At 50.9% G+C, this 115343-nt stretch carries 108 protein-coding genes, 1 tRNA gene, 1 pseudogene and 2 riboswitches (1 of these 112 only partly in view); of the genes and pseudogenes, 61 read left to right on the top strand and 49 right to left on the bottom strand.

From position 1 onward, the window contains the following. The 10 genes from AK95_RS22975 to AK95_RS22935 all read left to right on the top strand — a co-directional run. Window positions 1–36: the end of a glycoside hydrolase family 5 protein gene (locus AK95_RS22975; RefSeq protein ID WP_071222233.1), read on the top strand. 1605 nt of this gene lie to the left of the window's left edge; the window shows 36 of its 1641 coding nt (coding positions 1606–1641); its start codon lies off the left edge, out of view; the stop codon is at window positions 34–36. Between the two features lie 28 nt (window positions 37–64). Beyond that, a complete protein-coding gene (locus tag AK95_RS22970) occupies window positions 65–529 on the top strand; it encodes a hypothetical protein (RefSeq protein WP_071222232.1) in 465 nt (154 codons plus the stop codon). Window positions 530–832: 303 nt separating this feature from the next. Further along, window positions 833–1033, top strand: coding sequence for a cold-shock protein CspD (cspD, locus tag AK95_RS22965; protein ID WP_006207896.1), 201 nt, complete (start codon window positions 833–835; stop codon window positions 1031–1033). A gap of 96 nt (window positions 1034–1129) precedes the next feature. After that, a complete protein-coding gene (locus AK95_RS22960) occupies window positions 1130–1366 on the top strand; it encodes a cold-shock protein (RefSeq protein WP_071222231.1) in 237 nt (78 codons plus the stop codon). A gap of 187 nt (window positions 1367–1553) precedes the next feature. Continuing rightward, the gene (locus tag AK95_RS34580) at window positions 1554–1727 is read left to right on the top strand and encodes a hypothetical protein (protein ID WP_181469830.1); all 174 of its coding nucleotides are present in this window, start codon (window positions 1554–1556) and stop codon (window positions 1725–1727) included. Window positions 1728–2064: 337 nt separating this feature from the next. Then, entirely contained in the window at window positions 2065–3054 is a 990-nt protein-coding gene (locus AK95_RS22955) for an ABC transporter permease (protein ID WP_071222230.1), read from the top strand. Between the two features lie 31 nt (window positions 3055–3085). Then, complete coding sequence (locus AK95_RS22950) at window positions 3086–3967, top strand: carbohydrate ABC transporter permease (RefSeq protein ID WP_071222229.1); 882 nt, start codon at window positions 3086–3088, stop codon at window positions 3965–3967. A gap of 139 nt (window positions 3968–4106) precedes the next feature. After that, on the top strand, window positions 4107–5771 hold the full coding sequence (locus tag AK95_RS22945) for an extracellular solute-binding protein (RefSeq protein ID WP_201259423.1): 1665 nt from the start codon (window positions 4107–4109) through the stop codon (window positions 5769–5771). Between the two features lie 182 nt (window positions 5772–5953). Further along, window positions 5954–7879: a cache domain-containing sensor histidine kinase gene (locus AK95_RS22940; RefSeq protein WP_162487630.1), complete on the top strand. Its 1926-nt coding sequence runs from the start codon at window positions 5954–5956 to the stop codon at window positions 7877–7879. After that, window positions 7854–9431: a response regulator gene (locus tag AK95_RS22935; protein WP_071222227.1), complete on the top strand. Its 1578-nt coding sequence runs from the start codon at window positions 7854–7856 to the stop codon at window positions 9429–9431. Before AK95_RS22940 ends, AK95_RS22935 begins: the two co-directional genes overlap by 26 nt. Before the next feature lie 143 nt (window positions 9432–9574). On the opposite strand, the gene AK95_RS22930 is transcribed toward AK95_RS22935, so the two are convergent. From AK95_RS22930 to AK95_RS22925, 3 genes are all read right to left on the bottom strand, one after another. Next, complete coding sequence (locus AK95_RS22930; RefSeq protein ID WP_071222226.1) at window positions 9575–10342, bottom strand: ArsR/SmtB family transcription factor; 768 nt, start codon at window positions 10340–10342, stop codon at window positions 9575–9577. A 374-nt stretch (window positions 10343–10716) separates the two neighbouring features. Next, entirely contained in the window at window positions 10717–10869 is a 153-nt protein-coding gene (locus AK95_RS34575; protein WP_009591875.1) for a hypothetical protein, read from the bottom strand. Between the two features lie 187 nt (window positions 10870–11056). Continuing rightward, a complete protein-coding gene (locus tag AK95_RS22925) occupies window positions 11057–11926 on the bottom strand; it encodes an AraC family transcriptional regulator (RefSeq protein WP_071222225.1) in 870 nt (289 codons plus the stop codon). A 156-nt stretch (window positions 11927–12082) separates the two neighbouring features. Here AK95_RS22925 and AK95_RS22920 point away from each other — a divergent pair, with 156 nt between their 5' ends. The 4 genes from AK95_RS22920 to AK95_RS22905 all read left to right on the top strand — a co-directional run bounded on the left by AK95_RS22920 (window position 12083) and on the right by AK95_RS22905 (window position 16601). Next, on the top strand, window positions 12083–13474 hold the full coding sequence (locus AK95_RS22920) for an MATE family efflux transporter (protein ID WP_071222224.1): 1392 nt from the start codon (window positions 12083–12085) through the stop codon (window positions 13472–13474). A 152-nt stretch (window positions 13475–13626) separates the two neighbouring features. Next, entirely contained in the window at window positions 13627–14169 is a 543-nt protein-coding gene (locus AK95_RS22915) for an RNA polymerase sigma factor (protein ID WP_071222223.1), read from the top strand. Next, window positions 14159–14974, top strand: a complete 816-nt coding sequence (locus AK95_RS22910; protein WP_071222222.1) for a hypothetical protein — start codon at window positions 14159–14161, stop codon at window positions 14972–14974. The genes AK95_RS22915 and AK95_RS22910 overlap by 11 nt, the downstream gene beginning before the upstream one ends. Window positions 14975–15380: 406 nt before the next feature. Continuing rightward, complete coding sequence (locus tag AK95_RS22905; RefSeq protein ID WP_071222221.1) at window positions 15381–16601, top strand: asparaginase; 1221 nt, start codon at window positions 15381–15383, stop codon at window positions 16599–16601. A 191-nt stretch (window positions 16602–16792) separates the two neighbouring features. On the opposite strand, the gene AK95_RS22900 is transcribed toward AK95_RS22905, so the two are convergent. Further along, on the bottom strand, window positions 16793–18793 hold the full coding sequence (locus AK95_RS22900) for an alpha/beta hydrolase family protein (RefSeq protein WP_071222220.1): 2001 nt from the start codon (window positions 18791–18793) through the stop codon (window positions 16793–16795). A 302-nt stretch (window positions 18794–19095) separates the two neighbouring features. Here AK95_RS22900 and AK95_RS22895 point away from each other — a divergent pair, with 302 nt between their 5' ends. Together AK95_RS22895 and AK95_RS22890 are read left to right on the top strand one after the other, a co-directional pair. After that, on the top strand, window positions 19096–19680 hold the full coding sequence (locus tag AK95_RS22895) for a nitroreductase family protein (protein WP_071222219.1): 585 nt from the start codon (window positions 19096–19098) through the stop codon (window positions 19678–19680). 101 nt (window positions 19681–19781) lie between these two features. Then, entirely contained in the window at window positions 19782–20153 is a 372-nt protein-coding gene (locus tag AK95_RS22890; protein ID WP_071222218.1) for a hypothetical protein, read from the top strand. A gap of 101 nt (window positions 20154–20254) precedes the next feature. On the opposite strand, the gene AK95_RS22885 is transcribed toward AK95_RS22890, so the two are convergent. Next, window positions 20255–20446, bottom strand: a complete 192-nt coding sequence (locus AK95_RS22885; RefSeq protein ID WP_071222217.1) for a hypothetical protein — start codon at window positions 20444–20446, stop codon at window positions 20255–20257. 207 nt (window positions 20447–20653) lie between these two features. Here AK95_RS22885 and AK95_RS22880 point away from each other — a divergent pair, with 207 nt between their 5' ends. Further along, window positions 20654–21484, top strand: a complete 831-nt coding sequence (locus tag AK95_RS22880; protein WP_071222216.1) for an aldo/keto reductase — start codon at window positions 20654–20656, stop codon at window positions 21482–21484. A 96-nt stretch (window positions 21485–21580) separates the two neighbouring features. Here the strand turns inward: AK95_RS22880 and AK95_RS22875 are convergent, their stop codons facing one another. The 4 genes from AK95_RS22875 to AK95_RS22860 all read right to left on the bottom strand — a co-directional run bounded on the left by AK95_RS22875 (window position 21581) and on the right by AK95_RS22860 (window position 27061). Continuing rightward, window positions 21581–22162 (bottom strand): PadR family transcriptional regulator, encoded by a 582-nt coding sequence (locus AK95_RS22875; RefSeq protein ID WP_071222215.1) that lies wholly within the window; start codon window positions 22160–22162, stop codon window positions 21581–21583. Between the two features lie 4 nt (window positions 22163–22166). Further along, complete coding sequence (locus AK95_RS22870) at window positions 22167–23669, bottom strand: MDR family MFS transporter (protein WP_071222214.1); 1503 nt, start codon at window positions 23667–23669, stop codon at window positions 22167–22169. 245 nt (window positions 23670–23914) lie between these two features. Next, complete coding sequence (locus AK95_RS22865) at window positions 23915–24322, bottom strand: VOC family protein (RefSeq protein ID WP_071222213.1); 408 nt, start codon at window positions 24320–24322, stop codon at window positions 23915–23917. A 270-nt stretch (window positions 24323–24592) separates the two neighbouring features. Next, window positions 24593–27061, bottom strand: a complete 2469-nt coding sequence (locus tag AK95_RS22860) for a UvrD-helicase domain-containing protein (protein WP_071222212.1) — start codon at window positions 27059–27061, stop codon at window positions 24593–24595. A 289-nt stretch (window positions 27062–27350) separates the two neighbouring features. On the opposite strand from AK95_RS22860, the gene AK95_RS22855 reads away from it, so the two are divergent. Continuing rightward, a complete protein-coding gene (locus AK95_RS22855; RefSeq protein WP_071222211.1) occupies window positions 27351–27545 on the top strand; it encodes a hypothetical protein in 195 nt (64 codons plus the stop codon). Between the two features lie 190 nt (window positions 27546–27735). Here AK95_RS22855 and AK95_RS22850 read toward each other — a convergent pair whose 3' ends face one another. From AK95_RS22850 to AK95_RS22820, 7 genes are all read right to left on the bottom strand, one after another. Then, complete coding sequence (locus tag AK95_RS22850) at window positions 27736–28983, bottom strand: anti-sigma factor (RefSeq protein WP_071222210.1); 1248 nt, start codon at window positions 28981–28983, stop codon at window positions 27736–27738. Continuing rightward, window positions 28980–29480 carry a sigma-70 family RNA polymerase sigma factor gene (locus tag AK95_RS22845; RefSeq protein WP_071222209.1) on the bottom strand — a complete coding sequence of 167 codons (501 nt, stop codon included), beginning with the start codon at window positions 29478–29480 and terminating at the stop codon, window positions 28980–28982. The genes AK95_RS22850 and AK95_RS22845 overlap by 4 nt, the downstream gene beginning before the upstream one ends. 204 nt (window positions 29481–29684) lie before the next feature. Next, window positions 29685–30311 carry a phage tail tape measure protein gene (locus AK95_RS22840; RefSeq protein ID WP_071222208.1) on the bottom strand — a complete coding sequence of 209 codons (627 nt, stop codon included), beginning with the start codon at window positions 30309–30311 and terminating at the stop codon, window positions 29685–29687. Window positions 30312–30482: 171 nt separating this feature from the next. Beyond that, complete coding sequence (locus AK95_RS22835; RefSeq protein WP_235613207.1) at window positions 30483–31619, bottom strand: ArnT family glycosyltransferase; 1137 nt, start codon at window positions 31617–31619, stop codon at window positions 30483–30485. 141 nt (window positions 31620–31760) lie between these two features. Continuing rightward, window positions 31761–31991, bottom strand: coding sequence for a hypothetical protein (locus tag AK95_RS22830; protein WP_083397712.1), 231 nt, complete (start codon window positions 31989–31991; stop codon window positions 31761–31763). 98 nt (window positions 31992–32089) lie between these two features. Further along, a complete protein-coding gene (locus AK95_RS22825) occupies window positions 32090–33946 on the bottom strand; it encodes a bifunctional diguanylate cyclase/phosphohydrolase (protein ID WP_071222206.1) in 1857 nt (618 codons plus the stop codon). Window positions 33947–34212: 266 nt separating this feature from the next. Then, the gene (locus tag AK95_RS22820; protein WP_071222205.1) at window positions 34213–34830 is read right to left on the bottom strand and encodes a DUF5317 domain-containing protein; all 618 of its coding nucleotides are present in this window, start codon (window positions 34828–34830) and stop codon (window positions 34213–34215) included. Window positions 34831–35129: 299 nt separating this feature from the next. Here AK95_RS22820 and AK95_RS22815 point away from each other — a divergent pair, with 299 nt between their 5' ends. After that, window positions 35130–35333 (top strand): cation transporter, encoded by a 204-nt coding sequence (locus tag AK95_RS22815; protein WP_071222204.1) that lies wholly within the window; start codon window positions 35130–35132, stop codon window positions 35331–35333. 185 nt (window positions 35334–35518) lie between these two features. After that, on the top strand, window positions 35519–36259 hold the full coding sequence (nfsA, locus tag AK95_RS22810) for an oxygen-insensitive NADPH nitroreductase (protein ID WP_071222203.1): 741 nt from the start codon (window positions 35519–35521) through the stop codon (window positions 36257–36259). Between the two features lie 330 nt (window positions 36260–36589). Here the strand turns inward: nfsA and AK95_RS22805 are convergent, their stop codons facing one another. Both AK95_RS22805 and AK95_RS22800 read right to left on the bottom strand, forming a co-directional pair. Then, the gene (locus AK95_RS22805; protein ID WP_071222202.1) at window positions 36590–36880 is read right to left on the bottom strand and encodes a hypothetical protein; all 291 of its coding nucleotides are present in this window, start codon (window positions 36878–36880) and stop codon (window positions 36590–36592) included. 217 nt (window positions 36881–37097) lie between these two features. Beyond that, complete coding sequence (locus AK95_RS22800) at window positions 37098–39416, bottom strand: helix-turn-helix domain-containing protein (protein ID WP_071222201.1); 2319 nt, start codon at window positions 39414–39416, stop codon at window positions 37098–37100. A gap of 378 nt (window positions 39417–39794) precedes the next feature. On the opposite strand from AK95_RS22800, the gene AK95_RS22795 reads away from it, so the two are divergent. The 4 genes from AK95_RS22795 to AK95_RS22780 all read left to right on the top strand — a co-directional run bounded on the left by AK95_RS22795 (window position 39795) and on the right by AK95_RS22780 (window position 43675). Next, window positions 39795–40775 (top strand): ABC transporter permease, encoded by a 981-nt coding sequence (locus tag AK95_RS22795; protein WP_071222200.1) that lies wholly within the window; start codon window positions 39795–39797, stop codon window positions 40773–40775. A gap of 30 nt (window positions 40776–40805) precedes the next feature. Beyond that, window positions 40806–41690, top strand: coding sequence for a carbohydrate ABC transporter permease (locus AK95_RS22790; RefSeq protein WP_071222199.1), 885 nt, complete (start codon window positions 40806–40808; stop codon window positions 41688–41690). 66 nt (window positions 41691–41756) lie between these two features. Continuing rightward, window positions 41757–43310: an extracellular solute-binding protein gene (locus AK95_RS22785; RefSeq protein ID WP_083397711.1), complete on the top strand. Its 1554-nt coding sequence runs from the start codon at window positions 41757–41759 to the stop codon at window positions 43308–43310. Between the two features lie 185 nt (window positions 43311–43495). Further along, a complete protein-coding gene (locus AK95_RS22780) occupies window positions 43496–43675 on the top strand; it encodes an aspartyl-phosphate phosphatase Spo0E family protein (RefSeq protein ID WP_071222198.1) in 180 nt (59 codons plus the stop codon). A gap of 32 nt (window positions 43676–43707) precedes the next feature. On the opposite strand, the gene AK95_RS22775 is transcribed toward AK95_RS22780, so the two are convergent. The 6 genes from AK95_RS22775 to AK95_RS22750 all read right to left on the bottom strand — a co-directional run bounded on the left by AK95_RS22775 (window position 43708) and on the right by AK95_RS22750 (window position 48431). Next, window positions 43708–44523 carry a TatD family hydrolase gene (locus tag AK95_RS22775; RefSeq protein WP_071222322.1) on the bottom strand — a complete coding sequence of 272 codons (816 nt, stop codon included), beginning with the start codon at window positions 44521–44523 and terminating at the stop codon, window positions 43708–43710. 69 nt (window positions 44524–44592) lie between these two features. Beyond that, window positions 44593–45426, bottom strand: a complete 834-nt coding sequence (locus AK95_RS22770) for an ABC transporter ATP-binding protein (RefSeq protein WP_071222197.1) — start codon at window positions 45424–45426, stop codon at window positions 44593–44595. A gap of 53 nt (window positions 45427–45479) precedes the next feature. Then, on the bottom strand, window positions 45480–46235 hold the full coding sequence (locus tag AK95_RS22765) for an ABC transporter permease (RefSeq protein WP_071222196.1): 756 nt from the start codon (window positions 46233–46235) through the stop codon (window positions 45480–45482). After that, the gene (locus tag AK95_RS22760) at window positions 46232–46525 is read right to left on the bottom strand and encodes an MTH1187 family thiamine-binding protein (RefSeq protein WP_071222195.1); all 294 of its coding nucleotides are present in this window, start codon (window positions 46523–46525) and stop codon (window positions 46232–46234) included. Before AK95_RS22760 ends, AK95_RS22765 begins: the two co-directional genes overlap by 4 nt. 91 nt (window positions 46526–46616) lie before the next feature. Then, the gene (locus tag AK95_RS22755) at window positions 46617–47648 is read right to left on the bottom strand and encodes an ABC transporter substrate-binding protein (RefSeq protein WP_071222194.1); all 1032 of its coding nucleotides are present in this window, start codon (window positions 47646–47648) and stop codon (window positions 46617–46619) included. 114 nt (window positions 47649–47762) lie between these two features. After that, window positions 47763–47874, bottom strand: a riboswitch (TPP riboswitch). Window positions 47875–48047: 173 nt separating this feature from the next. Then, window positions 48048–48431, bottom strand: a complete 384-nt coding sequence (locus tag AK95_RS22750) for a VOC family protein (protein ID WP_071222193.1) — start codon at window positions 48429–48431, stop codon at window positions 48048–48050. A gap of 233 nt (window positions 48432–48664) precedes the next feature. On the opposite strand from AK95_RS22750, the gene AK95_RS34965 reads away from it, so the two are divergent. The 3 genes from AK95_RS34965 (at window position 48665) to AK95_RS22740 (ending at window position 51454) form a co-directional block, all read left to right on the top strand. Further along, window positions 48665–49243, top strand: a complete 579-nt coding sequence (locus AK95_RS34965) for a hypothetical protein (RefSeq protein WP_235613206.1) — start codon at window positions 48665–48667, stop codon at window positions 49241–49243. Further along, window positions 49150–50199 carry a GGDEF domain-containing protein gene (locus AK95_RS22745; RefSeq protein ID WP_235613205.1) on the top strand — a complete coding sequence of 350 codons (1050 nt, stop codon included), beginning with the start codon at window positions 49150–49152 and terminating at the stop codon, window positions 50197–50199. The genes AK95_RS34965 and AK95_RS22745 overlap by 94 nt, the downstream gene beginning before the upstream one ends. A gap of 208 nt (window positions 50200–50407) precedes the next feature. Next, window positions 50408–51454, top strand: a complete 1047-nt coding sequence (locus AK95_RS22740) for an EAL domain-containing protein (RefSeq protein ID WP_071222192.1) — start codon at window positions 50408–50410, stop codon at window positions 51452–51454. A 233-nt stretch (window positions 51455–51687) separates the two neighbouring features. Here the strand turns inward: AK95_RS22740 and AK95_RS22735 are convergent, their stop codons facing one another. The 3 genes from AK95_RS22735 to AK95_RS22725 form a co-directional block, all read right to left on the bottom strand. After that, window positions 51688–53991 carry a glycoside hydrolase family 65 protein gene (locus tag AK95_RS22735; RefSeq protein WP_071222191.1) on the bottom strand — a complete coding sequence of 768 codons (2304 nt, stop codon included), beginning with the start codon at window positions 53989–53991 and terminating at the stop codon, window positions 51688–51690. 89 nt (window positions 53992–54080) lie between these two features. After that, window positions 54081–54731: a beta-phosphoglucomutase gene (pgmB, locus tag AK95_RS22730; protein ID WP_071222190.1), complete on the bottom strand. Its 651-nt coding sequence runs from the start codon at window positions 54729–54731 to the stop codon at window positions 54081–54083. 120 nt (window positions 54732–54851) lie between these two features. After that, entirely contained in the window at window positions 54852–55886 is a 1035-nt protein-coding gene (locus AK95_RS22725; RefSeq protein WP_071222189.1) for a LacI family DNA-binding transcriptional regulator, read from the bottom strand. A 606-nt stretch (window positions 55887–56492) separates the two neighbouring features. On the opposite strand from AK95_RS22725, the gene AK95_RS22720 reads away from it, so the two are divergent. Then, complete coding sequence (locus AK95_RS22720) at window positions 56493–58190, top strand: alpha-amylase family glycosyl hydrolase (protein WP_071222188.1); 1698 nt, start codon at window positions 56493–56495, stop codon at window positions 58188–58190. Window positions 58191–58307: 117 nt separating this feature from the next. Here the strand turns inward: AK95_RS22720 and AK95_RS22715 are convergent, their stop codons facing one another. After that, entirely contained in the window at window positions 58308–60575 is a 2268-nt protein-coding gene (locus tag AK95_RS22715) for an ATP-binding cassette domain-containing protein (protein ID WP_235613204.1), read from the bottom strand. 99 nt (window positions 60576–60674) lie between these two features. Between AK95_RS22715 and AK95_RS22710 the strand changes: the two genes are divergently transcribed. The 3 genes from AK95_RS22710 to AK95_RS22700 all read left to right on the top strand — a co-directional run bounded on the left by AK95_RS22710 (window position 60675) and on the right by AK95_RS22700 (window position 63928). Next, window positions 60675–61619, top strand: a complete 945-nt coding sequence (locus AK95_RS22710) for a helix-turn-helix transcriptional regulator (RefSeq protein WP_071222187.1) — start codon at window positions 60675–60677, stop codon at window positions 61617–61619. 249 nt (window positions 61620–61868) lie between these two features. After that, the gene (locus AK95_RS22705) at window positions 61869–62543 is read left to right on the top strand and encodes a response regulator transcription factor (protein ID WP_071222186.1); all 675 of its coding nucleotides are present in this window, start codon (window positions 61869–61871) and stop codon (window positions 62541–62543) included. Continuing rightward, complete coding sequence (locus AK95_RS22700) at window positions 62540–63928, top strand: sensor histidine kinase (RefSeq protein WP_071222185.1); 1389 nt, start codon at window positions 62540–62542, stop codon at window positions 63926–63928. The genes AK95_RS22705 and AK95_RS22700 overlap by 4 nt, the downstream gene beginning before the upstream one ends. Window positions 63929–64263: 335 nt before the next feature. On the opposite strand, the gene AK95_RS34295 is transcribed toward AK95_RS22700, so the two are convergent. Further along, window positions 64264–64440 (bottom strand): hypothetical protein, encoded by a 177-nt coding sequence (locus tag AK95_RS34295; RefSeq protein WP_162487629.1) that lies wholly within the window; start codon window positions 64438–64440, stop codon window positions 64264–64266. Between the two features lie 170 nt (window positions 64441–64610). On the opposite strand from AK95_RS34295, the gene AK95_RS22695 reads away from it, so the two are divergent. Genes AK95_RS22695 through AK95_RS22685 form a run of 3 tightly spaced genes read left to right on the top strand, consistent with a single transcriptional unit; the run spans window position 64611 to window position 66980 of the window. After that, window positions 64611–65531, top strand: coding sequence for an ABC transporter ATP-binding protein (locus AK95_RS22695; protein WP_481855863.1), 921 nt, complete (start codon window positions 64611–64613; stop codon window positions 65529–65531). After that, the gene (locus AK95_RS22690) at window positions 65528–66244 is read left to right on the top strand and encodes an ABC transporter permease (RefSeq protein WP_071222184.1); all 717 of its coding nucleotides are present in this window, start codon (window positions 65528–65530) and stop codon (window positions 66242–66244) included. The genes AK95_RS22695 and AK95_RS22690 overlap by 4 nt, the downstream gene beginning before the upstream one ends. A 1-nt stretch (window position 66245) precedes the next feature. Then, window positions 66246–66980, top strand: coding sequence for an ABC transporter permease (locus AK95_RS22685; RefSeq protein ID WP_071222183.1), 735 nt, complete (start codon window positions 66246–66248; stop codon window positions 66978–66980). A 114-nt stretch (window positions 66981–67094) separates the two neighbouring features. Here the strand turns inward: AK95_RS22685 and AK95_RS22680 are convergent, their stop codons facing one another. The 4 genes from AK95_RS22680 to AK95_RS22665 form a co-directional block, all read right to left on the bottom strand. Next, on the bottom strand, window positions 67095–67934 hold the full coding sequence (locus AK95_RS22680; RefSeq protein ID WP_071222182.1) for a Gfo/Idh/MocA family protein: 840 nt from the start codon (window positions 67932–67934) through the stop codon (window positions 67095–67097). A 34-nt stretch (window positions 67935–67968) separates the two neighbouring features. Continuing rightward, on the bottom strand, window positions 67969–69051 hold the full coding sequence (locus AK95_RS22675) for a Gfo/Idh/MocA family protein (RefSeq protein ID WP_071222181.1): 1083 nt from the start codon (window positions 69049–69051) through the stop codon (window positions 67969–67971). Between the two features lie 150 nt (window positions 69052–69201). Beyond that, window positions 69202–70149 (bottom strand): helix-turn-helix domain-containing protein, encoded by a 948-nt coding sequence (locus AK95_RS22670; RefSeq protein WP_071222180.1) that lies wholly within the window; start codon window positions 70147–70149, stop codon window positions 69202–69204. 341 nt (window positions 70150–70490) lie between these two features. After that, window positions 70491–71075: a TetR/AcrR family transcriptional regulator gene (locus AK95_RS22665; RefSeq protein WP_071222179.1), complete on the bottom strand. Its 585-nt coding sequence runs from the start codon at window positions 71073–71075 to the stop codon at window positions 70491–70493. Window positions 71076–71312: 237 nt separating this feature from the next. On the opposite strand from AK95_RS22665, the gene AK95_RS22660 reads away from it, so the two are divergent. The 3 genes from AK95_RS22660 (at window position 71313) to AK95_RS22650 (ending at window position 75596) form a co-directional block, all read left to right on the top strand. Continuing rightward, window positions 71313–73292 (top strand): peptidase U32 family protein, encoded by a 1980-nt coding sequence (locus tag AK95_RS22660; protein ID WP_071222178.1) that lies wholly within the window; start codon window positions 71313–71315, stop codon window positions 73290–73292. 108 nt (window positions 73293–73400) lie between these two features. Beyond that, window positions 73401–74708, top strand: a complete 1308-nt coding sequence (locus AK95_RS22655) for an aspartate aminotransferase family protein (RefSeq protein ID WP_071222177.1) — start codon at window positions 73401–73403, stop codon at window positions 74706–74708. Between the two features lie 12 nt (window positions 74709–74720). Further along, window positions 74721–75596, top strand: coding sequence for a UbiA-like polyprenyltransferase (locus tag AK95_RS22650; RefSeq protein WP_071222176.1), 876 nt, complete (start codon window positions 74721–74723; stop codon window positions 75594–75596). A gap of 66 nt (window positions 75597–75662) precedes the next feature. Here AK95_RS22650 and AK95_RS22645 read toward each other — a convergent pair whose 3' ends face one another. Then, complete coding sequence (locus AK95_RS22645) at window positions 75663–77411, bottom strand: alpha-glycosidase (RefSeq protein ID WP_071222174.1); 1749 nt, start codon at window positions 77409–77411, stop codon at window positions 75663–75665. 347 nt (window positions 77412–77758) lie between these two features. Here AK95_RS22645 and AK95_RS22640 point away from each other — a divergent pair, with 347 nt between their 5' ends. Together AK95_RS22640 and AK95_RS22635 are read left to right on the top strand one after the other, a co-directional pair. Continuing rightward, window positions 77759–78019: a metal-sensitive transcriptional regulator gene (locus AK95_RS22640; protein ID WP_071222173.1), complete on the top strand. Its 261-nt coding sequence runs from the start codon at window positions 77759–77761 to the stop codon at window positions 78017–78019. A 119-nt stretch (window positions 78020–78138) separates the two neighbouring features. Then, a complete protein-coding gene (locus tag AK95_RS22635; protein WP_071222171.1) occupies window positions 78139–79152 on the top strand; it encodes an NADP-dependent oxidoreductase in 1014 nt (337 codons plus the stop codon). 364 nt (window positions 79153–79516) lie between these two features. Here the strand turns inward: AK95_RS22635 and AK95_RS22630 are convergent, their stop codons facing one another. From AK95_RS22630 to AK95_RS22620, 3 genes are all read right to left on the bottom strand, one after another. Next, window positions 79517–80008 carry a cytochrome c biogenesis protein CcdC gene (locus AK95_RS22630; RefSeq protein ID WP_071222169.1) on the bottom strand — a complete coding sequence of 164 codons (492 nt, stop codon included), beginning with the start codon at window positions 80006–80008 and terminating at the stop codon, window positions 79517–79519. Between the two features lie 122 nt (window positions 80009–80130). Beyond that, on the bottom strand, window positions 80131–80691 hold the full coding sequence (locus AK95_RS22625) for a TetR/AcrR family transcriptional regulator (RefSeq protein WP_071222167.1): 561 nt from the start codon (window positions 80689–80691) through the stop codon (window positions 80131–80133). Further along, window positions 80688–81407, bottom strand: a complete 720-nt coding sequence (locus tag AK95_RS22620) for an MBL fold metallo-hydrolase (protein ID WP_071222166.1) — start codon at window positions 81405–81407, stop codon at window positions 80688–80690. The genes AK95_RS22625 and AK95_RS22620 overlap by 4 nt, the downstream gene beginning before the upstream one ends. 229 nt (window positions 81408–81636) lie before the next feature. Here AK95_RS22620 and AK95_RS22615 point away from each other — a divergent pair, with 229 nt between their 5' ends. The 3 genes from AK95_RS22615 to AK95_RS22605 all read left to right on the top strand — a co-directional run bounded on the left by AK95_RS22615 (window position 81637) and on the right by AK95_RS22605 (window position 83909). After that, window positions 81637–81828 (top strand): hypothetical protein, encoded by a 192-nt coding sequence (locus AK95_RS22615; RefSeq protein ID WP_071222164.1) that lies wholly within the window; start codon window positions 81637–81639, stop codon window positions 81826–81828. 154 nt (window positions 81829–81982) lie between these two features. Continuing rightward, a complete protein-coding gene (locus tag AK95_RS22610; protein WP_071222162.1) occupies window positions 81983–82513 on the top strand; it encodes a sigma-70 family RNA polymerase sigma factor in 531 nt (176 codons plus the stop codon). After that, window positions 82506–83909 (top strand): DUF4179 domain-containing protein, encoded by a 1404-nt coding sequence (locus tag AK95_RS22605; RefSeq protein WP_071222160.1) that lies wholly within the window; start codon window positions 82506–82508, stop codon window positions 83907–83909. The genes AK95_RS22610 and AK95_RS22605 overlap by 8 nt, the downstream gene beginning before the upstream one ends. A 2-nt stretch (window positions 83910–83911) precedes the next feature. Here AK95_RS22605 and AK95_RS22600 read toward each other — a convergent pair whose 3' ends face one another. The 4 genes from AK95_RS22600 to AK95_RS22585 form a co-directional block, all read right to left on the bottom strand. Then, window positions 83912–84124: a DUF6199 family natural product biosynthesis protein gene (locus AK95_RS22600; protein WP_071222159.1), complete on the bottom strand. Its 213-nt coding sequence runs from the start codon at window positions 84122–84124 to the stop codon at window positions 83912–83914. 200 nt (window positions 84125–84324) lie between these two features. Then, window positions 84325–84735 carry a hypothetical protein gene (locus AK95_RS22595; protein WP_071222157.1) on the bottom strand — a complete coding sequence of 137 codons (411 nt, stop codon included), beginning with the start codon at window positions 84733–84735 and terminating at the stop codon, window positions 84325–84327. Window positions 84736–84885: 150 nt separating this feature from the next. After that, on the bottom strand, window positions 84886–85257 hold the full coding sequence (locus AK95_RS22590) for a cytochrome-c oxidase (protein WP_071222155.1): 372 nt from the start codon (window positions 85255–85257) through the stop codon (window positions 84886–84888). 211 nt (window positions 85258–85468) lie between these two features. Beyond that, window positions 85469–86629, bottom strand: coding sequence for a copper amine oxidase N-terminal domain-containing protein (locus tag AK95_RS22585; RefSeq protein WP_071222153.1), 1161 nt, complete (start codon window positions 86627–86629; stop codon window positions 85469–85471). 236 nt (window positions 86630–86865) lie between these two features. Here AK95_RS22585 and AK95_RS22580 point away from each other — a divergent pair, with 236 nt between their 5' ends. After that, window positions 86866–87939: a lactonase family protein gene (locus AK95_RS22580; protein ID WP_071222151.1), complete on the top strand. Its 1074-nt coding sequence runs from the start codon at window positions 86866–86868 to the stop codon at window positions 87937–87939. A 172-nt stretch (window positions 87940–88111) separates the two neighbouring features. Here the strand turns inward: AK95_RS22580 and sleB are convergent, their stop codons facing one another. Next, window positions 88112–88771, bottom strand: a complete 660-nt coding sequence (gene sleB / locus AK95_RS22575; protein WP_071222149.1) for a spore cortex-lytic enzyme — start codon at window positions 88769–88771, stop codon at window positions 88112–88114. A gap of 360 nt (window positions 88772–89131) precedes the next feature. Between sleB and AK95_RS22570 the strand changes: the two genes are divergently transcribed. From AK95_RS22570 to AK95_RS22555, 4 genes are all read left to right on the top strand, one after another. Beyond that, on the top strand, window positions 89132–90208 hold the full coding sequence (locus tag AK95_RS22570; protein WP_071222147.1) for a sulfate ABC transporter substrate-binding protein: 1077 nt from the start codon (window positions 89132–89134) through the stop codon (window positions 90206–90208). Window positions 90209–90246: 38 nt separating this feature from the next. Next, window positions 90247–91095: a sulfate ABC transporter permease subunit CysT gene (cysT, locus tag AK95_RS22565; protein ID WP_071222146.1), complete on the top strand. Its 849-nt coding sequence runs from the start codon at window positions 90247–90249 to the stop codon at window positions 91093–91095. 12 nt (window positions 91096–91107) lie between these two features. After that, entirely contained in the window at window positions 91108–91974 is an 867-nt protein-coding gene (cysW, locus tag AK95_RS22560; protein ID WP_071222144.1) for a sulfate ABC transporter permease subunit CysW, read from the top strand. Between the two features lie 144 nt (window positions 91975–92118). Next, window positions 92119–92331: a YezD family protein gene (locus tag AK95_RS22555; protein ID WP_071222142.1), complete on the top strand. Its 213-nt coding sequence runs from the start codon at window positions 92119–92121 to the stop codon at window positions 92329–92331. 294 nt (window positions 92332–92625) lie between these two features. On the opposite strand, the gene AK95_RS22550 is transcribed toward AK95_RS22555, so the two are convergent. Then, window positions 92626–93537, bottom strand: coding sequence for a hypothetical protein (locus AK95_RS22550; RefSeq protein WP_071222141.1), 912 nt, complete (start codon window positions 93535–93537; stop codon window positions 92626–92628). A gap of 149 nt (window positions 93538–93686) precedes the next feature. Here AK95_RS22550 and AK95_RS22545 point away from each other — a divergent pair, with 149 nt between their 5' ends. After that, on the top strand, window positions 93687–94670 hold the full coding sequence (locus AK95_RS22545; protein WP_071222140.1) for an alpha/beta fold hydrolase: 984 nt from the start codon (window positions 93687–93689) through the stop codon (window positions 94668–94670). 21 nt (window positions 94671–94691) lie between these two features. After that, a complete protein-coding gene (locus AK95_RS22540; protein ID WP_071222138.1) occupies window positions 94692–95444 on the top strand; it encodes a MerR family transcriptional regulator in 753 nt (250 codons plus the stop codon). Window positions 95445–95843: 399 nt separating this feature from the next. Here AK95_RS22540 and AK95_RS22535 read toward each other — a convergent pair whose 3' ends face one another. Continuing rightward, window positions 95844–96737 (bottom strand): hypothetical protein, encoded by an 894-nt coding sequence (locus AK95_RS22535; protein ID WP_071222136.1) that lies wholly within the window; start codon window positions 96735–96737, stop codon window positions 95844–95846. Between the two features lie 364 nt (window positions 96738–97101). On the opposite strand from AK95_RS22535, the gene AK95_RS22530 reads away from it, so the two are divergent. Both AK95_RS22530 and AK95_RS22525 read left to right on the top strand, forming a co-directional pair. Beyond that, window positions 97102–97734 carry an NAD(P)-dependent oxidoreductase gene (locus AK95_RS22530; RefSeq protein ID WP_071222135.1) on the top strand — a complete coding sequence of 211 codons (633 nt, stop codon included), beginning with the start codon at window positions 97102–97104 and terminating at the stop codon, window positions 97732–97734. 66 nt (window positions 97735–97800) lie between these two features. Beyond that, window positions 97801–99549, top strand: a pseudogene (locus AK95_RS22525) (NAD(P)H-hydrate dehydratase). 67 nt (window positions 99550–99616) lie between these two features. Here AK95_RS22525 and AK95_RS22520 read toward each other — a convergent pair. Further along, complete coding sequence (locus tag AK95_RS22520; RefSeq protein WP_071222133.1) at window positions 99617–100072, bottom strand: hypothetical protein; 456 nt, start codon at window positions 100070–100072, stop codon at window positions 99617–99619. 55 nt (window positions 100073–100127) lie between these two features. Next, window positions 100128–101036: an SDR family oxidoreductase gene (locus AK95_RS22515; RefSeq protein WP_071222131.1), complete on the bottom strand. Its 909-nt coding sequence runs from the start codon at window positions 101034–101036 to the stop codon at window positions 100128–100130. A gap of 395 nt (window positions 101037–101431) precedes the next feature. Between AK95_RS22515 and ssuE the strand changes: the two genes are divergently transcribed. The 8 genes from ssuE (at window position 101432) to AK95_RS22480 (ending at window position 108402) form a co-directional block, all read left to right on the top strand. Further along, window positions 101432–101977 (top strand): NADPH-dependent FMN reductase, encoded by a 546-nt coding sequence (gene ssuE / locus AK95_RS22510; RefSeq protein WP_071222129.1) that lies wholly within the window; start codon window positions 101432–101434, stop codon window positions 101975–101977. Window positions 101978–102038: 61 nt separating this feature from the next. Beyond that, window positions 102039–102629, top strand: a complete 591-nt coding sequence (locus AK95_RS22505) for a P-loop nucleotide/nucleoside kinase family protein (protein WP_071222319.1) — start codon at window positions 102039–102041, stop codon at window positions 102627–102629. A 286-nt stretch (window positions 102630–102915) separates the two neighbouring features. Continuing rightward, on the top strand, window positions 102916–103674 hold the full coding sequence (locus AK95_RS22500) for an AAA family ATPase (RefSeq protein WP_201259422.1): 759 nt from the start codon (window positions 102916–102918) through the stop codon (window positions 103672–103674). A gap of 334 nt (window positions 103675–104008) precedes the next feature. Then, window positions 104009–104416 (top strand): MarR family winged helix-turn-helix transcriptional regulator, encoded by a 408-nt coding sequence (locus tag AK95_RS22495; RefSeq protein ID WP_235613203.1) that lies wholly within the window; start codon window positions 104009–104011, stop codon window positions 104414–104416. 81 nt (window positions 104417–104497) lie between these two features. After that, entirely contained in the window at window positions 104498–105916 is a 1419-nt protein-coding gene (locus AK95_RS22490; RefSeq protein ID WP_071222127.1) for an MDR family MFS transporter, read from the top strand. Between the two features lie 316 nt (window positions 105917–106232). Then, entirely contained in the window at window positions 106233–107030 is a 798-nt protein-coding gene (locus tag AK95_RS22485) for a DUF817 domain-containing protein (RefSeq protein ID WP_071222126.1), read from the top strand. 161 nt (window positions 107031–107191) lie between these two features. Next, complete coding sequence (locus AK95_RS34290) at window positions 107192–107335, top strand: hypothetical protein (protein WP_162487623.1); 144 nt, start codon at window positions 107192–107194, stop codon at window positions 107333–107335. A 125-nt stretch (window positions 107336–107460) separates the two neighbouring features. Beyond that, entirely contained in the window at window positions 107461–108402 is a 942-nt protein-coding gene (locus AK95_RS22480) for a GNAT family N-acetyltransferase (protein WP_071222124.1), read from the top strand. Window positions 108403–108522: 120 nt separating this feature from the next. On the opposite strand, the gene AK95_RS22475 is transcribed toward AK95_RS22480, so the two are convergent. Together AK95_RS22475 and AK95_RS22470 are read right to left on the bottom strand one after the other, a co-directional pair. Next, window positions 108523–109554 carry a ribonucleotide-diphosphate reductase subunit beta gene (locus AK95_RS22475; RefSeq protein WP_071222122.1) on the bottom strand — a complete coding sequence of 344 codons (1032 nt, stop codon included), beginning with the start codon at window positions 109552–109554 and terminating at the stop codon, window positions 108523–108525. Window positions 109555–110445: 891 nt separating this feature from the next. Continuing rightward, window positions 110446–112779: a ribonucleoside-diphosphate reductase subunit alpha gene (locus tag AK95_RS22470; RefSeq protein WP_071222121.1), complete on the bottom strand. Its 2334-nt coding sequence runs from the start codon at window positions 112777–112779 to the stop codon at window positions 110446–110448. A gap of 194 nt (window positions 112780–112973) precedes the next feature. Then, window positions 112974–113206: riboswitch (cobalamin riboswitch) on the bottom strand. Between the two features lie 359 nt (window positions 113207–113565). On the opposite strand from AK95_RS22470, the gene AK95_RS22465 reads away from it, so the two are divergent. Next, window positions 113566–113871, top strand: coding sequence for an MTH1187 family thiamine-binding protein (locus AK95_RS22465; protein WP_071222119.1), 306 nt, complete (start codon window positions 113566–113568; stop codon window positions 113869–113871). Between the two features lie 108 nt (window positions 113872–113979). After that, a tRNA-Thr gene (locus AK95_RS22460) sits at window positions 113980–114051 on the top strand. Between the two features lie 1031 nt (window positions 114052–115082). Here the strand turns inward: AK95_RS22460 and AK95_RS22450 are convergent. Further along, on the bottom strand, window positions 115083–115322 hold the full coding sequence (locus AK95_RS22450) for a WGxxGxxG family protein (protein WP_071222116.1): 240 nt from the start codon (window positions 115320–115322) through the stop codon (window positions 115083–115085). Window positions 115323–115343: the final 21 nt, after the last annotated feature.

Raw genomic sequence — 115343 nt, 5'->3', positions numbered from 1 at the left:
GAGCTGGATTGGCTGGAATTTATCGAAGCTCGTTAAAGTGATATGGTGAAGGGGAGATGGCGCTGTGACGGAACAGGCTGCAATATCAGAAGGGTTGTGCCAATGGCTGGATGGCTCGGATCTGGAGTTGAAACATTATGAAGCGATGATGCTATTGAGCGTAACCGAAGAGGGATGGCCGCATACGGCCATGCTCAGCGTAGGGGAGGTGCTGGCCTTAGACCGGAACCGGCTTCGACTTGCATTATGGCAGGGAACGGTTACGACTGGCAATCTTCTTCGCACCGGACAGGGCACATTGGTGGCAATTCATGATGGAGCGGCACATTATGTTCGGCTGCGCCTTCAAGCGCTTCCCGATCTGCCGGATGCCCGGCATCCGCTGCAGCGTTTTGAAGCCAAGGTCGTGGCTGTTCGGGAGGATATCGCGAAGTATGCGGATATTACATCGGCCGTGAAGTTTCAGCTGCACGACCCGGAAGGAGTCCTGCAGCGCTGGAAGGAAACGCTGGAGGAATTGCGAAAGTAAACGTTTACGCGTTAAAACGCTGCTCTGGGTACAGCTCCCGGCATATGCCGGGAGTTGTATATGCTTGCTCGTGCTTAATCGGAATGATGCCGAATAAAATAACTTTAATTTTTCCGCAGAATCTTTTGCATTGGTATTTGCTATCGGCAGTCAAATGTGTTAAGATATGAATATCGAAATCGACCTGAATTCACATATTGTAGAGGGTTGTCATTTCTGGTAACCTTGTGCAATATGTGAATTTTTTTATTCCGTCTGCGAAGAAAAAAGGTCATGTAAATATATATCAAGGAGGATTCCCCCATGCAAACAGGAACTGTTAAATGGTTTAATGCTGAAAAGGGCTTTGGTTTCATCGAAGTTGAAGGCGGTAACGATGTATTCGTTCACTTCAGCGCGATCCAAGGCGACGGCTTCAAAACGCTTGACGAAGGCCAACGCGTTGAATTCAACATTGTTGAAGGAAACCGTGGACCACAAGCTGAGAACGTTGTTAAATTGTAATTACAATTGAAGACTGCCCTTAATGTGCGACATTAAGGGCAGTTTTCTTTTATACGGCGTTTCTATTTTCTAAGACGAGAATAAGGAGGAGCGTTCATGTATTCGCGTAAAAACTCGATGGAGAGTATTCCTGAAGAAATAACGGAAGTTTGGGCATGCACTAAGGAAGACTGCAAAGGGTGGATGCGGGACGATTTTGCGTTCGACACGGAACCGGTATGCCATTTGTGTCAATCCCCTATGGTCAAGGAAACGAGAAGCCTGCCGCAGCTAGTTAATACCAATAAACAACAGAAATCTCTGGCTAAGGGGATTCAGATCGAGCGCAAATAGCAGCTAATACCTAGAGAAAGCGCTGGGCAAACACAAATTCTTCTTGAAGCTACCTTCGGATTTTATGGTAAATCCGTCTATTTCTGTTTCATTGGAAGGAGAATGGTTAGTAATACGTGTACCCTTTCATTCTGATTCAGAATGATTTTACGGATAAGGGACGCAAAATTCAAAGGAGTGAAATGTATTGAACACGCAAACCGAGGTACTGAAGAGGAACATTGACAACATGATCATCCAGGATAACCAAGGCGGCTTGAACGATCAGGAGAAATTCATCATGCAGAAGCTGATGCGTGAGAAATACCAACAGGAACACGAAAGCAAACAGGAACAACGTGAGGAAGACAAAGGGGAATAACTGGGAAACCGTTTGATATACGTGACCAAAAACGATAACGCCGCCACAAGCGATCCGATGGAACGCTTGTGGCGAAAGATCGTTAGAGCAAGAGGAAAGGCATGAATGGCAGCTGTGGAGGCTGCTGTCCATGCCTTTTTTTTGTGTCTGGAAGAGTAGAGAGCGCAATATTTCGTTTTTGGGTTGCATTTTTTCGTGAATGGCGAAGTGTACCCGAAAAATGAGCCCCTTGAAACGAAATCTGAAACCTTTCGTGCAGAGAAAGGACGATCTACAATATAAACATAAAGAATGTAAAGGTTTTCAAAATGATAGGATCAACCTGGAGGTCATAACCATGCAAAATCAACTTCATGCCGACGTTTCCGAAACCGGTGTCGGTCCCTCAATGGAGCCTTCTGTACAGAAGAAGCTTGACAGAAAGAGATGGCTCAGAAAGCTCTACGGCCAACGACATCTTCAAATTATGGCGCTGCTCGGCGTTGCGTGGATGATCATCTTTAACTACATACCGATGTACGGTGTCATCATTGCATTTAAGGAATTCAATATCGTGAAGTCCATCGGCGAAGCGCCATGGGTAGGGCTGGCGCACTTTAAGGAGTTCTTCTCAGACGAGGACTTTACGAACGTTATGCGGAACACGCTCGGGATCAGCTTGCTGAAGCTGTTTATCGGATTTCCGCTCCCGATCATTTTTGCACTCTTTCTGAACGAAATCCGGTCTGTTCGATACAAGAGGACTATTCAGACGATCTCTTATCTGCCTCACTTCTTGTCATGGGTCATTCTGGGCGGCATTCTGATGACCTGGCTGGCGGATATCGGGATTATCAACAATATTTTGATGGCTCTGCATATGATCGATGAGCCGATCACGTATCTGGCCGAACCGAAATATTTCTGGGGAATCATTATCACCTCGGATATATGGAAGGAGCTTGGGTGGTCCGCGATTATCTATCTGGCGGCCATTGCCAGCATTTCGCCTGAAATGTACGAGGCGTCGACGATTGATGGCGCAGGTCGGTTTCAGAAGATGTGGTACATCACCCTTCCCAGTATCAAATCGACCATTTCCATCCTCTTCATTCTTGCAATTGGTGGTGTGCTGAACTCCAACTTCGATCAGATTTTGGTGCTCCGGAACTCGCTGAACGAAAGCGCGAGCAACGTCATCGATATTTTCGTGTACCACACCGGGATGCAGAACGGACGTTACTCCTACGCGCAAGCCGTTTCATTGTTCAAGTCCGTCATTGCGATTATCCTGCTGTTGATCGCGAACAAGGTGACCAAAAAACTGAACGACACATCACTATTCTAGCGAGACCAGCCAGAAGGGAGACGAATAATCCATGTTTAAACGCAGAACCAAAGGCGAAGCCTTCTTCGATATATTCAATAATTTCGGCATGCTGATCGTATGCTTTCTGACGATCTACCCGATCTGGTACGTGCTGGTAAATGCCTTCAATGACGGGCAGGACGCCATGCGCGGAGGAATCTACTGGTGGCCGCGGATGTTCAGCCTCGAGAATTTCAGCGCGGTGTTCCAGAGCTCCGGCATCATGACGGCGATGGGCATTACCGTAGCCAAAACCGTCATTGGTGTGTTCATCCATGTCCTCTTCACCGCCATGGTGGCTTATGCATTCTCGCGGAAGGGTCTGATCGGCGGCAAATTCTATATTTTGCTCGGAACGGTGACGATGTTTTTCACCGGCGGACTAATTCCGACTTATCTGTTGATCAAGGATTTGAATATGCTCGACAGCTTCCTGGTATACATTATTCCGTTCATGTTCAGTTTCTTCGACCTCATCATTTTCATGACCTTCTTCAGGGAAATTCCGGACGGTCTGGAGGAGGCGGCGAAGATTGACGGGGCTAATGACTGGTCCATCTTCCTCCGGGTTGTGCTGCCGGTATCCATGCCGGTTATCGCGACGATTGCCTTGTTTCATGGGGTGTTCCAGTGGAATGACTATTTCACCGGCGTCATTTATATCAACAATACGGATCTGCAGCCGATCCAGACGTATCTGTATAAAGTCGTCGCACAATCCAGCTCCAATCAGATGATGGCACAGGTTCCGGGCGGCGTGTCCAAGACGGTCACTTCCCAATCGATCAAAATGGCGACCATGGTCGTGACGACAGCGCCGATCGTATTCGTCTATCCGTTCCTGCAGCGATATTTCGTCAAAGGGATGATGATCGGCTCCATTAAAGGTTGAATCACAAAATGTTCGTTGATGTTTCCTTCCCATCTCCCGGAGAGACCCGGGGTGGGGAAAACTTACCGGTAGCTTCTCTTGCCTAATCCGGCGGGAGTTCTATATAATCATATTTTTAAATAAGAAAAGGGGTAAACACATGAGCAAGATGCTTAAGCCAAAGAGCCTTCTGTTGTTGATGTTCGCACTGGTCATGGCCTTTACAACAGCATGCTCGTCCGGCGGTGATAATAGCGCGTCGGAAAAAGAGGAAGACAAACCGGCAGAAGAAGTAAAATTGACTCAGGATCAGCCGGGATGGGAAGTCGATACCTCCCCGATTACGTTTGATTGGTACATCAACTTCGCCTGGTTCCCGAACAAATGGGGCGAGGACATTACGTCGCAATACGTAACGAAGAAGACGGGGGTTAACGTCAACTTCATCGTACCGGCAGGGAACGAAGTCGAGAAGATGAATACGATGATTGCTTCCGGCACACTGCCTGATTTTATTACGCTGGGATGGTATGAAGACGCTGTCAAAAAAATGATCGAAGGCGACCTCGTTCTGCCGCTGAACGAATTGGCCGACCAATACGATCCGTATTTCTATAAAGTAACCGACCCTGCGAAGGTGTCGTGGTACACCAAGGATGACGGCAATATTTACGGTTATCCGAATGCCTCCTCTTCACCGAAGGACTATGAGAAGTTTGGCGATAACATTACCTCCAACCAAACGTTCTTGGTCCGCAAAGACATGTATGAGGCGCTCGGAAGCCCGGATATGCGCACTCCGGAAGGTTTCCTGAAAGCGCTTGAGGACGCCAAGAAAATGTTCCCGGACGTGAACGGACAGCCGCTCATTCCGTTCGGATTGCATGATTTCCATGAAAAAGGAAACAGCTCCCTCGAGGGCTACCTGCAGAACTTCCTTGCCATTCCGCAGGATAAAGACGGAAAGCTGTACGACCGCAGCACCGATCCGGAATATGTAAGATGGTTGAAGACGTTCCGTATGGCGAATGAAAAAGGTTTGATGTCCAAGGATATTTTCGTGGATAAACGTCCGCAGATGGAAGAAAAAATCGCACAGGGCCGCTATTTCGCGATGCTGTACCAACGCAGCGATATGGCGAACCAGCAGAACGCATTGTATGCAAACGATCCGAACTCGGTCTACATTGCAGTGGACGGACCGGCTAACTCCAACCTGGATCAGCCGACCTTGTCGGGTCCTTCGATCTCCGGCTGGACGGTAACCCTCATCTCCAAAAACGTAAAAGACAAAGCGCGCGCCATTCGCTTCCTGGATTACCTGATCTCCGAAGAAGGCCAGCGTGATACTTACCTCGGCGAAAAAGGCGTGACATGGGACATAATTGACGGCAAAGATCAATTCCTGCCCGAGGTAGCGGAGCTGCTGAACAGCGACCGCGGGGCATTCGATAAGAAGTATGGAGCATCCCATACCTTCTGGATGATGATGGATAACAACGTTACGCAGCCTTGGATGCCTGCTGCCGTCGAGCCGTTTAAGCAGATGGAAGACTGGACTCGCGGCAAGACCCAGAGCTTCTCGCAATTCGATCAGTTGGATCCGGATGCAAGCTCCGAGGAAGGCATCATTAACGACAAGGTAATGAACGAGTGGGGTAAAATCCTGCCGAAGCTGATCTTTGCTAAAACGGATGCCGAGTTCGATCAAATTTGGAACGATTACCAAGCGAAGCGTGAATCCCTCGGTTTCGCGAAAGTTCAGGAATTCAGACAGAAAGAATACGAAGAGAACGTCAAGAAGCTTGAGGAATTCCTGAAGTAAGGATGATCCGCTCAGGCGGATGAACAGAATAAGGACTTAAGGTACCTTATTATCGATATTGTCGAAATAGGGTGCCTTTTGTCGCATCACGAGCTAATATAGGAGGGTATCCGATCGGCTGATGGCGCCTTTTCATACTGGGCTCGGCTGCGGTCATTCATAGAAAACGGGATGTGACAGTCATGATGACACGAATAAGATCGCTTATTCAATCGTTTACTTATTGGTTTGGCCGCAGGTCGATGCAGAGTCGTTTGGTTGCTGCCTATATCTTGATTTTGCTGGTTCCGAGCATTATCGTGTCTAATTATTTTTTTAAGCAGATTCGGGATACCTACATCAGCGATGCGCTCAACCAGAACTCGTTCCTGCTGGAAATTGAGAAGATGAACATGCTGAATCAGATTGAGGCGATTGAAATGGCCGCACAGCTGGCGATTTCGGACGACGGGATCAAGGATTATCTTCGGATCAATGAAGAACCCGAGGTGGCGTGGCTGATCGATTTGGCTCGGGGGCCCTTCAAGGACATCCAGCGGATCCAAACCAACAATCCGAATATTACTCACCTTCGGTTATACACAAACAACGCAAACGTGACGGAAATGTGGCCAATTATTTTTCAGGAGAAACGGATCGCAAGCGAGCCGTGGTTCCCCAAAGTCAAGGAGTTGGACGGCGGGGAGATGTGGTTATTCAACCACCGCGATCCCGATATTCTGCAGCGCTACGCTGCCGACGTGTCCGAGGAGCTGCCGAAGGTGTCCTTGATTCGCCAAGTCCATAGCGGGGATTACAGCAGCGTGATCCAGGTGGATATGCTGCTCAAGTACTTTGCTCCGAAGACCTTTGCCGGTATCGTGGATAACAGCTCGCAGATGGTTATCGTCGATCAGGAAGGGCAGTTGTTCATGGACCGAAGCCAATCATTCATGAACAGTCACGAGGGACTCCGAGGCGAGGTGGAGCTTCAGTTCGCTAAGCTGAAGCAGGAGGCGGGCGACTCCGAGAAGACCATACATGCCAGGTTTAGCCTGGACGGATCCTCGTTCCTGCTGATTGCTACCCCGATGGAGCGGCTTCATGCCCATGTGCTGAATGTCGTTTCCCTGGAAGGGGCGCTGAATAACGTATCCAAGGCCCAGGGGCAGATTATAGCGGCGAACATTGTATTGATTTTTCTGCTGTCGATCATTACGTATTACCTAAATTCCATTATTCTGAAGAGCCTGCGCCGTTTAACGGAGACGATGAAGAGAGTCCGCAAGGGAGAAGTTACCGCAGCCATTACGATTCAGGGGGGCGGCGAGGTTGGTGAACTGGCGCATCATTTTAACAAATTGATCCGCACCATCAATGAACTGATTGCCCAGGGCGTACGCAAGCAAGCGGTGACCAAAGAAGCGGAGCTGCGAACGCTGCACAGCCAGATTGACTCTCATTTCCTGTACAATACGCTTGAAAATATTAAGATGCTGGCCGAAATCGAGGGGCAGCGGACGATTTCGGATGCGTTGACCTCACTTGGCGGGATGATGCGCTACAACTTCAAGTGGTCGGGGGAGTACGTTAAATTGAAGGATGAAATTCGCCATATCTGCAATTACATTGATGTCATGAATATCCGGTTTGACGAGCCGATCCGGCTTGAACTCAATATTCCGTCCGAATTCATGGAGCTCGAGGTATTAAAAATGTCGCTGCAGCCCATCGTGGAAAACGCCGTTAAGCATGCCTGGCCCGAGTTCCCGGATCAGGAGAAGCGGATCAAGATCGATGCCATTGCATGGGAAGAGGATCGGATCACGATTAACGTTACCGATAACGGCATCGGGATGGAGCCTTATCGACTGGGCAGGCTGGGCGAGATTCTTCGAATGGCGGACAACGAGGAACTCCCTTCCGTAGATTACGGGCGGGGCGGCGTGCAGGCTGGAGGAATCGGACTTCGGAATGTGCACCAGCGAATCCAGTTGTTCTACGGGAATGAATATGGAATCGAAGTGAAGAGCGAAGAGGGGAAGTTCACGCAGGTGACCATGACCTTCCCTAAGGTTCTGTTAACAGGAGGAGGCAGTGGACATGAGAAGTCTGATGATCGTGGATGATGAGAAGAATATCCGGTATGGACTGAAAACGATGATTGAGCGGGAATTCCCGGATCAGTACGAGATCCGCCTGGCTGCCCAGGGGCAGGAAGCGCTGGATTCTTACCGCGAAGTGCCGGCCGATATCGTCATTACAGACATCCGAATGCCGGTCATGGACGGGATACGCCTGATTGAGGCACTTGCTGAACTGGAAGGAACATTGGGGGTTAAACCCGTCGTTCTGATTCTGAGCGGATATGACGATTTTGAATATGCCAAGGCGGCGATCCGCTATCAGGTAAAGGAGTATCTGCTTAAGCCGATTCGACGGGATGAACTGTTCGCTGCCCTCCGAAAAACAGAAGAAGTTTTGATCCGGCAAGCGGAAGTGCACAACCGGGTTGCCGCCAGCGAGGTATATCTTCAGCAGTTGCAGACCCATCGGCTGAAGGAGCTGCTGGAGCTGCCTCAAGGGCTGGATATGGGAGCTGCCGCGAACGAAATCGGGTATGATTCGTTTGTGAAGCCATTCCGGGTAGCGGTGATGAAATACAAGTACGAAGACGGCAATGCCATGAACAAGGATGAGCTGAAGCAATTGATTGATAACATGAGGGCTTCAGTGGAAGGGCGGATCAACGCTTGTTTTATGGACAGCAAGGGGAGGGTCGTGCTCATCGGCAGTCCGGACGGACAATTCGAGGAGCTGGCACGGCAGTTTGCCGAGCGGGAGATGGACGGGCTCTTTGTGGGCATTAGCCGGGAAGGCTTCCGGGTCGAAGACATCCGGAGCTGTTACATTCAGGCGCTGACCGCTCTGAGCTATACGTTCATTCATCCCAACGTCAAGCTGATGAGCCATGATGATATTCAGGGAGAGCTGCGCACATATCCGGTGCCGGAAGAGAGTATCCGGAAGCTGGGCAACATGCTCGGCACGGAGCGGGAGCGGGAGATCAAGGCGCTGCTGCTGGATATTTTTCATATCGAGGATATGCCGCATGTGGCCATCGATTATTTGGAACATGTCAGCAAGCGGATTAATGAGCAGGTGCTGGATGAGGTGTTCCGCGTGTACGGGGAATCCATGGTGGAAGTGTTGAAGCTGTACCGAAAGGTGGGGACAATGGACAATTACCGTCATTTTCACACCTATTTCAGAAATTTGGAGCATCTGCTGCTGCATGTGAATGAATATGTGAAGGGGATCCGTTCCGCCCACAGTGAGCATTCGGAGATTAAGGCAGCGGTAAGTTACATGGAGGAGAATTACCACAGGCCGCTGAACATGGCGATGGTCAGCAATTATGTGTCTTTGAATTATTCTTATTTCAGTGAAGCGTTTAAGGCCCATACGGGGGAGAACTTTGTGGTATATCTTAAGAAGCTGCGGATTACGAAGGCCAAGGAACTGCTTCAGGACGGTGCCATAAAGCTTGCGGACATAGGCAAAGCGGTTGGCTTCGAGAACACCAAGCAATTCTCGCGTGTCTTCAAGGAGCTGGAAGGGATCTCGCCGCATGAATACCGGATCAAGGTACAAACAGGTCCGGGACTGCAGCAGGAGTAGGTAATGCAAACGCGGTGAGGAGGAGACAACTGAATCCGATTGTCATATAAGAGGGGAGAACCTTGGCCGCAAGCGGCAGGGTTCTCCCCTCTTATATGAACGGGGGGATTTTACATCCGATCCCGTTTTCCCGGTTGACACTATTATTCACTAGTAAGCGTTGAACCTGTTTCTAGTAAGGTTTTCAATCCCGACAGTACGATCGGCAAGCCTAACTTGAGTGTGTTCGCCGTATGTTTGGCCTCATCAAACTCATCATGGATAACCGTTACAAGGGTTACACCGCTAAGCTCCGCATGGGGATCAATTTCCCACGTAATGCGTGAGAGACTCTCGCCGGCCGTATCTTCGTTTATTAACATCCTCCAACTCAGAACCAGCTTATGCGGAGGGTTTATGTTTAGAATGGTCCCTTCTGCTTGAACCTTGCCTTGGGGGTTCTTAAGTTCGAAAGGAGAGTCGATTTCCCAGTTGGATTGGATAGAGCAGTTGTACCAGAACTTTGATGTTTTGGCCGGATCGGTAATGGCGCGCCATACTTGCTCGGGTGCTGCTTTAATGGCAATTTGGTTTACATGTCGAGGTTTTTGTTCCATATTCGGTTCACGCTCCAATTCATTTTTAAGGGATGACAATTCCATGGCCCAGGGCTCAGCGTATTTGCTGACCCACCGGTCGTAAATTTGACGGATCGGTACGGAGTTCAGATAATGCAGCTTCTCCCTGCCGACCTTTCTCGTTGTGATAAGACCGGCTTCCTCCAGTATATGAAGATGTTTCATGACACCGAATCGGGTCATCTCCAGGGGAACACAAAGTTCGCTTAAACTTTGCCCATCTGATCTATACAGCAGATCCAAGAGTGTGCGTCGGCTGGGATCCGCCAGTGCTTTAAAGATTTCATTTTCCAATCGTGACAGCTCCTTCTTAACAGCATGCTAAGAAAATCCAAATGGCTATTTACATGTGACTAAATGGTTATGTGTTATAAACGTGACAGTATAGTCACATATTATCATACAACGAATCGTTTGTCAGCTTACGGTATTTGAATGGACGAATGGGGAGGTATATCGAGAATTTCTGGAATCGGAGTCTGGATAGCACCGATATGTGGCGCCGAATTCGAGGCAGCTAAAGATTCGGCACGATCCAGTCCTATTGACTGGGTCGTTTATTTTGCTCACCCAAAAAAAGACACCGGGTCGGCTTTCCAGGGACATGCCTGGAATTCGCGATCGGGTGTCTTCATATATGCAGGATTATGTAATCCCTATAATATTATTTATTGAGCTGCGGTCTCTAATGTGGACAGCGTCATTTCCATTTTGCGGGTGATTTCTTTCTGCCATTTCACGTCTCCAAGCTGGATCGCGAGGTTCAGCAGGTCCAGATAATCATCCATTTGCAGAGAACAGCGGCGGGAAGTCGTTTTCATAAGTCAATCGGCTCTCCTTTATATATAAACTCTTCAAGCGAAAAGCGTGTAAACCTGAGTATAAATACATTCTCAACACATTCTCACTTGTCCGGTAATGATAATCATTATCATGTGATTAATTCTCATTATAAAGGCTTCCCGCCCAGGTTGCAAGCCACTTTCTTGGATTTTGCGTAAAAATGAATTAATTCATGAAGAATCGCTGTCTGTATTTCCGCGGCGAGATCCCTTCCTGCTTCGTGAAGCAGGAGGTAAAGTATGCTGCATGATTGAAACCAACCTCTTCCGCGACCCGGCTGATGCTGAAGTCCGTCTGCATGAGGAGCATTTTGGCCTGCTCGATCCGATAGCGCTGCAAATATTCAACTGGCGAGCAGCCGAATTCCTTCTGCATGCAGCGTGCAATATAGACAGGGTGGAAGTTGATGCGGTCGCCCAGCTCCTGCACCTTGAACTCTTCCCGACAATGCTTCCGCAGATAGGCTGCGGCCCGCTCGGCGCAAGCGGAGGAAGGAGAGGACACCGGTGTATCCAATGCGGCGGCCAACTGCTCGATGAGCTCTTGGAACACCACCTGCTGCCGCCACAGAAATTTAGCCTGGTGACCGTACTGAACCAGCGAAGACATGGTAGCCAGAAGCTCCAGAGCCTTTTCCGGTTGAGGCAGGGTGCCGAATTGGGGGATGTTGACGGAAAAATAGTTCGGCGTCATCGCCTTTAACTCCGGAGCCTCTTCTCTTCTGGGCGCTTGGCAGGCCTCGTCCGCATGCCAATTCCCGGAGGTTTGGAAATGAAGCCAGTAATAATCGGTCTCCTCCGTGCATCCCTTCGTGCCGAAATGATGCGTATCGGGACGCAGGATGAGGAACATGCCGGGTTTGATTTCATAAGGAATGCCGTTCTCCGTGACATGGAGCTGCCCCTTCATGACCACGAGCAGATCAAAGATGCCAATGTTTTTGCGGTTAGGATGTCCGCTATGAACAGGAGCGCGGGTAAGCCCGCTATTGATGTATTCCGGCAGCGGCGGAACGGTAAAATTCAGGATCGTCATAAGAAAGCCCTTTCGTGATTCGCGAGGTTTGAATTTTGATAGTTTTCGTTCGGAAAATGATATTATAACTCCAGTATACCATCTATAATTTGAGAAGGTTAAAGACCGTTTCATCATGAATTGTGTTTAACCCTTACATCATGGGTGGAGGTTGGAATGTTGGATAAAAACACAAGCAAATTTACATTATGGGTTCTCGCTTGGCCCATATTCATCGAGCTGTTCCTGCAGTTTTTGCTGGGAGCGGTGGATACATTGATGGTCAGCCGGATTTCCGACGATGCGGTGGCTGTGGTTGGCTTCTCCAATCAGCTGTTTCAGGCGATGACGACCCTGTTCATGACGGTTGCCAGCGGTGCCGGCATTCTCATTGCCCAGAAGATCGGTTCGCATCGGACGGGAGACGCTCGAACGATCGGCATCATGGCGGTGAGTGCCACCACAATCATCGGATTGGTGTGCAGCGTAATATTGTTTGCGATGCCGGAGGCTATCGCTTCGATCCTCCAGCTGCCGGAGCATCTGCTTCCGCTAGCCGGAACGTATATTTCCATTGTCGGCGGCGGGATGGTGCTGATTGCCATGATGGCTACGATGAGCACCGTCATCCGGAATACCGGCAACACGCGTGCGCCGATGTATGTAGCGATCGGAATGAATATCATTCACGTTATTATGAACTATGGGTTTATTTTCGGCGCTTTCGGGTTCCCGCAGTGGGGACTTACCGGCGTTGCGATCTCGACGGTGGTCAGCCGGCTGCTCGCTGTGCTCTTACTGCTGTATATATTCCTTCGTTCATTTGAATACCGGATCAAATGGAAGGAATTCCGCGTGTTCAACCGTCCGCTGTTCGGTGAAATTCTGAGGATCGGATGGCCGCTCGGCATCAATATGTCCTGCTGGGTGTTCACGCAGCTGATCATCTATTCCTTCATTGCAACGCTGGGCGCTGCCGAGCTGGCAGCACGTACGTATATGAATACCCTGGAATCCTTCTGTTTCTTGCTGGGCTCATCGATCGCGATGGCTGCCCAGATTCAGATTGCGCATCTGTTCGGCGCGGGCCGGATCAAGGAGGCTTATCGGAGCGCGTACCGCGCCCTGGGCATCGGGGCTGTTTACGTTGTCGTCAATGCCTTCCTTCTGTATGTGTTTGGGAAGCAGCTGCTGGGGCTGTTTACGGACGATAAGACAATCATTGCGATCGGAGCATCGCTCCTGGGCATGAATCTGATTCTTCAGCCTGGCAAAATGCTCAACATGGCGCTCGGCAACTCGCTTAATGCCGTCGGAGACACGAGGTTTACGATGTACATTTCCCTGGGCTCGATGTGGCTGGTCGCCACCGTGCTCTCATATATACTCGGCATTCACATGGGGTGGGGGCTTATCGGCATATACTCCTGCATGATTGCCGACGAGTATTTGCGGGGGGTGCTGTCCTTCTTCCGCTGGCGCGGGCAAAAACACCTGCGGAAGGCAGAGCGAGTCGAGCCGGTGAATCATCAGGGGACGTCAATGGAGCCGGTGCCGGCGCAAGCGTAATGATGGGTTATGATATGAAAAAGGATACTTCGGCCGTGGGGCATCGGGGTATCCTTTTTTTGCCATACTAAAAAATAATGCATTCGAAAACTTTTTAACCGCATGACGGGGTATTGTAAGTGATTGGCCAAGTGAAAGGAGGAAAGCGCGGTTTGGTACACGACCTTATACAACGACTAAAGACGGAATACAGTGACGAATTGTTCGAAGAACTTTACCGGTTATACGCGGATCGGGCGATTCGAACGGCTACTGCGGTAACCGGAAGTCCGGCAAGCGCTGCCGACGTGGTCCAGGAAACGTTCATCCGGGTATACCGTAACCTCGGTGCCTATGATGGAAGCAAACCCTTTGACCCGTGGTTCAACCGGATTCTCTATAACGAATGCAATCGGTATTTGAAGAAACATGCGAGAGTGGTGCCTTCCGAGATATCGGAGGAGAGGGATCTTCCCTCGAAAACCGACACCTACGATTTTGACCGGCATGGCGAGGTATATGAGATGGTGCAGCGGCTGGATGACCAGCACCGGATTCCCGTTATCTTGAAATATTTGAATGATGTTGCCGAGAAGGATATCGCGGACATGATGGAGCTGAACGTCAATACGGTGAAATCCAGATTGTTCAAAGCGCGAAAGAAGTTGAAGGAATGGATGCTGCAGAATAGGGGAGGGAATCAGCATGGGACGTGATCCATGGGATCAAGAGATTACAGACGGACTGAAAAAGGGTACGGATGACGCGATGCGACATAAAGACGAGATTTGGATGGCGATTAAGGAGCGGATTCATAGCGAGCAAGCCCGGCGGCCTGCGGAATCGGAGACTCCCTTCGCGCCGCGGGAATCGAAAGGGCGCCGCCGTTCGGGACGAAGAACTGCCGGATGGATTGCGGCAACCGCCGCTGCGGCAGCCATCGTACTGACCGTCAGCTTTCAGACGGCACCGGTTCAGGCGTTCCTTGATCATGTGAAGGAATGGTTTGCTCCCCAGAAAACGGTCGAGCAGGAGCTTGAAGGCGCGCCGGAAACCAGCGTGGATCAGCTGCATGAGGGTGCCGATTACGTGATTTATATTGATGAGAGCCGGTTTAAAATGATTCATGAATCGGGCGTGGACCGCATTGAATTGAAGGAGAAGCCGACGGATGACCGCTATCCGGAAGTGTTCATGGAAATTTCGCAGGAGGGCGTCGATCCCAAGACGACAGCGGAGCGGATCCAGACGGAGCTGCAAGAATATCCGAAGGTTGAATCGAATCCCGTGGATGAACCGATTCAAGGCTGGGAAGTGCGTGCCGTTGGTGGAACCGGCGGTAAAGAGTGGGATGACCCGGTGATACGATATTATGTGTTCGATAACGGGCAGGGCGGCAGCTTTGTTGTGAAGCAGCAGTATTTCCTGGAGGCCTCCGAAGGCTTCGGCGCACGCTTCCATAACATGATGAAGGAATTCCACATTACGACGAATACCCATGCTGAGTCTGACATCGAATAGGATTTTCAGTTTATTGCATTTAATGAGGACGCTCGATAGCGGACTCCTACTCGATCGATAATACAACAGCCATATACAGGGATAGCCCAATCGCATGATGAGGGGCTATCCTTTTTTATGTTCAAAGATTTAAAGATTGGGTTAGAAACGATAAGTATATAGTTTTGTGTAATATTATGTAACATGAGTGAAGTCTATTAAATATAATAACACTTCCTATTACTGGATTATATTATTTATAATTCGTTAAAAAAGGCTAATAATGCAGTTATATTTCTGTATTTCTTCAATTGTAAACGCTTTTCCTATAATATGTTTGGTTTGTTATATTAAATAACATTAAATAGAATAACTCTAACGAATACATATTTATATGTTATATATTATAACATCAAGGGAGAGTGCCATGATGAAACCAAAGTCAAAACGTCCTTTAGCGGTCTGGAGTACCGCTGCATTCACCGCTTTTGTTATTTCTTTATCACCTGTTGCAACCTATGCGGCACATGCTGCTACGGTGACGGAAGTGAAAGGAACGGTTAGTACGTCTGCGCCCGTACAGACCCCTGCAACGCCGGGAAGGAATACGACGGTACCTCCTCTATCGGAAGCTTCCAAACAATCGACAAGGCCGAACGTGCTGGTCATTGCTACCGGAGGGACTTTAGCAGGGCAATCGACGGATGCCACCAGCTTTCAATCCTACCGGGCGGGTACGTTGAAGATTGAGGACATGGTCGGTGAGCTTCCCAATACGGACAAGATTGCGGATATCAGCACGCTCCAGTTCGGCAATTCGGGATCAAGCGCGTATACCATGGCGGATCTGTATGATTTGTCCCTGACGGTGGACCATGCGCTTAAGGTCTATGACAGTGTCGTTGTAACGACGGGGACGGATACGATGGAAGAGATTGCGTACTTCCTTGATCTGACGGTACAAAGCGACAAGCCTGTAGTCATTACCGGCTCCATGCGGCCTTGGACGGTGATCGGTTCCGATGCGCAGGCGAATCTGTACAATGCCATCAAACTGGCTGGAAGCGGCCGCACGGAATCCTTCGGCACGGTGCTAATGCTGAATGATACGATTCATCTGGCGCGCGGCGTAACCAAGACCAATGATTACCGAACCGACACGTTTGAGACGCCAATGCTGGGCGCAGTCGGATATATCGATGATGAGAATATTCGGATATACCGTGCCCCCCTCCGTGCGATGAAGGCGGAAGGTGAAGGCAAACCGGTATTTGATCTGAGCAGAATCACCAAAGAGGACCTGGCGAAGGTTGAAATTGCAATCTCTTATCAGGAAGCCGGCGGTGGTGCGATTAAAGGCTTTGTGGCAGACGGAGCTAAAGGCATCGTCACTTCCGGCACCGGTGCAGGCGGCATCTCGAGAGAGATGAGCGCGGCCCGCAAGGAAGCCATCGAGAAGGGGGTGGTTTTCGTAACAACGACCCGTACAGGCTCCGGCAGCGTATACGGCGGAGGTGAGGGCATCATTTCAGGCGACAATCTGAGTCCTCAACAAGCGCGCGTACTGCTGCTGCTCTCCCTGTCCTTTACGGATGATTTCAATACCATTAAGGGTTGGTTCGCAACCTACGGAACACCTGAAGTGTAATCTCAGACTCAGTCATTTTTTAGCTGCTCATTATTCCTACTGAACCATGTAATTCCTTCCACCAATATATATTGCCGCCAGGGTTGCCTGGCGGTCTTTTTTTGACGGTGTATATTTCGTCTAATCAAAAACCATCCCCATGTAAGCTGCTCATAGAGCAAGTTTACATGGGGATGGTTTTTTGATTTATTTTATTTTTCGATATGCTCCACAAACCAGCGGATAATATGACTTAAGCGTTTCACCCGCAGATGCGGGTGGCCGCTTCGGGACAAGTTGTGATCGGCACCAGGGAAACGGATGAACTGAGCTTTCCGGCCAAGTCGCTTCAAGGCAATAAACAGCTGTTCTCCCTGTTCGATCGGGCAGCGGAGATCCTGTTCTCCGTGAAGGATGAGAAGCGGCGTATGGATGTCCTTCACGTAAGCGAGCGGGGAATGTTTCCACAGCTTCTCCAGATCGTCCCATGGATTGCCCCAGATCTGATCCTGCGTAAAGGTGTAGCCGATATCGCTGACGCCGTAGAAGGAGATCCAGTTCGATATCGAGCGCTGGGTTACCGCTGCCTGGAACCGGTCGGTATGACCGATGATCCAGTTGGTCATGAAGCCGCCGTAGCTGCCGCCGGTTACGCCAAGACGGGAGGCATCGACATACGAGTAGGTATCCAGAACATAATCTACAGCTTCCATCAGATCCTGGTAATCCCGTCCGCCGTAATCCCCTCTAACGGTATTAACGTGTACTTGACCGTATCCGTGGCCACCCCGAGGGTTGGTGTAGAATACCGCATAACCGGCTGCAGCCAGCAGCTGGAACTCATGCATGAACGTATGCCCGTACATGGCTTGCGGACCGCCGTGAATTTCAAGCACAGCTGGAACTTTCGTGCCTTCCGTGAAGCCGGCAGGCTTCATGATCCACCCTTGAATCGGCCAGCCGTCCGATGTCCGAAACGTAAAGGACTCCGGCGTGCTTAACGTAAGCTCGCTCCACAGCTCCTCGTTGCAGTTCGTCAGACGTTTCTCCTCGTTCTTAGCGATAGAGAAGCTGAACAGATCACCGGGCTGCAGCGGGTCAGCCGCAGCAAACACTACGTTCTCTTCCGGTGTCAGAGCGAATTGGTACACTTCGCGTTCACCCGATACCACCAGCTCGTAGGATGAACCGTCCAGGGCAAATCGTCCAATATGGACGCCGCCATCCTGGCTGAGCTGGATGTACACGGATTGACCGTCCTTACTGAACAGCGGAGGTGTTCCGGCTCCGGCTCTCATGTCGCTGACCGCGGCGTGCCCCAGCTGAATATCCATGTCCGTGAAGAGCACGCGGGATTCTCCGCCCGAGAGCGGGACCAGGTGGATTTTGGTCAGCGTAGCAAAACCGCAGCTGAGATCGCTGGCAAGCATGAGCATATACTGACCGTCCGGGGTGAACGCAATGGAGCCGATCGAGAGAGTTCCATCCGTCAATTCGGTTACGGATCCGCTGGCGAGGTCCATGACGAATACATCGCCCGTCAAACGAAGATCCGGATCCGGGAATTCCTCCGTGGCAAGGCTGCTGCTGTATGCGATTCGGGTGCCGTCCGGTGACCAGGCGAAGGCATGTATATCAAAATCTCCTTCTGTGATTTGCTTGCATTCTTCCGTTGCCGGGTTCACGAGATATAGATGATGTCGACATTCGTTCCACAATCCGGCGCCATCGGCTTTATATTTAATGCGATTAATGATTTTTTCTTCGGGCAGCTTGTTTTTACCGTCTTTGTCTGGCTCTTCGCTTTCAGTAGACTCCCCCGCGTCCACCTCGCTTCTAACAAGCAGGCGTGTGCTGTCCGGTGACCATTTAAAGGCGCTGACTCCGTGCTTCAAGTTGGTAACCGGTCTTGCTTCCCCTCCGTTGGCAGGCATGATCCATACCTGTGGCTTATCGCCCTTTTTGCGCAAGAAAGCAAGCTCCGACCCGTCCGGGGACCAAGCGGGTGCGGCATCCGCTTCGCCGGACGTGAAGGGAACGTCCTGGTCTCCTTCTGCAGGAAGCAACCGGATATGGGAACGGTAACCGTCGAACTTTTCACTGACGGATTTATGTACATAAGCTATGGCTCCGCTAGCTGGAGATACGACAGGGTCATTCACCCAGTGCATCCGGTACAAATCCTCTGGCGTTATGAGTCGCTTATCAGTCATGAATCATCCTCCTAATCTTCTTGTATGAGTTAAACATCATTATCCCAGATAATGGCATGGAAATCTAGAAGAAAATGAGAGGGGAAATGCGAGTGTTTCGTACCAAATGCTAGTAAAATAGAGGGGGAATTACAATAATTATAGGGTGTAATACGGAGGTTGTAGAACTGAAAACAGCCCATTAATTTTCAACTGGTCAATTTAGAAGCGATACGGTGCGCTTTTTGTTATAATTGAGACAGACTCTCAATTAGGAGTATGTAAAATAAAACCAACTATATATAGCTCAGGAGGAAATCAGAATGAACGTAAGTGAAGCGATCCGAACGCGCCGTAGCCTTGGCAAGGTCAAGCCTGATGCCGTACCGCAGGAATGGATTGAACAAATCGTAGAAGCAGGAACCTGGGCGCCGAACCACAAGCTCACGGAGCCATGGAAATTTTTTGTCATGCAAGGAGAGGGTCGTGATGTGCTCGGCAACGCGCTTGGTGACATTCAGGCGGCAGGCGGCGATGATACGAGTGAAGAGGCTGTAAATGCAGCACGCGAGTCGGGACGTACGAAGGCATACCGGGCTCCGGTTGTCATCGGTGTGGCGGTTGAACCGTCCACGGACCCCAAGGTGATTGAACTTGAAGAGTACGGAGCGGTATTTGCCGCCATTCAAAATATGCTTCTGCAAATTCATGAGCTTGGTCTGGGTGCCGTGTGGAGAACAGGCGAGCCGTGTTTCCATACGCTGATGAATCAAGCGTTTGGATTGAAGCCTGAAGATAAAATGCTGGGTTTCCTGTACATCGGATATCCGGATATGGAACCTAAGCAGGGGAAACGTCAACCGGCAGCGAACAAAACGGTATGGCTGAATAGTGCCGCAGACCTGTAGTTGATCTACCCTCCGCCGCAAAAATCCGGTATAATGAACCCTAAGTTTGCCTAAAGGGTGTTACGGCATCCGGGCGATTGACACTAGGGGAGTGTACGTGGATGAAATTTCGGTTCAAGCAGTGGGATCTGGGGAGCAAGTTGATTTTTATAGCCACCTGTTTAGCGATAGCTTCTTTCTTTTTTAAATGGCTGGATATCGGCGTGGCTGCAGAGAATGGTTTCTTGCAGGGCGGCGTGTTTTTCATCGTATGTTTCATCTATCCATTTTTGAAAGTCGTTCGCGAGAAGAAGATGAACAAGATCATAGCATACGCCTTTGCGCTGGTCGCTATTTTTTTGACAATGATGTACGTGTCATCCAAGACCGTAGATTTTTTTGGAGAGACGATAAGAGGGGCGGCGGCAGGGCCATATCTGTTCTTGGCGTCATGCGGACTGCTGAGCTTCGGCATTTTTAGCCGCAAGTACTAGTCTCGCTGCGCAGTCTTTTGCATATGAGTGATAGGAATGAAGGGCCGAACCCGGAGGTGGCATACCTCCGAGAGGGACGCCCTTTTTCTATATGAGACGGATCACCACTGGGTGAGCAGAACAAAGCCGCTGATGGACACGGCGTAAATGATTAACAGCACCACAGCGTACTTTTTGGCACGGATGTTCAAGTTGAAGGCGGCGGTGAGTCCGTTGTTGATTAAATTACCGACGTATAGAATGAGTATGAGCGCAAGTGCGGTGATCGCAACGATGAGCGTAACGGTTTCCATAGGTTTGTTAATCCTCCTGTTTAAGCTGCTAATGTTGTATCAGATATAACCATTGTAACGGACGAAGTTTAAACCCCGGTTAAATGTAGTTAAAAAATGAAGGCAGCCCTGGCAAGTGATGTAACGTTGAGCGGGATACTGGGGTTTTGATATACTGGAGAAAGCGGCTTTACAACCGCTGCATTACATAATAGGAGGGATTTCAGAATGGCCAATCAAACTTTTACCGATGGACCTACTTTGAATGATGGCGTAAAAATGCCGTGGCTGGGCCTTGGCGTATGGAAGACCAAAGAAGGCGAAGAGGTTATTCAGTCCGTAAAATCAGCAATCGCTGCAGGGTACCGCAGCATCGATACCGCTGCCATCTACGGCAATGAAGAGGGCGTAGGGCAAGCCATTCGCGAATCCGGAGTTTCGCGGGACGAGCTGTTCATCACCACCAAGGTGTGGAACGATGATCAGGGGTATGAGAAGACGCTGCAAGCTTTTGAGACGAGCCGCAAGAAGCTTGGGCTGGATATCGTTGATTTGTATCTCGTGCACTGGCCGGGAAAAGATAAATACCTCGACACGTGGAAGGCATTGATTCACTTGCAAAAAGAAGGACTTGTTCGTTCCATCGGCGTCAGCAACTTCCAAATCCGCCACCTGCAGCATATCATCGAGGATACGGGGGTTGTACCGGTTGTGAACCAAGTCGAATTGCATCCGCTGCTCTCCCAGAAGGAACTGCTGGGGTTTGCACGCGAGAACCAGATCGTCCTGGAGGCGTGGAGTCCGTTGATGCAGGGCAATCTGGATCAACCGGTCCTCGCGCAGATTGCGGAGAAATACGGAAAAACCACGGCGCAAGTCATTCTGCGCTGGGATATTCAGAACGGCGTCATCGTCATTCCGAAATCGGTGAAGGAGCATCGTATCCGCGAAAATGCCGGCATCTTCGATTTCGAGCTTTCGGCGGAGGATATGGCAGCCATTGACGGCTTGAACCAAAACAAACGTTTTGGCTCCAATCCGGATGAATTCCTGTTCTAAATTTTGCATTTATATAAAAAGAGCGAGCCCAACCCGGAATGAGGGAAGTGCTCGCTCTTTTTGCGTCAATTATCAGGATGGAGAGGTCTCTTACAGTTACTGTTCTTCGGGTCCATCCTCCGGAAACAATGGTTCGCCGATCATGCCGAGTTTTCCCTGCACTAGGTCTTCGTTCAATCTTTTTAACCAGTTCAGGTCGGTCTTGGCATGTTCGTACATCCCGATCATCAGGTGCTGGGTGCTGCGGGGTACGATATGCTGGTGTTCCACGTATAATTGATATGCCTGGTTCACCCGATGCTCTGCCTCCCGGATACGGGACTGCAAGATCGGGGCCAGAACGGCCGGATCCGCGTGTCGTGAGAACGGCAGCGCAATATAGAGCGGGTGGTGTACGGGCTCGATGTCCTTGAATTTCTTGAGCAGCAGCTGCTCAAAAAGCTTGCGTCCGGCATCCGTGATCCGGTAGATGGTTTTGTCCGGGCGGCTATCGCTCTGTATGGTTTCCACTGCCTCGATATATCCGTCCTCGGCAAGCCGGTCTACCGCGTAATAAAGAGAGCCCATCTGGAGCTTCGTATACTGATCCATGCCGCGATCCTTCATTTTGATCCGGATCTCGTACGGATGATGGTCTCCTTCCAGCAGCAAGCCCAGGATGGCCAGCTTCATCGACATGCCATCAGGCTCCCTTGGCCTTGGCAGGTACGGTCACTCGTTCGTTGCCCATCATCAGCACGAACACGAGAGCCAGCACCGCTGGCACAAGCGCCCACAAGAACGTATTCGAAATGGAATCCGCCAAGGAAGCCGTGATCTGTTCACGTACGTTCGGCGGGAGTTGGCCCATCACTTCAGGTGAAAGCACAGCATCTGCATTTAACTCGGCACCGGCCGGCGCGTTTCCTCCGGCTTCCGCGAGTCGGCTGTTGAGGCCGTTGCGCTGGATAATCCCGAAGATCGTAATCCCCACCGTCATGCCGAAGGAGCGAAGGAAGGAGTTCGTTGATGTTGCCGCGCCGCGCTGTCTGGCATCAAAGTTATGGATGGAGGCCATGCTGAGCGTGGAGAATGAGAATCCGACGCCAAAGCCGGTCAAGATCATGAAGACCGTCAACAGGTAGCGCGGCGTATCCGGGCTTATCGTGCTCAGGCAGAAAATGCCTGCAATAAAGCACAAGACGGACAGAATCATGATGTTTCTAAACGAAGTCCGGGTCGTCAGCATACCACCGCCTTGGCTGCCGACTACGCTGCCGAGCATCATCGGCATCAGAATGAGGCCCGAATTGGTTGCAGATCCACCGTACACTCCGCTAACAAAGATCGGGATGTAGATGGTTGCCACGATAAAGGTTGCTCCATAGAATAAGGCAACGATATTGCTGGAAGCAAACAGGCGTTTACGGAACATTTGAAACGAAATAATGGGTTCAGCTGCCCGGGTCTCTGCCAATAGAAACACAATAAACAGAGCAATGAATCCCCCGAACAAGCCCAGAATTTGCGGTGAATCCCATGCATAGGTTTGCCCGCCCAGTTCCAGACCGAACATCAGGCAGATGATCGCGCCTACAAGCGTTGCGGCCCCCGTCCAGTCAATCTTTTGTTTGGCATGAGAACGGGACTCCTTGTAGGAAGTCATGATGAAGATAAAGGATACGATACCGATCGGGACGTTGACATAGAATATCCATTCCCAGCCGATGCTGTCGGTAATAAAAGCGCCCAGCAGCGGTCCCATAATGCTGGAGGTGCCGAATACGGCACCGAGCAAACCCGTCATTTTTCCGCGCTTCTCCGGCGGGAACAGGTCGAACACGATGGTAAACGCAATCGGCATAAGAGCACCGCCGCCGATTCCTTGAATCGCCCGGTAAATAATAAGCTCTGTCATGTTGTTCGCCATTCCGCAAAGGGCGGAACCGATCAGAAAGACAACCAACCCGAATATAAAGAACCGCTTCCGTCCATACATATCGGATAACTTACCGAAGATCGGCGTGCCGGCCATAACGGCAACCATGTAAATCGAGGTTACCCAGACGACTTGGTCGAAGCCCTGAAGATCGCGGATAATCGTCGATAAGGCAGTGGCTACAATCGTATTATCGATGGCGGCCATGAAGATGCCGAGCAGCAGACCGGCCACGACCAATTTGATGTTGCTTTGTTGTGCATTCATGTTAAGGATACTCCTTTTCCATATTCAACTATGTACATATTATTCAAATTTGAATAATTCGGTGGTTATATTGTAGCCGGATTAACAGATGTTGGCAAGATGTTTAATGGCACGGCCTTTCTCTACATTCTGCACAAGAAAAAACAAGGCCAACCCTGATTTACGGGATGACCTTGCGATAGTAAGGAGACAGTTGCCGGAATACCTTCGCGTTAAGACGTGCTGGCAGCTGTGCCAGTTAGGACCTAACAGTTCATTTGCGGCGATTTGGGATCCAGCTGCATGAATTCGATCCGGTTGCCGTCCGGGTCCCTCGCCCAGCACTGCCAGTTGAAGTCTTTTCCTTGAACCGGCTGGACGTCCAGCTTCACGCCCTGATTGCGGAGATGCTCCGCGATGTGCTCGATGTCTTCCACCTCAAGGCAGAGATGGGAGAATCCGACGGGCCGATTTACATGCCCCGGTTTATTTTGCCCGCCGTAAAACAACTCGATAAATTGTCCCTCGCATACCTTAATGTACTCGATCCACGGCTCGCCCTGGTCGTTAGGGATATCAAAAGCACGGGTGAAACCTAGCACATCGCAGTAAAAATGCAGGGACTTCTCCATATCGGCTACGTCAAACGCCAGATGGGCAATTCCTTTAATCATGACGGCATTCCTCCTCGGTATGTATCAAAGCATGAGATAAGATGATTTCTTAAGTCCATTGTAACGCATTCTGTATACGCTTCCATATTTAGATGTAAAATCGGGAAATTAAAACAATGGAGAAAAAAAAGGACCGCCCGATACGTTCGCTGAAGAACGATAGGGGTCAGTCCTTTTTGTATATGGGATAGCGGCTTACAAGCGTATGGATGAATGATGGCAGCAAAAGGAACGATGTCATTGTTTGCGGTAATTCCAGTAACTAGCTCCTTAACGCCTAATGTGCACCGGAACCTCTTTGCGCCCCTGTTTCATGGGCGACTGGCATAAAGGACAGGCCTTGCTCTCCCGATTCCGTGTGCCTGCAGGGATTCTTGCGTTGACCCGCTGCCAGCCTTTGCAATTGGCGCTGGTGCATAACCACACGTCGACGATCTCTGTCCCGGCGGATGCAGCCTGATGCTGTGAGATCGGAGCGGAGCCCGAATCTGAACCGATACGTTGGCTCCTCTGACTGGTTGTGCTCACCGTTGCCCGCCCAGCAGAGGAGGACAGGGAAGAGCGCTTGGTTGAGGATGAGGTTGAAGTCTCTATGCGTATCGTGCGTTTAGCGCTAAAGGATGTACGGGTCGTTGACCCGCCGACCTTGTTTGGTATACGGTTGCCTTGTTTGCTCTGCTCGTCCGTGACGAACACATCGCGGAAGAAGCGGGAAACCTCCGCTTTTCGTCCCCGGTAAAAGCCTGGCGAACTGACAATCAATTCATCCCGTGCCCTGGTGATAGCGACATAAGCTAATCTGCGCTCCTCTTCCAGTGCATCCAGCGCCTTATCCTCCTTGTCCGACAGCGGACGCTGGTCGTCCCTGCGCTCGGCGTCTAAAGCGGACGTATGCGGCAGAATGCCCTCGCTCGCCCCGATCAGGCATACCGAGGGAAACTCCAGCCCTTTGGATTTATGGATCGTCATTAAGCGGACGGCATCGGCCTGCTCGTCCCGTTTCATGGCGGCCATTTCCTTATGAATGACGATCAGCCGATCGACAAATTCAACGAACTCAGCGATATCGCCAAAACGCTTCGCCGAGGCCTCCAATTCATCCAGTCCTTCCTGTATGAATTCCTTATGGAGGGTGATCTCCTGACGTTCGTCTGCCTCCAGAAATTTGTCGTAGAATTGCCGCCTCATTTCCTGTACGGCTTGAAGGGGCTCCATCGCCTTCAGACTCTTAATGAGCTTAGTGCGATCTCTAATATTCTCGATCTGGAAGTCCTTCAGGCCGGGAAAGGATAGAAGATGCGATAGAGGCCCCTTCTTGGGACGCGGAGCATCCTGCTGCCGGATGAACGCCATCCCTTTGTCCCGGTTCATGTACAGCGTATGAAGCATGCCCTCCATCGCCGTGAAATTGCGCCGGTCCAGCGACAGACGCAGATGGTCCATGAGCGGTTTGACAATCCACTGCTCGTAGAACAGATCCCCGTTCTCGTAATGAATGAACGGAATTTCCCGGATTACGAGCTGCTCGAAGATCGCCCGGCTGTTGTTCGCGGTTCGGTATAGAATCGCATGATCGCGGTACTGTTTTCCGTGCTCCCGGACCTGTTCGGTAATATGGGTCAGCAGCAGCTCCGCTTCTTGGTCGGGATCGCCTGGACGCAGATACAGCGGTACGCTGCTGCTCTTGCGGGTAGAGCGCAGCTGCTTGGGACGGCGGCGTTCATTGACACGGATAATTTCATTTCCCAGCCCGACGATCGACGAGAGGGATCGATAGTTGATATCCAGCGTCACCACCTTGGCCCCGGGAAACGTCTGGTCGAATTCCAGAATGAATTCGTTACGCGCGCCATTGAAGCCGTATATGGTCTGGTCATCGTCACCGACAACCATCAGGTTGCGATGCGGGGCGACCATCTTCTTCAGCAGCTCATAGGGCAGCAGTCCGGTATCTTGAAACTCGTCGACCATCACATAACGGTACCGCCTTTGAAGGGAAGCCAGCAATCCGGGATCCTGCGACAGCAGACGGTAGGACAAAACCAGAATATCATCGAAATCCATCTGGCCGTGGTCTTCCTTCCACGCTTCATAACGGGCGAAAATTTGCCTTTGCTCGACTTCCGCAGGTGTTTTGACAGGCAGCTCGTCAAGTCCGGTCATACTCATTCGATGGGCAGACCAGAGCGATAGCAGAGTCTCGGCTTCGTAGCTGTCCTGTAAGCCCATTTCTCGCAGGATGCGCTTCATAATAAATTGCTGATGCCTGGAGTTGCTCAGGATTTCCTGCCTGTAACCGCGGGTTCGCAGCAAGTATAAGAAGAAGGAATGGAAGGTTCTTGCCGTTACTTTGGCGGTTTCGCTAGCCCGTAACCCGGGAAGCGCCATGATGCGTTCCTTCATCTCGGCTGCCGCTTTGGATGAGAAGGTGACAAGCAGGATGGAAGACGGATTGATCTTCTTGGCCGCAATGAGGTAGCCTGTCCGGCTGACCAGCACGGAGGTCTTCCCGGAGCCGGCGCCTGCAAGCGTAAGCAGCGGTCCTTGCGTATGTCGAACAGCTTGGATTTGGGCGCGGTTCAGCAGCAGCCCTTGTGATTCCAAGCCGCGAAAAAAAGCCGCATCCGGGGCGTCATCGCGGATCAGGTCCTGGCTGTTCTCGAAGGAAGCCAGCTTGGCAAACGGAATATCCTGACGCTCGCCGCCGTACGGGCGTTTATAGAAGGGTATGGATGTCATGAATTTCACCAATCATTTCGTATTTCGATTATCGTCCTACCAGTTTACCGGATTCTCGGAAGTCTGGCAAAGCGCAGGATATGGATGAGAACCATGGGATGCGAATACTTATGAAGGCAGGACATGAATTTCAGAGGCACACACGCCAGATTTGCACTGATTTGCTTTCGACTCGTCCCTGCCAGATCCGCGGATACGAACGAACTTCCCATACGGGGGTAGCGTTATTTCATAGGAATATTTTTAGAAGAGTGAAGAAGAAAAGAGACCATGTTTGAGGAGGAATCTCATGCTGGTTGTTATTGCGATTCTGCAGCTCATCATGATTGGCATTTTGCTGAACATCAACGGCAAGCTGAAGCCCCGAGACTATATTGCTGAGGCGATGGAGCGAGATCGTCAAATACGGGAGGAGCGGGAGAGGAAGCGGCAAATGGAGCCATGGTCACATGAGGCAGGCGCTAGTAGCGCGGATCATTCATGACCTGAATCATTTATATGAATAACAAAATCCCGGACTCGAATGTAGGAAGTCCGGGAGATTTGTTGCCCCTATGTGATATTTTACATCGTGTGTAATACTCCATGTGGCACGGTGTGTAATCCGGGGTATGCTTGGATGGCTGGGCACCCTTATTCAGTTGTAGAAGCAAACGAATTTCGCTAAAAGATCATCACTCGGCCCAGTTCCACAACCGCACTTCCCCGACCCGCAGGTCATGCACCCAGGATACCTCGCGCAGGGTCAGCAGTTCCTTGACGGGCCCGGTTATGACAGCACCATAGAGGCGAACGCCGTTTTGTTCCACATAAGCTAAGGAAGCGTCCACATCTACGAACGGAGCCACCCGATTCGCAATGAGCTCGTACTCCTGCAGAAGCCGCAGCGATTTCATGAAGTGTTCATTCCGCAGTTTCCCGTCCCCGTAGGTGTCTATTGAAGGGTAATGTCCGCCGCTGGACACGATTTTGCCGAACCAGCCGCGTTTTTCTTCCTGATAGGAGGTTACCGTCAAATCGTCATGGTGCCAGACGGGATAAGACGGGAAGCCGACAGGATCGGTGATGATTCCATCATGATCGCCGAAACGGTCATTCGGCCCGGTATCCACAGCAAACCAAACAGGCTCCATGTTCCGGTTCTCGAACTGCTTCAGCAACTCGTCGGTCGAGAAGAAGCGGTTAAACGATACATAAGCCTCGGCCACGGTACCTTCGGGGAGCTTTCCAAGCCTGGACCAGTCACCGCTCTTGGCGGAGGAGGGACTGGTGTTCTGTTCTTTTGACTGTTCCTGGGGAGCTTCGTCTTGGTCGACTGAAGACGCCTTCGCTGGGCTGTCGGGTCGGTAGAAAACCCGTGATGGACTACTGCGTTCGTTCCAGTCCATGTCGACGGACGGCAGCCCGAACAGGAAGTTCACGGTATATTCGCCGACGGTCACTCGTTCTTTCCCCACTTTCTTGTCTATATCCCCATACACCTCCTGCATAAAGAAGACTTTGCCCTGACTGCTTAGTGGAACCTCGATGTTAGGTTGGGAGATCGAGATAGCGGAGGCGATGGCATCCTGGTATTTATCGTTTCGGCTCGGGTCGCCGACACCGTAGAATAACGCTGTACCAATTGAGCTAAGGATCGTTATAGCCAGAATTGCCGATATCACTGTCAGCGCATTCGAGATTCGGGCTTTCCATTTGCCCCTGCGCACGATTCGCTTTTCTTTTTTTGGCGAGAGGCTGGTTGGATCGTTATTGGCATGCGGGGGGATGACATCGCTCGAACGCTCGTTATCCAACATCTCGTTCACGTAAGCCTGGTATTCCTCCAGCTTCTCCATTTCCCGCTCAATTTCGATTTTTTCCTCATCAGTCAGTTTGCCGTCTGCATAATCCTTCAGCCGTTGTTTGAATTCTTCGCTCATAACGACCCATCCTTTCGTTTCATTTCCCGCAGCCGCTGCCTGGCCCGAAATAACGTAATCTTGATATGGGATAAGGTGATACCCATAATATCCGCCGCCTCCTGGTATGTGAATTGATGAAAATCCACCAGAAGCACCGCTTGTCGCTGCTTTTCCGGAATATCGGTTAACATTTGCCCAATTTCTCTTTGGGCTTCTTGCTGGAGCAGGATGTTCTCCGGGGTATGGTGGTCGATCAGCTGATCGAAAAAAACAGCGTCCTTCACGATGCTGCGGCTGGCCTTGCGCTGATAATCGACATAAGCGTTATGGGCGACCCGAAATAACCATGGCTTGATTCGTTCATCCTTCCAATTCTCAAGAAATAGGTAAGCGCGGTAAAAGGTTTCCTGTACCAGGTCTTCGGCCGCATGGTGATCAGATGAGAGGGAGTACAAGTAACGATAAACATCCTTTACGTAATATTGATAAACCGATTCAAGACTGTTCAGTTTCATGTCCTCCCCTCTAAGTAAACACACGTTTAACCAGAGCAAAAAGTTACACTTTCGGCAATAAAGAAATGAAGCTGCGATGTAACACCTTAGTCACAAAAAGCAAAAGCCCGCCAGATGAGCGGGCTTCAAACGTATATAAGGTGATGTAGGACTGTAAGGGGGTTGTATTGCTGGCTGTCGCACCTCATTATATACCATGCAGCGTTACCTCAATTGAATATTCGGATCCAACACGATAATTCGCTGTTCATCCAATGCGGTGTCTAGCAATTCATCCTTCAGCTGCTGCGTGCTGGTTATGACGTCAGGCTGGGTAGACTTGATATCCGTCGTCAGTTTATTCACTAATCGCTCGATCGATAGCATATCCCGATATTCCGGCGGGGAGTAGTCTTCCCAGTATTGATCTTCGCTAATGCCCATCGTATCCACTATGCGCAAGTGCTGTTCTTGCACCTGCCGCGGCTGGGTTTCGAGCGTCTTCCGAAGCTCCTTGGCCCTTTCAATACCATCCTCCAGACTCGCCGCAACGCCTTGTTCGTTGGCCAATTGAAGCATCAATTCCTGCGTTGCCATTTCTTTAAGGAGCGTAGCGTCATCAGGGAGGGGCGCGGTGCTATGCGCGAGGCTATTCTTATAGGCAGTTAAATGGGTATGCGTGATGTAGGTGGAGCCGACTTGAACCAGCGCCTGTCCGTTCATGTTGTCGTTCAAACGATGATGCTGGCCCGAGCGATTCGAAGCATCCGTGAAGAAGAATATGATGCTTACCGTCAGAACGCTGGCCACAGCGATACTGAGAATGGCGATATATTTACGGTTTATTTTCATTCCTGACACCTCTCTTGACAGGGATATATGAAAATGAAGATATAATATAGACGTTTCATCAGCCTGAAAGGTTCTAGAATAACGCGAAAAAAACGCCTGAAGGCACAAGATAATAAGTGCTTTCAGGCGCAAAAGTTACATGATGATGGAGCGACAGGCTTCCGTTGAAACTTACTTACGAAGCAGGCGGGTCTTATGCGCATAGATAATCGCTTTGTCCGCGAGAAATGCCGCGTAGAGGAGCAGGAAGACCGAATAAGGAAATCCGGTGCCGTCCAGGCTCGGAACCAGCCATTCGGCGGCAATAAAATACAGCAGCGTCAGCAGCACCGGGAGCTGCCGTTTCAGATGGTATTTCCAAACCGACCAGATGACGCCGGCAGTCCCGGCAAACAGCATGAGGAGACGGACGGCATCCAATGCGGATTGCACGACCTTTCTGGCCTCCTCGTTTCCGATCGCTGCCGCATATTTGGAGGTGCGGCCGGCATAGATGCTCCGGAAGAGATGGACCAAAGGGTTGCCTTCGATGTACCTCGATTCCAGCCACAGCGAGGCAAGGTTCCACGGACCGGACATATACATCAAACGATTGAAAAGCGGGATGTTCAGCCACCATGGAGATAAGATGAGCAAATAACCTGCGCTAATAAGCAGGAGCCCGCCGGTTACGATTTTGACCGGACTGCGGTACTTGATCCAAAAGGCAATGAACAATACAGGATACAGCAGCGCTTGAAGGTTGTAACAAGCCATAAGCGCTGTAAGCGCGCCGGCAGCTGCGTACCAGCCAGCCTGCTTCAATTCAAGCGCTCCGATGACGGCGCAGACCAGAAGAAGCATTAAGGTCTGCATGGTCGTATCCGGCAGGATCAGCCGGACTGCGCCGTAGGCCGGCCAGAACAGCGCGTAGATCATGCATGACAGAAAAGCGATTCGCGTATTAAACATGTAGCGAGACAGTACGAAAACCAAGTATACGGAAAATGCATGGAAGACGCATTGGAGGAGCTGGTAGGCAATCAGGGCGGCATCCATGCTTCCGAATAAGGCGGTAAGTCCGGCAATCATAAGCGGCACACCGGGCATGACGCTGGAAGCATGGTCTTCCAGGTCTCCACCGGGGTGGCTGATCATGGCCGCACTTTGGATATATCGTTCTTCGATCACGCTGCTTATGCTCGGGGAACGTTCATGAAGACCGGTAAGAACCAGCAGACATGACATAACCAGAACCGCTGCAATCAGTATCAACAGCATCCTTCGCTGCACACGGTTTAACGTCCATATGGAAAACAAAGGGTCCACTCCACTCTTTATATAATCTCTAGGTTTAAATCCGCATTCATCCTCTTCTATATTAAAGAAAAAACGGTGAAATAAAAAGGCTCCGCCAAAACGGAGCCGATAAGTTCAAGTTACGCTGCAGTGACAAGGTCAGTCCCTCTTTTAAAAGCCGCTGTGATACTTATCATTACTGGATGAACGCTTCTTTGACGTCCCGTCCCGCTGCTTCTCTTCCTGGTGCTCCAGTCTGGCGTCTTCCATCGGAATCGGGTCCACATGCTGTTCGCTCTCATGTTTATCGAACAGGCTTTCTTGTTCCGTCGGGTATTGTTCAGGGTGATCCATGTTGCCGGGACCGTTGTGAAGCGGTAGATCCTTTTTCTTGTCAGTCACCGTTTCTCACCTCATTTATCGTTGTGATACTACCTTTATACCTTATTTGGGGAAGTATCAAACATGAAGAGATGATAATAGGAGGGGCATCGGTCTCATTAAGACGTCTCCGAACCGGCTGCAGGCTGCTGCTGCGCTTCTGCTTTGAGTCTTAAATAACGGATAAACAGCTCAACAAGCTCCGGATCGAATTGCGTGCCTGAGCAGCGGAGCAATTCCTCAATTCCCTCCTCGAAGGTTTTCGTTTTCTGGTAAGGTCGTTCCGTTGTCATCGCGTCAAAGGAATCGATAATGGTCAGCATCCGGCACAGTTTGGGGATTTGGCTGCCCTTGAAGCCGTGCGGATATCCCCCGCCATCATATCTTTCATGGTGTAATTCAATGTAAGGAACCAGTTCCTTGAACTTCTCGTTCGTTTCCGCGATGCGCTTACCCCAGCTGACATGCCGTTTGACGGTTTCCCATTCACCGGCCGTGAGCTTGTCCCGTTTGTTCAAGATCCCCCAAGGAATCTCAAGCTTGCCGATATCGTGAATGAGTGCACCGAGTACGAAATTGCGTCGTTCCACACTATCAAGCCCGAGCACTTCGCTGATGTCCATGGCATAGCGGAATACCCGTTTGGAGTGTTTGAACGTATCCACATCTTTATACAAGAACAGCTTCAGCTGCTGCTCGATATCGCGGACGTCCTCCGCGAAGTCGATCTCGGATTCTTTTTCGGCGCCGCTCCCGTATACGTGCACATTATTCTTGCCCTGCTTCTTGGCATAGTACAGCGCCTGATCGGCAAGCTCGACGAGCTGTGACTTGTCATGGATGTCAATCCGATAGGACGCAACGCCGGCAGAGAAGGAGAGACACCCGGATGGGAATATCTCAACGCCGTCAAAATAGGTATCATTCAATTTTTTGCGGAGCCTGTTAATGAAGGAACGTGCTTTATTGTCATCGTAGCCCGGCATTAGAATCGTGAATTCCTCACCGCCGAAACGAGAGGCCACCACTTCAGCCGTTTCGGATTCCACCTTGAGGTAATTGCCGAGAAATCCGAGCAGCATATCCCCTTTCAGGTGACCGAATTGATCGTTGTATTTCTTGAAATCATCGATATCGATCATGGCCAGCGACAATGGCGTCTCATTGGCCTTGGCTTTCTTGATCTCGTCCTCCAGTAAACTTTCAAAATAACTGTGATTATACAGGCTCGTCCGTTGATCCTTGATTGCTTTTTCCTGTACTTCGTTATACATCGTGAACAGCTGTTTAAAGGAATAAGAGAGCATCACACTCAGGCCAATGAATAAGGTGAGGCCGAATACGCCGTTATGTACGATAAGAACGGAGAGGACCAGCGACAGTATGAGCGTACTCAAATAAACGAGCAGGGTGTCCTTAATGAAGGACTTCAGAATGTCGTATAAAGATCCCCGGTATAACAAGTAATAATAAAATCCAAGCAGAAAAACGTTAATAATGAAATAGACGAGCAGGGCGCCAAGGTAAGCCCCAAAATGATCATTGATGATGGGACCCGATTGTCCTCCTGCTGCCTTAAAAACAAACGAGGAACCAACAATCATGAGTGTGTATATGGAGAAATTAACGAAATGCTTCCAAAAAGGGATCTTTCTGTCATAGAGTGCTGTTGCTAGAGTATTAAATAGGATGACCGATAGAGCAAAAGGGGCGCCATATATAAATATGCAAGCTAAATAAACGGAAGAATCCATAGATTGCAAATTACCCTCAGGCGGCAGCTGGAAGGTGAAGTAATTTAATATTAGGGCGGCGCCTAACATTGCGTAAACCCATACCCACTGTGAAGGAGAGTAGTATAAAAATTCTCCTTGATGTACTAGTAGAAAGGTTATACAGCCCATAAGTGAAATGAACACAAAGTACAGCTGTCCCGGAAGTTCCCTGGAAATCTTAGGACGCTTGAATATGGACATAACGGTTTCTCCTCAATTAAAAAGCATGGTGTATTCTCCACATTTTAAGATATATTGCGTCGCAAAACAACGAAAAAGATGTAAAAAAACAGGCTGAGCATTCCAGCCTGTTTTTTTTAGGTGTTTATGTTATCCCAATCTGTATCCGGAAGTCAGAGCGACAACAACGGAAGCAACGATGATCGCATTCAACACGATACGGGAATACTTGATTTTATCAGTTTTCTTCATAGTTCTCCCTCCTTTCCAGGTGGTATGATGTATGATTAATTCTGCGGTTCAGCATGTTCAGTCGTATCGGATTTGCGTATTAAGGTTTGAACATTGGTATTCTTCCCGGAAGTCATAAGATGGACAATGTAGAAGAATATACCGATATTCATGATAATATCTCCGATACTGATTACCTGCGTTCTTGGATAAGGTGGAGATAATGGAATGATGTCACCAAGAAGAGACAGGCGGGTAGAGGCGTCCATTAGATAGTGCTTGGTAGTAGCTGTGGCATCCATTAGCATGTCCACATAAATGGGATCCAGCACGGAGGCTGCGCTCATGGAAACGGGCATTCTGCCACCGTTCACTGCCATGACAAGGAAATTCAGAAAGACACCTGCCAAGATGCTGCCAAAACCTTTCTGATCCCGGTTCATCCAGAGAAAGATCATGCCGGCAACGTAGATGAACATAAAGACGTAGCCGCTTGCAGCTGCCAACCAATCAGAGTTCACTTGAAAGCGGAATATGAGCAGCTGCACAATCAGGAGTATGGGGAAGATTAAGCCGCCCTTCAGACGAATCTTACTGAATTGCTGCAGTCCATGACGGAGTCCGCCGCGTATCAGCCCGACAATTAACCCGAGTATAATGCCGTCAAATACCATGATAGAATTCCTACTTTCATAGTTCATTATCTCTGTTATTAAGATAGTTCGACAGCGAATTGGTAATTCCTGCAACAAAAATCAAATTTTATGGAGAAATTTAGGAAGTCTGATAAAAAGCTTGTCCCTTCCTGTATGAATCTAATGAATTATGTACATTATAACAGATTAAAAGGATAAATCTTCCTACTTTTTTCGTGTTTCTGTTGCAGAAAGAAGCAAATTCTTGAGCTTTACATACTTATGGGGGGTATAGTAAGGTTGAATGGTACAACATTATATGACAGGAGGACGACAGCATGAAACAAGTGACATTGACAGTGGAAGGCATGTCTTGCAACCATTGCGTGAACTCGGTGGAAGGCGCACTGAAGAATGCGGGAGCTTCCGGTAAAGTCGATCTTGCATCCAATACAGTGGCTATCGAATACGACGAAAACAAGGTCAGCCTTGAAGCATTAAAAGAAGCGATTGAAGAGCAAGGCTACGATATCGTGTCATAACGATACATTCCCTGGAATAATCCAAGGCCATGAGCTTTGGCTAAAATAGGAGCCGGCTGCTGTAGGCGATCGACAGCAAGCCGGCTTTTTTGCGCGGTGTCACCTATCGCGTGAACTTGCACTGCCCAAGCCGAAGTTTCATAATAGATGGAACAATGCTTTCAGTCTAAGGAGTGGATACCCCGATGAATGATACCATATCGCTTCTGATGAACCATCGATCGATTCGTAAATATTCGGATCGGCCCGTGTCAGAGGAGCAGCTTAAGGCCGTTGTGGCAGCAGGTCAGATGGCATCAACCTCAAGCAATGTCCAGGCATACAGCGTGATTGCCGTTACCTCTCGAGAGAAGAAGCAGCGGTTGGCCGCTTTAGCGGGAAATCAGGCGTATATTGTGGAATGCCCGGTATTTCTGGTGTGGTGCGCGGATCTGTATCGTTTGAAAAAAAGCGCAGAGGCGCACGTGGTTGATCAAGAGACGTATGAGGATTCGACCGAGAATTTCATCGTGGCGACGGTGGATGCCGCTTTGGCTGCGCAGAATGCCGCGATCGCCGCGGAATCACTTGGTCTTGGCATCGTGTATATAGGCGGGGTCCGAAACTCCATTGCTGAGTTCTCCGAGGCTTTGGAACTGCCGGAGCTGGTCTATCCGGTATTTGGCATGTGCCTGGGTTACCCGGATCAGGAACCGGGGCTTCGTCCTCGGCTTCCGGTGGAGGCTGTTCTGCACCGCGACAGCTACAATCGTGCGACTATAGAAGAAGTGAAGAACTACGATCAAACCTCTTCCGAATACTTGTCTCTGCGTACCCATGGCAAAAACAACACGCCGTGGTCGGCGCTTATGGCTAAACGCCTGGCAGAGCCAGTAAGGCTGCACATGAAGGACTTCCTGAAGGGGAAGGGGTTCATGGGGCGTTAGACATGAATAGAGAAAGCGGGGTACAGCGCTCTCGTAAATCAATAGAGAGGACTGGTACGGCTGCTCTCGTGGGGAATACTCCGGAGGGCTCGGCTCTAGGAACTAAGCTTGCCTCGAAACTAGGCCGGCCCCGAAACTAGGCCTGGCATGAACCCAAGCCTAGTTCGGAACCAAGCCCGACCGACCTCGGACCTCATCCCACGCCAGCCGGCGTCGGAACCAAGCCCCACATCGGAACCACCCCGCATCAGCCGGCCACGGAACCAAGCCTGGCTGATGTGGGGTTGGTGGCGTAGGAGGCGAGCAGTGCACCGCAAGTTTAACCGTAGCTTACATGCCGCGCAGTGCACCGTAAGTTTGCCGTAGCTTACAAGTCGCAAGCCGCCGAACGAGTTGCAGCACGGCAGTAGCAGTATCGGACCTCAGATCCGTTATTTGCGCTATGGGCTCATTTTTGCAGGATCTTTCGGACACACGTTCCGTTAAGTAGCGTATAATCCGAAACATGAGAGCCTTATTCGGTGAATAACGGATCTCTTGTCCGCGACCAATCGAGAAATGGTGCTTTTGATCAAAATAAGGTCCGCTGAGTCCGCAAAAATGTGCAACTATTTTGTACATCGTGCGCACTGCTCCCTGTCGCACGATGCGTTGTTCGGAGCATGCTTGGATGACTCGTCGGCGCTAATCGTGCCGCCATGTACGACGTTTGAACGTAAGTCATAACACATAAAAAAGGGGCTCTCCCAAAAGGTCATGAAATACGGACCAAGGGACAGCCCTTTTTTTCAGCGGTCTCCTTTTATATGGAGGTTGCTGATCAGGATGACATACCGATTTATTTGCCGATGCCCTGCTGACGGTATTGTCCGGGCGTAATCCCTTCAAGCTTCTTGAACATACGATTGAAGTAGGGAGGCTGATATCCGGCGGCCTCCGCAATCTCATGAATGCGAAGATCGGTGGTCAGCAGCAATTCTTTGCAGCGGTTCATGCGCACGGTTGTCAGATAGTCTATATAATTCGTGCCCGTCATCTGCTTAAACGCTTTGCTCAGCTGAGATACACTGACGCCGGCTTCCATGGCCATGGCATCCAGGGACAAATCCTGCATCCCGTTTTGCTCGATTTGCTCCAGCACGTTTTCGACCAGCGATTTCATGGAGCTGTTGAAGTTCTTTGTTAACTGATCGAGGTAGGGTTCGATAATTTCTTTCTGAAACCAGGTCACGCAGGCCTTCGGATCCCGAAGCAGGGACAGCTCTTCCTGCAGATTGGAGAAATTGTACACCTGATATGGATTTAAGCCAGCCTGCAGCATAGACCGGTGAACGCTTGTGATTAATCGCATGAGGCCATGGTGGACATGCCACTCCGAGCCTCCCCCGGCCTGAAGCGCTGTTACGAAGCGGCTTAGGGAACGCAGCGCATCCCCCTGAAGCCCAAGATTCAAGGTATGAATGAAATCCTGCTCCAATTCCAGCGGAAAATCGATCCAGTCGTTTTTCTGGGAAAGCACGGTTTCCGCTTCCAGCAGCTGACTGCCTGCGTCGAAGGACCGGTAATGAAGCGCCCGCTTGGCCTGTTCGAGAATATGGGGAACATCGGTCCAGGTTGAGCTTGGCCCGCCCAATACGATGGTTGCCGACATGCGGAGCGTATCGCGCAACGCCCGCATGATCTGATCGCACAGCTCCTTCATCAAACGCGATTGTTCATCGGCTTTATGGGAAGCCGGAACGATCAAGATGACGCCGAAGGAGCCGTCGAAGAAGTTAATGGGATGCATATATGCGCTTATGTCCTCTGCCAGCTCCTGGATCACGTTCAGAGCGGCATACGTGAGAAGATGCTGATCGTTTTCTGTTAGAGGCGTCCGATCCTCCCCGTGAGTGTGCTGCTGAAGCACGATGGCCGAGAACTGTTTATGGGTAATGTCAAGATCCATCTCTTGCAGCTTGAGCACATATTCGGACTCCGTCAGGTGGGCGGCTTGTCCGCTCAAGAATTGATTGATATAAGCCTCCCTGATCGCGGGAAGGGACCGATTCCATTGGCTCTGAAGCGTATCGTGCGAGAACCGGTACTGCTTCCACTCGTGTTCAATATAATCAAGCTCATTGTATCGTGCGCTCGGTTTGGCCTGATCGCCACCAATCATATTCAGCATCTTGCTGATAGGACGATACATGCTCTTAGAGGCAAACCAGCTTACAGCCAGTGATGCCGCAAGCGCAAAAGCAAAGCAAATCAGGATGATATGAGTATACGGCTTCGTTGGAGCAATGATTTTCGATTGCGGCGTGCCGGAAACATAGGTCCAACTTTGCTGCATTTTTTCGAATTGAACGGTATTCACCAGCAACACATCCTGGTCGACCGGAACCTTCAACCGCAGATGATTCGCACTCCGGGCATTCTCCGTTAGCCTCAGCTGTTCCTGAATCGCGCTCATCGCCTTCGGCATGCTGCGGCTCATGCCCGACTCTCCGATGACGTGGCCATGGTCGTCCAGCAGGAACGAGAGATTCTCGCTATTGCGAATGACGTGCAGCTTCGACGGATCAATATAGATGACAATCGCGCCGTAGGGCGTATGACCGTTGAAGGGAAGTCGCATGACGAGCGCGTGAGAGGATTTATCCTTGTTAAAAGGCCGCTCCAGGTCATGGACCCAAAACATGTCCGTATCTCCTTCCATGAGCCTGTTGAAGTTTAACGCATCCTGTTCCTGATCCAGCGTTCGCAGGCCGAGATCAGGCTCCATGATTTTATTTTGCTTTTTGATGTAGAGATAGACCTGATCCACCAGCGGATCGGCATTCTCCACCAGGTTCAGTGTATTGAACAGCTCATTCGTCTCCTCGATATTCGATACAAAGTCCATATCAGACAACGAAGGCTTGAAATGGGGCTTCACCACCATATTGAGGGCGTAGTGGACTAACTGTGTGAATTGCTCGTCTACTTGTCTCGCAGCGTCAACCAGGGCTTCTTCGTTCCGCTGCTGATATTGGTTAATCATATGCTGGTTGCCCACATAAAGGTAGACGGCCGTTATGGCCGAGATGGGGAGGCATGTTAACAAAACGGCAAGCGCGATGCTTCTCCAATACATAACACCTTTGAAAACGGATTCATGATTCTGTTGCCTCATTACTTTAACCCCCTGTTGGCATAGACAAATCAAAGGCTTGATCGAAGCGAGCCGGTAAAATGATTACATACTATCATAGCGAATGAGTGGATGAGTTGAAAAGATCATATCTTCCTAATCGAGTTCGAGTCAACGTTACCGATTAACCGAATCGGACGTTCATTTACCGTGGAAAAAAAGTGCAATACAAGGAAACGAAAGGTTCCACAATGCCGTAGAGACCAAGCTTTCCCTGTGCCGTGCATCGAATGGGAGGGGGATTGGAGCCGGCGGAAAAAAAGTCGAATTGCAGGTAATCCTGCAAACGTTTACATTAGGACTACATTCCGTGAACGGTATGTTGAACGAGATGACAAGGCAGAAAGTGAGGGAGTATCGATGAAAGCACAAGAAACCGTTCAGTCGGCAAAAGGAAGCGGGAGCCCCCCCATTTCCGTGAAATCCAAAACGAAGTGGGGGAGGATTTGGTCGGATGTTGTACGCGACAAGTATTTGTACGTGCTGGCCTTGCCGGGTCTGATCTTTTTTATCATTTTCAAATATATTCCGATTACGAATCTCGTGATTGCCTTCCAGGAGTATTCTCCATACTTTGGAGTGCTCGGAAGCCCCTGGGTAGGATTCGAGCATTTCACCCGGTTTTTCTCCAACGATGATTTCTGGATGCTGCTGCGCAATACGCTGGCGATCAGCTTTCTGAGCTTGATTTTCTTTTTCCCGGCACCGATCATTTTAGCTTTGATGCTGAATGAAGTGCGAAATTCCTTCTATAAGAGGACCATTCAGTCCCTGGTGTATATCCCCCATTTTTTATCCTGGGTATTGATCTATGGCCTTACGTACCTCATGTTCTCGCAATCGGAGGGTTTGTTTAATAAGTGGCTCATCTCCATGGATTGGGAGACGATCGATATTCTCTCCAACCCCAATTACTTCTGGGGGATGCTGACGGGACAATCCATCTGGAAGGAAGTCGGGTGGGGAACCATCATCTTTCTCGCGGCCATCGCCGGAGTGGACCCGCAGTTATATGAAGCAGCCGTCATGGACGGAGCGGGCCGGATGAGACGGATGTGGCATATTACCCTGCCCGCGATGCGCAACGTGATCCTGATTCTGTTGATCCTCCGTCTGGGAACAATTCTGGATACGGGATTCGAACAGATATATCTGATGATGAATGCACCTGTTACCAATGTAGCTGAAGTGTTCGATACCTATGTATACCGGGTGGGGATCCGGCAGGGAGAGTTCAGTTACAGTACGGCTATCGGGTTGTTCAAATCGATTGTCGGCGTCATTCTCGTGGTTACGGCCAACCGGCTGGCGAGGCGTTACGGTCAGGAAAGCTTGTACTAAAGGATGGGTGAAGACAAGGAGGAGTAAAGCATGCATGAGAAAGGATGGAAAACCAGGCTGTTCGGTCTTGTAAATAACGGACTGCTGCTGATCATCGGTTTGGCAACGATATTTCCGATTTATTATACCGTTATTTTGTCGTTTACCGATCCGGTGGAGTATTATCAACGCAGCCTGATATTATGGCCGCGGGTTTGGACGCTGGATGCTTATAAGCATTTACTCTCCAACGGATTGTTTGTCACCTCGATTTCCGTGAGCGTGTTCCTGGCTACGGTCGGCACGCTGCTCAGTCTGCTTGTTACCGGGGGCTTGGCTTATGCGGTGTCCCGCAAACGCCTGCGGTTTCGCAAGGCGATCATGATTATGATCCTAATTACCTTTCTCTTTACGCCGGGATTGGTGCCGCTGTATTTGGTGGTTCGTAATGTGGGACTCATTGACAGCATCTGGTCGCTTATCCTGCCCAGCTTGACCAGCGCATGGTATGTGCTGCTCATGAAGGGATTCTTCGACAGCATTCCGGAAAGTCTGGAGGAAGCTGCGATGATTGACGGTTCGAATGATATCGGCGTATTCTGGAGAATTATTCTGCCATTGTCGCTGCCGGCGCTGGTCGCTTTCGGATTGTTCTTTGCGGTCGGTTATTGGAATACGTATTTCAACGCACTGATGTTTATTAACGACCAGAAGATGTGGCCGCTGCAAGTATTGCTGCAAAATATGCTTGTGGATCCAACGACGATGGGATCCGGGAGCGGCGGCGGATTCGCCTTCCAAGTGAATCGTCCCGTTCCAACGGAAACGTTGAAGATGGCGGCGGTCGTTATTGCAACCGTGCCGATCATGTTAGTGTATCCATTCCTGCAGAAGCACTTCGCCAAAGGAGCAATGGTAGGCTCTGTCAAGGAATGAATCGATATACGGTTTATCTGACATCATGATCAGTCAGGAGAGAGGTATCATTATAAGGGAGGTCTAATGATGAAAAGAATGGAAACCAAGCCGGGCAAGGCGCTTTTGAAAATGTCGGGGGTGCTGCTCTTGGCAAGCTCGCTCTTGCTTAGCGCATGCGGCAGCCGTGACGGAAGTGCACCGAGCGACAACGGAGGCGGAACAGACAGCAGTGAACCTACAAGCATTACGATACAGACCCTGAATTATGCCACCGAATTCATAGACAACACCAATGCACTATGGAAAGAGCTCGAGAAACGCACCAATACCAAGCTGAATATTACGTGGCTGTCGCCGTCCACGGCCGAAGAGAAGATCAATGTCATGCTTGCATCCGGCGATCTTCCAGAGGTTACTTTCGTGGAGACGCTGCAGAACCCGCAGCTGCAGAAAATGCTGAAGCAGGGGGTTTTCTGGGACCTGACACCGTTCCTTAAAGACTATCCGAATTTGAACCGCGAAGAATTGAAGGAAATGTGGGAAATCACCAAGGTGGATGGCAAGAACATCGTCATTCCTCGTTATTATCCTAGCTATGGCGGCGGCGTGTTCCCGATGATCCGCAAGGACTGGCTGGATGCCCTTCAGCTGGAAACGCCCAAAACGCTGGATGAGTTCCATAACGTGTTAAAGGCGTTTAAGGAAAAGGATCCGAATGGTAATGGACAGGCCGATGAGATTCCATATGCCGCAAATCCGGGGGCTCTCGCCTATATTTATAATATATTTAATGAAACGCAAGGGTCCTGGAAGCTTCAACCCGATAATACCCTGACTCCGATTATGACGTCGGACGAGTCTAGGGAGGCCATGTTGTGGATCAAAAAGGCATATGATGAGGGCTTGTTCCCCAAAGACTTCGCTATCATGAAGTTCTCGCAGGTAATGGATACGATGCGAAGCGCCAAGGCAGGGGTAGGGGGCATGTCCATGAACCATGCCTGGGTGACCGGCGAAGCCGTGAAGGGCGTTGATCCCAAGGCGGATCTCATGCCGCTTGCTTACTTGGAGAATGCAAACGGGGTGAAGTATACGCCTTCAGGATCGCCTTATTATGGAGTATACCTGATTCCGAAGAAAGTGCCGGAGGCGAAAGTGAAGAAAATCCTCGAGTTTTTCGACTATGGTTATAGTCAGGAAGGCAATGAAATGTTGACCTACGGAATCGAAGGTGTCCATTACAATGTGGAGAACGGGAAGAAGGTTGCTACGCCGCAGGCTGCCGTTGATAAGACGGGTGACGGCAACTTGAACAATATGATTCACCTCGTCAGCGACGATATGGCTATCAGCGCGGTAGGGATGCCGGATGAAGTATATGAGCGGAACGTAGAGATCGTCACAGAGCGTAAGACGGTCAAGGTTCCGAACCCTTCGGGAGAGCTGTATTCGGAAGCCTACAATAAATACTACCCCGAGCTTTCCAAGAAAGTGGATGATATGCGGGTCATGGTCATCACGGGCAAAGAACCGGTTGAATCGTACGATAAACTGATCGAAACAATCAAGAGTGATCCGAAGATGAAGGAAATTACAGACGAGATGTCAAAGGCATATCAGGAGAAGTATGTTAAATAAGTACGTTAATTAAGTACGTTAAATAATGGAACCAAAGAACCACAATGCTGCGGTTGGCATTGTGGTTTTTTGGCGTGAATAACAGAAATAAGCCCCTCCATGTCATATTTCTGATGTCTAATATTGAACATCCTATAATTTTACATTAAAGCATAAAATATTACATGAGGGGAGGATATAAAGTCATGGAAACGAAGGAAGGCATAAAGTTTAGTATCGAGCAAGAACGGCATAAGCTTCATAAGATGAAGCAGCGGTATCGTGATTTTAATCATCCTAAAGTCCTCAGACAATCGATCGTGCTTGATGAGTTGATTAATCAATATAACCGATTTCTTCTTAAAGAGAACAAGCCGATTGCCTAAGCAACCGACTTGAACTGCATGAAGATTCTTTTTTATAGACGGTAAAGTCTCGCGGCGTTCTCATATAAAATCCTGCGGGCTTCAAGTATGGACAGCCCCTTAAGCTCAGCCCATGCCGAAGCCACAGAAGCCGTCAACCGAGGATGGGTCATCTGTCCGGTGAATGGACCTTCGAACGGCCAAGGTCCATCGGTTTCGGTCATGACGAGATGATCCGGATACCTACTTGCCATAGCACGAATTTCTTCCTCATAGAGGATGTCGGGTGTAAAGGAAATATAGTATCCGTTATTTGCCATCCGCTGCAAGGTGTCACGGGAGCGCTTAAACCAATGAAAATGGGCACGAGTGACGCCGTATTTTTCGAGCAAATCACATGCGATATCCGCATCTTCATATACAGCGTGCAGAATCACCGGTTTATGATGCTTCTTAGCAAAAGCTATAAATTGCTCCAACAGATAGGCGTAAGGGCGGTTATCCCAGGGTCGGCCTTCCGATTCAGCCTCCAGCCTGGCGTAATAGGGGAGACCCACCTCTCCTACGGCAACCATCTCATCGGCATGCTCTGCCATCCAATCCAGCAGCTCTTCGGTTTCGTCAGAGGAAGGGAGGGGCTGCTCCGGATGATAACCGAAAGCCGGCCGCACCATCGGTCCGTACTGCCGGGCCAGCTCCAGGTTTCGCTTGCAGGAAGCCAGATGCATGGAGACAGAGATGACGGATTGAACCTCATGATGGCGGATATCCGCGAGAATCGCTTGTTGATCGGATAACGCATAACTGTCCAGATGAATATGAGTGTCGATCAGGGGGGAATTCGCTTCACTCTGCATGAATGATTTCATCGTTACATCACCTCGCTTGTAAGCTTCCACGAACATCATGGATGTATGTATTGCGCTGGCCTTCATCGGTCAGCGCTTGTGCTGTTCTTCCCGCATGATGGCGGAAATTTCGGTTTTTAATGCGATGAAGGACGGATCCATCAGGATGTTTTCCCGGCGCGGTCGAGAGAAAGGGACTTTTACCCGTTTCAAGATGGTTCCGGGCCGTGCTGACAGGATATAGATGCTGTCCGAGAGGAGCAGCGCCTCCTCGATATGGTGGGTAATCATCAGCACCGAACGGCGCGTATCCTCCCAGATATCGAGCAGCCAGCGCTGCATATCACTGCGCGTTAACGCATCCAATGCACTGAACGGTTCGTCCAGGCACATAACTTCCTGCGGACTCATCAGTGCGCGCAGAAAAGCTGCCCGCTGCTGCATTCCTCCAGAGAGGGTGTGCGGATATGCCTTTTCGAAGCCGCTGAGTCCGGCACGTTCCATCCAGCTGCGGGCATGTTCCCTGGCAGTGGCTTTCGAGGTGCCTCGCAGCTCTTCGGGAAGGAGCACATTGTCCTCCACCGTACGCCAAGGGAACAGGGCCGGCTGTTGAGGCATATAGGCGATGCGGCCTTTTTCCCCGGTCACGTCCTGACCATCCATGAGGACAGAGCCCGCATCCGGAGCTGTTAACCCCCCAATGATATGGAAGAGGGTGCTCTTTCCGCTGCCTGAAGGACCGATCAAGGAGACGAATTCCCCGGGCTGTACTTGAAGCGAAAGGCCATCCAGCACATGCACTTCGCTGCGCCGGTCGCGGAAGGTTTTTCGAAGGCTGCGAACCTCGAGGGCAGGTGCGGTTGAGACCGACGTAGCCGACGGGTCAGCCCCGTCCTGGACCGTCAGGGGTACTTGATGTGTCATATCGACAAATGGCCTCCTATCATATAAGATTCGAAACGTCTATTCACTGGGACTCAACCTTTTCGATTCCAGCGGATGAGCCGCTTCTCCAGCAGAGTGATCAGCAGCACCATCAGCAGGCTGAGCAGGACGATGACCAGGATGGCAACAAACACCCGATCCGTGCGATAGCCGGATTTTTGCAGCATCATGTAGTAGCCGATTCCCCGGTCCGAGCCGATCCATTCCCCGATAACCGCACCCATGACCGAATAGGTAGCCGCAATTCGAATCCCGGAGAAGATGGAGGGAAGGGCATGTGGCAGCTCCAGCTTGCTGAAAATTTGCCATGAGGTAGCCCCCGCCATCTGCATGTAATTCATCATGGTTCGGTCAGTACGGGCCAGTCCGTCCAGGGCCGCAACAGCGACGGGGAAGAAGCAGACCAGCGTAATCACGATAACCTTGGGCAGCATGCCGAAGCCGAACCAAATCATGAGAAGCGGGGCTAGGGCGATTGTCGGCACATTCTGGCTAAGAATAAGAAGCGGATAAAGAGCGGTTTTGAGAAAAGGCACCATGTGCAGTGCCAGCGAGATGACTAGACCGATCGCCGTACCGATCATAAATCCGACCAGGGTTAATTGCAGGGTAGCCGCTGTATGCTGGAAGAGACCGGAAGCTCCGGTAACGGCCTCATGCCCGATGGCCGTCGGCGCAGGCAGAATAAAAGGTTCAATGTCGAATATGGATACTGCGGCCTGCCATGCCACCAAAAAGAAGAGGACCGCCACCACGGGCGGCCAAACCGAACTCCACCAGCTTCTCATGGACGGTATTTCTCAGTCAGCTTATCCATGCTGATGCCGCTGGGGTGATGGGCGATTTTGACTTGGGATATGATGCTGGGACTTCCCGCATTCACCAGCGCTTCATGCATGCGCTCAACGATCTTGAGCAGCTCGGCGAGCTCACCTTCCATGGTCGTTTCGAGTGCATGAACCTCGTATTTCACGCCTGATTCCTGAATGACCTTAATCGCTTCATCTACATAAGGGATGCTGTCGGCCCCGTTTGGCGTTCTCGGTATCACTTGAATGCTCAAAAGTGTATTCGCCATGTAAACTCATCCTTTCGTGCAAGCTATAATGTAATGGAAGAGAGGCAGCCTGCTGCAAGGCCGACTCTCTTCTTTTTAAATAGAAATAACCTTATGACTGCTCCGGTAAAAAATCATTGGTGAATGCGCGGTCCGCATCAAGTTCCTTCTCCAGCAGCTTACGCTCAAACATCCAGTCTGCATATCCCGACCATACTTCGGCTTTCTGTTCGCCCCAGCGGGATGCATCATCCTGATAACGGGGGCTCAGCCATTTCTGGCTGGCGAGAACCAGTTCGGCATCCAAGTCAGGAACCGCCTTCGTAAGCAGAGCTGCCGCATCTTCAGGATGTTGAATCGCATAGTCGTATCCTTTTGAAGTCGCCCGCATGAACGCTTTGATAAGCTCAGGGTCCTCCTGGATCAGCTTCTCGTTCGTCACGATTACCGGTGTGTAATAATCAAGCTGCTCGGAGTAGTCCTTCACATAAATCATGTCAAGCGGTTCATTGCGAAGCTCGGCTTCAATCCCCGTCCAAGCATAGAAGATCCAGGCAAAATCAATGTCGCGTTTGACGGCCGTAAAATAATCGGCATCGCCCATATTGACCATATTCACCTTGCTGACATCGGCGCCATCGATCTCCATGATGGATTTCATGACGGCTTCCTCCACAGGTGAGCCCCAGCCGCCATAGGATTTTCCTTCAAAATCGCCTGCCTTCACGATGCCTTTGTCCTTGGGGGCGGCAAAGCCGGACGTATTATGCTGAATGATCGCTGCAATGGAAACGAGCGGCAATCCTTGGGTTCTGGCCAGCGTTACGCCTTCCTGATAACTGATGCCAAAAGGCACTTTTCCGGATGCGACCAGCGTATCCGTACCGCCTGCTCCCGGCTGGACGATCTGGACATTAAGCCCTTCTTCCTCATAATACCCAAGCTCCTTCGCTGCATACAGGCCGGTGTGATTCGTATTGGCGGACCAATCGAGCATCAGCTGCACGTCACGGAGTTTCCCGGAAGTCTGACTGCCTTCGCCTTCGGCACCTGTCTTCTTGTTCTGTTCGCTTGTACCGCATCCGGACGCGACCATAAGCAGGACGCAAGCGAGAAGCAGCGGAATCCATCTTCCCTTCTTCATCGTTTCTTCTCTCCTTTAAGTTCTCTTTCTATTACCTCGCAACTCCACAAAAAAAACGCCCTGATGATATCAGGACGCATGACGGCGTAAGTGTATACCACGGCAAATAAACAGCTGCCGCAAACATGGGCTTCCTACGCTGGCATTACCCAGATCAGGTGTAAGGGTCAGTATCATATCGGATACACTCTCAGCCGGCCATATCCCAGCTCCCCCGGTATTTATGAAGTTTCGATCATTACATCCGCTATTATAGTCCTAACACACCGGACCTGTCTAGTTCGAAGAGGTACGAACGGGGCAGGTCTTTGCTTAGAACACTTATGCAATGGGAAACATTAATTGATCCTATGAACCTTTCACGAGATAAAGTATTTGAATAAGGCTTCTACGTAGAGGTTAGCGCTGGAAGAACTCAATCCATTCCCCTTCGGGACCATGTACGAAGAAATAACGGAAACCATTCGGGAGCGTCACGATTTCCTCGTCCAAGTGAGGAACGTCAAGTCCTTGAACCCGGGCATATTCCTCTTCAATGTTGTCCGTGCTGACTGCAAAATGATGAACGGTGCCCTCCGCTGGCAGCGTGTCGCTGTATCCCTGAATAAGCTCGACTTCCGTCTCGTTGCTGCCGTTAAACCCGAGGAACGCCAGCTGGATGACGCCATTCGTATGGGTCAGACGATTCTTTAGTTCTAGTCCGACTACGGATGTATAGAAGGCGATTGTAGCTTCAAGGTCCCGGACAACAATACCGACATGATCTAAGCGTTTCTGTGACATGGTTCAACACCCTTTCCGATCTATATGAGATATGACTGAAATGTTATCACATAATCCCTATACGTCAAGTGGGAGTTGTGTTCATGCAGGGGCTGATAAAGATGATTTTTCTTTCATTTCCTCATCTTTACTTTTGAGTGGGTAAAAAGTATCATGAGAAATAGAAAGATTAATTCAAAAGACCTAACATATGAAAGTGATCCAGCTTACCTTTTGGCCGAGGAGGAATGCTTATGAGTCCAACTCCAGCAGATCATCTGTGGATTCGACTCGACATGATATATGCATTCATTCAGATCATGATTGCTCTGTGGATGCCTGAGGCTTTATCGCTTCAGCGTGTTCTAGTCATTATTCCTCCTGCAGCCGCCTCCGTTTATTTAATGCGGATTAGTCGGCGTTATGAGGTTCATCTTCGCAGATTTTGGCTTATTGTGAGTCTCGGATTAATGGGGGATGCAGCGGCACGAATCATTCACGCTTGTTATGTTTGGTTTGGAAAAGAGAGCGCTTTCTCTCCGATCCTAGCCCACTTATTCTGGGGACTTGAACTCATTTTGTTCGCAAGTTCTCTCATTTATTTATTCCGGCATGTTCAAGGATCGTTTCGGGGACTCCGGTTTATGCTGGATATTGTGATTGTTGGCATAGCCGTCATGACAGTAGGGTGGGAATATTTCATCAAGCCTGAGCTTCAGGGGCTGGCCCATGAGGCAGTATGGGGAAACCTTTGGGTGGACATGCTGTATCCCCTGTGCGCAATAGTACTTATTTTTTTACGCTGGTGTTGTATTTTAATACCGGACTGTTAGGGAAAAGGGCGGCCATTCTGTTATGTCTTGGCGGAAGCGCTTATATTGCCGGAGATGTCCTGTACATCTATCTCGTTGATCTGATGGGTATCGAGGTTCGTTCCTATCTGTATCCACTCTATACGATATCGGTATTAATCATTAGTTTCGCAGGTGGGCAGTCCGCTCCTAATTCCCGTAAACCATCCGTTGGCGAGCGGGAGCCGCGTTCAGTCGGAAGCCTGATCGTAAGGTACCTGCTTCCCTACAGCGTGCTTGGCGGGATGTTTGCCCTTATGGCGCAGTGGTTTGGAGGGTGGACTGGACTGTTTACCGGCCTATCCCTGTGCGTGATCCTGATTCTGTTCAGGCAGATTTTAATCCAGTTCGAGAACGATCGCTTGTTTGACCGACTGCATGAGAGTCTGATGCAGAGTGAAGCCCTGGCACATCGTGATGATCTGACGGGGCTGTATAATCGCCGTTATTTTAATGCAAGGCTGGCGAGCTCGCTGAAGGAGGCGGACCGCGCAGGTTCCCGTGTAGGCTTGCTGTATATGGATATGAATCGTTTCAAACGAGTCAATGACCGATACGGCCACCGTGCCGGCGATTTGTTGATACGAAAGGTTGCAGACCGGCTTCAATCCCTTGAGTCTAAGGGAGTTTTGGTTTCCCGTTTAGGAGGAGACGAATTCACCGTCATGATCCATCCGGCTGGTGAGGATCAGGAGCTGATCTGGATGGCGGAGGAGATCTGGACGATGCTTAGCGAGCCGTACGAATTGGAAGGGCATGAAGTCCGAACCACACCGAGTATCGGCATTGCGGTTTATCCGGATCATGCCAGAAATGATCAGGAGCTGATTGGCCGCGCCGATGCCGCGATGTATGCGGCGAAGGAACGGAACGCCCCTTGGCATTTTGATGTGGAGCGGACGATGCTGCTGCAGCTTTTGGATCAAAAGGTTGAGTAGATCAAGTATGACCATCGTATTGACAATACGTTGTTAAAAGCAATATAAGTCGATTTTTGTAGAATTTGGCGTAATCATTGTACGAATCTTGCGCATTTCTCTTAAAATAGGTCATAAATTCGATATAAAATCCATAAAATGCAAAGAAATCATATTCAAAATGCCGATAAGAAGCATAGTGAGAGCTAGCTTGCCAAGGAGGACGAACATGATTTGCGACAATTGCAGCACCTTTGAACCGATTGAGGACCAGGGGACCATTCATATGAAGCCTGCAAGTGGAGAGCTTATTCAGTTGCTGGCAGTGAACGGCTACGCGGTACAAGAGAACAATGAGGGTTGTGCTGTAAACTACAAGGTACGCGCGGACCTGATCTCCATGATGAAGTGTCTGCAGCCCCTTCCGCTGAAGATTCGTCAAGAGCTGTCCTTCTGTGTTACCGGCGGAGAAGCTCCGCAAATCCGGCATTCGTGGACCCCTATGCAGAAGTTCGAACTGCAGATGGAGCATTACGATATGGTAAGTATCATTTTACATAAGCAGTTTACGAGCTATATGCAGCCCATCGTGGATTCATCCGAGCAGATCGTTGCCTACGAATTTCTCCTTCGTCCGGTAGATGGGGGAGCCAGGTTCCAGCCGTATGAGCTGTTTGAGACAGCCCGTAAAACCGGATTGCATGCATTCCTGGACCGGGCGGCACGAACCAGTGCCATTGAGACTAGTGCCGAGTGGCTACCCATCGGCGTGAAGCGATTCGTGAACTTCCTGCCATCCTCCATATATGATGCGCAGATGTGTCTTAGCCACACCTTCCATACCATAGACAGGCTCCATCTGGATCCGAGGGATTTCGTATTTGAGGTTGTGGAAACCGAGAAGATTGATGATGTTGAGCATTTGCAATCGATTTTCGAGGTGTATCGGAGTCATGGAATCTCGGTAGCCATGGATGACGTTGGTGCAGGTTATTCCACATTGGAGCAGATGATTAAGCTTAAGCCGGATTATGTAAAGATCGACCGGAGTCTGATCGATCATTGCGATCGTAATCCCGGGCAGCAGGAGCAGCTCAAAATGATCACGAACAAGGCTCATGATTTTGGGGCCATGGTGCTGGCTGAAGGCATTGAGAGACGGGAGGAGTTTCATTTTTGCCGAGATATCGGGATTGAGCTCTCGCAGGGGTATTTGTTTGGGAAGCCATCTGAACGGCCTCCGCGTGATCCTCATTCTCAACTCATTTATTCATAGCATACATAATCGGTATTTCCCCCGCCATCGGGATGCGGAGCTTTGCATCTGATTGTCACAGCCTTTGGCTGAGTTCAGACGATATAGATGCTTGGCGTGGATGAAAACGGGCCCTTTAAGAAGGAGCAATGCTGCCTGAAGGAGCCCGTTTTCTGTAAAAACAAGAGCCCTGGAATGTTCTCCAGGGCTCTTGTTTTTTATATAACTCGGTAGTTTTTGTAGATGTATGCCTGTTATCTTGCGGCTTGGACCTGTCCAAATCCGTCGATGCTGTACTCCTTGCCATTCACGTTCAGGACAGCCGGCGTATCCGTTTCGTTGACGATGATGGTTTCCTTGCCTTTGACGTTGACCTTCAGGCGGGAACCGCGGAACATCACCTTGAAGGAGAAGGAAGACCAGTGACCTGGAATGAATGGATTCAAATGCAATACGCCGTCCTTCACGCGCAAGCCGCCGAAGCCATGCACAACGGACATCCAGGTTCCCGCCATACTGGTTGTATGACAGCCGTCCTCGGTATCGTTGTTGTAGTTGTCCAGATCCAGGCGAGCTGTACGGAGGTACATCTCGTACGCCTTCTCCTGGTACCCAAGCTCGCACGCGAGAATGGAGTGTACGCAAGGCGAGAGGGAGGACTCATGCACCGTGAACGGTTCATAGAAGTCGAAGTTGCGTTTTTTCGTAGCCAAGTCGTACTGGTCGCCAAGGAAGAACAATCCTTGCAGCACGTCAGCCTGCTTAATGTACACCGAGCGCAGAATGCGGTCCCAGGACCAGTTCTGATTCAGGGGCAGGTGGGCTGGATCCAATTCTTTCACAGGGACAAGCTCCTTGTTGAGGAATCCGTCCTGCTGCAGGAATACGCCGAGCTCCTCATCGACCGGGTAGTACATTTTGCTGATGATATCCTGCCATTTGGTCGTTTCGACATCCTGCAGCCCCAGCTTCGCCGTAAGCTCGGCATAGCGGGAATTCTCGTTCTCTTTCAAATATTCAAGCACGTCAAGCGTGTATTCCATCGTCCAGCTGGCAATGCGGTTAGTATACCAGTTGTTGTTGACGTTGTTTTCGTACTCGTTCGGACCGGTGACGCCCAGCATCATATACTGATCCTTCGCCGGCACGTAATTCACGCGCTCTTCCCAGAAGCGGGAAATTTCGACGAGCACTTCCAGGCCGTATTGGCCGAGGTAAGAGAAGTCCCCGGTATAGTTTACATAGTTATAGATGGCATAGGCAATCGCGCCGTTACGGTGGATTTCTTCAAACGTAATTTCCCACTCGTTATGGCACTCCTCGCCGTTCATCGTCACCATAGGATAGAGGGCGCCTTTGGTAAAGCCGAGCTTCTTGGCGTTTTCCTTCGCTTTTTCCAGGTGTTTATAACGATAGATCAGCAGGTTGCGCGAAATGCTGGCGTCCGCGGTGCTCAGGTAGAACGGCAGGCAATAAGCCTCGGTATCCCAGTAGGTGCTGCCGCCGTATTTTTCCCCGGTGAAGCCCTTCGGCCCGATGTTCAGACGGTCGTCTTCGCCGCTGTAGGTTTGGTTCAGCTGGAAGATGTTGAAGCGGATCGCTTGCTGGGCCGCCACATCGCCTTCAATGACAATATCGCTTTCCTTCCATTTGTCGCCCCACGCATCCGCCTGCTCCTTCAACAGCATCTCAAATCCGGTTTCGACCGCCGGCTCCAGCACAGCACGTGCAGCATCCACCAATTCGCCGAATCCATGATTGCGGGATGTGACGTTGGCTACATATTTATAGATGGTGATGGCTTCGCCTTCGGACGCGGATACATTTACGCGGTTGGCCGCATACTTCTCTTTTTCCACCAGTTCGGCCTGAAGATCCAGCTTCGCGCCGTTCTTAAGGATGCTATATGACATGACGGAGGTCACATGGAAATCGAGTTTCTTGGTCTTTACGGTCAATGCAGCCGAGCCTTGCGCCGCTTCCTTGAATACCTCCAGCCAGAATTTCTCGTCATAGTTGGAGTCTTTGTTCTTCACATCGCCATCGAGATAAGGCGTGACCGTAAGCTCTCCAGCAAAATTAAGCGGAGTTACGGCATATCGAATGGCGCCGATCTCGTGGCGAACAATGCTGACAAAACGGACAGCTTCAACCTTGAGCTCCTTGCCGTTTTCCATGACGGCCATAAAGCTGCGGGAGAGGAAGCCTTCTTTCATATTCAGCTCGCGCACAAAATCCTTCACCGTGCATTTGGCCAGATCAAGCGGCGTCCCGTCGATTTCAATGCCGATGCCAATCCAGTTGGTGCTGTTCAGCACTTTGGCAAAATATTCGGGATAACCGTTCTTCCACCAGCCTACACGGGTTTTATCCGGATAATACACGCCGGCCATATAACTGCCTTGCAGGGAGGAACCGCTGTAGGATTCCTCGAAGTTGGCTCGCTGGCCCATAAATCCGTTACCGATACTGAAGATACTCTCCGAGATCTCATGCGTGTGAGGATCAAAGCCCTCCTCAATAATTGACCATTCATCAAGCTTTAAATATTGTTTCACAATCATCGGCTCCTTTGTTTTTAGGAAAAATGGTTGCAGTTCTATATGGGATGAAACTACCGGATGCCGTAAGCATGTGTCGCATTCGCTTACAACTCCAGCAGACGATCCACCGTGAATCCTTCCAGGGAGGGAAGAACGATGTTGGCGCGCCCCAAGGTTTCAGGCGACCCGATGCCGACGCTCCGCATTCCCGCGCGTATGGCGGCTTCGATGCCGGCCTCGGCATCCTCGAATACGACGCAGTCGTCAGGCCGGGCGCCAAGCTCGCGGGCTCCCATCGTAAATACCTCGGGATCCGGCTTCGCTTGGGCAGTCTTCGTTCCATCGATGATAGCGTCGAAATAAGGAGTCAGGCCGGTATTGTTCAGGATCAGCATCGCGTTCTTGCTGGCGGAGCCCAGCGCAACCTTGATGCCGCGGTCCTTCAGCGCTTGGATAAATTCGCGGGCTCCAGGCAAAATCTCGGATTCGTCCATGTTGGAAATATACTCGACATACCAAGCATTCTTCTTCTCGGCTAGCGCCTGCTTCGCGTCTTCATCGAGCGTAATTCCGCCAACCTCAAGCAGAATATCGAGGGAAGCCATGCGGCTTACACCCTTCAGGCGTTCATTGTCCTGCTCCGTAAATTCAAAGCCAAGCTCTCCGGCAAGACGCTTCCAGGCAATGTAGTGATACTTGGCGGTATCCACCAGCACGCCGTCAAGATCAAATAAACAAGCGGTTAGGTTTGACATGATCATCCTCCTTAATGAATTAGTGCAAACGTTTGAACCAAGCTGCAAAAATAAAGGAAGCACCACGATGCTTCTTTATTTTGATAATACTTCGTGTATTCCGCCATGCTTATCCAAACCTTATGATTTCGGCAGCGAAAACATCGAGGATTCGCGGATCATCAACCGGTGCGGAATGATATAGCGGTGCGGCAGTATCGTGTTGTCATCGTTACGAATGGTCTGGATCAGCGCTTGCGAAGCGGTGTAACCCAGGTTGTAAATCCCGATGTCCACACTGCTCAGCGGCGGGGTCGATAGTTCGGTCAATGAGATGTTATTGAAACTGATAATGGACACATCTTCGGGAACCTTATACCCCAGCTCGTGCAGTCCTCTCAGCACGCCGAAGGATACAATATCGTCAACAATAACAAGCGCCGTCGGACGTTCAGGCAAGTTCATGAAAAAGGACATGGCGCGATAGCCGCTCTCCTGAAGGAACTCGCCTTCGACAATCCATTCTTTTCTCATCTCCAGACCGGCATCGGCAAGCGCTTTGCCATAGCCTTTCATCCTGTCCTGAGAGACGATCAGGTTAGGCGGGCCGCTGACAAAGCCGATCCGTTGATGTCCAAGGGAGATCAGATGCTTGGTTGCATCATAGGCAGCCTGCACATTATCGGTATCGACGGATAACAGATCCGGGTATTTCTCGCTCCGGCCGACAAGTACGAACGGATAGTTGTTGGACTTGAGAAAATCGACCACCTGATCGTCCTGCCTGGAGTACAGCAAAATGGCGCCGTCGACGCGGCGACCGTTAAGCAGCCGGGATACGGCCTCGACTTCTTCCTTCTCGTTGCCGCCCGAACTGAGCACGACGTCGTATCCGGAGCGGTTCGCTTGGGTGACGATCCCGCGGATCAGTTCCATGAAGAATAAGTTGAGGAACAATTCTTCCGCAGGTTTCGGCAGAATCACGCATATGCTTTCCGTCGTTTTGGAAACCAGGCTCTTGGCCATAATATTGGGATGGTAGCCCATTTCCTCCATGATCTCTTTTACCTTCCGCGAGGTTTCGCGGCTGATCCTAGGATGATTGGAAAGGACCCTTGAGACGGTGGAGGGGGATACGCCCGCTCGTTTTGCGACATCTTTAATCGTTACAGACATAATAGGACCTCCAGTGGAACCGTTTGCGTTTTTTTGAAAATAAGAAAGCGACTACTGGAGTTCTCTCTAATTTCAGAAGAGTAACTTCCGCTAATCGCGGACCGTTCTTCTTTATTTAATTGTGGGTCTGTCAGGCCCTGAGTATACATGATACCTATTGATTTAAAGCCATATTGATCCGGTTTGTTAAACGGTTTCACACTGCTATATTAACGTTAATCGATAGGCTTGTAAATACGTATCCAAGTCAGTCCAGCGCAAATATTTCACAAATACATCAAAAAAGAAGCAAGGGTTAGAAAACGGAAGAAAGTGCGGTATTATAGTCGGAAAAGCCCGGAAAACAACTTAAAACGGCATTGTGCAAACGATTTAACAAAACCAAGAAGTGAGTTATGATATGGATGGATAAAAACGAGTCGTCATCTACGAAAGAAGATGAATTTTAAGTTGGACCACGAAATGTAACCGTTTTACTGGAAAGCAATCATGAAATCGAATACAAACGTTTGCGCTATTCTGAGATAGCTGTAGAGATCCATTTGAATAGATAAGTGCAGCAACTGGATGAATTTCAGCTGCTGCAACGAACAGGAGGTAAACAACGTGATACGTTCTACATGGGGAAAACGCAGGGCTCTGCCTATATGGCTCGCTGTCTTTGCGCTTACCGGAAGTCTGCTGGCAGGCTGCAGCGGCACAGCGGCTCCATCGCAAGAGGAGGCTAAGCCGCCGGCAGCCCCGGAAACAAAACAGCCGGATCCGAAAGCGCCCGAAGCAATGGAGACAGCGGAGGTGGATGAGCAGCCCTCCGACGTCTATTATGAGATCTTTGTACGCTCATTCTATGATTCCGATGGGGATGGGATCGGTGACTTACAAGGCGTCATTGAGAAGCTGGATTATCTGAATGACGGAAATCCGGAAACTTCAGAGGATCTTGGCTTGACGGGGATTTGGCTGATGCCGATTAATCCTTCGCCGAGCTATCACGGCTATGATGTGACCGACTATCGTTCCATCCACCCGGACTACGGAACCCTTGATGACTTTAAGAAACTGCTTGCCGAAGCGGATAAGCGCGGAATCAAGATTATTATGGATTTGGTAGTCAATCACACAAGCACGGAGCATGCCTGGTTCCAGCAGGCTGCGAAAGACAAGGCTTCGGAAACCCGCGATTGGTACATATGGGCCGAGGATCAAGGGAGGACTCCTTCAGGAGCCAGCGCCGCAGGCAGCGACTCGCCATGGCATGAGATCAACGGGACCCATTACATGGGCACGTTCTGGGGCGGGATGCCGGACCTGAACTTCGATCATCCCAAGGTCCGCGAGGAGATGAAGGATATCGGGAAGTTCTGGCTGGAGCTCGGTGTCGACGGATTCCGGATCGATGCAGCCAAACATATTTATGAGGATCTGATGTCCGATAAAGGCGAAGCGACAACGGCTAAGAATACAGCATGGTGGCAGGAATTCCGCGCCAGCATGAATGAGGTGAATCCGGACGCTTATATTGTCGGGGAGATTTGGGATAATTCCGCTGCGGTCATTGCACCGTATCTGGATAACGCGTTTGATTCCGGGTTCAACTTTAGCCTGGGCGAGAGCATTATCGGTGCCGCGATGAATGAAAAGGATAACAATCTGGCCTTCACCCTGGAGCGGATGTATGGTTTGTTCAGCCAAGTATCGGGCGGCAAATTTACGGATGCCGCATTCTTGACGAATCATGACATGAACCGTGTTATGTCGCAGCTGAAGGACGATGAGAACCACGCCAAGATGGCCGCCGGCATTCTGCTGACCATGCCGGGCAATCCGTTTATTTATTATGGAGAAGAGATCGGGATGAAGGGAGCGAAGCCGGACGAACAAATCCGCGAACCGATGATCTGGTCCAATACGGGCAGCGATAAGGGGCAGACAACCTGGGAGCCGCTTAAGCATAACCGCGGCGATCAGGTGCAGGGTGTGGAACAGCAGGCGGGAGATCCGGATTCTCTGCTGTCCCGTTACCGCACGCTGATCCGCTGGCGGAATGATGTGCCTGCGCTGAACAGCGGAACGATTGAATCCTTTGCTTCCGGCAATGGGCAGGTGATGGCTTATATCCGCCGTTCCCAAGACAACAAAGCCCTTGTTGTCCATAACCTGTCAAGCGAAGAGCAGACGGTCGATTTGGCAGCAAAGAGCGGGGAATCGCCATTCCAATCCTTGTCGAAAACAACGGATGATAGAGCGACATTAGACGGCAAAGGCTTAACACTGCCTCCTTATACAACCGTCATATTGGAGTAGGCAGCTGCTTCTCTATTGAGTGGAACACAAAAAGACCGCGAGTCCCCTTGGAAGGAGGGGGCTCGCGGTCTTTTTGCCGTTAGGATGCCTTCGCATGAGCCTGGAAGGCCTAGATGTCTAGCCTTGAAACAGCCGTAAATATCTGGCTGTTAGGGAATGCGGGTTATTCAGTAGATCGGCCGGTTTGCCGGAGAACAGGACATTCCCGCCGTCATGTCCCGCGCCGGGTCCCATGTCAATAATCCAATCCGCTTGGCTGATGATATCCAGATTATGCTCAATTACAATGACCGTGCTGTTCTGAGCGACAAGTCGGTTGATGATGGACATAAGCCGCTCACAGTCGGACAGGTGAAGGCCAGTCGAAGGTTCATCGAGCACATAAATTTCACCTTGCTTATCGAGCTCTGCCGCCAGCTTCACCCGCTGCCGTTCCCCTCCCGATAGCGTGCTTAAGGGCTGGCCGAGCGTCAAATAACCCAGTCCAACATGCTGAATGCGCTGAAGGGCGACCACGATACCTTGCTCCGTGAAATAATCCAGCGCTTCGTCGGTGGTCATGGCGAGCACGTCACTGATGTTTCTACCGCGAAGTTGATAGCGCAGAACGTCATCATGAAAGCGGCGGCCCTGGCAGGCTTCGCAAACCGTAACCAGGCTGTCCATAAAAGCCAGATCCATCGTAATCGTGCCGGAGCCGTTACACACCGGACAAGCCCCCTTGGCATTAAAGCTGAACAGGGATGGACTTACCCGATTCTCATCGGCGAACAGCTTGCGGATGGCATCAAAAATGCCGGTAAACGTCGCGATATTGGAGCGGTTGGATGCCTGAATCATGTCCTGATTGATAATGATGGCCTCCGGATAAACGTTCGGCAGCACCTGGTTAATGAGTGTGCTTTTGCCTGACCCGGCAACGCCTGTTACCACTGTGAGCACCCCGGCCGGGATGCTCACGGATACCTGCTTCAGATTGTGAAGGGAGGCGTCTTTGATGCGCAGCCATCCGGCCGGCTCCCGGACCGCGGACTTTAAGCGGGCGCGTTGACTGAGATATTTACCTGTCAGGGTGTTGGCGTGCCGCAACCCTTCCGGGTCCCCCTCATACACAATCGTACCGCCAGCGGTGCCTGCTCGCGGCCCCATATCTACAATATAATCCGCAATCCGGATGACGTCCGGGTCATGCTCCACGATGATGACCGTGTTCCCCTTATCCCGAAGCTGTTGCAGCAGGCGGTTCATGTTATGCACATCGTGCGGATGCAGGCCAATGCTGGGCTCGTCAAAAATATACGTTAAATCCGTCAAGCTGCTCCCCAGCTGGCGCACCATTTTGATGCGCTGGGACTCGCCTCCGGACAGTGTTGCGGTTTCCCGGTCCATCGTCAGGTAACCGATCCCGACCAGAAGCAGCTGCTCCAGCCGAGTGATGCAGGTATCCACGATGGTTGCTGCCGCTGGATCCTCGATCGTCTGCAAAAAAGCGATCAGCTCATTAACCTGCATCCGTGCACAGTCGGCGATGGATGTGCCGTTGATTTTGCAGGAGAGCACCTCCTGATTCAGTCTCCCGCCATGGCATAACGGGCAGGCGGTCTCAGCCACCACTTGATCAATAGCTTCCCTGTACGTCCTCGCATCCCGTGAATCCTTGCTCAGGAACGTTCGCTCCAACCGGGGAATAATGCCTTCATAATACGAGGTGGGCGGCCATTCCTCCGTTGGGTTCGGCGGTTTAAAGCCGGTTTTGTACAGCAGCGTGTCCCATTCTTCCTCGGTGTAATCCTTCAGTTTCTTATCATTATCAAACAGGCCTGTGGCGACATAACGCTTCCAGCGGAACTCCCCCGGGCGGAATGTCGGGAACCGGATGGGGCCTTCGTTCAGCGATTTCTCCTTGTCGATCAAGTTCTCGATCCGAAAGCTGTTCACTTTGCCGAGTCCCTCGCAATGGGGGCACATGCCTTGAGGGTTGTTAAAGGAAAAGAAGTCCGAATATCCGACAAAGGGCCGGCCTATTCGGGAGAATAATAAGCGCAGCAAGGAATGGATATCGGTGATGGTTCCCACGGTTGAACGGGCATTGCCGCCGATTCTTTTCTGATTGACGACGATGGCCACCGACAGGTTTTCAACCGAATCCACCTCCGGCTGTCCGTAATGGGGGAGGCGATGGCGGATAAAGCTGGAATACGTCTCATTCAGCTGACGCTGGGATTCCGCGGTAATCGTATCGAAGACCATGGCGGATTTGCCGGAACCGGACACACCGGTGAACACCGTGATTTGTTTTTTGGGGATCGAGAGGCTCACGTTACGCAGGTTTTTGTTGCGGGCACCATTAACCTTGATGGCCTGTTCCATAGGGTTGCACATCATGAGGGCTCCTTTCTTGTATCGTTTTGACCTTGACACAGCAATAGCATATCTTATAAACATGACAATTATTGTCTAGTTATAACGTGTGAGGTGGGGATTATGTCAAAAGCGAAACAGCTGATGGATGTCATCATGTATGTCAATGCCAAAAGGAGCTTTACCGCTCAGGAAGTGGCCGATGAATTCGGCGTTTCCGTTCGCACGGCGCACCGGTATCTAACCGAGATCAGCGACATGGGCGTTCCCTTATATACGGAGCAAGGGCGGCACGGGGGATACCGTACATTGAAGAGCCGCGTTCTTCCGCCGATCCTGTTTGATGAAGATGAAGTGTTTGCTATATTTTTTGCTTTTCAAGCCTTGAAGCGTTATACCTCGTTGCCGTTTGAGCTGAATATCGGCTCTGCCTCCCGCAAGCTGCTGGCCGGATTTCCGGAGGATACCAAAATGATGATCAGCCGCCTGGAATCGGTGCTGACATTCTGGAGTCCAAGCAGAACCGCAGGGTCCCCTTATCTAAAAGACGTCATTGAAGCCGCTCTTCATCAGCGGGCTATACGGATCAGCTATCGTTCCAAATCGGGCACGAGAGACCGGGAAGTGCTGCCGATCGGCGTTTATGCCCAGGATGGTTTATGGTATATGCCCGCGGTGGAGCATGGGAAGGAAGGGGTGCGCCTGTTCCGCATGGACCGAATGGAATCCTTAACCCTGACCGATAACACCTATGAGGCGGACATTAGCATGCAAGAATGGCTCGAGGATTACCCCATTCGGGAGCCGGTTCGATTGTATGCAGAGCTGACTAGGGAAGGGGCGAGACAGTGCGAGAGCATTCCGTGGCTGGAGAACGAGGTAGCCATGCAAGATGAGCACCGGGGCATTGTGGATACAACCATTGATGGCAATGATCTTGAGTATGTCGCTCAAATCTTCCTGCGTCTGGGTACGGAAGCGAAAGTCATTGAACCTCCGGAGATCGTTAATATGCTGAGGGAGAAGGCAAGGCAGCTGAGCTTGCATTACGGAGAGTCGGAGGGATAGGCTGCCCGGGCGGCAGTCTGACGGAGGACGGATGGCATGATATGAAGGTTGAGTAAGCTTCGAAAGGCCCAGTGAGGGAGCACTGCAGGTTAACAAATCGGATGCATGAACATCGGGGATCCCGTGTTACAATGACAAAAGATGAATTACGGTATACATAAAAGCTTACAAGAGCCTTCTTTGACTTAAAGCTATAGAATAACCCCTCTTGGGGAGATACGAAGGTTCGTATGGAAAGGAAGATTTGCCATGAGCGCATGCATTCTATATATCGAGGATGACCGGGAGATCGGCGGGTGGGTCAGTGAGTTTCTCAAGGACAAGGGGTATGAGGTGCGGTGGCTGCTCAGCGGAGAGAAGGCCGTAGGGGAAGCAGCTTCGTGTGCGGTCGTTGTTCTGGATGTTATGCTTCCGGGACTAGACGGCTTTACAGTCGGGCAGCGTCTCAAAAAGGCGTATCCCGGACTTCCCATCCTGATGCTATCGGCTCGAACCTCCATTGACGATAAGCTGCAGGGGCTTGAGTTCGCCGATGATTACTTGACGAAGCCTTTCCACCCGGACGAGCTGGCTGCCCGTCTCGAGGTGCTTCTGCGTCGATCCGTCGTCAAATCCGCGGAGCCCATGAGAGTGAAGCACTTATCGGTATACGAAGCCGAGAATCGGATCGTGAACGAGGATACCGGCGAGGAGACGCTGCTGACCGGTAAACAGCATCAAATTTTCATGTACCTGCTCCAGCACCAGGGGCGTGTCATGACCAAGGAGCAAATATATGAGTCGGTCTGGGGAGAGTCATATATCGAAGGGGACAAGACGCTGATGGTCCATATCCGGTATCTGCGCGAGAAGCTGGAGCGGGATCCCGCCAACCCGGAGATTATTGAGACGGTCCGAGGGCTTGGTTATCGGGTGAGAGCATGAGATGGAGAAAGAAGCAGGGCAGGTTCCGCAATTCGCTGACCAACCGGTATTTGCTGTTGATTTTGATGGCGATGATCTTCATGCCGATCATGTTTCCGTTAGCGTCGATTTTTTACTGGTTCGTGAACGATACCTTCTCGGACCGTCCGCCGACCCCTGCAGGGAAATATACCAGCGGTGCCGCGTTAGAGAGAATGTGGCACGAGGAAGCAGCCGGATTAAGCGGAGCTTCGTCGGAGGTCATTGAGCAGAAGCTGAATTCGATACGGCAGGAGTATCCGGAGATCTCTATGTTTTGGGTGGATGGCGGCAATGAGACCAGGCTGCAGCTGCCGATGCAGTCTAACCTGCCCGAGGTATGGAGCGCGCTCTATACCGTGCAATTTATGAAAAACTCCAGGGATAGCGACCCGTTCACTTCCGTGGCTTTTATCGGGGGAGAGGGATCGGGAGAAGGATTCATGGTCATGCAGCTGCCGAGAAAATACCTGAATGTCCAGCAGCCCATTGCGAGCGAAACAGCGATGTACGGGGTGTTCACAGCTTCGATGTCCGGCCTGTTCATTCTGGTCTCCTGGCTGTTCTTTGTGCGTATTCGCAAGCGGTTGCTGCGGCTTCGTACTGCTATGAAGTCGTCCCATACGGTGACGGGCATACCCCAGCCGGTTACGTTAACCAAGTATGACGAGATTGGGCAGCTGGAAGAGGGCTATAACGATATGGTCATCCAGTTGGAAGAGGGGCAGCGCCGCCAGCGCGAGGAAGAAGAGCTGCGCAAATCCCTGATCGCCAATCTGTCTCATGATCTGAGAACCCCCCTGACGGTGATTCGAAGCCATATTTTCTCTATGGAGCGGGAGCCGCTGAGCCCGAAGGGGAAAGAATCGCTGTCACTCATTGAATCGAAAATCGCGGATTTAGGCGGCCTGATCGACAACCTGTTGTCCTACAACCTGCTCACCAGCGGCAGAGTGCAGCTGAGCATGGAGCCAACCGACGTTCTGCGAATCGTCAAGGAAAGCGCAGCGGCCTGGTACCCCGTGTGGGAGAAGGCAGGAATCGAACCCGAGATCCAGGTGCGCGACGAGCCGCTGAGCTGGAACGTGGATGTGCTGTGGTTCCGCCGACTTCTTGATAATCTGTTTCAAAATGTCGTCCGCCACGCGAAATCCGGGCAATACATCGGAATACATACCGAGGAGAGAGAAGGGCTTGAGGGCGTGCTTGTCATTTCGGATCACGGACCTGGAATCGAAAGCGACTCCGGCAACAAAGGCACAGGCATCGGCCTGGCCATCGTGGATCACCTGACAAGGGAAATGGGACTTGGATGCCATGTGGTAAGCTCGGATGAGGGAACGAGGATCCGCATCTGGAAGCGGTGAGGAATCAGGGGGGGCATGCTGGCGAAGAGCGAGAACGTTTCTAACGGGAGTTATATGCAATTCAAGTAACCTATCTCAGTTATGAGCAGTAAGGCTAGTATGTGAAGGATTTAAACCACCCAAGCAGTTTTTAGAAAGTTATTTCGAACCGTCGGATATACGAGAAGGAACCGGAATTTGCCGGTTCCTTTTTTGGTTGCGGAATATACATAAGCGTGCGTGTTCTGAGGCAATCTTGGAATGGCTGTCAACCCTATGTGATTTAAAAAGTGACGGGGTAAGAATTTATGGTTTAAGGTACGATGATTGTACTCTCAAGTTTAAACCGTGAACTTCTACGTGTACACCAGCGGAGGGGACGGAATCGTTGCTGGAGAAGCGAAGCGTTCGCCTTTAAATCCGGGAAACCACCCTTGGGTAAATTCGAGTTTCCTGGATTTAACAGCGATCGGAAGAACGATCCGGCACCGGAGCGGCCTTAGCTGCACCAAGTCACTCTTAGCTCTTTTCACGAAGTCATTCCTATCTGCACGAAGCTCCAGCGACATAGATCCACGAAAATTCCCACGATGGTGGCAGCCATTCCGAACCGTTTGGATAGCCTGCCAGCTTTTTTAAAGTAAATTTAAACTTGAAGCCGACCGGCATTTAACCTTGGACAGGTAGGATATTACCTGAGGTGATGAACGTGACGGAACTCGTCATTCAAACGAAAGGCTTATATAAAATATACAAAAAGCGCGCAGCAGTCGTAGATTTGAACCTGGAGATCGCACGCGGCGACATTTATGGCTTCCTTGGACCGAACGGCGCCGGGAAAACAACGACCATCCGCATGCTGCTCGGACTCATTCAACCGACGCGCGGCGCGATTTATTTGTTCGGCAAGGATTTGAAAAGTGAAAAAATGGACATTTTGCGCCGGACCGGATCACTCGTGGAGTATCCTTCGTATTACGGCCATTTGACGGCCGTTGAGAATCTGGAAGCGATTCGCCGGATCACCGGCGGGCCGAAGTCCCGCATCGCGGAAGTGCTGGAGATCGTCTCCTTGACGAAGGAGGCCAAGCGCCCGGTCAAGGGATACTCGCTTGGGATGAAGCAGCGTCTTGGCATCGCAGCTGCCCTGCTGAACAATCCGGAGCTCCTCATTCTGGATGAGCCGACCAACGGCCTGGATCCATCCGGCATACATGAAATCCGGGAGCTGATCAAGAATATGCCGCGCCAATACGGCATTACCGTGCTGGTATCCAGTCACCTGCTGGGCGAGGTCGAGCAGATGGCGGACAAAGTCGGCATTATCCGTGAAGGAAGGATGGTGTTCCAGGATACGATCGACAATCTGGTATCCACGGCTTCCAGCGGTTTCCGTCTGTCGGTGTCCGAGCCGGAGTTAGCACTCGGCTTGGCGCTGGACCTGGGCTGCGAAGGAGTCCTGCGTAATCAGATGCTGGAGCTGGAAAGCATGCAGGACGCGAAGATTGCGCTGCTCGTGAAGCGGCTCGTGGAGAATCAGCACGCGGTGTACCGGGTGGAAGAGCAGCGGAGGTCGCTCGAGGATATTTTCATGCAGATCGTAGGGGAGGGAAGCCGGGTATGATGTTCCGTGCGCTTTCCGCCGATTGGCTGAAAATCCGGGGCAAGGGCATTTGGTTTCTCGCTGCGCTCGGTCCCATCGGGCTGGCAGCGATGCAAGGGCTGAACTTCGGACTTCGCTATGATTACCTGATGAAATCCTACGCGGCAGATCCTTGGGGCGGGCTGCTCGAGAACGTGCTGTTTTTTGTACCGATTGCCCTCTTTCTTGGAATCACACTGGTCTGCTCGCTGATGGCCAACGTGGAGCATCAGCTGAGCTCGTGGAAACAGCTGCTGGCATTGCCTATATCCAGAACGGCGGTATTCAGCGCCAAGTTCGTACAGGCCTTCCTCATTCTCTGCGTATCCTGTCTCCTTCTGTCGATCAGTACCGCCGTGCTCGGCATCATACTGGGGATGGGGGCAGAGCAAATGCCGTATATGGATCTGCTGCGCATTGGCTTTGTACAGCTATTTGCGGCACTTCCCATGCTGGCTTTTCAGCTGTGGCTCTCATTGACACTCAAGAACCAGGGGATTGCGGTCGGAATTGGGATTACCGCCTCTGTCGTATCGATGTTTGCCCTGCAATTCCCCGATTGGATGCCGCTAAAGTGGCCGCTGCTGGCTTATATGGGGCCGGGCGAAGTCAAGGTCATCGGAGCGGGTTTGCTGCTGGGCGCGGTCATAACGTGCGTTGGCCTGATTCATTTTAACCGAAAGGATGTGGACTAAGATGACATCCTATAGAAGAGCGGTGTCCGCAGAGTGGCTAAAACTGTCGAAATCGAAGCTATGGCCGCAAATCTTCTTGTGTGCGATTCTGGTCATGCTGCTTGGCATATTAAATGGAAAGCCTGAGGAGCTTGCGCCATGGGAGTATTTGATCAGCATTATGATCATCCTGCATGCGATGCTGCTGCTCCCGATTCTGACGGGGATTTTTAGTGCCATGGTGTGCCGGTATGAGCATTCGGGCGGGGGATGGAAGCAGCTGCTTGTCCTGCCGGTTTCACGCGGCACCGTCTATTTTGCGAAGTTCTCGGTGGTAGCCATGCTGCTGGCCGTCGTCCAGTTACTGTTCATGGGAGCCGTGCTGGGAGCCGGTTTGATCCACAAGGTGGATGCTCCGATTCCGTGGGAAATGCTGCTGCGTTGCCTGCTTGGCGGTTGGGTTGCTTGCTTGCCGCTTGCCGCGCTGCAGCTTGGAGTCTCCACGGCCTGGAGCAGTTTTGCCGCTCCGCTGGCATTGAACGTTGTTTTTACCATACCGAACATGCTGGTAGCCAACTCGCAGACGTATGCCCCATACTATCCGTGGACGCAGCCGTTTCTGGCGATGATGCCGGCGGGTCAAGCCGATTTCGGCGCATTCAACCTGCCGTTCGAAAGCCTCATGACCGTCGTGGTTGGCGGGTTTCTACTGTTCTTTCTTGCAGGCTTCATCTATTTTCAGCGGAAAGAGGTGTAAGCATTCAGAACCGGAAAAACCGGTTAATGCATGACAAAGAGCTGCCCCGGGCCCTTTTGGCCTGTTGGGGCAGCTCTTTTTTGTTTTCCTATGTGTAACGAACCCTTGATTTCGCTATTGAGGCAAATCCACCCACTCATAAGGGGTGTCAGCGGCCTTCAATCCATACTCGATCATCGTGATGACGGCGACCGTTTCTGCCGGGTTGACGGCAGGCTTGCCCGTTTCGAAGAAATTCACCAGATTCTCGATGAACAAGTTGAAAAAATTCGAATTGGCGGTGACTTGCTTGAAGCCCCCGTCGCCATTCTTAATGCCCAAGGTAAATGGACAATTATCGCCAAGATGATTTACGGTGGCCTGCCGTCCGTTCCCGAAATCGATCAGCAGGGCAGGGGAGTCAGGCGTACCGATATACATCACCCGCTTCGGACTGGTCCCCATCAGGCTGACGATCGGCTCGATTTGATGGATCGAATAATTGGCGAAGGCACCCGGTCCCCAACTGCTGATCGTTTGGATATCGCTTCGGTCCAGCTCACGGTATTCGCTGGCAAAACGCAGGGCGGACGTCGAATACATCGGCGTTCCGTGCTTTGCCGCAAGATCGAACAGGCGGATAGCCGTTTCGCGGTCAGGCGCGAACGTTTTATCGATATAGGTCGGCTTGCCGGATTGCAGCGGAAGCTGGGACAGCTCCTCATGGAATTCCGGGTTATCCGGGGACAGCACGATCAGGTAATCGCTGCGCTCCACCACCTCTTCGATTGTGGGCAGCAGCTCAATGCCAAACTCCTGGCTCCAGGCAGCGTTCGTGAGCCCGTTTTCTTTGTCTCTTTTGCCGTAGGCGTACACGACCTTCATGGCATGTTCCGATGCCTGCTCAATCCAACCGGGATATTTATTCGCATGGAATTGGTCCAGATGCAGGTCGATGAATCCGATTTTTTTCATGATAAAAGGGCCTCCCTGGCGTTCGAACTATAGGTTATAGGCTGTTCTGGGCAACGGGCTGCAGCGAAACCTCCGCGCCTTGGTCGGACGAGTCGTAAATCGCCTGGATGATCTGGGAGGAGAGGATGACCGTATCGATGTGCGAAGGCTGCTTCTCCCCGGTTTGAATGCAGCGGATGAACCCGTCGATCTCATTCTGGAACATGCTGCCGAGATTGAACTTCGGCGTGGTTTCAATCAATGCGCCATCCTCCGTTGTATAGAAGGTGAAGTCAGCGCCGTACTTCAGCCGGATGCCGCCTTTGTCGCCGAGGAAGTCGATGAACATTTCTTCAGCGCCGATATTTTGCGCCCAAGCGCCGTTCAAGGAAATGGTCGGGCCTTCGGTGCGGACAAGAGCCGTGACAAAATCGTCAACGTCATACGTGCCGTCATATTTCGGCGGACCTGCCCACATTTTGAGGAAGGTGTAATTCTCCATGTCCTTGCCCAGCTTGCAGTAGGCCTGCCCGGAGACGGTCTTCGGCTTCGGATCGCCCGTGCAGTACATCACGACATCGAGGAAGTGAACGCCCCAATCGATCAGCGCGCCGCCGCCGGCGATGGCTTTGGTCGTGAAGGCGCCGCCGAGTCCCGGGATCGAGCGGTGGGAACGGAAGCTGGCATATACGTGATACAGCTCGCCGAGATCGCCGTTTTGGATCATTTTTCTGATTCTGTTTACGCTTTCATTGTAACGGTTGACCACCCCGATATTGAGCGTTTTGCCCGTTTCGTGCTGAACCTTCTGCATTTCCAGCGCTTCCGCGTAGGTGCGGGCTGCCGGTTTTTCGCATAATACATGCTTACCTGCCCGCAAGCAATCGATGGCAATGGAAGCATGAACGTCATTCGGCGTACAGATCGATACCGCGTCGACCTCAGGGTCGTTCAGGATCTGGTTGTAATCTTCGATGGCTTGGCCGCATTCGTATTTCGCGACGGCGGCATCGGCCCGATCCTTCACGATATCGCAGAAATATTTGATCTCGGCATCTTCGTTGGCCATGTAGGCGGGAATATGGGCACTGTTCGCAATCGTGCCGCAGCCAATCACGGCAATTGTAATTTTGTTCATCGGTTCTCCTCCAAAATCGTGGATTGATGATGCTGTGAAAACATAAGCCTGTCGCTTGATTCTTCGTTATTGCTTGCCACGAGTATAGCATGTGAACGAACCGATCGATTTCACTATCGTGTTTATTTATTGGATTATCGTACCGGGGTGTTAGTCCACGGTTTTAAAAGCGTTCTTTTTATAGTAGGCAGGAGTCGTTCCCGTATATTTCTTGAAAGTGCGGCAGAAGTAGGGAAGCTCGTTAAACCCGACCTTGAAGCATACATCGGTTACCGTGAGCTCGGGCTCCGTCAGCAGCCGCATGGCCATCCGTATCCTATAGTTGGCCAAGTACTGGCTGAAGGTCCAGCCGGTCACTTCCTTGAACCGTCGGCAAAAGTTCGTCCGGGACATCATCGTCCGCGCACAGAGATCCTCCAGCCATAGAGGCTGGTCGTAATGGTCGTGAATATATTGAACGGATTCCATAATGGGCTCACGGTATGGGGCGCTGCCCGCGGCTACCGCTGTATGCTTGCCTTGCTCGGCATGCTCGCGGTTCACGATGGCCAGCAGCTTCAGCAGATTGGCCTTCAGCAGAATATCGAAGAATGGGCCACGGCCTCCGAACTCGTTCAGCATTTCGGTCAGGAGCTCCTTTACGGCGAGGTCGCTGCCGCCGGTTAAGGTGATTTTGAGCGGGACGCGGTCTTCGGTCGTGACAAAAGGCTTGATAAAGGAAAGGTCGAACAGCTGCGGCTCAGCCGGCATACCCTCCAATCGTTCGTTAATGAAGGCCGGCATGAATTCGCACCCCAGCACCTCCAGTTCTTTCCCGGGAACCATCTCCACGCGATGAACGCTGTAAGGAGGGAGCACGAATATATTGCCCTGGACCATCCGGTATTTTTGACCATAGAGCGTATGGATGAATTCGCCTTTGCTGACATACCAGATCTGCAGATAATCGTGCATATGATCGGACAAACTCCCGAACTTTTCGGTAATGCGGTACATTTTGCAGGGCAGGCCATTCGCCATCTCCAGCTCCGACGTAAAGTAGGCGATTCCTCTTCGGGTGCATTCGGCGATATCCGGTTCCAGCCAGTGAATAGCCATCGTTTTTTTCCTCCTCACGTACGTTTCGATCCTGTTATTCATAGCATAACTGATTAAGGACATGAAGGAAGAGAAAAAGCAGAAAAAAGTGAGCTGTTCATGCGCAGCATGTCCATTGATCGATGGGATGAGGATGCCCTTAATAAAGAGGTGAACCAGTGCATTCTTTTGGCTCGGCGAGGGGCATGATCTAGAATTGAGACCTTCCATAGATGTTTCCCGTTGATGGCGTGATTCAAAATAACTAAAGATCAATCCCCTTTAAGCGTGCGAAGATCAAGTTTCGTACAGCAAAGAGCCGAGGAAACCTGAAGCACAGGTAAACCTCGGCTCTTTTTTCGTTACGGGCAAAACTCCTTCAGCATCTGCTCCTTCACTTCTTCAATGGGGAAGTGCTGGGGATAGGTGGATATCATCAGCATGATGCCCTGCAGGGTAGAAGAAAAGTACAAGGAGCGCTTGCGCGGCTCGGGAACCCCGAGGCTTTCGAATATGCGGCACTGAATCTCAAATTGCCGTGCAGCCTCTTCCACAAGACGCTTGCTGTAGGGAAACAGCTCTTGATCCGCTTCGGGCTGGGTTTGAAGATGCAAGTAAAAACGGAATACTTCCGGCTGCCGATCGACGTTGTCGATGGCTTGCTCCAAAATATATTTCAGCTGATCTGCAGGTGCTTGGAGCGAAGCGGCATTCTCTATGACTTCGGCAACGCCTGCGATTCGCTCCTCGACCATAGCGGCAAGCAGTCCTTCCTTGCCTGAAAAATAGTTATAGAGCAGCCCTTTGGAAATGCCGGCTTGCTTGGCTACATCACTAATGGAAGTGGCATGGTAGCCCTGATGGATAAACAAATCCATGGCGGCTTCTAAAATCTTCTCTTTCGCCATCTGGCGTATGCGTTCGTTCTCGCTGGGTGAGCGTGGCATAAAATCTTCATTCCTTCACGAAAGAATACCTAATCAATCTTCAATCATTTACAGAACTTGATGAGATTTATTTTAGTATTGAATGAATGATTGGTCAATATTAAAACAGAAGCGGATCATAAGTTGCTTCTCGGAGCTGGAAGCGCATTGTGAATTTTACTGTGAATTAATTCACTAATAATGATTGTGAATTATGTTACAATCAAAAAAAACTTTGCGGATGAGGAGGAACGGACGATGGCTCGTTATTTTAACGGTAAAGAAGTGGAACTGTTGGCTCCTGCCGGAACATTCGAGATATTCAAAACCGTCATTGACGCAAACTGCGATGCCGTATATTTCGGGGGACCATCCTTGAACATGCGCATGATGCGCAAGGGCTATAACTTAAGTTATGAGGAAGTCAAGGAAGCCGTCCAGTTGGCCCATGAGCGTGGTAAACGTGCCTACATTACAGTGAACAACCTGATGGATGAGGAGGATCTGGAGGAAGCGAAGCGTTATTTCGCCTTTTTGAACGAGATTGGTCCAGATGCCATTATCGCACAGGATCTGGCCGTATTTCCTCTGATTCAGGAGATGAACTATACCCATATTCCGGTTCACGCCTCGGTCATGATGAATGTGCACAATCTGGAGATGATTGAAGCCGTCAAGGCATTGGGCGTTTCCCGCATCGTGGCTTCCCGGGAGATGGACCTGATGACGGCCGAGGTGCTGCACACTAGGAGCGGAATGGAGTTCGAGTATTTTGTGCACGGCGATATGTGCACCGTTCACGGCGCTAACTGCTTGTACAGTTCCATGCTGTTCGGCAACAGCTCCAACCGGGGACGATGCATGAAGCCCTGCCGCTGGGATTATCGGGTGAAAAAAGACGGCTACCTCTATCCTACCGAGTACCCGCTTGCGGCAAAAGATATGTATATGTACGAGCATATTCCGGAGCTGATCAAGTCTGGCATTACCAGCTTTAAAATTGAAGGACGCATGAGAGACATCGAATTTTTGCTGATGGTCGTTAATTCTTACGGAGATGCCATAGATCGTTACATTGCGGATCCGCTGGGCTTTAACCGCGAAGACGGGGCGGATACGCTGCATAAAAACCGGAAGCGCGATTTCACGACCGCTTATGCCTTTGACAAGCCGGGACTAGCGTTCATCAATCGCCGTTATGAAGGAACAGGCAAGTTTTACAGTACGGGGAAGGTGTTCAGCACGCCTACCGCGGAACGCGAGATGAAGGAGGAGCGGGTGCTCCAGGTGAAGGAATCGCTTCGTCATGCGAAGCGGGAGCAGCCGGGCACGTCGATTCCGCAAATTACGGTGCATGTCAACTCGGTGGAGCAGGCCCGAGCGGCAATAGAAGAAGGGGCGGACGTCATCTATCTGACAGGCGACGTGTTCCAGCCGGATCGTCCTTTCAGCCGTGAGGATATCGAAGCTTTGACGGCGGATAAAGGGAATGCCGAAATGATTCTTGGCATGCCGCGCATGATGAATGAGCTGCATATGGAGCAGTACCATCATTTCCTCGCCGAGGGTAAAAAGCATAAGTTTTACGGCCTGGATGGCTTGCTTGCCTCCAATATCGGTGCTATGCACAAGTTTCAATCCCTAGGGCTGCCGATGATTGCCGATTTCAGCCTGAATATATACAACCATATGGCGGCTTCGTTTTATCAGAAGCATTTTGGCATATCCAGAATCATGCCGTCCCTTGAGCTTCAGCTCCATGATTTGACGAAATTGCTGCGTCATCCGGAGATTCCCCTCGAGGTCATCGTCCACGGATCGCCCATCGTCATGTATCTGGAGCATGACCTGTACGCCAATGCGGCAGAGTTTGAGCCCATAGCTGAAGAGGATAACCGGTTCGTGGATAACCGACATCTCGTACTGCTTACGGATAAAGGGGAGAACCCTGTATACCGGGATGCCGCACGGCGTAACCACTTGGCACTGGCAAAAGAGTTTTGCTTCATGCCGTTCTTGAAGGAGCTGCACGAAGCGGGCGTGAATCACTTCCGCATTGAAGGGAAGACGTATACGACGGAGCAGCTTCGCGGCCTGGTGCGGATATATCGTCAAGCTGCCCTGAACCTGGACTCATGCGGCAGGCTGTATCAAGACATGACACCGATCTATGCCGGTTATACACTGGGTTCGCTCCAATTCGGTCATGCCATGCAGCTTGAGCTGACGGAAGTATGAGATGAGCTTCGAGACGGAGTATGAGGATTAACCAGATATGAGTCATCCGTTTGACGTATTTTCACGGAACATGGGAAAAAAGAGAACAATTCAAAGAGGTGAATATCCATGAGGCATGCAGATCAGACGTATATCGGTCCGGAAGCTATCGTGACAAAGCGTCGGGAATACGGCTACCCTTGCACGGCCAATTTCTATAAAGAGCCGCCCCAGATCATCAGCGGCAAGATGCATAAACTTTACGGGCATGATGGCAAAGCGTATGTCGACTTCTTTACGGGGGTGTCGGTTGTCGCCTGCGGCCACTGCAATGAAGCCATTACGGCAAGAACGGTCGAACAGCTGCAGACGCTGCAGCATACGTCAACCATTTACCTTACCCAGCCGATGGCAGATTTGGCGGAGCGGTTGGCAAACGGCGTTTTGCCTGGCAACCTAAAGCGAACGTTTTTCGTAAACAGCGGCTCCGAAGCGAATGAAGGCGCGCTGCTTGTCGCCCGTCTGCACACGAAACGCCGCCATTTTCTGGCGCTGGAATACGGTCTTCATGGCCGCACCTTCCTGACCATGAACGTGACCGGCATCCCGATGTGGCGTGCCGATGATTTCCTGGACCATGAGGTGGCTACTTTTATTCCTCGTCCCTATGATCCTGCCATGGATCAGGATGCTGCCGCTCGCCGTTCCCTGGATGCGTTGGCGAGTGTGCTCGCTGCGAAGGGAGATACCTTCGCAGCCATGATCGTGGAACCGATCCAAGGCAACGGGGGAATGATCGTGCCGCCGGATTGGTATTTCCGTGAGCTGAAGGCGATGCTGGAGGAGCATGGCATTCTCCTGATTGCCGACGAAATTCAGACGGGCTGCGGCCGCACGGGACGCATGTTCGCGATCGAGCATTACGGCATCGTGCCTGATATTCTTACCATGGCCAAGGCACTAGGCAATGGCGTGCCGATCGGCGCCTTTTCCACGACGGACGAGATTGCCGCCAGTCTGGATCGGCCTTCCGCCTCGACCTTTGGCGGCAACCCGGTATCATCCGCCACGGCGCTTGCCGTCTTGGATTACATCGAACAGCAGGGCCTGGTTGAGCGTTCCCGGCGCGTTGGCGGGCGGCTCATCGAAGGTTTGAGGGAGCTGCAAGGCCGATATGAGTTTATCGCCGATGTCCGAGGCAAGGGCTTTATGGCCGGGTCCGAAATCCGTGCAGCGACCGAAGAGGAAAGCGCAGCATGGACGGATATCATTCTGGAGCGCATGAAGGAAGAAGGATTTATTATCGGCAAAAATGGGGTGGGCCGAAACGTGCTGGCTTTCCAGCCGGCCATGATGATTCCGGAGGAAGATATCGAGGCCATGCTCAGCGCGCTGGACAAGGTGCTGGCTGGGTTATCCCAATTCGTAAACGAATGAGGTTGGATTCGGATGCAGATGATGTATAAAGTCGTTCATAAGACCAAAATGTTCGGAGAACTGGTGATGTTCTCCCACACGCTGTTCTCGCTGCCCTTCGCCATCATTTCCATGATCTGGGCCGCGGACGGCGTACCGTCATGGCATGTCATGCTGTGGTCGTTGATTGCGCTGGTTGCCGCACGCAATGGGGCCAATGCCTTCAACCGCATCGCCGATTTGAAGTTTGATGCCGCTAACCCGCGGACGGCGAACCGCCATATGCCAAGAAAACTCCTGCTGCCTCGCGAAGTGTACGTATTTGTGGTCGTTAACTTTGCCATCTTTATTCTCGCGGCAGGGATGCTGAACCCGCTCTGCTTGGGACTCTCACCGGCAGCAATCGTGCTGATCTGCACGTACTCGTACACGAAGCGCTTCACCTGGCTGTGCCATCTGTACCTGGGCTTTACGATCGCTTCGGCTCCGATCGGGGCATGGTTTGCCGTAACGGGGCAATTCGCTTTCATTCCGTTTATCATCGGTACCGTCGTCATGCTGTGGATTGCAGGCTTCGATATCATCTACGCCACGCAGGATATCGAATTCGATCGCAGCACAGGCTTGTGGAGCATTCCCCGCGCGTTTGGTTTGGAAGGCGGGCTACTCATTTCTAGGGTGCTGCACGGGTTTATGGTCATCCTGCTGGTTTCCCTTTACTTTATCCAAGGCTTAGGCTGGCTCTACTTGGCGGGAATTGCCGTTTCGGTGATGCTGCTTGCCGTGGAGCATCGCATCATCAAGCCTTCCAGCCGCAGACGGATGCACCTCGCCTCCTACAACCTGAATCAGGTGATTAGCTTGACGATTCTGCTCTTTACTTTGGCCGACCAATTTTTGCTCGGATAAAAAACTCCCTTCGACTGCCGGCCCGCATACTCGGGCTCGATGGCATTCAAAGGGAGTTTAGTGTTTTTATTGCCCGGCTTTCAAAATCGCAAAGCCGTAAGCAGGCAGCTTCACGGTCAGCTGACCCTGCTTAGCGCTAAGGCCTTCGCCGTTCCACAGGTTCGTCCATTGCTGGTCCTGCACAGGGACGGTTATCGTGTTGCCCGCCTTGTCGTTGTTGACGGCAATGAGGATCGTTTCGTTGTCGTCCTCACGCAGGTAAGCGATTTTGCCGCCATTCTTCTCGGCCTTCAAAAATTTGAAGGTTCCCGTGCGGAGAGCGGAATGCTCTTTGCGGAGCTGAATGAGTGTTTGGTAGAAATGGAACAGGTCCTTGTCATGCTTGGACTCGTCCCATTCCATGCATTTGCGGCAGCCCGGATCGTGTCCGCCGTCCATCCCGATTTCGTCGCCGTAATAGATGCAAGGCGTGCCGAAATACGTAAACTGGAACATCGCAGCCAGTTTCATCAGGCGTTTGTCGCCGTTCGCCTGCGTTAACAGTCTTGCGGTGTCATGGCTGTCCAGCAGGTTGAACATCACTTCGCTGGCTTGTCTCGGATAGCCGGCAAGCTGCTTGCCGAGCATGAACGAGAACTTCTCGGCATCGGCGGTACGGTTGATGAAGAAGTCCAGTACGGCATTCGTGAACGGGTAGTTCATCACGGCGTCAAACTGGTCGCCTTCCAGCCAGATGGAGGATTCATGCCACACTTCGCCAAGGATGTAAGCATCCGGGTTGGCTTTTTTCACGACTTGACGGAATTCGCGCCAGAAGCTGTGTCCCACCTCGTTGGCAACATCCAAGCGCCAGCCGTCGATGCCCGTTTCCTTGATCCAGTACTCGGCAGCCTTGAGCAGATAAGCCCGGACTTCCGGATTCTCCGTGTTCAGCTTCGGCATCAGCGGCTCGAAAGCAAACGTATCGTAAGTCGGAATGCCATCCACCACTTCCAGCGGCAGGGAGCGAACGTAGAACCAATCCTTATATTTGGAGTTCAAACCGTTCTTCTGCACGTCAACGAACGGGGCAAACGTTCTGCCGGAATGATTGAAGACCGCATCCAGCAAGACGCGGATTCCGCGTGCGTGGCACAGATCGACCAGTTTCTTCAGCGTGTCCTTGTCGCCGAACTGCGGGTCGATTTCCATATAGTCTTCAGTATCGTATTTATGGTTTGTTGTTGCCGTGAACAGCGGCGTAAAGTAAATCGCGTTGACGCCGAGCTCGCTTAAATGGTCAAGATGGTCGATAACCCCCTGAAGGTCACCGCCGAAGAAGTTCTTCGGCGTCGGTTCGGCACTGCCCCAAGGCAAAGTGCCATCCGGGTCATTGCTTGTATCTCCATTCGCGAAGCGTTCCGGGAAGATTTGATAGAAGATCGCGTCCTTGACCCATGCCGGCGGGTGGAAAACGTCATCCGGATTGATGAACGGGTATTCGAACAGGCGGTCCGGATTGGCCGGCGGCTCTGTCAGGAAATCATATTCGGTCATCCAGCGCTTCTCGTCGCCCTGCTGGAGCAGGAAGCCGTATTTCAAACGGCGGTACGGAGGAGTTGCCTCGCACTCCCAATAATCGAACATTTCATCCGAGGACAGCTTGGTCATCGGAATATATTCCATCGTTTGATCCCACAGGTACTTGTCGCCTGCGAGGGCGTACACTTCGGTAAGGTCGTCTTTTTTGGTGCGGATTCTGAGATGGATGGTCGTGCCGTTATAAGCGTAGGACCAGTTTTTGCGCGGACGGTGATAGATGGCTTCCAAGAACATCGATAATTCCTCCTTAAATAGGTAAATTAAAAAAAGGCACAGCCAGGACTATGAATAGCCGAGGTTGTACCTTTGTAAGATAACATTGCCTTTAAATTATGAGGTTTGGATCTGGTTGCTTATGAATTCATTAGCTGATTAAAAATATACCACGCGCTCTGAGCGTATTCAAGCCCCAAGTCGAAGTCGCTGATCCTGGCCTGCAACGAGGGAGACAGGATGCGGATTTTCGAGCGGAATACCGCCGGGCGGTACAGGTCGCAAGGAAAGAGTGGGCATTTGTTGTATAATATAGGGATAAGGACAAGCCTGACAGTGACAGATACGATATATAGGAGGACAGTCATATGCAATACGACGATCAGATGAAAAACCGGATCAAGCGGATTGAAGGACAGCTTCGCGGCATCTTGAAGATGATGGAGGAGAACAAGGACTGCAGGGAGGTCATCACCCAATTATCCGCTTCGCGTACGGCGATCGACCGAACCATTGGCGTTGTCGTCAGCTCCAATCTGGTGGATTGTGTACGGAAGGCCGAAGAGAATGGTGAGGATACGGAGAAGCTTGTGCAGGATGCCGTTAATTTGCTCGTTAAGAGCAGATAAAGGATTAGGCACCGAACGCGAGAGCGCCGCTTAAGGGGCTAGCCTTAGGGCTAGGAAATTTGTAAACGGACAAAATGGGTAAAGATAGGATGACGGTTTTTTTAAAGGAGGGTGCTCAGATGTCTGTAAACGAACAAATTATACTAGCCAAAAGGCCGCAAGGCATGCCGGAGGAGTCGGATTTTATATTGGAGGAGCAGCCTTTGCCCGTTCCGCAAGCCGGAGAAGTTCTGGTACGGACCGTATACTTGTCGGTGGATCCGTATATGCGGGGCAGAATGAGCGATGCCAAGAGTTATGCGAAACCCTACGAAGTAGGACAGGTTATCGCTGGAGGCGCAGTAGGGCAGGTCATGGAATCGACGGATCCGACCTATCGGGCAGGCGATTATGTTGCAGGAACATGGGGCTGGCAGCGCTTTGCCGCCGTGCGGACAGGAACACTGCGTAAGGTCAACCCGGATCTGGCGCCTGTGTCGACCGCCTTGGGCGTGCTGGGGATGACCGGTTTGACGGCCTATTTCGGACTGCTGGATATCGGTCAGCCGAAGGAAGGCGAGACGGTAGTGATATCGGGTGCCGCAGGCGCCGTTGGCATGATTGTCGGGCAGATTGCCAAGATCAAAGGGACCCGGGTGATCGGTATTGCCGGTTCTGACGAGAAAACCAAGTACCTGACGGAGAAGCTGGGGTTTGATGCAGCGATTAATTACCAGACCGAAGATTTGGCATCGTCTTTAGCGGAAGCTTGCCCGAATGGGGTGGACGTCTATTTTGACAATGTCGGCGGTGAGATTTCGGATGCGGTGCTGCGTCTGATCAACAAAAATGCACGGATCCCGATTTGCGGCCAAATCGCACTCTATAACCTGGAGAAGCCCGATACGGGCCCGAGAATTCAGAGCCTGCTGTTGACCAATACGGCACTGATGAAGGGCTTCCTGGTCGGCGACTATGCCAGTCGGTACAATGAGGCATTGCATGAGCTGGCCGAATGGCTGAGGGATGGCAACATTCAGTACGCCGAACATATCGTCGATGGTTTCGAGAAGACCATTGAGGCGTTTCTGGGGCTCTTCTCCGGGGAGAATCTCGGGAAACAGCTGGTGAAGGTAAGCGAGGAGCAGAGTTAGCCTTTTGATATAGATAACAAAAGAGTGTCGGATTCACGCGCTTCGAAAGCCTCCTCATACGGAAGCTTTGCGAGCGGAAGGGTTATAGCCTTCCGGCTTGCGTGATCATCGGCACTCTTTTTTGTGCTTATTAAGTTTAATGACTATTTAGATTGAACTAAAGAAAAGAAGAACTTCAACGGAGAAGGAGGAATTATTGTGTAGAAACGAAGTGGTCGCCTTTGCCCCCGGATTTTAACCATGATATGAATGTATCGAAGAAATCTGGGGGCAACAGCGATCGGAAGAATAATCCGCATTCGTAGTGATGCTTAGGCTAAGAGTCTTTAGTTCAACTTATATAGTTAACGATGGTACATGTCCGCTATATAGCCGCTCCTGGTGTCGTAAATTGCTGATACTGGCGATACATCGAGATACGCCAGTGGACAATCATGCCGTAAGCCAGCATGAAGAACAGCGCCGCGGTCTGCGGGATGGAAATATGCTGCTCAATGTATCCGTGGAGCAGGAGCCGGACTGCCAGCAGGCCGAGCAGAATGTAAACAAAGCTTTTCGATTTCTGCATGAAGATCTGGCCATCGACCTTCTCGAATTTGGTGCTTCGAATCAGTGGATAGGAGAAGATGAACCAGCCTACCAGAAAGGCAATTCCCGCCCACCATATAGGGATGCGTACCTGCGGCTCAACGAACATCAGAAACCCGGTGCTCATCGCGACGGGAGGGATGATGATCTTCTTGACGGTGACGGGGCGGTTGCTCGCTTTCATCCGAATGAAAATAACGGTCAGTGCCATAACCAGCATCGCAATCGTAGAGCCTATCTGAAGAATTGGGGAATCGAAATTAACCACAATTCAGAACCTCTTTCCATAAATAAAATGACATGAAATGTGCTGCCTTTTGATTATAGCACATTCTGATGCCAGGCAAAATCAGGCAGGAGAGGGAGCATCAGCGCGGTTGGCAGCCGTCTTTAAGGTTGGAGTCCATAGATGAAAATCCGGATCATGAAATCCAGGCTTTCATCTACATTCAGATCCATAGCGAATTGACCCCCGCGTTCCAGAGATGAGAAGCCATGACACAGGCTGCGAAGTGTCCTCACGGCATGCAGCGCCTCCTGCTCACTGAGCTGGTATGGAGCCAAGATTTGGAGCAGAAGCTCGACAATCTGATTGCCTACCTGCTGCGCCTCCTCTTGTTCCGGATGGAGAGGCTGCAATGCGGCTTCGTATAATCCGGGGTGAGATCTGGCAAAGTCGACATAGGTAAGGCATACATAACGCAGCGCGTCTTCACCAGACCGGCCGGCGACAGCCTTCAGCAGCCGATCATGCAATGTCTGGAGGCCATACAGCATCAGGGCGGCATGCAGACCCGGCAGTCCGTCTACGTGGTTATACAGGGAAGGCGACCGAACGCCCAGCTTGCCTGCAAGCGCGGCCAAGGTCACGGCATGGAGTCCATCCCGATCCGCCAGATCGGCAGCGGTTTGAAGCAGTTGAAGCCGGTCGATTCCGGGTCTTGGACTCATTTTGCATTCCTCCTAATTGTAGATTCCGCATGCATAACAGCCTTCTGCATGGCAGCGACAGGATTCTTTAGCATCCGTCCGTGGCCGACAGCAAGAACGGCGGGCTTCCGTGCGGTTAGCACTTTGGCGCTTTCCAAGGCAAACTCCTTGCTCCAGGTCGCCATGGCAGGGAAGGGGAACCAGGGCTTGAGCACACCAGATACGGCTAATCCGCCCCGTGTCTGCCAAGCATCGCCGGCAATCAATATACCGCTGCGCTCATCGAGAAATGCCATATGCCCCGGCGTGTGTCCGGGAGTGGCGATCGCCTTGAGCGAACCAATGGTATCCCCGTCACCCAGAAGCACGTCCGGAACGGTGGTTATGTTCTTGGGGATATCTCCGCGAATCGGAGCTTGCAACTCTCCAGGCTGGAGCTCCGCGTTTCCTTTCAACAGCAGCGCATCACGCCGCGAGATGTAGACCGACGCATTCGGAAGCTCTTTCTTTAACCCGTCGAGCGCCCCGACATGGTCGCCGTGGGCATGGGTCAGCACGATCCGGGTGATGGGCTTGCCTATAGCGGCTGCTGCTTGCAGGATTCCCTTTTGGGAAAATGACATACCCGCATCAATCAGCGTAATGCCGTCGCTTTCTTCTACAAGATAGACATTTATCGGGAAAAGGCGAGGAAGAAAAGAAATTTGAGTCACGTGCTCAATCGTTGTTTGCAACATAATATGATTCCCCTTTCACTCAAAACTAATTATGTTAGTATAATAACTAATCTTATTAGTTTTATCAAGCCTAAATTTTAACATTTTCATGAATAGGCTCATTTTATCCCTAAAATTTTTATATATTTACCAAATTTTGAGTGCAATTTTCATCGTTTTGCGTTACCATAATGATAGATATACGGAAAAAAATGTAGATTGTTGAGATGAAGGGTGAGGGGCGGACGACATGGATATTTTCAAACGCATCGTACTTCTGATGGTGATGTATGCCTTCTCCGCGGTACTTCTGTATGTAGCCAGTCAGCACACGCCATATCTGCTTCCAGTCATCTGGATTTCTGCGCTTATGCTGCTGTTATGCGGCATCGGCTATCTTGGATATCATTATTTCTTTAAAGGACGCAGAAAACGAAGTTAATCAAGAGATACGTACAAGTCTGCCTAACCGGGCGGGCTTTTTTGTTCGTATAAGGAGAACTCGAAAAATAAAAAAACCGTTTGAATCACTTTGCAGTCTTATATACAGTGATGTAAACAAGCGAGGCAGGTCGGACAAGGGGAAGGGTAATCGGATGATAGATCATAATGAGCTTGCGGCTGCTGCATGCAGAGGAGACGAGGAAGCGTTCTATGCACTCGTGACAGAGCACCGAAGGCGCCTATATGGAATTGCGTACAGTTATTTGCATAACGAGAGTGACGCACTGGAGGTATTGCAGGAGACGGTGTGCAGGGCTTGGGTGAAGTGCCGGAAGCTGAAGCATCCGGAGGCGTTTGTCCCTTGGCTCATTCGGATCCTGATTAACTGCTGCATGGATGAGCATAAACGAAAAAAACGCATGGTTCCGGTTGAAGAAGTGCGCAGCCAGGAGACGGCTGCCGAGATGGTCAGTGACAGCAAGCTGGATCTGGAGCGTGCGCTCAGCCGGATGAAGCCCAAATACCGCCATGTGCTGATTTTGAAATACTATCAGGACATGACGATCAGCGATATCGCCAATATTCTCGATGTTCCGGAGGGTACGGTCAAAACCCGGCTGCATCAAGGATTAAAGCTGCTGCGGCAAAAAATCGAGCCAGGAGGTGCCATATTCCATGTTTGAGAAGGAAGAGCGAATGCTCAAGGAGATGAACAGGGACGCGGAGATCAGCGCAGCGGTTGTATCCGATGAAGCATTGGACGCGGCGGTGCGAGGCGGGATGCGAAGAGGACGGCGCACGCACCGGAGCCGGGCCCGAATGGCTACCGTCTCTGCCGTGGCTGCAACCGTTGCGGCTGCGCTGCTGTTCGTCGTCTGGAGCGGGAACGAAGGGCTGGTAAATCCCAAGGAGCAAATGGCGGCTCAGGGGCCGTATCCGCCATTGACCGGGTTTGATTTCGGAGAAGATATTACGCTGAATTCAGCTAACAAACACGGCATGATTCAACAGGTGGATCAATCGGCGACCAAGGGGGATTATACGGTAACGGTCAACGGGATACTTGTAGGCTCCCAGCAGATGGAGGTGCTCTATACGGTCCAAAACCGTGCGGAGAATCCCGCAGATTTAAAGGGGCTGGAGATGAAGCGCCGGGGATCCAGCGAACCGCTGCCTTATAGTATTGGGTCGTCAGGTGGAAACGAGATTAAGCCCGGCGCCGACAAGCTGTTCCATTCCCGATCGTACATTCTTATGGCTGAGAATCACGCTATACCTGAGGAACTGACGTTATCTTTTAAGATTGCCCCCTATTCGACAAATACGGCTTATGAATCTTCGGCAGAGAACGAGCAGGTGATCGATGTTAACGTATCCGTTGATATGGAGACAGTCCGGAAGTATATTAGCACGATTCCACTCAACAAAATGCTGCAGATTGAGAGTCAGCGGTTCTATTTGAAAGAAGCCGTGTTGTCTCCAGCCGGTATCGTCGTGAAAGCAAACATCCCATCCAGCAATACGATGAAGGTATCCGGTTTATGGGATGTGTATTTGGAAGCCGTGGTTAACGGCGAGAAGATCAGATTGAACAGCGATTCCGCATTTTTGCCCGGTGCAGGCGGTGGAGACATGACTTACTTCTTCGACAGCAATATATTGGAGAAGCCGGAATCGATCACGCTGAAAGCGAGCGGATTTCAGGCAGTGGACCCCTCGAAGATGAAACTCGTGGTGGATACGGATAAGAAGGAGGTCATTCGTTCACCGGACGGCGATCTTCGGTTCGGAGAGTACACGGGGCATACGCTGACAGTTGAATACGAAGAACAGGCTGACCGGCATATGGGCAGCGTGTCGATTGAACCGGAGTTTGTGGATGGAGAAGGGAAAAAGCATAGGATCAACGAGGATGCAGGGGGGCTCAGTGCCTCGTCCCAATCCTCATCGGATTCTGAGGTAAGCCTCATTACGCAGTATATTCACCTTAAGCCCGGGGTTTACCCTCAGCCGCTGACATTTACGTTAAGCAGTTATCCTGGTGTCATGGAGCAGGCATTCGAGGTGCCGATTCAATAAACTTAGAGATGCTGAAAGCTCATCAGGATAACCACAACGCCGAATGCGATGGCCACTTTGCCGGCGAATTTTAGATACCATATTCTCAAATCGCTGAGTTCAATATCATCTCGCGTTCTTCTAAACCACCATGAATGCGGATTTCGAATGGCGTATAGCCCAATCGCGATGAATGCGATACCCATGAACGCTGTGGATATGAAGTTGATGAACATGCGTTGATCAGCTCCTTTCTTTAGAGATAATACGTATAGTTAATCAACAAAGTTCCAACATATGTAAAGTAATAGAGAGTTCATTCTTTATGTTATGTTCCCGAATTAAGGACACGAAAAAGGAACCGCCCCCGACCAGATGGCCGGAGGACGGTTTCTCTTTTTCATTTATGATATTTTGAATCATGGGCTTGATGGCGCTATTCCTTGTGTTCGGTAGAGGAGCTGCCTTCGTGTCCCTTGGCATCCAGGAGTTCAATTAGAGCTTTGGGCACTCCGTTGAGCAGCAGCCACTCACGAAGTGTTTCGATGGCGCGGATATGGCCATTCCCCTCATCCCGCCAGGTCAGCAGCTCGACAACTTTAATGACGAGGAGCATGAGCTCCATTTTGTCATGCTCGGTTTGGTCTGCGCGGATTTTTTGGAATGCGGCTTCTTTTTCCCAATCCAGCAGGATCTCTTCACCAATGGTTGGTCTCATGAGTGAATAGCTGTAATCGCACTGCGGGCAGAGTACCGTGGTGAACTGTTCTGATTTGAACGTAACCCCGATATCCGCCTGACACTGACGGCAGTGAAATTGGACTTCTATAGCTGAGTTCGTTTCCATATCTATGTTGCCTCCTTCGAAGAGAAAGGTATCTACTTATACCCAATAGTCGGTAACTATGACCCATCTCCCCATGAAAGAGGCGCATAAAAAAGGAACCGCTAATGAGACGATTCCTTGAGGACCCGAGCTAGAAATCAGCGTTGCCTTCTACCGCGTGCTTTTAACATGGGTTAGCACATTATAGAGAAAAGCGAGAATGCCCAGCGTTACCAGAACCCCTCCAACCGCAATGACCGGCTCTACCGATTCCATGCCGCTAACCAGCAGTGCAAGACCAATCATCATGACAGGCAGACCGATATTGTGCAGCCAAAAATGAACTTTACCTGCGGTGGATTCCCCAGCTGTGGGGAACTGAACATAAATAACACCTGCAAGAGCCAGGGATGCCCAGCCCAGAAGGTTAACGTGTGCATGAACTGAGGCGTAATCGTAGCTGTGGGTGATCGACATGTACATGCCCAGCAGTACCCCGAGCACGAAATAAACAGCAGAGATCTTGATTAATTTGACACCCATAAAACCCCTCCTTCAAGGATTACTATTATGATATATGTCACCTATGGTGAAGTAGACCAAGAGGGAGGAAGATTTAATAAAGAACTAAGTTAGAACCCCCCGGGGGGCGAATATCAATCGCACGACTTTACATGGCCGATACAAAAAGAAAACCGTGCCCCTCGTCGGGGAATTCACGGTTAATGTTTTACGTTCTCGTTATGCCACTGACCTATTCAAGCTCCAGCACATCATAGATCAGCCATTTGCCTTCGGTTTTCTTGAGCCAGTAGAGGGAGGTCGAATGGATGATTTCACCGCCGGCATCATCGGTTTCTTCAGCGTAGACGACGGCGTCTTCCCCTTGGAAGAAGACCGTTCGGAGCTCAACTGATTTAAGGTTGAAATTCACCTCATCGAAGATGCCTTCCGCAATGCTGGTTCGGAACATCTCGTGGAAGGCCGATTCCGGATGAATAACCGACATGAGCAGCGGACCATTCTCATCATTGAAGCCCTTGGACTGGGTGTCAATGGTCGCCACGATGGCTTTTTGTTCCGCTTCCGGCACTTCCGGATGAGCTTCCAGCAGTTCATCTCCGACTAGATATTCCGTCTCGTAATGGCTCAGATCATAGATTTTCCATGCTCCCGACGCGTCCTTCTTCAAGAGATTCTCGTAATGGAGCGTAGCATCCCAAGCAAAAGGCCCGCTGGTGCGGTCGAGGGTCACACTGGTGTAGGCATGGATCGACGTTCCGGCTACCGTTACTTCCCATACGTCAGCGGATACATGCAGATCGTTCTTGAATTGGTTCTGATAATGTTCTTGGATTTCTGCAAAAACAGGGGATTTTGGATGGAAGGCGCTCATGACAGCATCCAGTTTCTTGGCATTACCAGCTTCTTCAATCGTATGATAAAGCTTCTTCACCTCGTCGGTGGCTTTGTCGATTGCACCCTCCCGGTCGATCTTGATGGTACGTGACTTGGAGTCCCACTTCAAGGGCAGTCCGGTGGCTTCCGCTACGAAACGAAGGGGAACCAGCGTGTTGCCGCCTTGCGTGAATGGGGCGATCTGAAGCGTGGTTTTTGCGCCATTGACATAAGCGGTCTTCTGCCCGATGGTCATCTGCAGCTTCTGATCGAGGTATGTACCCGTTATCTGTTTATTTCCGCTGTTCCAATTGACTGTATAATCCAGGGCCTGAAACAAAGGGCGGAATTGCACGAAGGTAACTCCATTTTTCATAATAGGGGCTGCCTGAAATTTGATTTCCTGGTTATCGAGGTAGACTCGGATATTCCCTTGAATCTTTGCCGGAGCGGCTTGCGTCGCGCTGGCGAACAGGAACAGAAAAGCGAATGCCAGTAGGCTTATTTTTTTCTTCAATTGGCTGTCATCTCCTTCAACGAATGATAGAATAGAGGGGTAATTGTGGTAATCGTACATGATAAAACCAATGCTAGCAATAGATTTCTTCGTGAGTAATAAGGGGTAGAGCAACGTGGCGGCGGCTTGCCGGTTCGAATTGAAAAAAGGCGGTAAGCACGAAGCCCTTATGGGTAATACATAATAAGGATCAGACCGGGTCACCGGAACATTCATTAGACAAAGGAGTGGATCACATGACAGCAGGACAGGAACTGATATTTTACATAGGAACCTACGGTTCGGAGGAAGAGAATCGCATTCATTGGGGGGCGATGGACCGGGGTACAGGCGAGCTTCGTCTCTTAGGCGGTACGGCTGGTATTGAAAACCCTACCTATCTGGATTTCGATGATTCCATCTCCGTACTGTATGCAGCCAGTGAGAAGGGCGAAAGCGATGTGTCGGCTTATTCAGCCAATCTGGTAACCGGTGAATTAACGCTGCTGAATGTTCAGTCTACCGGCTCATCCGGTGCGTGTCATGTATCCCGGACATCGGACGGGAAGTATCTGCTTACGACAGGGTACAGCGATGGACAAATCTCGGTGCTGGCATTAGAAGAAGACGGTCAGATCGGAGAGCTGGTCTCCAAGATCAAGCACAGCGGACGCGGTCTTCGCGATGACCGTCAATCGGAAGCGCATCCGCATTCGATATTTGAAGACCCCGTCAACAAGTATATCGTGGTCAGTGACCTGGGCATGGATGATGTGAACCTGTATCGGCTGGAGGAAGGCAAGCTGGTTACCCAACGCGAGATCAGTCTTCCGCCAGGCTCGGGCCCAAGGCATGTGTCCTTTCATCCATCAGGCAAGTGGGTGTATGGCGCGAACGAGCTGAACAGCACGGTAACGGCATACGCAAACGACGGGACATTTGGGGATTTGAAAATATTGCAGCATATATCGACGCTGCCAGAGGATGTAGTGTTGGATAACAACACATCGGCCCACCTGCTGGTATCTCCTTGCGGCCGTTATCTGTACGCCTCCAACCGGGGCCATGACAGCATCGTTCAATATGTGATCGACCAGGAGACCGGTACGCTCCGCGCAGTTAACTGGGTGTCTTCCGGCGGTAAAACGCCGCGCCACTTCAATATACTGCCAGAGGGCTTTCTGCTGACGGCGAATCAGGACAATGGTTTGATCGCAAGTTATCGGATCGATCCGGACACGGGTAACCTGGTCTCTACGGGTTATACACTAGAAGTTACGCGCCCGGTATGTATCTGTCCTGTAGAGAAGGCAAAGGCGAATAAACGTTAACTTATATAAAGAAGAAGCAGCCCGAACCCGGAAATGGGACGTGAGCTGCTTCTTTTTTTGGTGTTCTTCGCCCGTAGCAATGCACAAACCTCCGCAAAGAGAGGAAACAGGCTAAGCAAGGTCATAGGAAATCATAGGAATTCATGGGTTTAAAGATTCATTCGATGAATAATTAATGCGCAAAGATATGATTGCCGATCTGCAGCACTTGCGGTCTGGACCAGATCCATTTGCTGGTCGCTGTTTTGGGATTGAAATAATAAAGGGATTCATAAGTCGGATCCCAGCCGCGAACGGCATCCAATGCGGCCAGATAGGCGGTCCGGTTCGGGGGGAGCCAGTATTGTCCATCGTCTACGGCTGTAAAGGCCCCTTTTTGAAAGACGACGCCCCGAATATCATTCGGAAATTCGCTGGATTGAATGCGGTTCATGACAACAGCCCCGACGGCAACTTGTCCTTTGTAAGGCTCACCGCGGGCTTCACTGTAAATGACTCTGGCCATAACATCCATTTCGGATTGATTTAACGTATATTTTTTCAGCTGTCTCCAGGTTTGCGCGCCGGTAACTCCATCGGCTGGCACACCGTATTCTTTTTGGAAACGGGTAACAGCTGTTTTCGTGTTTGCGCCATATTTGCCATCCAGCGGCTGCGTGTAGAAGTCCAGCGTTTTCAGGCGATATTGAAGTTCCCAGACATCCCCGTTTTCACTGCCCGGCTTTAACAGCGGAGCTGCCTCCGTCGTTTGGGCGAATGCAGGCATGAACAGAAGAATACTTAGGAAAAGAGCAGAAATTATTTTCCTGGTTGGCTTTCTTATGGTGATCATCTCCTTTGGGGTTGAATTATAAGGATGGAAGCGAGTTCATACAACCCTCAGTAAATGGAAAACCGTGCAGTGACTGCGTTCGCGGGCCAAAAATGGTTCTATGGACCGGGGGGTCCCATACTTGTAATTATTTGAAAAAAAGGTTTGACAGCAGAGGATGGACTTATTACAATAGCAACATAACATACTAAACGGGTAGGAATTATAATATTTCGTTCTCACCGTATCGACGGAGGAACGCTCAAGGATCAAGAGCAGGCACGGTAGCAAACCGGCTTGACTCTGTTCTGATGAGCCTTCCTCCGTCTTTTTTTTTGCCATACGGCCTGTTTAGTAGAGAAACCAGGGGGAGTGATCCATATGAAAAAGGTGTTGAAGCAAGGGGTTCTCATCGGATTGACCATGATGTTGACGGCGGCGCTTACGGCTTGCGGTGCAGAGAAAACAGAGACAGTCGCAACCGCCAATGGAGAAGCGCCTGCTTCGGGTTCAAGCAAGCCGAGCGTGGAACTTCTCAATGTTTCTTACGATCCGACCCGCGAGTTATATGACCAGTACAATAAAGCATTCGCGGCGCATTGGGAGAAAGAACAAGGCCAGAAGGTAACATTTAAGCAATCGCACGGGGGTTCAGGCAAGCAAAGCCGTTCGGTAATCGACGGTTTGGAGGCGGACGTGGTGACACTGGCCCTCGGATACGATATCGATGCAATCCGTCAGGCCGGATTGATCAATGAGGGCTGGGAGAGCAAGTTCGAGCATAACAGTGCGCCTTACACCTCGACGATCGTTTTTCTCGTCCGCAAAGGCAACCCGAAAGGCATTAAGGATTGGCCGGATCTGATCAAGGAGGGGGTAGAGGTTATCACACCGAACCCGCAGACCTCCGGCGGCGCACGATGGAACTACCTGGCGGCATGGGGCTATGCACTCAAGGTTAACCATAACGATGAAGCGAAGGCACAGGAATTCGTGAAAGAGCTGTTCACCCACGTGCCGGTGCTGGACAGCGGCGCACGTGGTGCAACAACCACTTTTGTAGAACGCGGAATCGGGGATGTGCTGCTGGCTTGGGAGAATGAAGCGTATCTCTCGATTAACGAACTGGGACCGGACAAATTCGAAATCGTGAACCCGTCGGTCAGCATTTTGGCGGAACCGCCGGTTGCCGTCGTGGATAAGAACGTCGACAAGCGAGGGACCCGCGAGGTAGCGGAAGCGTACCTGCAATATCTATACAGTGAAGAGGGACAGACGATTGCGGCGGAGAATTACTACCGTCCGACGCTTGCCAGCGTGGCTGACAAGTACAAGGAGAAATTCCCGGCCATCGAATTGTTTACGCTCAAGGATGTGTTTGGAACATGGGAAGAGACGCAAACGAAGCATTTCAATGACGGCGGCATCTTTAATCAGATTTACGTGCCAGGAAGCTGATCGGCATAACCGCCGAAGGCAGGAAAGGATGAGTGGACATGGCTGTACTCCGCGTACAGAAGCAAGGCAGAAATCATCGCAGGGTGCTCCCTGGTTTTGGAATCGGCATGGGACTGACCGTCCTTTACATGAGTTTGGTTGTGCTCGTCCCGCTGTCCGCGCTGCTGCTCAATCAAACCGGACTAACGTGGGAGAAGTTTTGGTTGGTTGCAACCGATCCGAGGGTGCTGGCCTCCTACCGGGTTAGTCTGACGACAGCGGCGCTGGCCGCATTCGCGGATACGATATTGGGACTGCTGCTGGCTTGGGTGCTGGTGCGGTATGATTTCCCCGGTAAAAAATTGTGGGATGCGCTGATCGATTTGCCATTCGCCCTGCCAACGGCCGTGGCGGGGGTGGCTCTAACCGCGATCTATTCCGCTAATGGCTGGATCGGATCGCTGCTGGAGCCGCTAGGGATCAAGGCGGCATTCTCTCCCTTAGGCATTACGCTGGCTCTTATGTTCATCGGCATACCGTTTGTTGTGCGGACGGTCCAGCCGGTGCTGGAGGACGCGGAGCGGGATACGGAAGAGGCGGCTGCCACGCTGGGGGCAGGCCGATGGCGAACGTTTAGCACCATCATTCTGCCAACCCTGATTCCGCCGCTGTTGACCGGATTTGCGCTCGCTTTTGCCCGGGGGATCGGAGAATACGGCTCCGTGGTTTTCATATCGGGGAATATGCCGATGAAGACGGAGATTGCGCCGCTGCTGATCATGACAAAGCTGGAGCAATTTGATTATGCCGGCGCGACGGCGGTTGCCTTAATATTGCTGCTCATCTCTTTTGCACTGCTGCTCGGCATCAATATTTTACAACATTGGACGCGGAAAACCGCGCGTTAAGGAGGGGATACCATGGCTGGAACTGTACCCGCTGCCGTTCCCGCAGCGAAACGAAATTCGCCGTCCTCTCCGGCTGCAGCGGAGAAGCCGTGGGTGAAATGGACATTCATAAGTTTGGCTGGGCTTGTGCTGTTGTGGCTTATTGTGCTGCCTCTCATTACGGTGATGTCCGAAGCGCTTAAGAAGGGATGGGAAGTCTATATAGCAGCCTTATCCGATCCAGATGCCCTATCCGCGCTTCAGCTGACTTTACTGGTAGCGGCCATTGCGGTACCGCTGAATTCGATGTTCGGCGTCATCGCGGCATGGACCATAACGAAGTTCCGTTTTAAAGGGAAAAATCTGTTGATTACGCTGCTGGATCTGCCGTTTGCGGTATCGCCGGTGATCGGCGGGTTAATCTTCGTGTTGATCTTCGGTCGGCAGGGCTGGTTCGGCCCTTGGCTTGAAAGCCATGATATCAAGATTATTTTTGCCGTCCCCGGCATTGTTCTGGCTACATTGTTTGTCACGTTTCCCTTTGTGGCAAAGGAACTGATTCCGCTGATGGAAGACCAAGGGACGAAGGAAGAGGAAGCGGCCGTAACGCTGGGCGCCAAGGGCTGGCAAATATTCTGGAGGGTTACCCTGCCCAATATCAAGTGGGGGCTATTGTACGGCATCATTCTGTGCAACGCCAGAGCCATGGGCGAGTTTGGGGCCGTGTCCGTTGTATCCGGTCATATCCGCGGTGAGACGAATACGCTGCCCCTTCACGTCGAAATTTTGTACAACGAGTATCAGTTTTCGGCATCGTTTGCGGTGGCCTCATTATTGTTGTTATTAGCGGTCGTAACCCTGCTGCTGAAAAATTGGTTTACGCGAAAAAATGACCATTGACAGTCGTTTCCAACCCATGCTAATGTTAATTCATACTATGTAGGTTGGAAAAGAATGAATAATGAACGCGTGCAGGTAGGTTGCCACTTCGACTTGTGGGATGAGTAAATAGATTGAGGCTTTGCCCGGTGAGGAGGCGTATCCATGGCTAAACCTTTAAAAGTGGATGAAATGTGGCTCGAACGCATAGCAAGCCTGCTGAACGACATGGAATTCGGTTCGCTGCAAATTGTAGTGCATGAGGGTCAGATCGTTCAGATGGAACGAACGGAGCGCAAGCGTTTCGAGAATACGGCCTCCGGAGCGGTCAAGACGTCCCGGGCATCCGGCCAACAACGAAGAACGAGCGCAAGATGATCCCGCGAGGTTGTCGAGTATTGAGATAAGAACTTCCATCGATGCCATGAAGTGCACCTTATCCAGTAGACTTTGGAAAAACACCCTGGAGTGTTCCGATGTAGTCTAAGGGAGTGCGCTTCAGCATTTATGCGGGAGTTCTTTTCTTTTTTGTAGGAACACAGGAATGCGGTATGGAAGAGGGTGATATCGGATAATATGTGCCTGCCCCATAGGATTGCGAAAATAAAAAAACAGCCCGGCCGATGAATTTCGGCACGGGTTGTTTTTCGTAATACTCATGTCGCTGTTGTCTTATCTGGACCGCAGAGGACTGCTGCTAATCTCCGGTTCACTAAAATTTGCCGTTTCACTAAGAGGGTCGTGATCTCCCGCAGGATGAAGAAATTGTTCCATTAGCTCAGGGTGTCCGGCATAGGGCCGCTCACGCCGCTGGCGAGTGGCCGTAACCCGGAAACCCGCCAGATACAGCAAGCACTGGGTAGCCAAAACGTAAGGTGAGGCCTCGTTCCAGATCAGATTAAATAGGGCTGAAGCTACAATCAGCAGATGCAGCACGGTATAGATAATGCCATGCGTTCTTCTTCTGGAGTCCATCAACAATCGGTAGAAAGAAATCGTGGCAATCATGTTGGAGAGCCATAGACACCATACCTCGGGGTTTGTCCAGGCAGAGGATTGCCGTAGTTCTTGAACGAGAATCGTCGTCCATAGGATTGCAGCACCTAGTGAAAGGGCAGGTATTGCAGGTTTCAAGAGGAGCCATAATCCCATACCCCAACCTGGTTTCTCGAGCCGTCCAACCAGCTCGTCGCGCTCCTTCATAAGCCTGTTGATCTCGCGGTCCAGCAGCTTGTGAAGAGTTGTCAATCTGGATTCATCACGATCGCTTAGAAAGGTATCAATCTGTTCGTGGAGCTCCCGAGTCAACAGGTCAGCGGATTTGCATTCCTGCAGAAGCCGGATAAGCAGATCCTCGGGGACGGCCGTTCGGGTCGGTCGATTGATAAGGGTCCCCAGAGGCCCGGCCAGTCTGGTGTAAATCGTCAAGGACTGACGAATGCGGGCGAGTGAATCCTTGCGTGCACCCAATAGCCGGGATGCACTGTATATGTACAGGCCCGTAAATACCGCAGTGGCAAGAAGCACAGCCACAAGCGTGTCGAGTGAGCCAAAGATATCATTCATCCATTCCGTAAGGGACAAGCGGATCCCTCCTTCAATATTCTACCTTTCACTATTGCACAACAAGGGAGGGATTTCAAGCTGATTCGGTAACAGGCAGCTATGGAGAGCATAGGGGGTTGCGTATAACGTTACGTCATATCCTATAGTCACCTTAGGAGGGGATTGAAGTGAAACGAAAAAAAAGATGGGTAATCTTGGGTAGTATTCTCATTGCGATACTAGCTATACTGACGGTAATCGGCTTCCTATTTAGAGATGACGGGTCGTTAAGCGGTTTTGTTACAGAGGATGGGCAGAAGGAATATGCGGCAGCTTATGGTGAGGCGATGAGTCACTTACCAGAACCGGTTGAATCGATTAAGGTTCATACCGATTTTGGCATGGTACAGCTCTACAAGTTCCAGGGGGGCGATACACCGCATAAAACACCCCTGCTGCTGCTTCCCGGTAAAGGATCTGCTACACCGATGTGGAAGGCCAATCTAAGCGGCTTTCTAGAACACAGGCCTGTATACACCCTTGATTTGATAGGAGAGCCGGGTTTAAGCACAGAAACCAGACGGATTGAAACCGCTGCGGACCAAGCAGCATGGTTAGCGCAAGTGCTGGATCAGCTGCCGGAATCAGAGATCCACTTATTAGGGCTATCGTTCGGCGGGTGGAGTGCGGCGAATGTTGCGCTCAAGCATCATGAGAAGATTCACTCGCTCATACTGTTGGACCCTGTCTATGTGTTTGGCCCCATTCCATTGAAAATGATACTGGTGTCCATTCCGGCGTCTGTACCCATGGTGCCCAAACCGATCCGGGAGAAAATGCTCAGCTATATATCCGGCGGGGCTGAAGTTGATGACAGCGACCCGGCCGCCAAATTAATCGAAACCGGTATGCGGACATTCAAGAGCAAGCTGCCTATGCCGGAAGCCATCAAGCCGGAACGATTAGCTGAGCTGACGATGCCGGTGCTCGGTATTTTAGCTGGACAATCGACGATGCACCATGCTGATAAGTCGTATCAAACGGGGAAGGATTCCCTGAAAGACCCTAATAGCGAGATGGTCGTATTTGAAGATGCCTCGCACGCAATTAACGGGGAATACCCTGAAGAGTTACTGGAAACAATAGAAGCTTTTTTAGCGAAAATCGAGTAAGGGACGGGAAGGGATGGGTTCATGGGAAAAAAATATTCCGTAAAAGAAATCAGTCAATTGTCGGGAATAACTCCGCGAACCATTCAGTATTACGATAATGAAGGGATTCTTAGGGCGGAGCGAGATGAGCTGGGGCATAGAGTATATTATGATAAACAGCTGTATGTACTTGAACAGATTATGTTCTATAGAGCCATCGGTTTCTCTTTAAAAAAGATCAAAGAACAATTGATCGTGGGCACCGAGGAGCAGGATATCGAGAACATTCTAGATTACCAGGCATCAGTCCTCTATTCACAGAAAGAGAGTATCCAAGCCAAGCTTGACGGATTGCATGTCGCTAAGGAAATGATGAAAGAAGGTTACACCGTACCCTGGGAGCTGTTAGCCCATCTCATGCGTTCATTGAATGAGGTCGATATGTCGGCTTGGAAAGAATACGAATTTTCGGAGGAAGACTCGCGACTATTTCGAACAGTATTTAACTCTGAGCAGGCGGCATTGGATTTTTACAACACGTTCAGAAAAATATCGTTGCAAGCTGCAGCTTATAAGGCCTCAAACGTTCCCATCGAGTCCCGTTTAGCCAGAACCTTAGCCGAAGAATGGCAACGGATGGTTCAACGTGTGACACATGGCGACGAACGGATTCATGCTGCCTTCTTAGCAGTCGATCGAAATCGGGATCGATGGAACGCTGGAGAGCGTCAGCTTGTAATGGAAGCAGAACAATATTTGCAGGACGTCTTGAAGCACTACACTGATCTTGAATGAGCTGCAAGCTGCGCGGGTGCTGCTTCCTATGCAGGAAGCTTAATCGCATTCTTTTGTTTATATGATTCTATGTTTACATGCCTGATCGGTTTTTCTATCGGTAAACAATGTTTCCTCAAGGGAACATAAGGGGCCGAGCCGCATATAGTATATGAATAAGACATCGAAGAGAAGGAGGGGCCGGGGGATGGAAGTGCAGGTGAAAAAAGCGCCGCTTCAACGCGCGAAATTGACGGTCGGTTATGTACTGCTTCTCATGTTGGCGGTTTGAAAGCAATCAGGCTTTTTACCCGATGGAGAGGAGAAGTTCTTTCATCTAAAAATATAAAGATGGCGCCAGAGGAAAACACCCTCTTGAAACGCCATCTTTTTTATTCCTATTATGAAATAATCGCGATGTTATCGATCGGAGTCATGCAATGCTTTCCAGTATCTATAGTCGTGAATGGCGAACCCGGAGAACGAAGGGTGCTTCTCAGCTTTGATACATAACTTGGATAATTGTTCCTCCATATAGGACGTGCCTTCCTCAAAAAAGGTAATGTAAGCTCCCTCATTACTCGATTTGGTCTCTACGGCAATCAGGGCTTCCTTGCCGAGCTCATCGGCTTCCTTAAGCTCGGCAGCAGCGACTTTATAAATGGTATCTGCCTGATCACGATAGGCCATAATGACGACCTGGTCGAACTGCTGGATCATCCACCGGCTGATTGACATCGACTGGTCCGGCAGCTGGTAGCCGTGCAGCCAGAATGTCATGTCGGAACCGATAGGCAGATTCAGCTTCCGCGCTTCATCAACCAGATAACGGACGCTCGCCTGCCATTGCTTTACCACGGTGGCCTGGTTTGTTTTCCACTCGGGCAGCACATGCGGCTCGATATCGACATGAATGCCGGTGAAGCGCTCATTCGGTGCAGCGGAAGCCTGATATTCAGCGGTCCATTGAATGAAAGTCTCCAATCGGTGACGCTCCGTTTCAAGCGCCCAGTTAGGCGCGCCGCCAAGGACATGAACCGCGATCCCCTGTTTGCCTGCTTGGCGGATAAAGCTGCGGTAATATTCGGGCCGAACATCGCGGTTCATCTGCAGATAGAGCACATTGACTCCTTGATTGGCGGCAAAATCAAGAATGTCGTCAGCCGAATCTTGAATCTGCGGCGTATCCCAGAACCAGGTTGCCTTCTGGCGGGGTTCGGCCGTAGCGGCATCAGGCTGAAGGGACAAGCTGCTTAGCAGCAGCAGACTGCCTGCGAGACAGAGGGCCAGCCAGCGGACGTATTTTTTTTTCATAATATGGATAATCTCCTTTACAATACGATTAGCTCATAGGAAAACGACAAATTCCAACAAACACACAACATTAGTATTGCGATTTAAGTCATTATTCAAGATATATATATTCGTAAATATGCACTTATGTACTCTATCGGCGAAAGTGATATTGTGATACATAGGTCTAAAGATCTATTATTTTGAGAAAAAATGAACGAGTGGAGTTTGAAGAGGTCTGCATGGGGATAAGTAAATAGGAGGTGTGACAGCCCGGAACGGCTATAGACGGCACCAGGTGTTTATAATACTACTTAAGATTCAAGAAGAGCCATTCATCACCAGGGGTGATGTAGTATAATTTCTAAGCGAAGGAGCGATGAACATGAAGGTAGCATTAATTGGAGCAAGCGGAACGATCGGAAGACGAATTACGGAGGAAGCGCTGCGACGGGGGCACGAAGTTACTGCGATTTTGCGTAATCCGGATCGATTGGATGCAGAGCATGAGCGATTAAAGAAAGTCAAATCGGATGTAATGGATCCTTCATCATTAGAAGAGGCGATTCAAGGGCATGATGCTGTCATTAGCGCTTTCGGCCCGAAGTTCGGCCGGGAAGAGGAACTCGTTGCAGCCGCACGCACGATTATGGAGGGAACGAGACGTGGCGGCGTAACCCGCCTGTTGATCGTTGGCGGCGCAGGCAGCCTGATCGCCGATAGCGGCGTACCACTTATGGAAACCCCGGAATTTCCGGAAGAGATCAGACCGCTTGCCCGTGCGCACGCGGATGCTTACGATCTTTATAAGGAAAGCGATCTGGAATGGACGTATGTCAGTCCGGCGGCGATCATTGAGCCGGGGAAACGTACCGGACAGTTCCGGATCGGCATGGATCGCCTGGTGACGGACGAGAGCGGAAGCAGCCGAATCTCGGTTGAAGATTTCGCGGTAGCGGTGATCGATGAGCTGGATGATCCGCAGTTTATTCAGTCCCGTTTTACCGTTGCTTATTAATAGACAGGCATCCTGAGTCGCCAACGCGTTTGCGTAGGATATATCGAAGCAAAGGGGAGAGCTTGGATGTATGTTGTGACGTCTGGACAGATGAGGGCACTCGACAACCATACGATTCATCAAATCGGCATTCCGGCCATAGCTCTGATGGAAAATGCAGGTAAGGCGATTGCCGAGGAAGTCCTGAAGCTGTGCCTAGAGCGTGATAGAGTGAGCCGTTCTCATTACGGAGCCGCTGCTGGGACAGCAGGAAAGGCTCGGTCCTTCATGTATGAGGACGGGCGGGGTGAACAGCGGCTATCCTTACCGGAGCAATCGGCAGCGGCGGAGGCTCTTATCGCCTGAGATGACCTGGCTCTGGAGATGAGCCGTCCGTCGCCTGTCATCGACGGAGATGCTCGATTGCCCACCGCGCTTGCGGCGCAGGAGCACTGGCTCATTCTGGTGGGCAAGGGCAATAACGGCGGCGACGGGGCGGTCGCCGCCCGGCACTTGCGTGACGCTGGCATAAGCGTCACGCTGCTCTACGCCGCCTCGCCGTCCGCGTTAGCCGGCGAGGCGGCGGTGCAGCGGGATGCCGCGGCAGCGCTTGGCATCCCGGCTCTGGTCCACGGCCGTGATGCCGTGGACTACGGCGCGTACACCGGCATCGTGGACGCGCTGCTCGGCACGGGCGCGGCGGGCGCGCCCCGCGGCGCGTACGCCGCACTGATCCAGGCCGCCAATGACAGCGGCCTGCCGATTGTGTCCGCGGATATTCCGAGCGGACTGGACGCCGATACCGGCGCGCGGCACGAGCCGTGCATCTCGGCCGCGGTGACGGTATGCCTCGCATTCCTGAAGCGAGGCCTGGTGCAGTACCCCGGCGCCGAGGCGGCCGGCCGGGTGGTGGTCCGCGCCATCGGCATCCCGGCATTGCTGTGCCAGGAGCACGGCGTCAGCACGCATCTGCTCACCCCGCATGTCCTTCGGACCGAGCTGGGTGTGGACGTGGCCTGCTACCGCTCGCCGGATGGACATAAGGGCACCTACGGTCACGTGCTGACCGTAGGGGGCAGCCGCACGATGAGCGGTGCAGGCCTGCTCGCTTCCCGGGCAGCACTTCGTGCGGGCTGCGGCCTGGTGACCTGGGCGCTCCCTGCAAGCCTGGTGCTGCCGCTGAGCGGAGCCGCGCCCGAGGTGATGCTCGCTCCCGCCACAGACGAAGAGAGCGGAGGCTACTGGGATGAAGCCTCCGCGAAGCAGGTGCTGGAGCTCGCCAAAACCCGCGATGTGCTGGCCGTAGGTCCGGGACTTGGCCGTTTTGAAGGAGATGCCAGATGGCTTCGCCGTTTGTGGGAAGAATGGGAAGGACCGCTGGTCGTGGATGCCGATGCGCTGAATATACTGTCCGCGGCCGGTGATTTCGGAACCTGGAAGCCGCGCGGTGCAGAAACCGTGCTGACCCCGCATCCGGGGGAGATGTCCCGGCTGCTGGGCATCCCGACCGCCGAGCTGCAGCGGGACCGGATCGGTGCCGCCGCATCGTTCGCGACCGGGCACGGGGTTACCCTCGTGCTCAAGGGGGCACATACCGTCGTGGCTTCGCCGGACGGGCAAGCCTACATCAACACAACCGGCACCTCCGGCATGGCGACCGGAGGCACCGGGGACGTGCTGACCGGCATCATTGCCAGCCTGCTGGCGCAAGGATATGCCGGTCCGTCTGCAGCCGCGCTTGGCGTGTGGCTGCACGGTCGTGCCGGCGAGCGGGCCGCGCGGCACCGGGGACATCCCGCCTCTGTTATCGCCGGGGATGTCATCGAAGCACTTTGACGCGAAGAGAAAGGCCCTCATCGAAGGGCCTTTTTTTCATGGATGAAAGCTATAGTCGCAGCTTGAATCAGATCACCCAGCACAACGGGGGAACGACCAAGGCAAAGAACGGGGTGGCCAGAGAATTGCTGGAGAACTTATGCTTCCCCCACAAGAAGATGAGCAGTGTTACAGCTCCCGCTGCTGCGCGCAGCCAGAGCTGCTCCGGATTTCCGCCTGTGAATAGGGCGAAGAACAGAAAACCGACCGCTCCGTACACAGCGGCTTGTTTAGCCTTATGCAGGGAAGGCAAGAACGAGAGTATGGCATCTGCCGCAAGGGATGCAGTCAGCGCGTAACCGTATACCCAGTGCTCTTGCGGCAGATAAAGGCCTAACCATTCCGAAGCTCGATCAGCGGCGGGAGGCCACACCCAATCGAGCAGGCTCAGCAGCAGCACAACGATGCCGGCGCTGGCCAGCTTGTTTAATGCATAAAATCCCATGTCCATCCGGCCGGACCGTTTAGGAATTCCCGTGTTCATGGTACACACCCTCTGCTTGTTATTCATAGCTTCTCGAACGTTTAAAGCACCGTTGTTAACTGGTTACCATCTGTCCCCCGTTGACGTGAATAGCCTGACCCGTGACAAAAGAGGAACAGATGGACGACGCCAAGTAAACATAGGCAGGTGCCAGCTCATAGGGTTGTGCCGCCCGCTTCATCGGTGAATCCGTTCCGAACACGGCGACCTCATCGGCTGGGAAGCTGGATGGGATGAGCGGCGTCCAGACCGAGCCGGGAGCGACGGAATTGACGCGGATGCCTTGATCGACGAGCGAAAGGGCAAGGGATCGGGTAAGGGAAACGATGGCGCCTTTAGTAGAAGAATAGTCGATGAGCTCCTTAAATCCTTGATAGGCGGTAATGGAGGCCGTGTTGATGATCGACGACCCGGATTTCATGTGGGGCAGCGCAGCTTGGATCATGAAGAAAAAGGGAAAGATGTTCGTTTGATAGGTATGATGCAGCTGTTCCTCCGTGATGTCCAAGATGCTGCGCTGAACATACTGGACGGCATGGTTGTTTACGAGCACATCCAGCTTGCCGAAGTGGGCTATCGTCTCGTTTACTACGGCTTCGCAGTTCTTTTTATACCGCAGGTCGATCTTCATTAAGAGGCAGCGTCTGCCGAGCGACTCAATCCGCTGCTTCGTCACTTCCGCATCCGAAGTTTCATATAAGTATGGGATGACCAGATCGGCACCTTCCTTGGCAAAAGCAATGGCCGCCGCTTTGCCGATGCCGCTGTCCCCTCCGGTTACAATGGCGATTTTGCCATCCAGTTTACCGCTGCCCTGGTAGGCGGGATCCTCGCTGATCGGACGCGGTATCATGAGGCTTTCAAGACCGGGCTGGCAGTTTTGATGCTGGGGAGGGAACGCGATGGGCTGTTCCTTGCATTCGGTTTTGGAGCCTACGTATGGAATGGGCTGCTGGGGATTCATTTCCTTCCTCCTTTGATATACAGAGTGTTTTCGTTGAACGCCGATGCTTTATCTCTATGCATTCGCCCAGTCGAGGGTGCCGTTTATAAACAGAATAGGAGAAAGGTCGTGCGCAAACGCGCGAAATACCGATTTTTTTACGATTTCTTTCGGGCTACTCAGTAAAAAATCTTCCCCAACTCCGCTGGAGGAGCGAAGTGTAATGGTTGGCAAATCGCCATGATTCAATTGCCGGAGCTGCTGCATTGACAAAAGCGCGGACACATTGATACGATGATACTAATTCTGACAAGTTTGCTCTGATTTATATGGGTTGACGTTCGAGATGACCTTACATAGCGATCTTATGAATGGATGAGATGGCGACACTATAAGATAAGCCGAGGTGAATGATTATGGCGAAAGCTGTTATTATTAACGGGAGTCCTACAGCCGGATCCCGGTTGAATGCGGTTATGGAGTATGCGGAGCAGGCATTGACTGATGCGAATTTCGAGGTTAGCCGGATCGACGTGGCCGCCCTGCCGCCTGAGGATTTGATTCATACCAAGTTTGAGAGTGAGCATATTGTCAAAGCGAACGGGCTTGTGGCCGAGGCCGATGCCGTGATTGTGGCAAGTCCGGTTTATAAAGCTTCGTTTACCGGTGTTCTGAAGACCTTTTTAGACCTGATTCCGCAAAAAGGCTTGGCTGGCAAAATCGTGCTTCCGATGTTTATCGGCGGCAGTCTCGCACATCTACTGGCGATTGATTATTCGCTCAAGCCCGTGCTTTCTTCGATCGGGGCCCGTCATATTCTTGGCGGCGTGTACGCGGTGGACGCCCAGGTGGCACGTACCGAGGATGGCGGATTTGATGTAGCGGACGTGCTTCAGGAACGCTTGACCTCCGCGATGGAGGAATTAATTGAAGAAACCCGTTACCGGACAGAACGCGCATAAGGATGGCATGAGTGGACGGCAGGGATATAATAGCGATAGAGATCATATGGAGGGATACCATTTGCAAAAGCTAGTGTTTTTTGTCGGCGTGGCCGGTACAGGCAAGACAACCGTAGCCAAGAAGCTTGCAGTCCGTATACCGGCTGCATTTCTCGACCGTGATACGGTGGGGGGACGCTTTGTTGAGAAGTTCCTGGAAAGTAACGGATTGGATCCGAATGACCGCGACTCTTCCTTTTATAAAGAGAACCTGCGCGATCTGGAATATGATACGACCAAGGATATTTGCATCGAGAACCTGGGTGCCGGACAAAATGTTTTTATGATTTCTCCGTTTACCGCCGAGCTCAAGAACCGCGAATGGATTGAAGAAGTCATAGCATCGGCAGGGTTAACGAAAAGCGATGTTGACGTGAAGGTCATCGTGGTTGCGCTTAAAGATATGGATTTGCAGAAGGAGCGCATCATTGACAGACAGACCGAGCGGGATCAGTGGAAGCTGGATCATTGGGACGACTTCAAGAAGCGCGTCGATTTCGTGCCGGAAGTGAACTGGGACATTCCGCAGACGTCCATTAAGGTGTTTGATAACAGCGGCGATTTGACGGAAGAGAAGGTTGAGGAGCTCTATCAGTTTATCGTAAGCGAGTAGCATATCAGAATAACACCATTCGATATCGTATAATAAAAATGCGTCATACCAGGTGCCGGCGAGCCCTGTGATGGCGCATTTTTATTGAGTATCGACGAGGCATCAACATCTCGAGACAAAGCCCTCCTGTTATGGCGTGAAAAAGGATGTTCGTATTCACCCTTCAGGGAAATGTCCCATGTTTATACTCGGAAATATCGAGTGATGGTCCTGAATTGGAACCATCGCTGGAATGATATATAGTAGAGTAGTAATTATAGGTTTCACAATCGAGGAGGGAAAGCGCTTGGATAACGCTGCTATGCTTGCCTATCTACGAAGCGTTGTGTTAATGAGGGATCGCATCCCTTCATTTCATGAATATCCTTTTAATTTGCCGGCCGTTGCGGCTTTGGACGGTCTTCATTTTCATCCCAAGGTTACTTATATCGTAGGCGAGAACGGCATGGGCAAATCCACGCTGCTGGAGGCGATTGCCACAGCCCTTGGGTTTAATCCGGAAGGAGGAACGATGAACTTCTCGTTCTCAACCGAGGAGACGCATTCCAAGCTTCATGAATACATACGAACCGTTCGAGGCGTACGCAAACCGCGGGATGGTTTTTTCTTTCGGGCGGAGAGCTATTATAACGTCGCCAGCGAGGTAGATGCATTGGAACGGGAGCGACCGGGACTTTATGATTCCTACGGCGGCAAATCGCTTCACCAGCAGTCGCATGGAGAATCGTTTTTTGCTACCTTTTTGCACCGATTCTGGGGGAATGGCTTGTATATTATGGACGAGCCGGAAGCGGCGTTGTCGCCATTTCGCCAAATGGCGCTGCTCCGACGCATCCATGACCTGGTCCAGGAAGACTCGCAGTTTATTATTTCCACGCATTCGCCAATTGTTATGGCTTATCCCGATTCCATCATCTACAAGCTGACTTCCGAAGGGGTGGAAGAGTCGAGCTTGGAGGAAACGGATCATTATATGATTACAAAGGAATTCGTGAATCGCCGGGAAGCGATGCTGCATGAATTGTTTGCAGACGATGAGGAATAAACGGGAAAGATAAGGACTCGTAAGATCGCATAGATCTTGCGAGTCCTTTTTATATAGGAGCCTGTTATCGTACCGAGCGTTTCGAGTCAGGGGAATGATTAGGAGTTTTCCATCCGTAGATATTTCTGATGTTAAGAATTATGGATATTCGAAATTCTGAAATAAACTTAGAACAATTTAAGTAATTAGTCAGTTACACCTCGATAAATGGGATAAAATAGAATTATAATCATGAAAATGGTGTTTACAAGTTAGAATCATTGAACTAAAATAAGAAGCGAGGTGAAAAACTCTGGAGAACGGAAGAGAAGCAAGCGTCGAGAGACTCATGGACATGTATCGTGAGTTATCGGATAAAATGACGAGCCATCGGGTCGTATCTTTTTTGAGTCACTTGAGAAAGAACGATTTAACGATGAATCAGTATAAGATCTTAAGTTTGATAGAGCAGCAGGGTCCGCTGCTTCCGAATCGGTTGGCTGAGCATATGGAGCTTAAGGCTGCAACGATCACGTATTTAGTGGACGCTCTGGGACAGCGGGGGTTGGTGGTTCGAACGCCAAATCCCAGTGATGGACGCAGCCACTATGTCAATCTTACGGCAGAAGGCCGGCAGCTTGTGCTCGATGCCCGCAGCGAAGGAGATTATGCCGTCATGGAATCCTTCAAGCAGCTGGATGAGGACGAGGCGGATAACCTGTATATTTTACTGCGATTGCTTGGCAAGAAATTATTTCCATAACCAAAGACCAAACTCTTTGAATCCCGCCTCCAGCTCTGTTAACCAGATCCGGGCGGGGTTACTTTGTTTAGGAGGCTTCATGTGAATACACAAGATAAATCTTCATTTTGGCTTATAATGAGCGCTATCTTTTTCGGTAATTTTCTGGCGGTGCTCAGCATTACGACCATCAACGTGGCTTTTCCCGTTGTCATGGAGCAGTTCGATGCCACGCTGAGCACAACTCAATGGCTGATGGCCGGTTATTTGCTGGCAACGGGCATTGTGGCTCCCATCGTAGGTTACATGGGGGACCAGCTCAGTTATAAGAGGCTGTTTGTCCTGGCCTTGTTGGGCTTTACGCTCTCGTCGCTATTATGCGTTGTAGCCTGGAACATCGAGACTTTGATTGCTTTCCGGATAACGCAAGGCGTGTTCGGCGGGATGATTATCCCGATTACGATGACCATCATCTACCAGGTATTCCCACGGGAGCGGCAAGCCTACGCCATGGGACTATGGAGCCTGGCCTCTATGCTGGCACCGGTGATCGGGCCGACACTTGGCGGATGGCTGGTGCAATATTTTGGATGGAAATCGATTTTCATCCTAAATATTCCAATCGGTCTGATCTCGATGGTCATCGTAAGCAAATTCATCCCTTTTTATCGACTGACCGGGAAGAAGAGGTTCGATTTCCTCGGATTCTTGACGGTGGTGGCGGGCAGTTCTCTTTTGCTGCTCTCCTTCAGCCACGGCAACGACTGGGGCTGGGGATCATGGAAGACCCTGTCCCTGCTCATCTCCGGAATTTTACTGCTGCTGTTCTTCATTAAGTGGGAGCTGCGGATTTCATCCCCGTTATTGCAGCTTAAAGTATTCAAATTCCCCCGATTTCGGTACAGCTTGATCCTGAACTGCATCGTGACGATATCGCTGTATACGGGAACCTTGCTGGTGCCGCTCTATTTACAGACCGTGCTGAAGCTGTCTCCGATGGATACCGGACTTATCATGCTGCCGGGCGCGGTTGTCATGGCCGCTGCGTCGCCGATTATCGGCAAATTTTACGATCGGATCGGTCCATTCCGGCTGGTGATCACGGGAGTTCTCATCATTGTGGCCGCCACGCTCGCTTTCAGCGGAATCGGCATCCATACCTCGGTTCTGTACATTTCCTTGCTGCAGCTGGTTCGCTGCCTCGGCATTGCTTTATGCAATATGCCGTTAACGAACGCAGCGATGAGCGCGGTGTCCAGCGAATATTCAGGCCACGCATCGTCCATCACGAACTGGGCGCGCCAAGGGCTCGCTTCGTTATCGATCGGCATATTCAGCGCACTGGTGGTATCCAGAACGTCCTACTACATGGGTGCGGGGGCTTCGACCCAGCGTGCGGCGACAACGATGGGCATTGATGACGTGTTTATGATCGGAACGATGGTGGCTGTTATTGCCATACCTCTTACATTTTTGTTACGGGTCAAAAAGAAAAAAACGGCTCACCCTGTCGCGCTCTGACCGGGCGTTCATCGGCCAAGTGGAGAAGATAATCCTGCGGGCCGTTGAAGCCTGGCGTAAGATAGGGAAACTCGAAAGGTATCAAGCGATTGAATGGGGTATGTTGAGCTGCATCGTTGGCGTCAAGGATAACCTCAAGCATGGGCTAATAGGACGTTAACGGGTAAGAGGGCAGCTGAAGGGCTGCTCTCTTTTTTTGCATTACACCCGTCAATGGATTGCACGAATTATGACAACGCTGTTCTTTTATTGAAATCGCGGTCTGTGGTAGGGTGAAGTATACGAATTACGAATGTGCAGGTGGTAGGAGGAGCTTATGGAATTTATACGGAAGCTGTGGATTTTCGGTTATCAGCAGGCGTTGTCCTGCATATTTCCGGTTATGATCTTCGGTGCGCTGGGACTGACCAAGGTGGTTGAGATTCCCGGCTTGGCGCGGTATGATCTCATCCTTCTCATATGTGTGCTGGCGCAAATCGGGATGCTGGTGAGCAAACTGGAGACATGGGATGAGCTGAAGGTCATCTGCGTCTTTCACGTCATCGGTTTGATGCTGGAGCTGTACAAAGTGCACATGGGCTCGTGGTCTTACCCGGAGGAAGGCTGGAGCAAAATCGGCGGCGTCCCGCTGTACAGCGGCTTTATGTACGCCAGTGTGGCCAGTTATATATGCCAGGCATGGCGCCGAATGCATTTGCGTATAACGGGCTGGCCGCTGCCCGTGCTGACCGTGCTGATCAGCGCAGCGATCTATGCCAACTTCTTTACCCATCACTATGTGTGGGATGCACGCTGGCTTCTCACGGCATTGTTATTCGTGGTGTTCGGCAGAACCATGGTGTATTTTGACGTGGACGGAAAGACGCTGCGGATGCCGCTGGTGCTGTCGTTTCTGCTGATTGGCTTTTTTATCTGGATCGCTGAGAACATTTCTACGTTTCTTGGGGCCTGGACTTATCCGGGTCAGGAGCGCACATGGAGCCTTGTGCATATCGGCAAAATCAGCTCGTGGTTTCTGCTGGTCGTGATCAGTGTCATCATTGTAGCTCAGCTGAAGCATCTGAAGCAGGGCAGAGGACCGTCCCAAGGCAATCCGAAGGGAACGGTTATGTGAGCCCAGTTTAGCGGATTTGACCATTTATGCCTAATCATATATCCTATGGTTAATTAGATGATGGAAAGCTAACGTTGCGACTCGAGCTTAAGGCAGAGACTTTGTATGAACATAGATGTTTGGCAGATGAACCGCGCGAAGCAGAAGGGAGGAGGATTCACATGAAAAAAAGATCATTGGCGTCTTTGGCAAAAGGCATGGGATACTCCACCGCTGTTTTCTTTGATCCGTCCGATGATGGGAGAAGTGTGTCCAAAATCGGATATTCGGGCGATCAAGGATCCTTCCATTCGGTGACCGAATGAGGATGCAGTGGAATTAAACACCACAGGTCGCTTGCTTGTGGTTGCATAGATCGGCATGTACACCACAGGTGCGCTGTGGTGTTTTTTTGTGTTTCTAATGATTCAAACAGAGGAGAGGGATACGTATGTTCATGCAAGGGAAACAGATTTATGTGAAGTCGGTAGAGGAATCGGATGTGGACGCACTTCTGAAGCTCGAGAAGGATAACCGGGATTTTTTCCAGCGGTTCACGGGCTTAAGGGAAGAGAGCTTCTATACCCATCAGGGACAGCTTGAGCGGATCCGAAAGGCCATGGAAGCCAGCAAGGCAGATCAAGGGTATGTCTATGTGATTGGGCTGCGGGACACCGGAGTGATCATCGGGGAGATTATGCTTACCGAAGTGGTGCGGGGGGATCTGCAGAGCTGCTGGATCGGTTATTTTTTGGACCAAGACCATAACGGAAAGGGGTATATGACCGAAGCGGTTCAATTGGTCGTGAGGTTTGCCTTTCAGGAATTGAAGTTTCACCGGATTGATGCGGGCGTGATGCCGCACAACCTGGCCTCGATCCAAGTGCTTTTGAAAGCCGGATTCCATAAAGAAGGGATTGCCCGAAAAAACGTGAAAATCAACGGAACGTGGGAGGACCATCAGACGCTGGCTATTTTGAATGAAGCCGATGAGCAGCAGCCGTCTTCAATTCAGCGGTACAATCCACCTGTTATTGCCCCGCCGATCGGGCCTTATACCCATATAACCAAGGTTCCGAGAGGGAGCGAGCTGCTGGTCTTCTCCGGTCAGGTGGGAACCGACAGCGAGGGGAACCTGCCGGACGATATGAAGCAGCAGGTGGAGAACACCTTGGGGAACATTGAGAGGTTGTTGGCTGCGGAAGCGATGTCGGCGGATCATATCGTCAAAATCAACATTTGGGCGGCTCAGGAGGTCGACTGGGATCATTTCCATCAGGTATGGGAGAAATTCCACGGGGGGAAGGCCCCGGCCATGACGATGGCTTACGTGCCGGCATTGGCGATGCCGTCCATTCAGGTAGAGATCGAGGTATGGGCAGCGAAGGGATAGTATTGTTATACCATAAGTAAGAGCTGTAGACTTGGACTGCGGCCGATCATATGCAGTTACAAAAAAACCTCCGTGGATTCCTGTTAAGGGATCACGGAGGTTTGTGATATGGAGAGGAGCTTATAGATCGTCAAACCCGTTGTCGTCGCCAACTTTGCCGTAGTTTCGGGATTTGGCTTCGAAAAAGTCGGTCTTCGTCGCGTTGAGGGCTTCATCGGAGAAAGGCTTGATCCATGGCATGCAGTTAACGTCCACGCCTTCATAAGCTTTTTCCAGACCCATCATGGTGATACGACGGTTCGCGATGTACTTGATGTAATCGCCCAATTCATTCAGATCGATGCCGCGCACATTGCTGAGTGTGTAGTGAGCCCAGTTGGTCTCAAGCTCAACCGCACGGTCAATGGTGCGGTACAGGTAGTCGATGTTCTCTTTCGTGTTCAGCTCAGGGAAGTCCTTGAGCAGCTGCTTGAACACTTCGGCGAAGAAGTAGCAGTGCTGGTTCTCGTCACGCTGAATATAGGAGATCATCTGGCTGGTTGCCATCATCTTCTGGTCACGAGCCAGGTTGTAGAAGAAGGCAAACGTACTGTAGAAGAAGATGCCTTCCAGGATCAGGTCCGCCACCATGGCTTCGAAGAAGGATTGCGGCGACGGATTGTCACGGAAGTTTTGATAGATGTCCGAAATGAACTGATTGCGCTCTAGCAGAACCGGATCATGCTTCCAGTACTCGAAGATTTCCTTCTGTTCCTGATCCGAAACGATGGAAGAGAGCACATAGGAATAGGATTGGTTGTGAACCACCTCTTGCTGACCGATGATGGCCGAGATGGCTTCGAGCGACGAATCGGTGAAGTAACGCTTCACGTCGCTGACAAACATCGTCTGCATGGAATCCAATACTGCCAGCAGGGAGATGTTGATCTTGAAGGTGCGCTGCTCTTCAGGGTCCAGGCGCGGGAACTGCTGCGCATCCTTGGACATCGGAATCTCGTCCGCGATCCAGTGGTTCAGCAGCAGGACCTTGTACAGCTTGTACATATGAGGCATCCGAATGTCGTTCCAGTTCAGGATCCCGGAGCATTCACCTTCAATAACACGCGTGGAGCGGTTGGGTGCTTCGGTGTTAAAAATCTTTTGCATTTGCATGCCTAATCTCTCTCCTTGTATATCATAATAGGGCGGCGCAGAGGCGAAGCTGAGGGATATTGGTCCAGCATATTCACGGGACGGGTATCGCACCGGGACGGGTATCCATCTCCAGCCGCTTGTTGTCCGCCCTTTGCCTTGAATATATTTTTAAGGTTGCAAAGGGCTCCCAAAGGCGGACGTAAACTCTTCCGATTGGATACCCTTACCCTTGTAGTCTTCTATTTAGAAAGCTTATCCACTTCTGCTGTGCGGGAACACCCGCATGCAGCCGTTCGATGCTTGTTTGCACCGCATGAGAAGCGATTCCCAAAGGGAGAGCGATCCACGCAGGCAGTAACTCAATAAACCGCACGAAAATAGCTCAGTAGTCCCCGCACCACATGAAAAGCGATTCCCAAAGGGAGAGCGATTCACGCAGGTAGTAACTCAAAAAACCGCACGAAGTAACTCATTAGCTTCGCACCACATGAGAAGCGATTCCCGAAGGGAGAGCGATTCACGCAGGCAGTAACTCAAAAACCGCACGAAGTAACTCATTAGCTTCGCACCGCATGAGAAGCGATTCCCAAAGGGAGAGCAATCCACGCAGGCAGTAACTCAACAAAAAGCACGAAGTAACTCATTAGCTTCGCACCACATGAGAAGCGATTCCCAAAGGGAGAGCGATCCACGCAGGCAGTAACTCAAAAAACCGCACGAAGTAACTCATTAGCTTCGCACAATATTCCAGCGTTCCCGTAGGGAGAAAGCGCTCCTAGCCACCAAAGTAACGTAGAAGCGTCTCATTCACACCTTGAACCCCTTACGGGTGTCCAGAGGGCAGCGCCCTTGGGGCCCTCCCTTGGAAGGGAGGGTTTGGGTGGGTTCGAAAAAGGTTAGACTAAACTCTTAGCTTGCGCACGACTCGCACTCTTCTATCGTCAGCGCACGGCTGCGTACATAGTACGTGGACTTGATACCGGCTTTCCAAGCATGCAGGTGCAGCTCCAGGAATTCCGAAGCACGGATATCAGGGCGGACATACAGGTTAAAGCTTTGTGCCTGGTCAACGTGACGCTGACGGGCGGCAGCCATTTTGATGGACCAATGCTGGTCGATTAGGAAAGCCGTTTTATAGTACCAGATCGTTTTTTCGGACAGATCCGGAGCCGGGTTAGCCACTTTATAGGTGGTTTTTTCTTCATAAGAAAGAAGTTCGTACAATGGATCGATGCTCGCCGTGGAACCCGCGATGATCGAGGTGGAACCGTTCGGTGCGATGGCAAACAGCCATGCGTTACGGACACCGTTCGCTTGTACTTCTTGCTGCAATTCGCGCCATTGTTCGGTGGTTACGAACTTGCCTTCATGCTCGCCGTCGGTGTAACCGCGGAACGTGAAGTACTCGCCGCTCTCCCAGTCGGAGCCTTTGAATTTCGGATAATGGCCTTTTTCCTTGGCCAGCTCCATGCTGGATTTAACGAGCAGGTAGTTGATGTGCTCATACAGGTTGTCATTATAGGCAACGGCTTCGTCGGATTCCCAGCGAATGCCTTCCAGCGCCAGCAAGTGGTGCAGACCGAAGGTGCCGAGACCGACCGCACGATATTGACTGTTGGTATATTGCGCTTGCAGAACTTCAATATTGTTAATGTCGATGACGTTATCCAGCATGCGAACCTGGATTGGAACGAGACGCTCCAGCACACCGGCAGGTACAGCACGAGCCAAGTGGATGGAGTTCAGGTTGCAGACAACGAAATCGCCAGGGATTTTGGAAATAACGATCCGGGTTTGTCCATCTTTCGTAACCAGCTCCTCTTGCTCAACGACTGTCGGAGATTGGTTCTGCATGATCTCCGTGCACAGGTTGGAAGAGTAGATCATGCCATGCGCAGAGTTCGGGTTCGCACGGTTGACCGTGTCGCGGTAGAACATGTACGGTGTACCCGTTTCAAGCTGGGATTTCATGATGCGCTTCATAATGTCGATGGCTTGTACCGTAATGCGTGGCAGCAGCGGGTTTGCTACAGCTTCAGCATACTTTTGACGGAATTCGCCTTCGCCTTGTCCTTGATCATAGAAGTCTTCCAGGCCCAGCGGACGGCCGTTCTCGTCTTTCCAGCCCATGATTTTCTTCACTTCGTGCGGACAGAACAAGCTCCACTCTTCACGTGCTTCTACAGCCTCCATGAACAAGTCAGGCAGACATACGCCATGGAACACGTCATGTGCTCTCATACGCTCGTCACCGTTGTTCAGCTTCAGATCCAGGAAGGACAGAATGTCTTTGTGGAACACATCCAGATAAACCGCGATGGCGCCTTTACGGGTTCCCAATTGGTCAACGCTAACAGCGGTGTTGTTCAACTGGCGAATCCAAGGGATAACGCCGGAGCTGGTATTCTTGTGACCGCGGATGTCAGAGCCGCGTGCACGGACTTTACCGAGGTATACCCCGATGCCGCCGCCCATTTTGCTGAGACGGGCGATATCCGTATTGGAATCGAAGATCCCCTCCAGGGAGTCGTCCACGGTATCGATGAAGCAGCTGGAAAGCTGGCCGGCTACCTTTTTGCCTGCATTGGACATTGTCGGCGTAGCCGCCGTCATGTACAGGTTACTCATGGCCCAGTAGGCTTCTTTGACAAGGTCGAGACGCTTGTCGGCAGGCTCGTTATGCATGAGGAACATCGCGATGACCATGTAGCGTTCTTGCGGAAGTTCCATAACGCGACCATCAAAATCGTTTGCCAGGTAACGCTCAGCCAGCGTCAACAGACCGATGTAATCAAACAGCAGATCACGGCTTGGATCGATGCACTCGCCGAGTTCTTCGATTTGTTCTTTGGTATAGCTGGTCAGAAGATCCTCGCGATAGATGCCTTTTTGTACAAGTTCCGTAATGAGCGGATAGAAGGCACCGTATGGTTCTTCCGGGTAGGCTTTGTATCGGCGGTTGGTGGCCGCTTTTTTATATAAAGAGGTCAGAAACGAACGCGCAGCTGCAAACTTCCAATTCGGTTCCTCTTTGGTGACAAGCTCAAGGGCGGACATCGTGAAGGCGTTGCTGATTTCTTCGCCGGTAACTTGCTCGCCGCGCAATTTGGCATTGACGCCGCGAAGCAGGCGTTCTTTATCGAGCATGTCCAATCCTTTCAGAGTCCGATCGGCATAGACAGAGAGGCGAATTTCATCAAAGGCGAGCTGACGGTTGTTCGGTTTAACTACGAGCTGGGGCATGAATAAATTCCTCGCTTTCTTCGGGGGAAATATGAAAAAGGACATCAAAAAAACATTTTCTGAAACCCGCGGGCAGGCTTGAAAATGTCCGTGCGCTGTGATTCGAAAATGACGTTTGCCATAAGCCCATGAACGGGCATGATGTTATGTACAGACGCAAGTTTAACGAACACTTACCTAAAACCCCGTAGGTTGGTGTCTACTGCATATAGGCAGGTCTCCTGACTCGAGCTTCTTCCCTCGGCATTGCCTTTCCCGAGACCTTACTCCGTTTCCTCGGTGGCATATGTCGGATGTGGATGGCTGATAGATTATAAACAGCTTAGAGCCCTTACAGTGGCGGGACCGTGATGGATTTACACCATGCTTCCCTATTAAGCCGGACTGCCTTATAGGTTGATCCGGCACCTATACACACTATATTTGGTTGTTGTTAATCTAATTTAACCCAATATATTGTGTTTGTAAACCATATTCTTAAAATTGAACGCAAAATGAATTATAGCAAACGAGCGGTCATTGTGCCAGTTAAGAAACTGCCAAAAGGCCATAACATTTCCGGAATTGTGACCAAATGCGACCTTTTCTGCGCAGATACCACGTATATTATCGTTTTGACAAAATAGGATATATTCGTATGGACCAAACGAGGAAGGTACATTATATCTTGTGTGAAGCTAAAGGCAGACGGACTTTGATATGGAGGACCAGAATTGTTATGATAACAGTATTCGGAAATTTAGAGCATTCCATATAAATGGGATGGGAACGAGGGAGGTTTTTAAGATGGCAATAGCGGAGGTAACGGTGATTCCAATCGGAACCGCAACAACGAGTTTGAGCTCTTATGTTGCTGAGATGCAGCGTGTATTGAAACAACAGGATGGAATATCCTATGAGCTGACTTCAATGAGCACCATCATTGAGGGAGAGCTTAACATGATCTGGCGGGCGATTGAGGCTTTGCATGAAGCGCCTTTTCTGTCCGGTGCGCAGCGCGTATCGACTTCCGTGAAGATCGACGACCGCAGGGATCAAGTTTCCTCAAGCAAACAGAAGATCCAGTCCGTGCAGGAGAAATTAGGCGGGTAATGCCGCCAGTTTCGGGGGATATTTCCGTAAGAATTGGGCTTGCATTTTGCTGCTGAAGTATTATAATAATTTTTGTTGTTTCGTGAGGAATAACATCGAATCACATGTGCTGGTGTAGCTCAGGGGTAGAGCAACGCACTCGTAATGCGTAGGTCGGGGGTTCAATTCCCTTCACCAGCATCTTTATAAAGTCAATAACGGCGCGGTTTTCTGAGTTTTCGGAATCGCGCCATTTTTGTTGTTTAACCCGTTCTTCTACCATTTTTCTACCCTTTAGTCTGATGAAGACTTTTCCTTTTCACTTTGAAGAACAACCAACAATCGTCTTCCTTCTACATTGTTTGGGTTTAGGCCAACTCAACAGTGACACTTCCCTATGGATGGTTATAGTGTACGTGAATCATCAAAATGAGAAATGGATTGGTGTCATAGTGAACTTGAATTAGGTGAGTGGTGAGGGCGAAAGAAGTTTGCTATAGAAAGCCAGAAAGAAAATGACACGAAAAAAGGAACCTCTGTCTATGCCAGCAGGTTCCTTTTGTCGTCTAGTCGGATTAATCGACTCACATGCTTTATTTCCTCTAATGGAACCCAGACTGGCCCATAAGCACTCCGCATCTCCAAGCGATCTGTACAAGCATCTGGTATGCCTTGTAATACTTCGCCATTGATGAGGTATATCGTCACGATATGCTTCTTCTGAATGGCTATTTTTAGTTCTTTATCCCACATTTGATTGATCACGCACCCATGACTAAAGTAATGAAGTCAGTATATCAAAGTCAGGTAAAATTTACTATGGTTCATTTGAACACGAGTAGATGTTATCTGAAAAAATGGGGATTCCAGACGGTAAGTTAGCAGACGGAGTGATTTATGTACCTCTCCGGGCTGCTGGCGAGGTGCTCGGAGTCAACGTGGCTGGGATAACAAAACTAAAATGAAAGCTAGAGTACTAATAGAATATAAGATCCTGCTGGCTTATTGACAGGCAGTTTTTTGTTATATCTAAGGGTCTCAGCTAAATTTTCCATCAAGTCAAAGTACACCAAAAGTCAAGGAACGGGACTCGCGAAAGGGAACACTGCTGCTGCAAAGTGTGTTGACTCAAAGGACCGATCTTGACCAAGATGGACTCTGAGATTGGTGAAAGGAATGATAAAATCCCGCTCGAATGAGCAGGATTTTATTATATTGCTTCAACGTTCTCTTTAATGACGTTCCGGATTGCGACGTCTCAAACCTACGAGGCCAGCAAGACCGAGTAAACCGAGCCAACCCCAGTCAGTATCGTTGTCATTGCCTACAGCATTGGTGTTATAGCCGTTTGTGTTCACGTTATTGGTTCTCATATCGTTTGAATTCATGTTGTTGTTTTCTGCAAAAGCAGGAACCACAAGAATCAAAGCAATACTTATACCGGCTAAAAATGTGGCGAGGATTTTCTTCATGATTTGAACTCCTTTCCGTAA

The sequence above is a fragment of the Paenibacillus sp. LC231 genome (genome assembly GCF_001860525.1).
In the GTDB taxonomy this organism is placed as follows: Bacteria; Bacillota; Bacilli; order Paenibacillales; family Paenibacillaceae; genus Paenibacillus_AQ.
This window is presented reverse-complemented; position numbering and strand designations above follow the sequence as displayed.

Bases quoted from the DNA above. Each gene is read 5' to 3' on its own strand.
- AK95_RS22860 (WP_071222212.1), bottom strand. From the start codon at position 27,061: ATGACATCCATACCCTTCTATAAACGCCCGTACGGCGGCGAGCGTCAG.
- AK95_RS22950 (WP_071222229.1), top strand. From the start codon at position 3,086: ATGTTTAAACGCAGAACCAAAGGCGAAGCCTTCTTCGATATATTCAAT.
- AK95_RS22945 (WP_201259423.1), top strand. From the start codon at position 4,107: ATGAGCAAGATGCTTAAGCCAAAGAGCCTTCTGTTGTTGATGTTCGCA.
- AK95_RS22620 (WP_071222166.1), bottom strand. From the start codon at position 81,407: ATGTTGCAAACAACGATTGAGCACGTGACTCAAATTTCTTTTCTTCCT.
- AK95_RS22600 (WP_071222159.1), bottom strand. From the start codon at position 84,124: ATGTTCATCAACTTCATATCCACAGCGTTCATGGGTATCGCATTCATC.
- AK95_RS22665 (WP_071222179.1), bottom strand. From the start codon at position 71,075: ATGCCACGCTCACCCAGCGAGAACGAACGCATACGCCAGATGGCGAAA.
- AK95_RS22820 (WP_071222205.1), bottom strand. From the start codon at position 34,830: ATGGTATTTGACGGCATTATACTCGGGTTAATTGTCGGGCTGATACGC.
- AK95_RS22770 (WP_071222197.1), bottom strand. From the start codon at position 45,426: ATGACACATCAAGTACCCCTGACGGTCCAGGACGGGGCTGACCCGTCG.
- AK95_RS22650 (WP_071222176.1), top strand. From the start codon at position 74,721: ATGCAGATGATGTATAAAGTCGTTCATAAGACCAAAATGTTCGGAGAA.
- AK95_RS22495 (WP_235613203.1), top strand. From the start codon at position 104,009: ATGTATCGTGAGTTATCGGATAAAATGACGAGCCATCGGGTCGTATCT.
- AK95_RS22555 (WP_071222142.1), top strand. From the start codon at position 92,119: ATGGCTAAACCTTTAAAAGTGGATGAAATGTGGCTCGAACGCATAGCA.
- AK95_RS22590 (WP_071222155.1), bottom strand. From the start codon at position 85,257: ATGGGTGTCAAATTAATCAAGATCTCTGCTGTTTATTTCGTGCTCGGG.
- AK95_RS22715 (WP_235613204.1), bottom strand. From the start codon at position 60,575: ATGATGTGCAACCCTATGGAACAGGCCATCAAGGTTAATGGTGCCCGC.
- AK95_RS22895 (WP_071222219.1), top strand. From the start codon at position 19,096: ATGAACGTAAGTGAAGCGATCCGAACGCGCCGTAGCCTTGGCAAGGTC.
- AK95_RS22875 (WP_071222215.1), bottom strand. From the start codon at position 22,162: ATGTCGATGAAGCTGGCCATCCTGGGCTTGCTGCTGGAAGGAGACCAT.
- AK95_RS22790 (WP_071222199.1), top strand. From the start codon at position 40,806: ATGCATGAGAAAGGATGGAAAACCAGGCTGTTCGGTCTTGTAAATAAC.
- AK95_RS22475 (WP_071222122.1), bottom strand. From the start codon at position 109,554: ATGCAAATGCAAAAGATTTTTAACACCGAAGCACCCAACCGCTCCACG.
- AK95_RS22655 (WP_071222177.1), top strand. From the start codon at position 73,401: ATGAGGCATGCAGATCAGACGTATATCGGTCCGGAAGCTATCGTGACA.
- cspD (WP_006207896.1), top strand. From the start codon at position 833: ATGCAAACAGGAACTGTTAAATGGTTTAATGCTGAAAAGGGCTTTGGT.
- AK95_RS22765 (WP_071222196.1), bottom strand. From the start codon at position 46,235: ATGAGAAGCTGGTGGAGTTCGGTTTGGCCGCCCGTGGTGGCGGTCCTC.
- ssuE (WP_071222129.1), top strand. From the start codon at position 101,432: ATGGCGAAAGCTGTTATTATTAACGGGAGTCCTACAGCCGGATCCCGG.
- AK95_RS22685 (WP_071222183.1), top strand. From the start codon at position 66,246: ATGACATCCTATAGAAGAGCGGTGTCCGCAGAGTGGCTAAAACTGTCG.
- AK95_RS22745 (WP_235613205.1), top strand. From the start codon at position 49,150: ATGGGGAAACCTTTGGGTGGACATGCTGTATCCCCTGTGCGCAATAGT.
- AK95_RS22740 (WP_071222192.1), top strand. From the start codon at position 50,408: ATGATTTGCGACAATTGCAGCACCTTTGAACCGATTGAGGACCAGGGG.
- AK95_RS22640 (WP_071222173.1), top strand. From the start codon at position 77,759: ATGCAATACGACGATCAGATGAAAAACCGGATCAAGCGGATTGAAGGA.
- cysW (WP_071222144.1), top strand. From the start codon at position 91,108: ATGGCTGGAACTGTACCCGCTGCCGTTCCCGCAGCGAAACGAAATTCG.
- AK95_RS22910 (WP_071222222.1), top strand. From the start codon at position 14,159: ATGGGACGTGATCCATGGGATCAAGAGATTACAGACGGACTGAAAAAG.
- AK95_RS22870 (WP_071222214.1), bottom strand. From the start codon at position 23,669: ATGAATGCACAACAAAGCAACATCAAATTGGTCGTGGCCGGTCTGCTG.
- AK95_RS34965 (WP_235613206.1), top strand. From the start codon at position 48,665: ATGAGTCCAACTCCAGCAGATCATCTGTGGATTCGACTCGACATGATA.
- AK95_RS22615 (WP_071222164.1), top strand. From the start codon at position 81,637: ATGGATATTTTCAAACGCATCGTACTTCTGATGGTGATGTATGCCTTC.
- AK95_RS22635 (WP_071222171.1), top strand. From the start codon at position 78,139: ATGTCTGTAAACGAACAAATTATACTAGCCAAAAGGCCGCAAGGCATG.
- AK95_RS22705 (WP_071222186.1), top strand. From the start codon at position 61,869: ATGAGCGCATGCATTCTATATATCGAGGATGACCGGGAGATCGGCGGG.
- cysT (WP_071222146.1), top strand. From the start codon at position 90,247: ATGGCTGTACTCCGCGTACAGAAGCAAGGCAGAAATCATCGCAGGGTG.
- AK95_RS22480 (WP_071222124.1), top strand. From the start codon at position 107,461: ATGTTCATGCAAGGGAAACAGATTTATGTGAAGTCGGTAGAGGAATCG.
- AK95_RS22595 (WP_071222157.1), bottom strand. From the start codon at position 84,735: ATGGAAACGAACTCAGCTATAGAAGTCCAATTTCACTGCCGTCAGTGT.
- AK95_RS34290 (WP_162487623.1), top strand. From the start codon at position 107,192: ATGAAAAAAAGATCATTGGCGTCTTTGGCAAAAGGCATGGGATACTCC.
- AK95_RS22535 (WP_071222136.1), bottom strand. From the start codon at position 96,737: ATGAAAAAAAAATACGTCCGCTGGCTGGCCCTCTGTCTCGCAGGCAGT.
- sleB (WP_071222149.1), bottom strand. From the start codon at position 88,771: ATGATCACCATAAGAAAGCCAACCAGGAAAATAATTTCTGCTCTTTTC.
- AK95_RS22890 (WP_071222218.1), top strand. From the start codon at position 19,782: ATGAAATTTCGGTTCAAGCAGTGGGATCTGGGGAGCAAGTTGATTTTT.
- AK95_RS22900 (WP_071222220.1), bottom strand. From the start codon at position 18,793: ATGACTGATAAGCGACTCATAACGCCAGAGGATTTGTACCGGATGCAC.
- pgmB (WP_071222190.1), bottom strand. From the start codon at position 54,731: ATGTCAAACCTAACCGCTTGTTTATTTGATCTTGACGGCGTGCTGGTG.
- AK95_RS22815 (WP_071222204.1), top strand. From the start codon at position 35,130: ATGAAACAAGTGACATTGACAGTGGAAGGCATGTCTTGCAACCATTGC.
- AK95_RS22780 (WP_071222198.1), top strand. From the start codon at position 43,496: ATGGAAACGAAGGAAGGCATAAAGTTTAGTATCGAGCAAGAACGGCAT.
- AK95_RS22470 (WP_071222121.1), bottom strand. From the start codon at position 112,779: ATGCCCCAGCTCGTAGTTAAACCGAACAACCGTCAGCTCGCCTTTGAT.
- AK95_RS22855 (WP_071222211.1), top strand. From the start codon at position 27,351: ATGCTGGTTGTTATTGCGATTCTGCAGCTCATCATGATTGGCATTTTG.
- AK95_RS22755 (WP_071222194.1), bottom strand. From the start codon at position 47,648: ATGAAGAAGGGAAGATGGATTCCGCTGCTTCTCGCTTGCGTCCTGCTT.
- AK95_RS22805 (WP_071222202.1), bottom strand. From the start codon at position 36,880: ATGTACAAAATAGTTGCACATTTTTGCGGACTCAGCGGACCTTATTTT.
- nfsA (WP_071222203.1), top strand. From the start codon at position 35,519: ATGAATGATACCATATCGCTTCTGATGAACCATCGATCGATTCGTAAA.
- AK95_RS22940 (WP_162487630.1), top strand. From the start codon at position 5,954: ATGATGACACGAATAAGATCGCTTATTCAATCGTTTACTTATTGGTTT.
- AK95_RS22850 (WP_071222210.1), bottom strand. From the start codon at position 28,983: ATGAGCGAAGAATTCAAACAACGGCTGAAGGATTATGCAGACGGCAAA.
- AK95_RS22680 (WP_071222182.1), bottom strand. From the start codon at position 67,934: ATGAAAAAAATCGGATTCATCGACCTGCATCTGGACCAATTCCATGCG.
- AK95_RS22530 (WP_071222135.1), top strand. From the start codon at position 97,102: ATGAAGGTAGCATTAATTGGAGCAAGCGGAACGATCGGAAGACGAATT.
- AK95_RS22450 (WP_071222116.1), bottom strand. From the start codon at position 115,322: ATGAAGAAAATCCTCGCCACATTTTTAGCCGGTATAAGTATTGCTTTG.
- AK95_RS22540 (WP_071222138.1), top strand. From the start codon at position 94,692: ATGGGAAAAAAATATTCCGTAAAAGAAATCAGTCAATTGTCGGGAATA.
- AK95_RS22845 (WP_071222209.1), bottom strand. From the start codon at position 29,480: ATGAAACTGAACAGTCTTGAATCGGTTTATCAATATTACGTAAAGGAT.
- AK95_RS22610 (WP_071222162.1), top strand. From the start codon at position 81,983: ATGATAGATCATAATGAGCTTGCGGCTGCTGCATGCAGAGGAGACGAG.
- AK95_RS22660 (WP_071222178.1), top strand. From the start codon at position 71,313: ATGGCTCGTTATTTTAACGGTAAAGAAGTGGAACTGTTGGCTCCTGCC.
- AK95_RS22880 (WP_071222216.1), top strand. From the start codon at position 20,654: ATGGCCAATCAAACTTTTACCGATGGACCTACTTTGAATGATGGCGTA.
- AK95_RS22955 (WP_071222230.1), top strand. From the start codon at position 2,065: ATGCAAAATCAACTTCATGCCGACGTTTCCGAAACCGGTGTCGGTCCC.
- AK95_RS22935 (WP_071222227.1), top strand. From the start codon at position 7,854: ATGAGAAGTCTGATGATCGTGGATGATGAGAAGAATATCCGGTATGGA.
- AK95_RS22625 (WP_071222167.1), bottom strand. From the start codon at position 80,691: ATGAGTCCAAGACCCGGAATCGACCGGCTTCAACTGCTTCAAACCGCT.
- AK95_RS22465 (WP_071222119.1), top strand. From the start codon at position 113,566: ATGGCAATAGCGGAGGTAACGGTGATTCCAATCGGAACCGCAACAACG.
- AK95_RS22825 (WP_071222206.1), bottom strand. From the start codon at position 33,946: ATGTCCATATTCAAGCGTCCTAAGATTTCCAGGGAACTTCCGGGACAG.
- AK95_RS22520 (WP_071222133.1), bottom strand. From the start codon at position 100,072: ATGAACACGGGAATTCCTAAACGGTCCGGCCGGATGGACATGGGATTT.
- AK95_RS22885 (WP_071222217.1), bottom strand. From the start codon at position 20,446: ATGGAAACCGTTACGCTCATCGTTGCGATCACCGCACTTGCGCTCATA.
- AK95_RS22675 (WP_071222181.1), bottom strand. From the start codon at position 69,051: ATGAACAAAATTACAATTGCCGTGATTGGCTGCGGCACGATTGCGAAC.
- AK95_RS22905 (WP_071222221.1), top strand. From the start codon at position 15,381: ATGATGAAACCAAAGTCAAAACGTCCTTTAGCGGTCTGGAGTACCGCT.
- AK95_RS22865 (WP_071222213.1), bottom strand. From the start codon at position 24,322: ATGATTAAAGGAATTGCCCATCTGGCGTTTGACGTAGCCGATATGGAG.
- AK95_RS22760 (WP_071222195.1), bottom strand. From the start codon at position 46,525: ATGGCGAATACACTTTTGAGCATTCAAGTGATACCGAGAACGCCAAAC.
- AK95_RS34575 (WP_009591875.1), bottom strand. From the start codon at position 10,869: ATGAAAACGACTTCCCGCCGCTGTTCTCTGCAAATGGATGATTATCTG.
- AK95_RS22840 (WP_071222208.1), bottom strand. From the start codon at position 30,311: ATGAAAATAAACCGTAAATATATCGCCATTCTCAGTATCGCTGTGGCC.
- AK95_RS22690 (WP_071222184.1), top strand. From the start codon at position 65,528: ATGATGTTCCGTGCGCTTTCCGCCGATTGGCTGAAAATCCGGGGCAAG.
- AK95_RS22725 (WP_071222189.1), bottom strand. From the start codon at position 55,886: ATGTCTGTAACGATTAAAGATGTCGCAAAACGAGCGGGCGTATCCCCC.
- AK95_RS22775 (WP_071222322.1), bottom strand. From the start codon at position 44,523: ATGAAATCATTCATGCAGAGTGAAGCGAATTCCCCCCTGATCGACACT.
- AK95_RS22960 (WP_071222231.1), top strand. From the start codon at position 1,130: ATGTATTCGCGTAAAAACTCGATGGAGAGTATTCCTGAAGAAATAACG.
- AK95_RS22700 (WP_071222185.1), top strand. From the start codon at position 62,540: ATGAGATGGAGAAAGAAGCAGGGCAGGTTCCGCAATTCGCTGACCAAC.
- AK95_RS22750 (WP_071222193.1), bottom strand. From the start codon at position 48,431: ATGTCACAGAAACGCTTAGATCATGTCGGTATTGTTGTCCGGGACCTT.
- AK95_RS22485 (WP_071222126.1), top strand. From the start codon at position 106,233: ATGGAATTTATACGGAAGCTGTGGATTTTCGGTTATCAGCAGGCGTTG.
- AK95_RS22785 (WP_083397711.1), top strand. From the start codon at position 41,757: ATGATGAAAAGAATGGAAACCAAGCCGGGCAAGGCGCTTTTGAAAATG.
- AK95_RS22920 (WP_071222224.1), top strand. From the start codon at position 12,083: ATGTTGGATAAAAACACAAGCAAATTTACATTATGGGTTCTCGCTTGG.
- AK95_RS22710 (WP_071222187.1), top strand. From the start codon at position 60,675: ATGTCAAAAGCGAAACAGCTGATGGATGTCATCATGTATGTCAATGCC.
- AK95_RS22605 (WP_071222160.1), top strand. From the start codon at position 82,506: ATGTTTGAGAAGGAAGAGCGAATGCTCAAGGAGATGAACAGGGACGCG.
- AK95_RS22695 (WP_481855863.1), top strand. From the start codon at position 64,611: ATGAACGTGACGGAACTCGTCATTCAAACGAAAGGCTTATATAAAATA.
- AK95_RS22645 (WP_071222174.1), bottom strand. From the start codon at position 77,411: ATGTTCTTGGAAGCCATCTATCACCGTCCGCGCAAAAACTGGTCCTAC.
- AK95_RS22925 (WP_071222225.1), bottom strand. From the start codon at position 11,926: ATGACGATCCTGAATTTTACCGTTCCGCCGCTGCCGGAATACATCAAT.
- AK95_RS22580 (WP_071222151.1), top strand. From the start codon at position 86,866: ATGACAGCAGGACAGGAACTGATATTTTACATAGGAACCTACGGTTCG.
- AK95_RS22795 (WP_071222200.1), top strand. From the start codon at position 39,795: ATGAAAGCACAAGAAACCGTTCAGTCGGCAAAAGGAAGCGGGAGCCCC.
- AK95_RS22670 (WP_071222180.1), bottom strand. From the start codon at position 70,149: ATGGCTATTCACTGGCTGGAACCGGATATCGCCGAATGCACCCGAAGA.
- AK95_RS22800 (WP_071222201.1), bottom strand. From the start codon at position 39,416: ATGAGGCAACAGAATCATGAATCCGTTTTCAAAGGTGTTATGTATTGG.
- AK95_RS22570 (WP_071222147.1), top strand. From the start codon at position 89,132: ATGAAAAAGGTGTTGAAGCAAGGGGTTCTCATCGGATTGACCATGATG.
- AK95_RS22515 (WP_071222131.1), bottom strand. From the start codon at position 101,036: ATGAATCCCCAGCAGCCCATTCCATACGTAGGCTCCAAAACCGAATGC.